Origin of the sequence: Vreelandella boliviensis LC1 (genome assembly GCF_000236035.1) — a bacterium.
Classification (GTDB): domain Bacteria; phylum Pseudomonadota; class Gammaproteobacteria; order Pseudomonadales; family Halomonadaceae; genus Vreelandella; species Vreelandella boliviensis.
Map to the genome: position 1 here is coordinate 776,982 of NZ_JH393257.1, position 115,343 is coordinate 892,324.

The 115,343-nt window shown below is 56.7% G+C and carries 104 protein-coding genes, 1 tRNA gene and 2 pseudogenes (1 of these 107 only partly in view); 39 read left to right on the top strand and 68 right to left on the bottom strand.

Translation table 11 applies throughout. The features are described 5' to 3' along the window. From KUC_RS19905 to KUC_RS03350, 10 genes and pseudogenes are all read left to right on the top strand, one after another. A pseudogene (locus tag KUC_RS19905) lies at window positions 1-364 on the top strand (MFS transporter); the annotation flags it as partial. A gap of 128 nt (window positions 365-492) precedes the next feature. Continuing rightward, entirely contained in the window at window positions 493-3,339 is a 2,847-nt protein-coding gene (locus KUC_RS03310) for a valine--tRNA ligase (RefSeq protein WP_040479408.1), read from the top strand. Between the two features lie 207 nt (window positions 3,340-3,546). Then, on the top strand, window positions 3,547-4,620 hold the full coding sequence (locus KUC_RS03315) for a TauD/TfdA dioxygenase family protein (protein ID WP_007111679.1): 1,074 nt from the start codon (window positions 3,547-3,549) through the stop codon (window positions 4,618-4,620). A gap of 165 nt (window positions 4,621-4,785) precedes the next feature. Beyond that, window positions 4,786-5,826: an aminoglycoside phosphotransferase family protein gene (locus KUC_RS03320; RefSeq protein WP_007111680.1), complete on the top strand. Its 1,041-nt coding sequence runs from the start codon at window positions 4,786-4,788 to the stop codon at window positions 5,824-5,826. A gap of 32 nt (window positions 5,827-5,858) precedes the next feature. Beyond that, entirely contained in the window at window positions 5,859-7,100 is a 1,242-nt protein-coding gene (locus tag KUC_RS03325; RefSeq protein ID WP_007111681.1) for an ABC transporter substrate-binding protein, read from the top strand. A gap of 3 nt (window positions 7,101-7,103) precedes the next feature. Then, a complete protein-coding gene (locus KUC_RS03330; protein WP_007111682.1) occupies window positions 7,104-8,786 on the top strand; it encodes an ABC transporter permease in 1,683 nt (560 codons plus the stop codon). Then, the gene (locus KUC_RS03335; protein ID WP_007111683.1) at window positions 8,783-9,445 is read left to right on the top strand and encodes an ATP-binding cassette domain-containing protein; all 663 of its coding nucleotides are present in this window, start codon (window positions 8,783-8,785) and stop codon (window positions 9,443-9,445) included. The genes KUC_RS03330 and KUC_RS03335 overlap by 4 nt, the downstream gene beginning before the upstream one ends. Continuing rightward, entirely contained in the window at window positions 9,432-10,133 is a 702-nt protein-coding gene (locus KUC_RS03340) for a TIGR04283 family arsenosugar biosynthesis glycosyltransferase (protein WP_244264731.1), read from the top strand. Before KUC_RS03335 ends, KUC_RS03340 begins: the two co-directional genes overlap by 14 nt. Next, window positions 10,123-10,737, top strand: a complete 615-nt coding sequence (locus KUC_RS03345; protein WP_007111685.1) for a TIGR04282 family arsenosugar biosynthesis glycosyltransferase — start codon at window positions 10,123-10,125, stop codon at window positions 10,735-10,737. Before KUC_RS03340 ends, KUC_RS03345 begins: the two co-directional genes overlap by 11 nt. 66 nt (window positions 10,738-10,803) lie before the next feature. Beyond that, window positions 10,804-12,966 carry a dihydrolipoyl dehydrogenase family protein gene (locus KUC_RS03350; protein WP_007111686.1) on the top strand — a complete coding sequence of 721 codons (2,163 nt, stop codon included), beginning with the start codon at window positions 10,804-10,806 and terminating at the stop codon, window positions 12,964-12,966. A gap of 40 nt (window positions 12,967-13,006) precedes the next feature. Here the strand turns inward: KUC_RS03350 and KUC_RS03355 are convergent, their stop codons facing one another. Further along, complete coding sequence (locus KUC_RS03355; protein WP_276324878.1) at window positions 13,007-13,405, bottom strand: transcriptional regulator; 399 nt, start codon at window positions 13,403-13,405, stop codon at window positions 13,007-13,009. Between the two features lie 165 nt (window positions 13,406-13,570). On the opposite strand from KUC_RS03355, the gene KUC_RS03360 reads away from it, so the two are divergent. Both KUC_RS03360 and KUC_RS03365 read left to right on the top strand, forming a co-directional pair. Further along, complete coding sequence (locus tag KUC_RS03360) at window positions 13,571-14,965, top strand: GGDEF domain-containing protein (protein ID WP_040479409.1); 1,395 nt, start codon at window positions 13,571-13,573, stop codon at window positions 14,963-14,965. 32 nt (window positions 14,966-14,997) lie between these two features. Then, entirely contained in the window at window positions 14,998-16,137 is a 1,140-nt protein-coding gene (locus KUC_RS03365; protein ID WP_007111689.1) for an FAD-dependent oxidoreductase, read from the top strand. A gap of 9 nt (window positions 16,138-16,146) precedes the next feature. On the opposite strand, the gene KUC_RS03370 is transcribed toward KUC_RS03365, so the two are convergent. Both KUC_RS03370 and KUC_RS03375 read right to left on the bottom strand, forming a co-directional pair. Next, on the bottom strand, window positions 16,147-16,608 hold the full coding sequence (locus tag KUC_RS03370; RefSeq protein WP_007111690.1) for an META domain-containing protein: 462 nt from the start codon (window positions 16,606-16,608) through the stop codon (window positions 16,147-16,149). A gap of 68 nt (window positions 16,609-16,676) precedes the next feature. Further along, window positions 16,677-17,117: a VOC family protein gene (locus KUC_RS03375; RefSeq protein ID WP_007111691.1), complete on the bottom strand. Its 441-nt coding sequence runs from the start codon at window positions 17,115-17,117 to the stop codon at window positions 16,677-16,679. Between the two features lie 128 nt (window positions 17,118-17,245). On the opposite strand from KUC_RS03375, the gene KUC_RS03380 reads away from it, so the two are divergent. Beyond that, the gene (locus tag KUC_RS03380; protein WP_007111692.1) at window positions 17,246-18,316 is read left to right on the top strand and encodes a metal-dependent hydrolase; all 1,071 of its coding nucleotides are present in this window, start codon (window positions 17,246-17,248) and stop codon (window positions 18,314-18,316) included. 22 nt (window positions 18,317-18,338) lie between these two features. On the opposite strand, the gene KUC_RS03385 is transcribed toward KUC_RS03380, so the two are convergent. From KUC_RS03385 to rho, 7 genes are all read right to left on the bottom strand, one after another. Continuing rightward, window positions 18,339-19,070 carry an MliC family protein gene (locus KUC_RS03385; RefSeq protein ID WP_007111693.1) on the bottom strand — a complete coding sequence of 244 codons (732 nt, stop codon included), beginning with the start codon at window positions 19,068-19,070 and terminating at the stop codon, window positions 18,339-18,341. A gap of 45 nt (window positions 19,071-19,115) precedes the next feature. Then, window positions 19,116-19,628, bottom strand: a complete 513-nt coding sequence (locus KUC_RS03390; protein ID WP_040479415.1) for a DUF3087 family protein — start codon at window positions 19,626-19,628, stop codon at window positions 19,116-19,118. 80 nt (window positions 19,629-19,708) lie between these two features. Beyond that, on the bottom strand, window positions 19,709-20,806 hold the full coding sequence (locus tag KUC_RS03395; RefSeq protein ID WP_007111695.1) for a 3-deoxy-7-phosphoheptulonate synthase: 1,098 nt from the start codon (window positions 20,804-20,806) through the stop codon (window positions 19,709-19,711). A 548-nt stretch (window positions 20,807-21,354) separates the two neighbouring features. Then, window positions 21,355-21,483 (bottom strand): hypothetical protein, encoded by a 129-nt coding sequence (locus KUC_RS20195; RefSeq protein WP_007111697.1) that lies wholly within the window; start codon window positions 21,481-21,483, stop codon window positions 21,355-21,357. A 59-nt stretch (window positions 21,484-21,542) separates the two neighbouring features. Then, on the bottom strand, window positions 21,543-22,283 hold the full coding sequence (locus KUC_RS03400; RefSeq protein WP_040479418.1) for an NAD(P)H-flavin reductase: 741 nt from the start codon (window positions 22,281-22,283) through the stop codon (window positions 21,543-21,545). 41 nt (window positions 22,284-22,324) lie between these two features. Continuing rightward, the gene (ubiD, locus tag KUC_RS03405; protein WP_040479421.1) at window positions 22,325-23,815 is read right to left on the bottom strand and encodes a 4-hydroxy-3-polyprenylbenzoate decarboxylase; all 1,491 of its coding nucleotides are present in this window, start codon (window positions 23,813-23,815) and stop codon (window positions 22,325-22,327) included. 67 nt (window positions 23,816-23,882) lie between these two features. Further along, window positions 23,883-25,142: a transcription termination factor Rho gene (gene rho, locus KUC_RS03410; protein WP_007111700.1), complete on the bottom strand. Its 1,260-nt coding sequence runs from the start codon at window positions 25,140-25,142 to the stop codon at window positions 23,883-23,885. Window positions 25,143-25,699: 557 nt separating this feature from the next. Between rho and ppx the strand changes: the two genes are divergently transcribed. Then, on the top strand, window positions 25,700-27,253 hold the full coding sequence (gene ppx / locus KUC_RS03415) for an exopolyphosphatase (RefSeq protein ID WP_007111702.1): 1,554 nt from the start codon (window positions 25,700-25,702) through the stop codon (window positions 27,251-27,253). On the opposite strand, the gene tilS is transcribed toward ppx, so the two are convergent. The 18 genes from tilS to rpsB all read right to left on the bottom strand — a co-directional run bounded on the left by tilS (window position 27,228) and on the right by rpsB (window position 48,105). Next, the gene (tilS, locus tag KUC_RS03420) at window positions 27,228-28,526 is read right to left on the bottom strand and encodes a tRNA lysidine(34) synthetase TilS (RefSeq protein WP_007111703.1); all 1,299 of its coding nucleotides are present in this window, start codon (window positions 28,524-28,526) and stop codon (window positions 27,228-27,230) included. The two genes, ppx and tilS, sit on opposite strands and share 26 nt — an antisense overlap. Further along, a complete protein-coding gene (gene accA / locus KUC_RS03425) occupies window positions 28,507-29,463 on the bottom strand; it encodes an acetyl-CoA carboxylase carboxyl transferase subunit alpha (RefSeq protein ID WP_040480211.1) in 957 nt (318 codons plus the stop codon). The genes tilS and accA overlap by 20 nt, the downstream gene beginning before the upstream one ends. A 118-nt stretch (window positions 29,464-29,581) precedes the next feature. Then, on the bottom strand, window positions 29,582-33,097 hold the full coding sequence (gene dnaE, locus KUC_RS03430; protein WP_007111705.1) for a DNA polymerase III subunit alpha: 3,516 nt from the start codon (window positions 33,095-33,097) through the stop codon (window positions 29,582-29,584). Window positions 33,098-33,135: 38 nt separating this feature from the next. After that, a complete protein-coding gene (rnhB, locus tag KUC_RS03435) occupies window positions 33,136-33,783 on the bottom strand; it encodes a ribonuclease HII (RefSeq protein ID WP_007111706.1) in 648 nt (215 codons plus the stop codon). Then, the gene (lpxB, locus tag KUC_RS03440; RefSeq protein WP_040479424.1) at window positions 33,773-34,948 is read right to left on the bottom strand and encodes a lipid-A-disaccharide synthase; all 1,176 of its coding nucleotides are present in this window, start codon (window positions 34,946-34,948) and stop codon (window positions 33,773-33,775) included. The genes rnhB and lpxB overlap by 11 nt, the downstream gene beginning before the upstream one ends. 28 nt (window positions 34,949-34,976) lie before the next feature. Beyond that, window positions 34,977-35,744 carry an acyl-ACP--UDP-N-acetylglucosamine O-acyltransferase gene (gene lpxA, locus KUC_RS03445; protein ID WP_007111708.1) on the bottom strand — a complete coding sequence of 256 codons (768 nt, stop codon included), beginning with the start codon at window positions 35,742-35,744 and terminating at the stop codon, window positions 34,977-34,979. Further along, window positions 35,741-36,184 (bottom strand): 3-hydroxyacyl-ACP dehydratase FabZ, encoded by a 444-nt coding sequence (fabZ, locus tag KUC_RS03450; protein ID WP_007111709.1) that lies wholly within the window; start codon window positions 36,182-36,184, stop codon window positions 35,741-35,743. The genes lpxA and fabZ overlap by 4 nt, the downstream gene beginning before the upstream one ends. Before the next feature lie 137 nt (window positions 36,185-36,321). Further along, the gene (gene lpxD, locus KUC_RS03455; RefSeq protein ID WP_007111710.1) at window positions 36,322-37,359 is read right to left on the bottom strand and encodes a UDP-3-O-(3-hydroxymyristoyl)glucosamine N-acyltransferase; all 1,038 of its coding nucleotides are present in this window, start codon (window positions 37,357-37,359) and stop codon (window positions 36,322-36,324) included. Window positions 37,360-37,407: 48 nt separating this feature from the next. Continuing rightward, the gene (locus KUC_RS03460) at window positions 37,408-37,908 is read right to left on the bottom strand and encodes an OmpH/Skp family outer membrane protein (protein ID WP_040480216.1); all 501 of its coding nucleotides are present in this window, start codon (window positions 37,906-37,908) and stop codon (window positions 37,408-37,410) included. Window positions 37,909-37,966: 58 nt separating this feature from the next. Beyond that, the gene (bamA, locus tag KUC_RS03465) at window positions 37,967-40,318 is read right to left on the bottom strand and encodes an outer membrane protein assembly factor BamA (RefSeq protein ID WP_371827725.1); all 2,352 of its coding nucleotides are present in this window, start codon (window positions 40,316-40,318) and stop codon (window positions 37,967-37,969) included. 100 nt (window positions 40,319-40,418) lie between these two features. Next, window positions 40,419-41,777 (bottom strand): RIP metalloprotease RseP, encoded by a 1,359-nt coding sequence (rseP, locus tag KUC_RS03470; RefSeq protein WP_007111713.1) that lies wholly within the window; start codon window positions 41,775-41,777, stop codon window positions 40,419-40,421. A 46-nt stretch (window positions 41,778-41,823) separates the two neighbouring features. After that, on the bottom strand, window positions 41,824-43,044 hold the full coding sequence (gene ispC / locus KUC_RS03475) for a 1-deoxy-D-xylulose-5-phosphate reductoisomerase (protein ID WP_050804805.1): 1,221 nt from the start codon (window positions 43,042-43,044) through the stop codon (window positions 41,824-41,826). Next, window positions 43,041-43,871, bottom strand: coding sequence for a phosphatidate cytidylyltransferase (locus KUC_RS03480; RefSeq protein ID WP_007111715.1), 831 nt, complete (start codon window positions 43,869-43,871; stop codon window positions 43,041-43,043). Before KUC_RS03480 ends, ispC begins: the two co-directional genes overlap by 4 nt. Continuing rightward, complete coding sequence (gene uppS, locus KUC_RS03485) at window positions 43,864-44,652, bottom strand: polyprenyl diphosphate synthase (protein WP_040479426.1); 789 nt, start codon at window positions 44,650-44,652, stop codon at window positions 43,864-43,866. The genes KUC_RS03480 and uppS overlap by 8 nt, the downstream gene beginning before the upstream one ends. A gap of 93 nt (window positions 44,653-44,745) precedes the next feature. Continuing rightward, complete coding sequence (frr, locus tag KUC_RS03490) at window positions 44,746-45,303, bottom strand: ribosome recycling factor (protein WP_007111717.1); 558 nt, start codon at window positions 45,301-45,303, stop codon at window positions 44,746-44,748. Between the two features lie 4 nt (window positions 45,304-45,307). Further along, window positions 45,308-46,081, bottom strand: a complete 774-nt coding sequence (gene pyrH, locus KUC_RS03495) for a UMP kinase (RefSeq protein ID WP_007111718.1) — start codon at window positions 46,079-46,081, stop codon at window positions 45,308-45,310. A 176-nt stretch (window positions 46,082-46,257) separates the two neighbouring features. Further along, window positions 46,258-47,127 carry a translation elongation factor Ts gene (tsf, locus tag KUC_RS03500; protein WP_007111719.1) on the bottom strand — a complete coding sequence of 290 codons (870 nt, stop codon included), beginning with the start codon at window positions 47,125-47,127 and terminating at the stop codon, window positions 46,258-46,260. Window positions 47,128-47,355: 228 nt separating this feature from the next. Beyond that, the gene (gene rpsB / locus KUC_RS03505) at window positions 47,356-48,105 is read right to left on the bottom strand and encodes a 30S ribosomal protein S2 (protein WP_007111720.1); all 750 of its coding nucleotides are present in this window, start codon (window positions 48,103-48,105) and stop codon (window positions 47,356-47,358) included. Window positions 48,106-48,451: 346 nt separating this feature from the next. On the opposite strand from rpsB, the gene map reads away from it, so the two are divergent. From map to KUC_RS03545, 7 genes are all read left to right on the top strand, one after another. Next, a complete protein-coding gene (gene map, locus KUC_RS03515; protein WP_007111721.1) occupies window positions 48,452-49,243 on the top strand; it encodes a type I methionyl aminopeptidase in 792 nt (263 codons plus the stop codon). After that, window positions 49,243-51,918, top strand: coding sequence for a [protein-PII] uridylyltransferase (locus KUC_RS03520; protein ID WP_007111722.1), 2,676 nt, complete (start codon window positions 49,243-49,245; stop codon window positions 51,916-51,918). The genes map and KUC_RS03520 overlap by 1 nt, the downstream gene beginning before the upstream one ends. Window positions 51,919-52,007: 89 nt before the next feature. After that, complete coding sequence (gene dapC, locus KUC_RS03525; protein ID WP_007111723.1) at window positions 52,008-53,204, top strand: succinyldiaminopimelate transaminase; 1,197 nt, start codon at window positions 52,008-52,010, stop codon at window positions 53,202-53,204. Between the two features lie 30 nt (window positions 53,205-53,234). Beyond that, window positions 53,235-53,579, top strand: a complete 345-nt coding sequence (locus tag KUC_RS03530) for a Spx/MgsR family RNA polymerase-binding regulatory protein (protein ID WP_007111724.1) — start codon at window positions 53,235-53,237, stop codon at window positions 53,577-53,579. Between the two features lie 69 nt (window positions 53,580-53,648). After that, on the top strand, window positions 53,649-54,674 hold the full coding sequence (gene dapD / locus KUC_RS03535) for a 2,3,4,5-tetrahydropyridine-2,6-dicarboxylate N-succinyltransferase (protein WP_007111725.1): 1,026 nt from the start codon (window positions 53,649-53,651) through the stop codon (window positions 54,672-54,674). Beyond that, on the top strand, window positions 54,661-55,833 hold the full coding sequence (dapE, locus tag KUC_RS03540) for a succinyl-diaminopimelate desuccinylase (protein WP_040479432.1): 1,173 nt from the start codon (window positions 54,661-54,663) through the stop codon (window positions 55,831-55,833). Before dapD ends, dapE begins: the two co-directional genes overlap by 14 nt. Then, on the top strand, window positions 55,830-56,219 hold the full coding sequence (locus KUC_RS03545) for a hypothetical protein (protein WP_007111727.1): 390 nt from the start codon (window positions 55,830-55,832) through the stop codon (window positions 56,217-56,219). The genes dapE and KUC_RS03545 overlap by 4 nt, the downstream gene beginning before the upstream one ends. A gap of 79 nt (window positions 56,220-56,298) precedes the next feature. Here KUC_RS03545 and KUC_RS20200 read toward each other — a convergent pair whose 3' ends face one another. Beyond that, window positions 56,299-56,829 carry a cold-shock protein gene (locus KUC_RS20200; protein WP_007111728.1) on the bottom strand — a complete coding sequence of 177 codons (531 nt, stop codon included), beginning with the start codon at window positions 56,827-56,829 and terminating at the stop codon, window positions 56,299-56,301. A gap of 112 nt (window positions 56,830-56,941) precedes the next feature. Between KUC_RS20200 and KUC_RS03555 the strand changes: the two genes are divergently transcribed. Beyond that, window positions 56,942-57,190 carry a SlyX family protein gene (locus KUC_RS03555; protein ID WP_007111729.1) on the top strand — a complete coding sequence of 83 codons (249 nt, stop codon included), beginning with the start codon at window positions 56,942-56,944 and terminating at the stop codon, window positions 57,188-57,190. Between the two features lie 156 nt (window positions 57,191-57,346). On the opposite strand, the gene ald is transcribed toward KUC_RS03555, so the two are convergent. The 7 genes from ald to radC form a co-directional block, all read right to left on the bottom strand. Beyond that, entirely contained in the window at window positions 57,347-58,465 is a 1,119-nt protein-coding gene (gene ald / locus KUC_RS03560) for an alanine dehydrogenase (protein ID WP_007111730.1), read from the bottom strand. 173 nt (window positions 58,466-58,638) lie between these two features. Further along, on the bottom strand, window positions 58,639-59,073 hold the full coding sequence (locus tag KUC_RS03565; RefSeq protein ID WP_007111731.1) for an acyl-CoA thioesterase: 435 nt from the start codon (window positions 59,071-59,073) through the stop codon (window positions 58,639-58,641). A gap of 35 nt (window positions 59,074-59,108) precedes the next feature. After that, window positions 59,109-60,299: a class I SAM-dependent rRNA methyltransferase gene (locus tag KUC_RS03570; protein WP_007111732.1), complete on the bottom strand. Its 1,191-nt coding sequence runs from the start codon at window positions 60,297-60,299 to the stop codon at window positions 59,109-59,111. 60 nt (window positions 60,300-60,359) lie between these two features. Next, window positions 60,360-61,202 carry a bifunctional DNA-formamidopyrimidine glycosylase/DNA-(apurinic or apyrimidinic site) lyase gene (mutM, locus tag KUC_RS03575; protein ID WP_007111733.1) on the bottom strand — a complete coding sequence of 281 codons (843 nt, stop codon included), beginning with the start codon at window positions 61,200-61,202 and terminating at the stop codon, window positions 60,360-60,362. A 167-nt stretch (window positions 61,203-61,369) separates the two neighbouring features. Then, a complete protein-coding gene (rpmG, locus tag KUC_RS03580; protein WP_007111734.1) occupies window positions 61,370-61,525 on the bottom strand; it encodes a 50S ribosomal protein L33 in 156 nt (51 codons plus the stop codon). A gap of 53 nt (window positions 61,526-61,578) precedes the next feature. After that, entirely contained in the window at window positions 61,579-61,815 is a 237-nt protein-coding gene (rpmB, locus tag KUC_RS03585) for a 50S ribosomal protein L28 (protein ID WP_008959893.1), read from the bottom strand. Between the two features lie 256 nt (window positions 61,816-62,071). Next, window positions 62,072-62,746 carry a RadC family protein gene (radC, locus tag KUC_RS03590; RefSeq protein WP_007111736.1) on the bottom strand — a complete coding sequence of 225 codons (675 nt, stop codon included), beginning with the start codon at window positions 62,744-62,746 and terminating at the stop codon, window positions 62,072-62,074. Window positions 62,747-62,921: 175 nt separating this feature from the next. On the opposite strand from radC, the gene coaBC reads away from it, so the two are divergent. The 5 genes from coaBC to slmA all read left to right on the top strand — a co-directional run bounded on the left by coaBC (window position 62,922) and on the right by slmA (window position 67,800). Next, a complete protein-coding gene (gene coaBC / locus KUC_RS03595) occupies window positions 62,922-64,217 on the top strand; it encodes a bifunctional phosphopantothenoylcysteine decarboxylase/phosphopantothenate--cysteine ligase CoaBC (protein WP_007111737.1) in 1,296 nt (431 codons plus the stop codon). Next, window positions 64,214-64,672, top strand: coding sequence for a dUTP diphosphatase (gene dut, locus KUC_RS03600; protein ID WP_007111738.1), 459 nt, complete (start codon window positions 64,214-64,216; stop codon window positions 64,670-64,672). Before coaBC ends, dut begins: the two co-directional genes overlap by 4 nt. A 62-nt stretch (window positions 64,673-64,734) precedes the next feature. Then, the gene (locus KUC_RS03605; RefSeq protein WP_007111739.1) at window positions 64,735-66,132 is read left to right on the top strand and encodes a phosphomannomutase/phosphoglucomutase; all 1,398 of its coding nucleotides are present in this window, start codon (window positions 64,735-64,737) and stop codon (window positions 66,130-66,132) included. 140 nt (window positions 66,133-66,272) lie between these two features. Continuing rightward, window positions 66,273-67,172: an acetylglutamate kinase gene (argB, locus tag KUC_RS03610; RefSeq protein WP_007111740.1), complete on the top strand. Its 900-nt coding sequence runs from the start codon at window positions 66,273-66,275 to the stop codon at window positions 67,170-67,172. 19 nt (window positions 67,173-67,191) lie between these two features. Then, a complete protein-coding gene (gene slmA, locus KUC_RS03615; RefSeq protein WP_007111741.1) occupies window positions 67,192-67,800 on the top strand; it encodes a nucleoid occlusion factor SlmA in 609 nt (202 codons plus the stop codon). 111 nt (window positions 67,801-67,911) lie between these two features. Here the strand turns inward: slmA and rpoH are convergent, their stop codons facing one another. The 4 genes and pseudogenes from rpoH to ftsY form a co-directional block, all read right to left on the bottom strand. Next, a complete protein-coding gene (rpoH, locus tag KUC_RS03620; RefSeq protein ID WP_040479433.1) occupies window positions 67,912-68,778 on the bottom strand; it encodes an RNA polymerase sigma factor RpoH in 867 nt (288 codons plus the stop codon). Window positions 68,779-68,984: 206 nt separating this feature from the next. Then, a complete protein-coding gene (ftsX, locus tag KUC_RS03625) occupies window positions 68,985-70,034 on the bottom strand; it encodes a permease-like cell division protein FtsX (protein WP_040479434.1) in 1,050 nt (349 codons plus the stop codon). Next, the gene (ftsE, locus tag KUC_RS03630; protein ID WP_007111744.1) at window positions 70,031-70,699 is read right to left on the bottom strand and encodes a cell division ATP-binding protein FtsE; all 669 of its coding nucleotides are present in this window, start codon (window positions 70,697-70,699) and stop codon (window positions 70,031-70,033) included. The genes ftsX and ftsE overlap by 4 nt, the downstream gene beginning before the upstream one ends. After that, window positions 70,696-71,808 (bottom strand): annotated as a pseudogene (ftsY, locus tag KUC_RS19760) (signal recognition particle-docking protein FtsY); the annotation flags it as partial. The pseudogene ftsY and the gene ftsE, both read right to left, overlap by 4 nt. A 741-nt stretch (window positions 71,809-72,549) precedes the next feature. Between ftsY and rsmD the strand changes: the two are divergent. Together rsmD and zapB are read left to right on the top strand one after the other, a co-directional pair. Next, on the top strand, window positions 72,550-73,182 hold the full coding sequence (gene rsmD, locus KUC_RS03650) for a 16S rRNA (guanine(966)-N(2))-methyltransferase RsmD (protein ID WP_040479436.1): 633 nt from the start codon (window positions 72,550-72,552) through the stop codon (window positions 73,180-73,182). 133 nt (window positions 73,183-73,315) lie between these two features. Then, window positions 73,316-73,510, top strand: coding sequence for a cell division protein ZapB (gene zapB, locus KUC_RS03655; RefSeq protein ID WP_007111747.1), 195 nt, complete (start codon window positions 73,316-73,318; stop codon window positions 73,508-73,510). 24 nt (window positions 73,511-73,534) lie between these two features. On the opposite strand, the gene KUC_RS03660 is transcribed toward zapB, so the two are convergent. The 8 genes from KUC_RS03660 to KUC_RS03695 all read right to left on the bottom strand — a co-directional run bounded on the left by KUC_RS03660 (window position 73,535) and on the right by KUC_RS03695 (window position 81,361). Beyond that, on the bottom strand, window positions 73,535-74,002 hold the full coding sequence (locus KUC_RS03660; RefSeq protein WP_007111748.1) for a GNAT family N-acetyltransferase: 468 nt from the start codon (window positions 74,000-74,002) through the stop codon (window positions 73,535-73,537). Between the two features lie 10 nt (window positions 74,003-74,012). Next, a complete protein-coding gene (locus KUC_RS03665) occupies window positions 74,013-74,909 on the bottom strand; it encodes a hypothetical protein (protein WP_007111749.1) in 897 nt (298 codons plus the stop codon). Then, entirely contained in the window at window positions 74,906-75,214 is a 309-nt protein-coding gene (locus tag KUC_RS03670; protein ID WP_007111750.1) for a BolA family protein, read from the bottom strand. Before KUC_RS03670 ends, KUC_RS03665 begins: the two co-directional genes overlap by 4 nt. Before the next feature lie 43 nt (window positions 75,215-75,257). Then, entirely contained in the window at window positions 75,258-76,661 is a 1,404-nt protein-coding gene (locus KUC_RS03675) for an MFS transporter (RefSeq protein WP_007111751.1), read from the bottom strand. A 102-nt stretch (window positions 76,662-76,763) separates the two neighbouring features. Further along, window positions 76,764-77,150 carry a hypothetical protein gene (locus KUC_RS03680; protein WP_007111752.1) on the bottom strand — a complete coding sequence of 129 codons (387 nt, stop codon included), beginning with the start codon at window positions 77,148-77,150 and terminating at the stop codon, window positions 76,764-76,766. A gap of 84 nt (window positions 77,151-77,234) precedes the next feature. Next, window positions 77,235-78,746 (bottom strand): lysine--tRNA ligase, encoded by a 1,512-nt coding sequence (gene lysS, locus KUC_RS03685; protein ID WP_007111753.1) that lies wholly within the window; start codon window positions 78,744-78,746, stop codon window positions 77,235-77,237. Window positions 78,747-78,780: 34 nt separating this feature from the next. Next, a protein-coding gene (gene prfB / locus KUC_RS03690; protein ID WP_141243388.1) for a peptide chain release factor 2 occupies window positions 78,781-79,879 on the bottom strand; the annotation gives its coding sequence in 2 pieces (ribosomal slippage) (window positions 78,781-79,803 and window positions 79,805-79,879; 1,098 coding nt in all). A 162-nt stretch (window positions 79,880-80,041) separates the two neighbouring features. Continuing rightward, window positions 80,042-81,361, bottom strand: coding sequence for an OmpP1/FadL family transporter (locus KUC_RS03695; protein ID WP_007111755.1), 1,320 nt, complete (start codon window positions 81,359-81,361; stop codon window positions 80,042-80,044). Window positions 81,362-81,625: 264 nt separating this feature from the next. Here KUC_RS03695 and KUC_RS03700 point away from each other — a divergent pair, with 264 nt between their 5' ends. Then, window positions 81,626-82,054: a MerR family transcriptional regulator gene (locus KUC_RS03700; RefSeq protein ID WP_007111756.1), complete on the top strand. Its 429-nt coding sequence runs from the start codon at window positions 81,626-81,628 to the stop codon at window positions 82,052-82,054. Then, window positions 82,051-84,633 (top strand): heavy metal translocating P-type ATPase, encoded by a 2,583-nt coding sequence (locus KUC_RS03705; RefSeq protein WP_050804806.1) that lies wholly within the window; start codon window positions 82,051-82,053, stop codon window positions 84,631-84,633. The genes KUC_RS03700 and KUC_RS03705 overlap by 4 nt, the downstream gene beginning before the upstream one ends. 73 nt (window positions 84,634-84,706) lie before the next feature. Here KUC_RS03705 and KUC_RS03710 read toward each other — a convergent pair whose 3' ends face one another. From KUC_RS03710 to ffh, 11 genes are all read right to left on the bottom strand, one after another. Further along, on the bottom strand, window positions 84,707-85,324 hold the full coding sequence (locus KUC_RS03710) for a YitT family protein (RefSeq protein ID WP_007111758.1): 618 nt from the start codon (window positions 85,322-85,324) through the stop codon (window positions 84,707-84,709). A 44-nt stretch (window positions 85,325-85,368) separates the two neighbouring features. Next, a complete protein-coding gene (locus KUC_RS03715; RefSeq protein ID WP_244264732.1) occupies window positions 85,369-87,192 on the bottom strand; it encodes a single-stranded-DNA-specific exonuclease RecJ in 1,824 nt (607 codons plus the stop codon). Window positions 87,193-87,199: 7 nt separating this feature from the next. After that, window positions 87,200-88,588: a threonine synthase gene (gene thrC, locus KUC_RS03720; RefSeq protein ID WP_007111760.1), complete on the bottom strand. Its 1,389-nt coding sequence runs from the start codon at window positions 88,586-88,588 to the stop codon at window positions 87,200-87,202. Between the two features lie 6 nt (window positions 88,589-88,594). Then, the gene (locus tag KUC_RS03725) at window positions 88,595-89,911 is read right to left on the bottom strand and encodes a homoserine dehydrogenase (protein WP_007111761.1); all 1,317 of its coding nucleotides are present in this window, start codon (window positions 89,909-89,911) and stop codon (window positions 88,595-88,597) included. Between the two features lie 110 nt (window positions 89,912-90,021). Continuing rightward, complete coding sequence (locus tag KUC_RS03730; RefSeq protein WP_040479438.1) at window positions 90,022-90,825, bottom strand: DsbC family protein; 804 nt, start codon at window positions 90,823-90,825, stop codon at window positions 90,022-90,024. Beyond that, the gene (gene xerD / locus KUC_RS03735) at window positions 90,800-91,681 is read right to left on the bottom strand and encodes a site-specific tyrosine recombinase XerD (protein WP_007111763.1); all 882 of its coding nucleotides are present in this window, start codon (window positions 91,679-91,681) and stop codon (window positions 90,800-90,802) included. Before xerD ends, KUC_RS03730 begins: the two co-directional genes overlap by 26 nt. Before the next feature lie 145 nt (window positions 91,682-91,826). Next, window positions 91,827-92,183 carry a 50S ribosomal protein L19 gene (rplS, locus tag KUC_RS03740; protein WP_008958726.1) on the bottom strand — a complete coding sequence of 119 codons (357 nt, stop codon included), beginning with the start codon at window positions 92,181-92,183 and terminating at the stop codon, window positions 91,827-91,829. 174 nt (window positions 92,184-92,357) lie between these two features. Then, complete coding sequence (gene trmD / locus KUC_RS03745; protein WP_040480233.1) at window positions 92,358-93,119, bottom strand: tRNA (guanosine(37)-N1)-methyltransferase TrmD; 762 nt, start codon at window positions 93,117-93,119, stop codon at window positions 92,358-92,360. Between the two features lie 101 nt (window positions 93,120-93,220). Beyond that, entirely contained in the window at window positions 93,221-93,766 is a 546-nt protein-coding gene (rimM, locus tag KUC_RS03750; RefSeq protein WP_007111766.1) for a ribosome maturation factor RimM, read from the bottom strand. Between the two features lie 75 nt (window positions 93,767-93,841). Beyond that, on the bottom strand, window positions 93,842-94,090 hold the full coding sequence (gene rpsP / locus KUC_RS03755; RefSeq protein ID WP_007111767.1) for a 30S ribosomal protein S16: 249 nt from the start codon (window positions 94,088-94,090) through the stop codon (window positions 93,842-93,844). A gap of 256 nt (window positions 94,091-94,346) precedes the next feature. Then, a complete protein-coding gene (ffh, locus tag KUC_RS03760) occupies window positions 94,347-95,783 on the bottom strand; it encodes a signal recognition particle protein (RefSeq protein WP_007111768.1) in 1,437 nt (478 codons plus the stop codon). Between the two features lie 246 nt (window positions 95,784-96,029). Between ffh and KUC_RS03765 the strand changes: the two genes are divergently transcribed. Together KUC_RS03765 and KUC_RS03770 are read left to right on the top strand one after the other, a co-directional pair. Then, window positions 96,030-96,827, top strand: a complete 798-nt coding sequence (locus KUC_RS03765; protein ID WP_007111769.1) for a cytochrome C assembly family protein — start codon at window positions 96,030-96,032, stop codon at window positions 96,825-96,827. A 104-nt stretch (window positions 96,828-96,931) separates the two neighbouring features. Then, window positions 96,932-98,206 carry an HlyC/CorC family transporter gene (locus KUC_RS03770; protein WP_007111770.1) on the top strand — a complete coding sequence of 425 codons (1,275 nt, stop codon included), beginning with the start codon at window positions 96,932-96,934 and terminating at the stop codon, window positions 98,204-98,206. A gap of 15 nt (window positions 98,207-98,221) precedes the next feature. Here KUC_RS03770 and KUC_RS03775 read toward each other — a convergent pair whose 3' ends face one another. Both KUC_RS03775 and KUC_RS03780 read right to left on the bottom strand, forming a co-directional pair. Further along, window positions 98,222-98,830, bottom strand: coding sequence for a 1-acyl-sn-glycerol-3-phosphate acyltransferase (locus KUC_RS03775; protein ID WP_371827731.1), 609 nt, complete (start codon window positions 98,828-98,830; stop codon window positions 98,222-98,224). A gap of 50 nt (window positions 98,831-98,880) precedes the next feature. Then, window positions 98,881-99,495: a TetR/AcrR family transcriptional regulator gene (locus KUC_RS03780; protein WP_040479440.1), complete on the bottom strand. Its 615-nt coding sequence runs from the start codon at window positions 99,493-99,495 to the stop codon at window positions 98,881-98,883. A gap of 190 nt (window positions 99,496-99,685) precedes the next feature. On the opposite strand from KUC_RS03780, the gene KUC_RS03785 reads away from it, so the two are divergent. Together KUC_RS03785 and KUC_RS03790 are read left to right on the top strand one after the other, a co-directional pair. After that, a complete protein-coding gene (locus KUC_RS03785; protein WP_007111773.1) occupies window positions 99,686-100,363 on the top strand; it encodes an SOS response-associated peptidase in 678 nt (225 codons plus the stop codon). 8 nt (window positions 100,364-100,371) lie between these two features. Then, window positions 100,372-103,239, top strand: coding sequence for an insulinase family protein (locus KUC_RS03790; protein WP_040479442.1), 2,868 nt, complete (start codon window positions 100,372-100,374; stop codon window positions 103,237-103,239). A gap of 39 nt (window positions 103,240-103,278) precedes the next feature. On the opposite strand, the gene sbcB is transcribed toward KUC_RS03790, so the two are convergent. The 4 genes from sbcB to minC form a co-directional block, all read right to left on the bottom strand. Next, window positions 103,279-104,772, bottom strand: a complete 1,494-nt coding sequence (sbcB, locus tag KUC_RS03795; protein WP_007111775.1) for an exodeoxyribonuclease I — start codon at window positions 104,770-104,772, stop codon at window positions 103,279-103,281. A 94-nt stretch (window positions 104,773-104,866) separates the two neighbouring features. Beyond that, window positions 104,867-105,118, bottom strand: a complete 252-nt coding sequence (minE, locus tag KUC_RS03800) for a cell division topological specificity factor MinE (protein ID WP_007111776.1) — start codon at window positions 105,116-105,118, stop codon at window positions 104,867-104,869. Continuing rightward, on the bottom strand, window positions 105,115-105,933 hold the full coding sequence (gene minD, locus KUC_RS03805; protein WP_040479443.1) for a septum site-determining protein MinD: 819 nt from the start codon (window positions 105,931-105,933) through the stop codon (window positions 105,115-105,117). The genes minE and minD overlap by 4 nt, the downstream gene beginning before the upstream one ends. A gap of 157 nt (window positions 105,934-106,090) precedes the next feature. Beyond that, a complete protein-coding gene (gene minC, locus KUC_RS03810) occupies window positions 106,091-106,837 on the bottom strand; it encodes a septum site-determining protein MinC (RefSeq protein ID WP_040479445.1) in 747 nt (248 codons plus the stop codon). Between the two features lie 226 nt (window positions 106,838-107,063). Here minC and KUC_RS03815 point away from each other — a divergent pair, with 226 nt between their 5' ends. Beyond that, the gene (locus KUC_RS03815; protein ID WP_040479447.1) at window positions 107,064-109,880 is read left to right on the top strand and encodes a DUF349 domain-containing protein; all 2,817 of its coding nucleotides are present in this window, start codon (window positions 107,064-107,066) and stop codon (window positions 109,878-109,880) included. Window positions 109,881-109,941: 61 nt separating this feature from the next. Here KUC_RS03815 and phbB read toward each other — a convergent pair whose 3' ends face one another. After that, complete coding sequence (gene phbB / locus KUC_RS03820) at window positions 109,942-110,688, bottom strand: acetoacetyl-CoA reductase (protein ID WP_007111780.1); 747 nt, start codon at window positions 110,686-110,688, stop codon at window positions 109,942-109,944. A gap of 268 nt (window positions 110,689-110,956) precedes the next feature. On the opposite strand from phbB, the gene KUC_RS03825 reads away from it, so the two are divergent. Further along, a tRNA-Met gene (locus KUC_RS03825) sits at window positions 110,957-111,033 on the top strand. Between the two features lie 217 nt (window positions 111,034-111,250). Here the strand turns inward: KUC_RS03825 and KUC_RS03830 are convergent. Then, a complete protein-coding gene (locus KUC_RS03830; RefSeq protein WP_007111781.1) occupies window positions 111,251-112,189 on the bottom strand; it encodes a LysR family transcriptional regulator in 939 nt (312 codons plus the stop codon). Between the two features lie 141 nt (window positions 112,190-112,330). On the opposite strand from KUC_RS03830, the gene KUC_RS03835 reads away from it, so the two are divergent. After that, window positions 112,331-113,389: an SDR family oxidoreductase gene (locus tag KUC_RS03835; RefSeq protein WP_007111782.1), complete on the top strand. Its 1,059-nt coding sequence runs from the start codon at window positions 112,331-112,333 to the stop codon at window positions 113,387-113,389. 162 nt (window positions 113,390-113,551) lie between these two features. Continuing rightward, window positions 113,552-114,496, top strand: coding sequence for a co-chaperone YbbN (locus KUC_RS03840; RefSeq protein WP_007111783.1), 945 nt, complete (start codon window positions 113,552-113,554; stop codon window positions 114,494-114,496). A 20-nt stretch (window positions 114,497-114,516) separates the two neighbouring features. Here the strand turns inward: KUC_RS03840 and KUC_RS03845 are convergent, their stop codons facing one another. After that, window positions 114,517-115,343, bottom strand: the 3' portion of a protein-coding gene (locus KUC_RS03845) for a MalY/PatB family protein (RefSeq protein WP_007111784.1). It continues 340 nt past the right edge of the window; 827 of the gene's 1,167 nt are visible here — the last part of the coding sequence; the start codon falls outside the window, past its right edge; the stop codon is at window positions 114,517-114,519.

The following is a 115,343-nucleotide window of genomic DNA, read 5'->3' on the forward strand; positions in this document are numbered from 1 at the left end:
AGTGGCTTGCGTTGCTTTGGCAACCTCTGGTGCGTTGTGTTTGGTTTATCCCCTTTTTGGGGGCGCCTCGCCCTGGCTGCTGCTGGCGCTTCTGGGCGTATGGGGCGTTAGCGTGATTGCCGATTCTGCGCAGTTTTCGGCGCTGGCTTCGGCTACGGCCCCGCCGGAGCGGCTAGGTGCGGCGCTGGCGATGATGAATGCTATCGGCTTTGGGCTGACCATTCCCTCCATCGCACTGGTCACCTCGCTATGGTCTAGCCAGTCGCTGGCGGTAATTTGGTGGCTATTGCCGGGGCCCATCCTCGGGCTAATCGCCATGCGCGGGTTTTCTGCACATACCATCACGGTCAATAATCGAGGGTGAGTAGCACCTGACGCCCCCCACCCTCTCGCGTTATACTCGCGCCCATTAGCTATGCACTTATTCATTTATGCACCTATGCACCTATGCACTTATGTGCACATTTCTCGCCAGCCGTGAGCCAACTCCCCATGGAAAAGACCTACCAACCCGAACAGATCGAAACCCGCTGGTACGAGCGCTGGGAAGCCGATAACCGTTTTGCCCCTTCCGGCCAGGGCACGCCTTTTTCGATCATGATTCCACCGCCCAATGTGACCGGCAGCCTGCATATGGGCCATGCGTTCCAGGACACCATTATGGATACCCTGACGCGCTGGAAGCGGATGCAGGGTAATAACACCTTGTGGCAGGTAGGCACCGACCACGCCGGTATCGCCACGCAAATGCTGGTGGAGCGCAAAATTGCCGCAGAAGAGGGCAAAACCCGCCACGATCTCGGCCGTGAGGCATTTATCGACAAGGTCTGGGAGTGGAAGGAGGAGTCTGGCGACCATATTACCCGCCAGCTGCGCCGTATGGGCGCCAGCGTCGACTGGTCTCGCGAACGCTTCACCATGGACGATGGCTTTTATAAAGCCGTGCAGGAAGTGTTTGTGCGCCTGCACGAAGAGAAGCTGATCTATCGTGGCAAGCGTCTGGTCAACTGGGATCCAACGCTGCACACCGCTATTTCCGACCTGGAAGTCGAGAACAAAGAGCAGCAGGGCAGTTTCTGGCACTTCCGCTACCCGTTGGCGGATGGCGTTAAGACCGATGACGGCAAAGATTACCTTGTCGTGGCCACCACCCGCCCGGAAACCCTGCTGGGCGATACCGGCGTGGCAGTGAATCCAGACGACGAACGCTATGCTTCGCTGGTCGGCAAATTTATCGAGCTGCCGCTGGTCGGCCGTCGTATTCCGGTAGTCGCCGACGAACACGCCGATATGGAAAAAGGCTCGGGCTGCGTCAAGATCACCCCCGCCCATGACTTCAACGATTACGAAGTCGGTAAGCGCCAGAACCACCTGCTGATCAATGTGTTCTCCAAAGACGCGGCAATCCTTGAGCAAGCCGAGATCTTCGATCTTAAAGGGCAGGCCCAGCCAGACGAAGACGCCACCCTGCCCGCTAAATACGCAGGGCTTGACCGCTTTGAAGCGCGCAAGCAGATCGTCGCCGATATGGATGCCCTGGGTCTGCTTGAGCAGGTCGAAGCCGTTAACAATACCCTGCCCTACGGCGACCGCTCCGGTGATGTGATCGAGCCGCTGCTCACTGACCAGTGGTTTGTGGCCGTGGAAAGCCTCGCCAAGCCTGCCATCGAGGCGGTGGAAAATGGCGATATCCAGTTCGTGCCCAAGAACTACGAGAACATGTACTTCGCCTGGATGCGCGACCTGCAGGATTGGTGTATCTCCCGCCAGCTGTGGTGGGGCCACCGTATCCCGGCCTGGTACGACGCCGAAGGCAATGTCTACGTTGCCCGGACGGAAGCCGAAGCCCGCGAGAAGCATGAGCTGGGCGACGATATTGAGCTTACCCAAGACGAAGACGTCCTCGATACCTGGTTTAGCTCGGGCCTATGGACCTTTGGCACCCTTGGCTGGCCGGAAGAAACGCCGGAGCTGGAGACCTTCCACCCCTCCAGCGTGCTGGTCACCGGTTTTGACATCATCTTCTTCTGGGTCGCCCGGATGATCATGATGACCCTGAAGTTCACCAACCAAGTACCGTTCAAGACGGTTTACGTACACGGCTTAGTGCGCGACGGCCAAGGGCAGAAGATGTCCAAGTCCAAAGGCAACGTACTCGACCCCATCGACCTGATCGACGGCATCACGCTGGATGAACTGCTCGAAAAGCGCACCGGCAATATGATGCAGCCGAAGCAGGCCAAGGCAATCGCTAAAGCCACCAAGGACGAGTTTAAAGACGGCATTGAAGCCCACGGCACCGATGCGCTGCGCTTCACGTTCCTCTCCCAAGCCACCACCGGGCGTGATATCAAGTTTGATATGAGCCGCCTGGATGGCTACCGCAACTTCTGCAACAAGCTGTGGAACGCCTCGCGCTACGTACTGATGAACGCCGAAGGCGAAGATTGCGGTACTAGCGGCGAAGAAGTCGAACTTTCCCTGGCCGACCGCTGGATTATCTCGCAGCTGCAGAAAACCGAAGCCCAGGTCACCAAGGCGATGGACGAGTACCGCTTCGACCACGCCTCCCAAGCGCTGTATGAATTCGTCTGGAACGAGTACTGCGACTGGTATTTGGAGCTTTCTAAGCCTGTTTTATGGGACGAAAATGCTACGGCAGAGGCCAAGCGGGGAACACGTCGCACGCTGGTACGCGTACTCGAAGCCATTCTGCGCCTTGCTCACCCGATGATGCCCTATATCACCGAAGAGATCTGGCAGCGTGTCTCGCCGCTGGCGGGTGTATATATGGGTGACGATGCGTCGATCATGCTGCAAGCCTGGCCGGAAGTCGACGAAAGCAAAATCGATGATCAGGCCAGCCTGGATATCGAGTGGTTAAAAGGTGTGATTATCGCCGTGCGTAATATCCGCGCAGAGATGAATATCCCCCCCGGTAAACCGCTTGATGTGCTGCTGACCAAAGGCAAGACTGAAGACGCTGAGCGCCTTGAGAGCAACCGCCACTTCCTGTCCAAGCTCGCCAAGCTGGAAAGCGTTACCTGGCTTGAAAACCCGGATGATGCCCCACTCTCAGCCACGCAGTTAGTGGGTGATATGGAAGTGCTGGTGCCGATGGCAGATCTCATCGACAAAGACGCCGAAATCGCCCGCCTTAGTAAAGAGATCGAGAAGCAGGACAAGCTGATCGGTGGCATCGAGAAAAAACTCGGCAACGACGGCTTTATCGCCAAAGCGCCGGTGTCCGTGGTCGAAAAAGAGCGTGGCAAGCTGGCCGAATTCCAAGCCACCAAACAGCTATTAGAAGAGCAAAAAGCCAAGATTGAGGCTTTATAATCACACGCTAAGCATCGAAAACGGCACCCGAAAAGGTGCCGTTTTTAGTTTCGCCCTACAGCCAAAGCACTGATTGCATCAGGAACAAACCCCATAACGACCTGACCAAATGAGTATAGGCTCGTTTGGCTCTGATCCTGAGAGGGCTTATCAATATCGTAAATTGAACGGAGCCATTGCGCATTCAACTATCGAGGTCACTCGAATATGGCAACAACAGACAAATTTAGCAACACGCCTCCCACCATACCGCCGCTCGACCCTAGCCGTATCGCGCTGTTTGAGGAAGCTGGCCTAACGGTCAAACAGCTGGAACCGCTTGGCCTCGAGATTTACGGCGCTGACGTTCGCTCACGACTTTCCGAACCAGTCATCGAAGCGTTAGAAGTGGAAATGGCGAACCGGGGCTTCATCGTCTTTAAACACCAAACGGATCTCTCGGCAGATGAACTGGTCAATGCAAGTAAATGGTGGGGCGCGGGGGAAATTCATTCCACTCATGGCGTCCATCCCGCCACGCCTGACATGAACCGGGACATATTCCGCTGCTCCAATGACAAGCGCTACGGCATCCTCGGCGTTGGCCCCCAGTGGCATAACGATGGCAGCTTCGAAGCAGCGACGTTTTCTCATTCCGCCTACTACATGGCGCAGGCACCTGAAAAAGGCGGCGGAACGCACTTTGCTCATCAGGGTGCAGCCTTCGACGTGCTACCAAAGGAAAAGCAGGCGTTTTGGGAACGGCTTGTCTCTGTGAATTCTGATTCAGGCGTCAGTCACCCCGTCGTCCATACCCATCCTATTTCGGGGCGCAAGAGCGTATGGCTTCATTTGGGAATGACCGGCGCCGTGATAGAGCGGCTACCCGAAGAAGGCGTGGCTATCGATGAGCTACAACAGGCCCCCGCCTCTGTCGATCATCTTCGTTTGCTCAACGAAGATGAAATGAAACAGCTTTTCAATGACTATAACGATCTCCTGGAGGCGTCTTTCGAAAAGGATTACGGGATCCGTTATTACTATCAAACGGGGGATTTACTCTACGTTGATAACTGGGCAATGGCTCACAGGGCTGCGCCTGAAGCGCATATGTCGGCCGAAGAACAAGGGCTAAGGATTATGGATCGCGTCACTATCAAGTCCAAACAGAACCTGGCACCTCACTTTGGCTTGCCGCAGTACATCAATTTAGCCGGGCCTCACCCCTTTAATCGCGATGGCATCTGGAAAGCTGGTGGCGTTGGGTTTCGCTGGAAAGATGACATCCCCATGCAAAACTAGGGTCTGTTAACGGTATAGGCACTCAGCGACAACACCTTAACCAATCTAAGCATTTTCGCCCTATTCCACCGCGCCCTAACCACATTTTCTTACCAAAGGTGTAAGGTTGGTACAAGAACGGCCACTAAGTGGCATCGCTGATTCAGCAACGACACGGACTGCTCTATGCCGACACCAACTGAAGCGCGTTTACAGGCGCTGGCAACCGAATTAAAGCGGGCCGGGATTGTGTACCGTGAGCTTACACCAATGGCGGATACCGGTCTGGCTCACGATCACGTATGGATTCATCGCGAAGGCGATGACTGGGTGGCGCGGCTACCGAAGCAGAGTCAGATGAACCTGCCGCCTGCAGAGAACCTTGCCTATCAGACAGCCTGCTACCAGCGCTCTAGCCCTGGCGGGCACACGCCAACACTTTATGACACCCTGCCGCCGAGCGAGACATTGCCCCGGGGCGGGCTGCTGGTCGAAGCTATTCGTGGTCGTTTGGCCAAGTTGCCGGAAGACTTACCCGCCATCGCCGACGCCTTGGCGAGTCTGCACCGCCAACCGCTGCCCAGTGTCGCGAAGCAGGCACCACTGCTTGCTCCTAAAGACCCATGGCAGGCGATGGTCGACGAGGTGCGCCAGCAGGCGAACTGGTTGGGCGATGCCCAGCTTTCGAGCAAAGTCACTCAGCGCATTAAACAGGAGCTGGATCTGCTCCCGCTTCGCTTAAGCGATGCCACGCCGACACTGATTAGCTTTGACACCCACCCTGGCAACTTCTTAATCCGCGACGATGGCCGCGCGGTGTTGGTGGATTTAGAGAAGTGCCGCTACGGCCTACCGGGTATCGATCTTGCTCACACCAGCCTTTACACCTCGACCACTTGGGACCTCAACAGCCAAGCCGTGCTATCGCTAAGCGACGTGATTAGCTTTTACCGCCGCTGGCAAGCCGACATAAATGAGTCGCCCGATACCGACACCCTGGTCGCCTGCCGCCGCGCTACCTGGCTCTGGTCATTGACCTGGTGTGCCAAGTGGCGCGCCCAGCACTTAAACGCCAAAGATGCCCAGCAGTGCGGTGAAGACTGGTCGGCAGAGCTCACCGACCCCGCCGTGATTGACCACGTGCGCGACCGCGTTGAGCACTACCTCTCGCTGCCGGTTATTGATCACGTTCATAGCGAGCTTCAGTGCCTGCAAGCCTCTCTATAACGATTTTTCTTTCCCTACTAATGAGGTGTGCGATGCCGATTAACCGTCACTCGCTGCATGCGATTTTTTCAACAACGCTAGCCACAACTATTTCCACAGCGATGCTAGCCTTTACGCTTCCTGCAATGGCCAACCCTGACCCTAGTGATTGGCAAAGCGTCGTGGCAGAAGCCGAAGGCCAAACCGTTTACTGGAATGCCTGGGGCGGTGAAGCACGCACCAATGCTTATATTGAGTGGGTGGCACAGCAGGTAGATGCGCGATATGGCATCGAATTGGTTCACGTTAAACTCGGCGACACCTCCGAAGCGGTGTCGCGGGTATTAGCGGAGAAACAGGCGGGTAATGACAACACCGGCAGTGTCGATATGGTCTGGATTAACGGCGAAAATTTTGCCGCTATGAAAAACAACGACCTACTGTTCGGGCCCTGGTCGGATTCACTGCCCAACTACCCGCTCACCGACCCGGACAACACCCCTGCCGTGCGTTACGACTGGACGATTCCAATAGATGGCCTGGAGTCGCCCTGGAGCAGTTCTCAGGTGGTGTTTTACTACGATACGGCGCTGGTAGAAGAGCACCCGAACAACATGCCAGAGCTGCTGGACTGGGCGGCACAGAACCCCGGTGAATTTACCTACCCGCAGGTGCCGAACTTTTTGGGCAACGCTTTTATTACCCAGGCGCTGTTAGAGCTAGGCGAAGACACCCGCATTTTCTACCAGCCGATGCAGGCAGAAGATTTTGACGCAGCCACCGAACCGCTTTGGGCGTACCTGGATGAGCTTCACCCCCACCTGTGGCGCTCTGGCCGGGCGTTCCCCTCCAACAGCGCCGATCTGCGCAGCTTAATGGGCGACAGCGAAATCAGCATCGCGCTGTCGTTCAGCACCACGGAAGCGTCTGGGGCTATCGCCAACTATGAGCTTCCCGACACGGTGCGCAGCTACGTTCATGATAGCGGTATGATCGGCAATATGAGCTTTATGGCGATTCCCTATAACGCCGAACATAAGGCAGGCGCTATGGTGGTGGCCAATTACTTGATGTCACCCGAAGCGCAGGCGGAAAAACAAGACCCAGAGGTGTGGGGAAGTAACACTGTGCTGGCGATGGAGCAGCTCACTGCAGAGGAGCGCGCTCTGTTCGACAATATTGATCTAGGCATCGCCACACTGCCGCCCAAAGAGCTTGGCGAGGTGCTCGGCCAGCCTCACCCCAGCTGGGTCGATGCCCTGGCTGAGGCGTGGCAAGAACGCTACGTGAACTAGTCGATGCTGCTTCGTCTGGCCCCATGGATATTGATCGGCGTATTGGTAGTGCCGTTAGCGGCGGGCCTGCTGATGGTCATTCTCCCGGCGTTTGGCTACTTACCTGTACTTGGCGGCGAGACGTTTCACTTTGACGCCTGGCAGGCGCTTTGGCAGCGCCCTGGGTTATACCGCTCCATACTGCTGAGCTATACGAGTGGGCTAATCACCACACTGGTGTCGCTATCCATCGTGGTGCTGTTTTTGGCCGCCAGCCGTGGCACTTGGTTAGACCGCGGCATTCGGCGGCTGGTCTCACCGCTGCTGGCCATTCCCCACGCAGCGGTGGCCTTTGGTTTGGCCTTTCTTATCACCCCTTCCGGGCTGTTCGTTCGCTGGGTCTCCCCTGGGTTGACCGGCTGGGAGCGTCCGCCAGATTTGCTGATCGTCAACGACCCCATGGGGTTGGCACTGATGGCGGGGCTGGTGCTTAAAGAGGTGCCCTTTTTACTCTTGATGTGCCTTGCAGCACTGCCCCAGTTGGGCCCTGAAAAGCGTGTGACTTTGGCACGTTCACTGGGCTACTCGGCGAATATCGCCTGGCTGAAAAGTGTCTTCCCGGCGCTCTATCCGTTAATTCGGCTGCCGGTTTATGCGGTGGTTGCCTACGCCACCTCGGTGGTCGATATGGCCATGATTCTCGGCCCGACGCTGCCCCCCACACTTAGCGTGTCGATTCTTGGCTGGTTTAATGATCCAGACTTGGATCGCCGTTATATGGCCTCCGCAGGGGCGGTATTACAACTCGGCGTCACGCTTGCGGCACTCTTGACCTGGTGGCTGGGCGAGCAGTGCGTCAAGCGGATCAGCGAAGGCTGGTTGGTGAATGGGGCCCGAAGCTCCGGCTCTATTGCTATTGCCGTTGGCGGCCGCGTGCTGCTGACCACCACGACGCTGCTGGCCATCAGCGCGATTGGCGGGCTGGTGATTTTTTCAGTCGCCGGTTTTTGGCGCTTTCCTGATGCCTTGCCCGGCACGTTTACTCTGGATCACTGGCAGCGCATTTTGCCCAGTGTGACCACACCGCTGCTGAATACACTTAGCGTTGGGCTAGCAGCGACGCTGATTGCCGCCGTGCTGGTAGTGGCAACCCTTGAGAACGCGGCGCGCCATCATTTACCGGTTAGCCGCTCCCAGTGGCTGCTGTATCTTCCGCTTATCGTGCCTCAGGTCGCCTTTCTGTTTGGCTTGGTAGTCGCGGCGGAGAGTATTAGTGTTCGTCCCCAATGGGCGTTAGTGGTTGCGGCCCATTTACTGTTTGTGGCGCCTTATCTGTATTTATCGCTGTCCGAAGCGTATCGGCGTCTGGATCCACGCTGGGTGCAAGTTGCTCACTCCCTTGGGGCTAGCCCATGGCGAGCTTTTTGTCGGGTACGCCTGCCACTGCTGCTGGCCCCACTGCTCACCGCCTGCGCGGTCAGTTTAGCAGTGAGTATCGGCCAATATTTACCCACGCTGTTGCTGGGCGGCGGGCGCGTTCCCACCATTACCACTGAAGCAGTAGCCATGGCATCCGGTGGCAATCGACGCTTAATTGCCGTACTGGCGCTACTACAAGCGCTGCTGCCCTTTATCGGCTTTAGCTTGGCACTGATGATCCCGCGGTTGATGTGGTCTAAGCGGCGCAACATGCGAGGAGTAGTATGATAGTGAATGCTAACCTTCACACAGAGCGGCTTCACACCCAGCAGCTTCACATTAAGCAGCTAAACATATCGCTGCATGGAGAGACGCTGCTAGCACTCGACAGCGTTATCCAACCGGGTGAGGTGTTAACCGTAATGGGCCCCTCTGGTTCGGGCAAATCAACCCTGCTGGCTTACTTGGCGGGCTTTCTCTCGCCCGCCTTCCAGGCCCAGGGCCAGCTTTATCTTGATGAACAGCGCCTGGACACCCTGCCTGCTGAAAAACGCGGCATTGGACTTTTATTTCAGGATCCGATGTTGTTTCCGCACCTAAGCGTAGGCGGAAATTTGCGCTTTGGGCTACCTCGCCATATCAAAGGTAAGCGCCAACAGGTCACCCAAGCGCTTGAGCAAGTGGGGTTAGCAGGTTATGAAGCCCGCGACCCTGCCACCCTTTCCGGTGGTCAACAGGCCCGCGTGGCGTTGATGCGCCTACTGCTTTCCAAGCCACGGGCGGTGCTGTTGGATGAGCCGTTTTCCAAACTGGATACCGCGCTGCGCCAGGAAATGCGCACGCTGGTGTTTAGCCAACTGAGTGAGGCAGGCCTGCCTGCGCTACTGGTTACCCACGACCACGCGGATGCCAACGCGGCGGGAGGGCCTGTCATTGAGCTTGGCTGAAAAACCTCCCCACCTCAGCATAGTGATACCGGTGCTTAATGAGGCCGCGGGCATTGAGGCGGCCCTGACGCCGCTTCAGCCACTGCGTTTTTCTATGCCCATCGAAGTCATTGTGGTGGATGGCGGAAGCCAAGATGACAGCGTTAAAATCGCCCAACCACTGGCAGATCTAGTGCTCAATAGCCCAGCCGGGCGGGCACTGCAAATGAATCTGGGCGCCCAGCATGCCAGCGCATCGGCGCTGCTGTTCCTACACGCGGATACCCAACTGCCCAAGAACGCCGTTGAGCAGATAACCCAAGCGCTTAACCGCCACGCCTGGGGGCGCTTTGATATTGAGCTTTCAGGCCGCAGCGGCTGGCTGCCCATGGTGGGTTGGATGATGAATCAGCGCTCGCGACTCACCGGCATCGCCACCGGCGACCAGGGCATGTTTATATGCGCGAGCACCTTCAAAGCCGTCGGTGGCTTTCCCGAACAGCCACTGATGGAAGACATTGAACTCTCCAAACGACTCAAAAAGCTCTCTTCCCCCGCCTGCCTGGGGGCCAAAGTGATAAGCTCGGGAAGGCGCTGGGATGAGTTCGGCGCTTGGAAAACCATCCTACTGATGTGGCGGCTGCGCTACCGCTACTGGCGCGGCGTTAGCGCAACCCAACTCGCCAAGGAGTATCGCGATGCCCGCTGAAATACCCCACCTTCACCTTCTGGCAAAAGCGCCGCTGGCGGGGCTGGCTAAAACACGTCTGTCGCCCCTGCTAGGTTTAGAAGGTGCTGCCAACGCCCACGCGGAACTGGTACGCCACTGTGTCGCTAATGCCTGCAAAGCGCTGTCTGCCGAAAATGTCACGCTATGGACGGCGCTTGATCACGCCCACCCGCTCTTTACCGAGCTTCGCGAGACGTTTGGTGTGACGTTAAGCGCCCAGCCAGACGGCGATTTAGGCACACGGGTTCGCCATGCTCTGAACAGTACCCCAGGGCCTGCCATGCTCATGGGCAGTGACTGCCCGAGTATTACCAGCGCGCTGATCTCCACCTGCGCGCAGCAGTTGACCAGCTTTGAGGTGGTGATTTTACCCGCCGAAGATGGCGGCTACGGTTTTGTGGGCACCCGCCAAGACTACCCCGCGTTGTTTGAAGATATCCCCTGGGGTACCCAAAGCGTGCTGACCACCACTCAGCAGCGCATTGAGACACTAGGCCTTCACGCCGCCTACCCTGCGACTATTTGGGATGTGGATCGCCCCGAAGACTGGCAGCGCTGGAAAGGTTTGGCCGTGTCGATGTAAGGAAACGGGCTCTCTCCTCACTCAGTAACCACCGATACTTACCTTATTAGCGCTGGAGCCTTTATTGTGACCCGACAACGTTTGATTATTGCAGCGCTACTGATCACCGCCATGGGCGTGTTTTTCATAAGCGGTGCCCATCAATGGTTCACCCTGGAAACCATCAAAGCGTACCAAAGCGACTTCCAAACGGCATTTAATCAAAACCCTTGGCAGGTAGCGGGGATCTTTTTTGCCGTTTATGTAGTGATAACCGCGCTCTCACTGCCGGGCGCCACGCTGATGACTTTGCTTGGCGGTACGCTATTTGGTTTAGGTTGGGGGCTGCTGATTATCTCCTTCGCCAGCACCATGGGGGCCACGCTGGCTTTTCTACTTTCACGGTTTCTTTTCCGCGGCCCGATCGAAAAACGTTTTCCGCGCCAGTTTGCCTCAGTGAATCGGGGCGTAGAGCGCGACGGTGCTCTCTATCTCTTCACCATGCGTTTAGTGCCCGTGTTTCCGTTCTTTATGATCAACCTGGTCATGGGTCTGACACGCATCAAAACCATCACTTTTTACTGGGTAAGCCAGGTTGCTATGCTTCCCGGCACCGCTATTTATGTGAATGCGGGTGGGCAGCTAGGTGATTTAGAGAGCCTGGGGGGCATCCTTTCACCAACGCTTATCGCATCGTTTTTACTGCTGGCCATCTTCCCCTGGATAGCTCGGCGCATTGTACAACTGGTGCAGAAGCGCAAAGCATATAAAGGTTTTACCCGGCCAGCGCGTTTTGACTACGACATTATAGTGATCGGTGGCGGCTCGGCAGGGCTGGTCACCAGCTATATCGCCAGCGCCGTGAACGCCAAAGTGGCGCTGGTGGAAAAACACAAGATGGGTGGCGACTGCCTGAATACTGGCTGCGTTCCGTCTAAAGCGCTCATTCGTGCCGCTCGCGCCGCCCATGAGATTCGCACCGCCCACCGATTCGGGGTGGCCTCCAGTGAGCCGCAGGTCGATTTTGCCAAGGTGATGGGCCATGTGAAACAGGCGATTAGCGATATCGAACCCCACGACAGCGTGGAGCGCTATAACGGCCTAGGCGTTGAGGTGTACCAAGAGCAGGCCAAGCTCACCTCTCCCTGGGGAGTACAGGTCGGCGATAAAACTCTGACCGCTCGACATATCGTGCTGGCTACTGGTGCACGGCCAAGGGTGCCTCCGCTACCCGGGATTGTCGGCGCGCCCGTTTTAACCTCTGAAAATCTTTGGTCACTAATGGAGCTGCCCAAGCGTTTAGTGGTGCTGGGCGGCGGTGCGATTGGCTGCGAGCTAAGCCAAAGTTTTGCCCGTCTGGGTAGCCACGTCACCCTGGTAGAAGGCGTTTCCCAACTGCTGGGCCGCGAAGATCCAGAGGTCGGCGAGCTGATCGAAAGCACGTTGGTTAACGAAGGTGTGACGGTGATGACCGACGCCAAGGCGCTGGAAGTTATCAACGACGATGGCGACTATCAGCTAGCAGTGGAATATCACGGTGAGCGCAAGGTGCTTCCCTTTGACTACCTGCTGGTTAGCGCGGGACGCCAAGCCAACGTAGAAGGCTTAGGGTTAGAAGCGCTGGGCATCGCCACCACCCAGGCGGGCACACTTGAACTCAACGAGCGGTTGCAAACCCGCCTGCCGAATATATGGGCCTGTGGTGATTTAGCAGGGCCTTATCAGCTCACTCACGCTGCGGCTCACCAGGCGTGGCACGCGGCCGTCAATGCGCTGTTTGGCGAGCTAAAAAGCTTTGCGGTGGATAACCGTTATATGCCTGCGGTCACCTATGTGCAGCCGGAAGTGGCCAGGGTGGGGTTAAACGAAAAAGAGGCTAAAGCACAAGGCATTGCCTTTGAGGTCACCCACTACGCCATGAGCGAAAGCGACCGGGCCATCGCCGAAGGCGCGACCCAAGGCTTCATCAAAGTGCTTACCGTGCCCGGCAGAGACAAGATTCTCGGTGCAACTATCGTGGCGGAAAATGCCGGCGAATGGCTGGGAGAGTTTACCATCGCCATGAAGCATGGTTTGGGCCTCAATAAGCTGCTGGGTACCATTCACCCCTACCCCACGCTGGGCGAGGCGGCCAAGGCCACCGCCGGGGTGTGGAAAAACGCCCACAAGCCTGAACGGGTGCTGGCGATATTGAAGCGCTACTTCAATTGGCGACGCGGTGACAATTCAGCTAAAAAAATTGACACCTAGTGCACTATGTTGAAAATATAGTTAGGAAAAAGCAGCACGACTAATCGTTTCGGCCATTAGCAGGCGAGTGCACGTTGGCGAATGTTTCAATAATTTCGCGCACTACTTTACGCTGGGCAGCGGGGAGCCCCCGGTAGAGTGACAGCAATTGGCGCTCCTCATTGGTCGATGAAATGTCCCAACTTGCGGGAGGTTCGCTGACGGTATAAGCGGTGCCACCATCGCCGTAGCGCAAGTGGTGCGGGTCGACTAACAGCCAGCGGGCCAGAACCTGAAGCTTATCCTGGCTGGGGATTGAGTCACCGCGCAGCCAGCGCCTAACGGCCTGAAACGTGATCGGCTTTCCCCAGTAGCGCAGGTTAAACTCCCGCTCAAGCACTGACGGTCGCGCTTCGTAACCGGCTGCTTCTAGCGCCGCTTTTAGACGCTCGGCGAACATGATTTTTTCATTCATGCCGCCAATGTGAAGCGATTGTTCAATAATAGTTGAATAACTGTTCACCTTTTGATTGAATCATTAATTCAATTTCGAGCTTTCGCTTAGTAGTATCAGGCGAGTGGTTATGCTAAGCGCTGAATCGCGGCGCTTGAGGAGTCATTCAGGATGAGTGGCACACTATCTCCATCAGTGCAAAATATCGACAACCTGTGTCATGAGCTGGCCCTACTATGCGGCTCGGCGACTCCTGTTGAGCTTTTTGAACTACTGGCCAAAACGCTTCATGCGCTTACTCAGGGTCAACCAGTGGCACTTTATCGCCGCTTGAGCACAGGAAATCTTCGTTTGGCATACTGCTACCCACTGGAAAGTACCCTGGCCTCTCACCACGCGCTGCTCGCTATTCATTGTTACGACGATCTAGCTGCCTCAGAGCTGCAACTTTATGAGCTACATGGCGAACATGAAGTGTGGGGGTATATTGGGCACCCTTCTGCAGTCTACGCAGGGCCTAGCAAGTGGATCCAGCTACTCATCGATATTGCTTCCCAACGCTTACGCTTGTTAAAAGCGGAACGTATGACCACTCGCCAGTTAGGTTTAAAGTCGCGCCGCAGACTGCTATCCAGAGATATTAAACGACTGACTTCCATTGATGATATTTTGCATCATCATGGTGCTAGCTGGTGCGATATTTTTCAGGCCGAAGGCATCGCGTTGGCTTATCAGGGCGATCTCCACTGCTTTGGCGAATGCCCCTCCAATCACCGGTTATTTCATCAGTTACAGCAATTGAACCAGCACAACGCCCATGACGAAATTGCCGAGCTAAATGGCAGCTGCCAAGGCGGCTTGGCGGCCCAGCTCTGCGTCGCGAATGCCTCGTTAGGCTGGTTATTTCTGTTTCGCCAACAGCCGCTCCTCCCCACTTTGGTTGCTGATACGACGCTTCAAGACTCCTTGAGTTATTGGATGCCGCTGGAAGCCTCCATGATGATTGAGCTGGCCGACGATTTGGCAGTGGCCATAACGGCCCAGGAGGTCGTTCACGTCAATCGCCAACTAACCAAGACTAACCAACGCCTTGAGGGCCTGGCCCATACCGACCCCTTAACGAAATGTTGGAATCGCTACTACACAGAGTTGGTGATTGACGATTTAATCCATTCGTCAGTCGGTTTTGCCATGTTGATGTTTGATATTGATGATTTTAAAAAAATTAACGACACCTATGGGCATGCGACCGGCGATGATATCTTGCGTGATATGTCGCATTTAGTGCAGGAAACGTTGAGACATGATGACCATCTCGGGCGCTGGGGAGGCGAAGAGTTCGTCATCGTATCCAAGGGGCTTGACCAAGACACCAGCCTAAAGCTGGCTAACCGACTCTGCCACAACGTGGAGCAACACGCCTTCTCCATCGCCGGCCAATTAACGATTAGCATTGGCCTGACCCTAGCCCAACCCGGCGACCAGCCCCGCCAGTTGCTTGAGCGGGCGGATCAAGGCATGTATCTGGCCAAAATGGCGGGTAAAAATCAGGTCGTTCTCTGCTAAGCACTCGACAGCTCTTTCCATTCAAATAGGCGATGCCCATGCAGCAATTATTACTGATTGGTGCGGGTCATGCCCACGCCTTTGTACTCGAAGCCTTTGCCAAACAACCTGACTCCAACATCGCGATTACCATGGTGAGCGATAGTCCTCTAGCAGCTTACTCCGGCAGCGTGCCCGCATGGCTAGCGGGAGAGTGTACGCTGCGCGAGACACAAATCGACGTGGCGGCATTGTGCAAAAGAGCCAACGCCCGATTAATTCTATCCCCAGCGATCACGATCAACACCCAGGAGCGTTACGTAGCGCTAGCGAATGGCGAGCGCGTTGTTTTTGACGTAGCTTCCTTCAATATCGGCTCAACCCTGGCGCTTCCCCAGCAGCATGGAGAGAATCTACCCAAGCTACTCGCCATGCGCCCATTAAGCAGCCTACACCAACGCTGGCAAGTGCTGAAAAATGAGCTTAGCCACTTACCCAGTGGCGGCTCTCAACGAGTGGTAGGCGTAGGAGGCGGTGCCGCGGGCTGTGAAACACTGATGAGTGTATTGGTTCAACTGCGCCAACAGCGCCCGGATATTCATTGGGAGGGGCATCTGCTCAGCGCCGCTAAGACACTCTTGCCCGGGGCCGGGCGCGTGCCTCGCTGGCTAATCCGACGCTCGCTCTCAAAGGCAAACATTACCGTTCACGTTAAGCAACGCGGAGAAACACTGGTTGAAGGCGGAGTAACCACCCATGACGATATCCGCATCGATGCGGATATCGTGCTCTGGGCAACGGGCGCTGTCGGCCACCCTTGGTTGGCGGGCACTGTGCTGCCGTTGGATCAATACGGTTTTATCCGGGTAGACAACACGCTGGAGGTCACCGGCCAGCCGAAGATTTTTGCCGCTGGCGACTGCGCAGCGTTTACCCCAGCGCTGCCCAACGCGGGTGTATACGCAGTGCGCATGGGGCCACACTTAGCTGACAACATACGCCGGGGCTGCCACGGTGAACCGTTGGCCGCCTGGCAGCCACCCAAACGCGTGTTGTCACTGATTGGCACCGGCGACGGCCGCGCGATTGCCAGCCGCGGTGGCTTTGGGGTATCAGGCAAGTGGGTATGGCAGTGGAAAAAGCGGATTGATGCGTGCTTTATCGCCCGCTTCAATCCGCCTTTTGAAGGCTAACCGGCGAGATTAATTACCTTCGCGCCAGCCGCCTAAAACGCGACTATCCGGGCCAAAGAAGACCAACCGGTCATGGTCAATCAAATACCGATAGGCGGTCTCCATCATATCAGTGACCCGCTTGGCATCAGCCATTTGCGGGCACGCCATGCGCGTGGTGGCTAACTGGCTAAACTCAATACGCTGGTTCTCACCGAGTGTTACTTCACCGCTAAAGCGATTACAGCCGTCGTGGCCGCTGACGTTTCCATCATTCGCAATCTTGAAAAATGGCGTTTCCGGCATGGAGAGCCGCTCATCAGTTCCCACCAGTAATAAATTCCAACGCTGGTCGACGATAGCGCCCGAAAGCGAAGCGTCACCCGGCCCTGGTTGCGGCGCAGTGCTTGGCCCTGGTGAACTGCTACAAGCACTTAACAGTAACGCAGCGGAAGCGAGCATTGGCAGTAAACACCAACCTTTCATGGTCATGGTCAACTTTCCTTGTGTCATCGTTCTTTATGTCATCGTTCTTTGTGTAATAGCGCTTTCTGGAATAGCTACCAGCTACCGGTGTTTTCCATGGAGGACCATGGCTCTTGTGGCGCCAGGGCATCGCCTTTCTGCAGCAGCTCTACAGAGATCCCATCCGGTGATTTAACAAACGCCATATGACCATCACGGGGCGGGCGATTAATCGTCACGCCGTTGTCCAGAAGGTGTTGGCAGAGCGCATAAACATCATTCACCCGGTAAGCTAGGTGGCCAAAGTTACGCCCGCCTGTGTACTCTTCCGGATCCCAGTTATACGTCAGTTCAAGTTCCGGAGCCGTCAGCCGATCGGAGCGTGGCTCATCTTCTGGTGCGGCCAGAAACACCAGCGTGAAACGCCCTTTATCATTCTCTTTACGGCGAACTTCCTTAAGACCCAGCAGATCGCAGTAAAAACGCAACGAAGCATCTAGGTCACTAACACGCACCATGGTATGTAGATATTGCATATCGACTCCTGATAAAAACGGCCTTGGCTATACTTTACAGAAACGTGACAGCGAAAATAAATCGCTACAACGCTGTATAATTAAATTATAACGTTTATCTTAGCTGGGTTTACTCGTCGGAGAAACCTGTGGATTCAGTCACTCAAGCCGCACTTGGCGCAACCATTGGTGGGGTCATACTGGGCCAACGCCTTGGCCGGAAGGCCATTCTCATCGGCGCTGTACTGGGCACACTGCCCGATCTTGATGTAGCGTTGGATTATGGCGATGCCGTAGCCAATGTCACCGAGCATCGTGGTTTTAGCCATTCGCTTTTTGTACTAACAGGGTTAGCTACCCTGTTGGCGTTGCTGTGCGCGCGATTTGCTCCCGCAAAAGATATTAGCCTGCCCCGCTGGTGGTGCTTTTTTGCGCTTATTCTGATTACCCATCCACTGCTTGATGCGCTGACCACTTACGGTACCCAGCTGCTTTGGCCCCTTGATTTCGCTCCCGCTGCATGGCCAATTATTTTTATTATCGATCCGTTCTATACGCTGCCGCTGTTACTCTCCCTGGGGATCGCCTTGGTCTCTCAACGGGTACGTAAAGCTTGCACATGGGGATTGGCCATCACAAGTGTTTACCTAATGATGGCAGCAGGTGCGAAGTTAGTAGTAGAGCAACGTCTCACCCCGGCCCTGGCGGAGCAGGGGCTGGAAGAGGCTCCGCTACTGATACAGCCAACGCCGTTTAACATTGTGCTATGGCGCGCCACGGTGATTGACGGGGATCGCTATTATGAAAGCCTGATCAGTGTGTTTGACGATGACCGTCAGCCGAGTCTTGAGCCGCTGGTTCGTAACGCTGAACTAGAAACGTTCGCCTTGGCCAGCCAGCAAGGGCAGCGCTTAACCTGGTTTACGGGACCTTTCCTGCGCTACGAAACACGGCAGCTAGAGGGAAAAGAAACGCTGATCGCCACCGATATTCGACTCGGCTTCCCAGGCTTTCATCCGTTTAGCTTTACCCTGGCAACCCTAGAGGATGAACACTGGCAACCCTTAGCGGTGAGCGAGCAGTTGGAGAGCAGCCGCGACATTCAGATGGAAACACTATCGCGTCTCGCCGCCCGTGCCGCTGGCAACACCTCTGCCCTGTGCGCCAGCGATTTTGTGGCGCAAGAGTGGCGGGCCGAGGGTGTTGTTTATCGTTGCTGAGGCACTTCTTCATTAGGTTCGCCTAGGGAGCGATACCTTGGCCACAGCCGCTGTACTGCTCCCCACCGTAGGTCAGCGTAACGCGAGAGGGGAAAGGCTTGCCGCTCATGTTGTCGAAACAGGCCCCAGCGTCGATACGTACGCGAAAAAAGGGCTCTACGTCGGCGTTTTCAATCACGACCCGACCAGCCTCATTGTCCATAACGCTAACCATATAAGGCAGTTGAAGGCGCTCTTTCCCATAGTTCGTCTCCATCGTTAGCGTCGGCGTATCGTGCGCTAACGCAACCGTCCAGCCCGGTTCGTTACCCTGGCCAAAGAACATCACGCCGGGCTTCGCCGCTCGGGTTAAGGCGTCACGCTGCTCGGCTAGCGAGCACTGCAGCTGCCCTCGCGGCGTTTCCACTAACGCCTTGTCACCTCGGTTCCAGAAGCTGATTTCACCATCTTGGTAGCGGGCGCCGCTGGCCACGACTGCTTGGGGTAGCTCCCATGCGCCGTGCAGCGACCATAGGCGCAAATCGTTGGCATTGGTGGCAGTCACTAAGTGCTGCTGAGCGGGCTCGCAGTGCCACGCGGCAAAGGTCTGCGCAGAGCCAGGAAAAAGCGCCGAGGGCAGAAAAGGCGCCCGGTTATCTAGCGTTGCTTGGTTAGCGGCGTTCGTTTCTGTGGAGGGTGTTGCTGCACAACCCCCAAGCACCACAATCACACCAGCAGCGGCGATGGCCCCACCCCATGCTTTTAACGTATTCATACATCGTGCTCCCTGTATGATTAATTCTATTGCTTGCTGAGCAGCTTACCTACGTTTGAACGCCTGCAGATCGTGAGTATCGATACTTTCCACCTGCAGGGGCAACCCCAGCTCTTCGCGTTTGATTTTAACCTGCATTTTTTCCGCTAGCCGTTCGGCATCGTCGTCGGTGGTGCGCCCATTAAGCTCCGCCAACTGCGCCATGCCCTGGTGATAGAAAGTAAGCAGATCCAGCGCCGTGCGGTTGTTCTCTTCCACCGCTTTGCGCAGTTGCGAAAGATAGCCACTGACTTGCGAGAGGTGATGTTTGAGCTGCCAGACATAGCGCACCTCCGTCATCCATGGGCGCTCACGCAGCACGGCGAATAACGCGCTGGTGGCCAGTAGCCCAAGCAGCACGCCTAGTGCGTTGAGCCATAGGCTGCTGCCAAAGGCGGAGGTAAGGAGCATTGAGAACAGGAGGCCAAAAATAATCAGTTGCCCCGCCATGGCAAAGCTGATCATGCGGGCTTTACGGCGGTAGGTCTCGGGGTCGTGATGTTCTAGGGTAAATACCATGGCCAGCCTCATTATCGCTGCAAACACCCTATGATACGGGGCTGACCGGGGCAAACAAGTAATAGCGTTTACAAATGCAATTACGCCAGGCGATCTGCAGCCGTTTTAAGTAAGTGTTCGGTCGTTTCCCAGCCCACGCAGGCATCGGTGACCGATACACCGTAACGCATAGCACCAGGCTTGAGCGGCTGCTTACCTTCGAACAGGTGGCTTTCCAGCATCAGTGCGACCAGGTTGGCTTCACCTGCCTGCCGCTGCGCCAATACATCCAGCATTACTTCACTCTGGCGGCGATGATCTTTACGCGCATTGGCATGGCTGCAATCCACCATTAGCCGTGGGTTTTGTCCGGCATTACGCAGCGCGGTGGTTGCCGCACGTACGTGTTGTGCCTGATAGTTGGGCTCGCCGTGCCCACCACGCAGCACCACGTGGGTGTGCGGGTTGCCTGCAGTTTGCTGCACGATCGGGTAGCCTTGAGGGTCTACCGCGAAACGCTGGTGCGGGTGGGCCGCCGCACTCATGGCATCGATAGCCACTTGTACATCGCCACTGGTGGCATTTTTGAACCCCACCGCCGCTGACAAATCGCTGGCAAGCTCCCGGTGTAACTGCGACTCGGTGGTGCGCGCACCAATGGCTACCCAGCTCAACAAATCGTCTACATAGGCCGCCAACATCGGCTGTAGGAGCTCGGTGGCCACCGGCAGGCCGCGTGCGGCGACGGCATGCATCAGTTCACGAGAGAGCGCCAACCCACGGGGCATATCGCCACTACCATCCAAGTCTGGATCGTAGGCCAGCCCTTTCCAGCCCACGGTGGTGCGTGGTTTCTCAACGTAGACGCGCATAACCGGCAAAATACGTTCGCTGATCTCTTCGCTTAGCGCAGCCAGGCGATCCGCGTATTCGAGCGCCGCATCGGGATCGTCAATGGAGCAGGGGCCAACCACCACCAGTAAACGCTCATCGTGCCCGCTCAAAATTTGCTGTACAGCGTGGCGCTGGCGGGCAATTTGCTCACCTAACGGGTCACTTAACGAGATACGCTGCCGAAGTTCGGCGGGGGTAGGCAGCCTTTTGGCATTGGACTCAGGCGCTGAAGGCGTTAGCCGGGAAGTAGCTTGGGCAGTGGTTACCGTGGTTTTATTAATAACAGGACTGATAGGCGCATTCATGATTAATTCTCCGCAATCGTGTGACATCGTATGGCTGTGTGACCACCCAAGTGAACACGGTCGGAGGTGGCAGCTAGCACCGACCGCGCGTCGCTAAATCGCCAGCTATAGCCGTAACCCACAAAACCGGTAGCGAAAGCGTTAGTCAGTGCGCGATAAATCATGATGCTGCTCCTTGATGAAATAATGATGAATAACTATTGCCGAAAATCACTAGGCCCAAAAACGCCAGAAGCCCCGGCGGGGTTACCGACCGGGGCTTCTGTGCTTGCGGCAGGCAACCGAGTGGTGTGCCTGTTGGCGCGACGTTAGCCGTCGGCCAGAGGCACACCGTGGCTAAACCAATACCCATAAGATGCAGCGCGCACACCACTACACTCAGCCAGGGTAGGCAGAACATTTGCAGTAGGAAGGCACGTTAGAGTTTGCATCGCTATTTCCAGTTAGTGGAATCAGGTTAGTAAAACGGGCCTGTAAAAACAGGGTATTGGGCCACCGCAATGGCGTTATAACTTTATCCTGCCTGCAAGCGCTGCAAATGGCAACACTCAACCGCTAAAAGCTTGTACCCAACCAATGGTCGCGGGCAGCGCGCTCATGCTAACCAACACTACCAAGCCAAGAAAAATGGATAGAAATCCAGAATCGTCTTTAAAATTTTCGTCGTGATGGGCCATGTTAGCCTCCTTTTTTATCAACGCTATATCAGGGGGAGTGTCAAAAATATGAGGCTATATTAAGTAGATCGCGGTGCGTAGGCAAACACATCCGAAAACACTCTCTCAAGCTTCATGCCTTTTGTATCGAGCACATCCAGGCAGGCGTACACCATGTTGGGCGACCCCGAGATATAAACATCGTGGGCGTCTGGAGTGATATCTGCAGTTTTCAACACCTGGTCAATACGCCCCAGGTGATGGGTAATCCGTTCGCCCTCTGCCAACCGCTCTTCTAAGGGCGATTCGGTCACCGCATGAAAGCAGATGTTGTCGTGGGTTTGTGCCCATTGGCTGGCCAGTTGCTCTAAATAGAGATCACGGTGCTCCCGCGCTGCCCACCAAAGGTCAACGGATCGCGTCGGTTGGCGTGCAAGAACGGCTTCGACAATGGCTTTCATCTGCGAAAAACCGGTCCCCGCAGCAATCAACAGCAGCGGTCTTTCACTTTCGCTATCAAGTACGCACTCACCACCGGGCAAACGCAGCGTGAGCTGGTTAGCTACCTGCAGCAGTTCACGCAGCCGCGCGGAATTATCCCGCTCGGGCCAGTGCTGAATATGCAGCTCGATAACACCATCACTGCGATCTGCGCTGGCGATCGAAAACGGCACCCAGGTTGTGTCGTCCAGCTTAAGCTCTAAATATTGCCCCGGCGCATGCTGCATGGCTTCGGCGCGTCCGGTTAGCGTCACACCAAACACATCGGGGTTTAAGTTCTCAACCTCGGTGACTTGGCAAGTCAACGTCCTTGCACTCATGAAAGCCTCTTTTAACAAGTTCGGTCAGCGATGCGTCGCATTCAACGACGAGGTGGCGGAAGCTCAAGGCCAATACCCAGCGCTTCCCAGCGTTCATCCACGCGTGTCTTAACGGCATCGTCCATCACAATGGGTGTGCCCCACTCACGATCAGTCTCGCCTGGCCATTTATTGGTGGCATCTAGGCCCATTTTCGAGCCTAAACCTGAGACCGGCGAAGCAAAATCGAGATAATCAATCGGGGTATTTTCGACCATCACAGTATCCCGGGCGGGATCCATTCGGGTGGTGATCGCCCAGATCACGTCTTCCCAATTGCGCGCGTCCACGTCGTCATCCAGCACGATCACAAACTTGGTGTACATAAACTGGCGCAGGAAGCTCCATACCCCCATCATCACGCGCTTGGCATGGCCGGGATACTGCTTCTTCATGGTGACCACCGCCATGCGGTAAGAGCAGCCTTCCGGTGGCAGGTAGAAGTCGACAATTTCGGGAAACTGTTTACACAGGATCGGCACAAACACTTCGTTAAGCGCCACGCCCAGAATCGCTGGCTCATCCGGCGGGCGCCCGGTGTAAGTCGAGTGATAAATCGCATCACGCCGCATGGTCATCCGCGTGACGGTAAACACCGGAAAGTGGTCGACCTCATTGTAGTAACCGGTGTGGTCACCAAAGGGGCCTTCCGCGGCCATATCATCCGGGTAGATAAAGCCTTCTAAGATAATCTCGCTGGACGCGGGTACATCCAGATCCGCATGGCCGCACTTGACCAACTCAGTACGCGAACCGCGCAGCAGGCCCGCAAAGGCGTACTCCGAGAGCGAATCGGGCACCGGGGTCACGGCACCCAAAATCGTCGCCGGGTCAGCACCCAGCGCCACGGCTACTGGAAAAGGCTCGCCAGGGTGATCCTTTTGAAACTCCAGAAAATCCAGCGCGCCGCCGCGGTGGGAGAGCCAGCGCATAATCAGGCGGTTTTTGCCGATTTTCTGCTGACGGTAAATGCCCAGATTCTGGCGCTTCTTGTGCGGCCCTTTGGTAATCACCAGTGGCCAGGTAACCAGCGGCGCCGCATCTCCCGGCCAGCAGTGCTGAATCGGCAGCAGACCAAGATCGACCTCGTCGTCTTCATACACCACTTCTTGCACCGGTGCATGCTTGACGTTTTTTGGCCCCATGCTAAGCACTTGCTTGAAAATCGGCAGCTTATCCCAGGCGTCTTTCAAGCCTTTGGGCGGGTCAGGCTCTTTGAGAAACGCTAGTAGCTTACCTACTTCTCTTAGCGCTTCTACCGAGTCTTGACCCATACCCAGCGCCACCCGTTTGGGGGTGCCAAACAGGTTGCCTAGCAGCGGCATGTCGTGGCCTTTAACGTTTTCAAACAGCAATGCCGGGCCACCGGCACGCAGGGTGCGGTCGCAAATCTCGGTGATTTCCAGATAAGGATCGACTTCGACGGAAATACGCTTGAGTTCACCCTGCGCTTCAAGCGCCGCGATGAACTCACGCAAGTCTTTATACTTCAAGGCACGCTCCCTGGCTGGCAAGTGCGTCGCTAGATCTTATGTTAGCGGCGCTTATTCCTACGACAAGCTAGCGGCGCTTCATCGCTTCAAAGAACTCGAGATTGGTCTTGGTATCTTTCAGACGGTCAATCAGGAATTCAGTGGCGGCGGTGTCTTCCATCGGATTGAGCAGCTTACGCAGAATCCACATGCGTTGCATTTCATCCTCAGAGGCCAGCAGGTCTTCACGACGGGTGCCACTTCGACGGATATTGATCGCCGGGAATACGCGACGCTCAGCCAGTTTGCGGTCCAAGTGGGCTTCCATGTTGCCGGTACCCTTGAACTCTTCGAAGATGACTTCGTCCATCTTGGAGCCAGTATCGACCAGCGCTGTAGCGATAATCGTCAGGCTGCCACCCTCTTCGATGTTACGCGCCGCACCAAAGAAACGTTTCGGCTTCTCAAGGGCGTGGGCATCGACACCACCGGTGAGTACTTTGCCGGAGCTAGGTACCACGGTGTTGTAGGCACGCGCCAGGCGGGTAATCGAGTCGAGCAGGATGACCACGTCTTTCTTGTGCTCAACCAAGCGTTTGGCTTTCTCGATGACCATTTCAGCCACTTGTACGTGACGCGCAGGCGGCTCATCGAAGGTAGACGCCACCACTTCGCCACGCACGGTGCGCGACATTTCGGTCACTTCCTCAGGGCGCTCATCAATCAGCAGCACGATCAGATGACACTCGGGGTTGTTGCGCGTGATGGAGGTCGCAATGTTTTGCAACATCAGCGTTTTACCCGCCTTGGGCGGCGATACCAGCAGACCACGTTGGCCTTTACCAATCGGCGCGGTTAGATCGATGATCCGCGCGGTAAGGTCTTCCGTGGAGCCGTTACCGATTTCCATACGCATACGATCGTCTGGGAACAGCGGCGTTAAGTTCTCAAACAGGATCTTGTGCTTGGCATTTTCCGGACGGTCAAAGTTGATTTGACTGACCTTCAGCAGGGCGAAATAGCGCTCACCCTCCTTCGGCGGGCGGATTTTGCCGGAAATGGAGTCACCCTTGCGCAGATTGAAACGGCGGATCTGCGAAGGCGATATGTAGATATCGTCCGGACCGGCGAGATAGGAGCTGTCAGCGCTACGCAGGAAGCCGAAGCCATCCTGAAGAATTTCCAGCACACCGTCGCCATAGATATCCTCGCCACTTTTGGCGTGTTTCTTGAGGATGGCGAAAATGATGTCCTGCTTGCGCGAACGGGCCAAGTTATCAATACCCATTTCACGGGCGATATCGAGGAGCTCGGGAACGGTTTTTTGCTTGAGTTCAGTGAGATTCATCGGCGTGTTAGAAAGTTGCTCATGGAAGCTGGGCGCCAGGCGCCGGGAGTAAGACAGGAGGCGTGAAAGTGACGCCGTGTGATGCGTTCAGACCCCGGTAAAGGCACGCGCTCGAAGATGAAAGGAATTGGACTTAGCTAACAACCTTAGTACTTACAACACTAGTACTTGTCATTATTAAGACTCAACTCGAGGGTGCTAACACTTGTTTAATCTGGTTCCCACAGGAGAGTGGTTGAACCAGTGGGCTATCTGACGACTTGGAATTCTGGCTGACGCTAACGGGATAAACAATGAATAACGTCTGGGGCGACCAAGGTGCCGTACTTGAACGACGCATGCAAGATGATCTATCTAAGCAACTTATCTAAAACATTGCTTTTATAAAACATCAATTTATCTCGACAGCGGCGCGCTTGTGGACACACTAACTAACTAGGTCAGATCAAGCCAGTAGTTCGATGGTAGTCAAGCGCCGCGACAAACGCAAGCCTTTGGCAATTGACAATAGATAAAGGCCACCGCAACCTTGGCACAGCCAACACGAAGGAATGCTCATGCCCACGGATATTTCGCTCCCCATTGCCACCTCTGCCGCTGAGGCAGACAGCGGTGCTCCGCAGCGCTTCGCCGCTATAGACCTGGGATCCAACAGCTTTCACCTACTGGTGGCCAACTACCAGCATGAACGCCTACAGGTGGTTGCCCGCTTGGGTGAAAAGGTGCAGCTAGCCGCGGGTTTAGACGATGATGGCCTGCTCAGCGAAGAGGCGATGCAGCGCGCGCTGGACTGTCTGGGCCGCTTTGCGCCGTTTTTAAGCGACATTACCAATGCCAATTTGCGTATTGTCGGCACTAACGCACTGCGCGATGCTGATAATAGCCAAGCGTTTATCGAGCGCGCCGAGGCTCAGTTAGGTCACGCCATCGAGATTATTGCTGGCCGCGAAGAGGCCCGCCTGATTTACTTAGGTGCCGCCCACGCGCTGGCCGAAAATGGCCGCCGATTAATCGTCGACATTGGTGGCGGTTCGACCGAATTTATTATTGGCGAAGCCTTCGAGCCCAGAGCGCTGGAAAGCCTGCGCATGGGCTGCGTGACCTTTTCTCGACGCTTCTTCCCCGACGGCGAGTTAAACGAAAAACGCATGCGCCGCGCTGAGCTTGCCGCCCTTTCGGAGCTCGCCAATATTCAGCGTCCTTACCAGCGCCTGGGCTGGGATGACCCCGTAGGTTCAAGCGGCACGATCAAGGCCGCTGCCAGCGTGCTGTATGCTCACGGCGATACGCCCCACGAGGGAGTTATCACACGTGGCGGTTTGAAGAAGCTGCGCGAACGGCTGCTAAAGTGTAAGCAGTTGGATAAAGTCGCGCTGGATGGCCTCAAAGCCGACCGCGCCAAAGTCTTCCCGGCGGGCATTGCCATTCTTGGTGCGATTTTCGAAGCCTTTGATTTAACCCAGATGCGCTTTGCCGATGGCGCTCTGCGCGAAGGCGTGCTCTACGACATGGCCGGGCGCAATACCGCAGAAGACTCGCGCTCGAAAAGCCTGGAGTCGCTGCAGCGCACCTATGATGTTGATACCCGCCAAGGGTTCAATGTCGCAGACACCGCCGAGCGTTTGTTTAATCAGGTACACCATGCCTGGTCGCTAAACCTTGATCAAGGGCGCTATTTGCAATGGGCCAGCCATGTGCACGAAATCGGCCTGGCGATCTCCCACAGCCAGTTTCATCGCCACGGTGCCTACTTGCTTGAGCACTCCGACCTTGCTGGTTTTTCACGCCCTGAACAGCGGCAGCTGGCGTTTTTAGTACGCGCCCATCGCCGCAAATTCCCGCTCAAAGAGTGGCAGGCCCTGCCCAATGCGCAGCATGCGATCACCCAGAAGCTCGCCCGGCTACTGCGTTTAGCCGTTCTACTCAACCATTCGCGCCCAGAAAGCGCCCCACCGCTACCGGAAATAAGCGCTGACAGCGATAGCTTGACGATCACGCTGCCTGCCAGCGATGAACCCACCCTACTGAGTACTGACTTGGAGCAGGAGCAGGCGTTTATGGAAGCTGCCGGTTTTAAGCTGATCATTAAGCAGGCGAAGTCATACGGGTAAAAAAGACGCTCTCTGCCTGCCATAGCAGCTGAGCAGGGGGGCAAATCACCCCAATACACGCCTCATTTTGCATGATGACCACCAGCCGCTCACGTTCCCAGGGCGGCATATCTGCCTCTTGTAGCAGCCGCTTGAGATCGCGTCGCCCTCGTTTGGGCAGTTGAATAACCTCCCCACCTTGTCGCCAGGTCGCTCTTAGTACTTGAGAGTGCGGCTGAAATGATGCCACCTGCCAACCTAGCGGCCCAATGGGCGTCTCCAGCGGCGTTTGACCATCCCAGCTAGCCTCCCAAGGCGGCAGCGGTTCAAGAGGTTGAAGCAAATAGAGCCGCTGGCGCCATAGACGCGCCTGCGCCCCCGGCCACTCAACGCACACCTCAGCATCGGCTTTGGCTGTTAGTTGATCTAGAAGGCTCTCTAAACGCTTCTGCGGCGGCGTTGGCAAACCCTGCTGCTGGCAAAAGGTGCGCACCAGCAGCCGCTGGCGGGGACGGGAGCGCTGTCTAAGTGCGCGCGCATCTACCTGCCCTTCTCCGGTGAAGAGCTCTGTTAGCTCGGCAGCTAAATACTCACTAAGCACCACATCTGCTTCACTGGCATGGGCAGCGCTATTCGCCAGCGCAGTCTCTGCCGCCGGCCAGCGCTCGCGCATCGCGGGTAGTAGCCGGTGACGCAGGCGGTTGCGATCAAAGCGAATATCTTGATTGGTGGGGTCTTCGCACCAGCGCAACTCAAGTAGCTCAGCCGCGGCTTCAAGTTCAGCTCGGCGCACAGTGAGCCAGGGGCGCACCAGGGAGATGCTATGAGCCTCACGCTGGTAGGGCATACCGGCCAAGCCGCGTAGTCCGCTGCCGCGCAGAGCGGCGAGCAGAAAGGTTTCCGCCTGATCGTCCTGATGCTGGGCCAGCCAAAGGGTGTCACCCGCAGGAATGGTCGCGAAGAAGGCCTCATAGCGAGCGTTGCGGGCGGCGCCTTCGATGCCTTCGCCCTGGGCATCTACCGCCACATTGACCACTGTCAGCGGCACGTTTAAACGCTCGCACATATCTCGGCAGTGCGCTTCGAACGTCTGCGCTGCCGCCTGCAGGCCGTGGTTGATGTGGATTGCCCGCAAGTGACGGCCTGCTTGCTCGCAGACCTGTGCGGCTAACGCGAGCAGTAGACAGGAGTCTAGACCGCCTGAGAGTGCCACCCAAATAGAGCGCCCCGGCGGGGTTTCCGCCAGGGCGTCGTTGAGTAAGCCTTGCAGCAAATTAAGCGGCTGGGGCGCCATAGCTCATTAAACGCTTATAGCGACGCTCTAGCAGCGCGTCGGTGTCCATCGCCTGCAAACGCTCCAGACTGGCGGTAAGCGCCTCTTTGACCCGTTCAGCGGTGGTGAGCGGGTGGCGGTGGGAGCCACCGAGCGGCTCCTTTATCAGCGAGTCGACAAAACCCAGCTCTTTTAAGCGTTCCGCGGTAATGCCCATGGCCTGAGCGGCGTCAGAGGCTTTGGTAGCGCTCTTCCACAGAATCGAGGCGCAGCCTTCCGGCGAGATCACCGAGTAGGTGGAATACTGCAGCATTTGCAATTCATCGCACACACCAATGGCCAACGCGCCGCCGGAGCCGCCCTCGCCCACCACGGTGGAGATAATTGGTGTTTTCAGTCGCGACATAACCGCCAAGTTATAGGCAATCGCTTCAGACTGGCCGCGCTCTTCCGCGTCGATTCCGGGATAAGCCCCTGGGGTATCGATAAAGGTCAGGATCGGCATCTTAAAGCGCTCGGCCATTTCCATTAGACGGCACGCTTTGCGGTAGCCTTCCGGGCGCGGCATACCGAAGTTACGACGTACTTTCTCTTTTACATCGCGGCCTTTTTGATGACCAATGACCATCACCGGCGAGTCGTTCAACCGTGCAATGCCACCGACTAGCGCAGCATCATCGGCGAAATTGCGGTCGCCGTGTAACTCGTCAAAGTCGGTGAAGATGTGTTCGAGATAGTCCAGCGTATAGGGTCGCTGGGGGTGACGAGATATTTGAGAAACCTGCCAGGGAGTCAAATCCTTGAAGATCGATTCCGTCAGCTTACGGCTTTTCTCTTCCAGCCGAGCAATCTCGTCGGAAAGGTTCACTTGGCTATCAGAGCTGACCAAACGCAGCTCTTCAATTTTTGCCTGGAGTTCGGCAATGGGCTGTTCAAAATCGAGATAATTAGGATTCATCGGCTCTGCCTGGTCAAAATAAGCATGCATATGTGTGTAGAGAGTATAAAGAGCATTATCGCACCCTGACCCTGCTGCGCAAGGTGGGTGCTCGCCCGTTTACCCGTTAACGATACTTTTAACGATAACGCAGTTGAACGCCTGCCTGGCCCTGCACATCCCGTAGCGCCAGCAGTAAATCGTCGCTCGGCGCGACTTTCCACTCATCGGCGAGCTCCAACCACGCGACGGCTGCCGGGTGTCGGTACTGCAGGCGCACCGGCAAGCCCTCCTGATCGCGATACGGCGTCAGGCTGTCGCGCAGGGTTTCAATTAAACGACCATTGATCTGCCCCGCGTCCAGCGCCAGCTCCACGGCTTGGCCGTAGCGAATGCGCGCCGTCACCATCGGCGTGACGTCTTTACCGCGCAGGCGCAGGCCACCAGAGAATTCATCGCTGGAGACTTCGCCCTCTACGATGAGCACCTGATCAGCTTCAATCTGACCGCGTAGCTGCTCGAATAACTCCCCAAACAGCGAAGCTTCAATACGCCCGGTGCGGTCATCCAAGGTGATAAACGCCATGGTATCGCCGCGTTTGGACTTCATAGTGCGTACGCCGACGACTAGCCCTGCAACGCGCTGGGGATCGCGGGACGGTTTTAAATCGCTGATCCGCGTCGACACAAAGCGCTTTAATTCCCGCTCGTACTCGTCGATTGGGTGACCCGTGAGGTAGAGCCCCAGGGTGTCTTTCTCTCCGGAGAGGCGCTCGCGGTCGGTCCACTCACGGGCGTTGATATATTCGGCGTAAACGTTACTGTCGCCCTCACCGGCCTCTTCGTCGGCGCTAAACGCGTCGCCGAACATATCCAGCATGCCCAGATTTTGATTGGCGTGATTCTGTGCCGCCGCTTTTAACGCGTCTTCCATCGCAGCAAACAGCACTGCGCGGTTGGGGCCAATGGTATCCAGCGCGCCGGAGCGGATCAGCGCCTCAAGGGTGCGCTTATTCATTCGCTTGGGATCGATACGCCGACAAAAATCGAAGATATCCTTGAATGGGCCGTCTGCCTCACGGGCTTCGACAATGGCGCCAATCGGGCCTTCGCCCACACCACGAATCGCACCGAGCCCATAAACCACTCGAGCATCGGTATCGACGGTGAATTTGTAGCCACCCACGTTGACGTTTGGCGGGGTCACCGTGAGTCTGAGGTTGCGACACTCCTCAATCAGCGGCACCACTTTATCCAGGTTGTCCATTTCCGTGGACATAACCGCGGCCATAAAGGGCCCCGGATAGTGGGATTTCAGCCACGCGGTTTGGTAAGACACCAGCGCGTAGGCAGCCGAGTGCGATTTGTTAAAACCGTAACCGGCGAATTTTTCTACCAGGTCAAAGATGTTACCGGCCAGGTCTTTATCGATGCCGTTGGCGGCGCAACCCTCCATAAAGCCGTCGCGCTGCTTGGCCATCTCTTCGGGTTTTTTCTTACCCATGGCACGGCGCAGCATATCCGCTTGGCCGAGGCTGTAGCCCGCCATGACCTGAGCGATCTGCATGACCTGCTCTTGGTAAAGAATGATGCCGTAGGTAGGCGCCAACACTGGTTTCAACAGTTCGTGCTGGTAATCCGGATGTGGATAAGAGACTTCGGCTCGGCCGTGCTTACGGTTGATAAAGTCGTCGACCATGCCCGACTGCAAAGGGCCTGGGCGAAACAGCGCCACCAGGGCGATCATATCGTCCAGGGAATCGGGCAGCAGGCGCTTGATCAGTTCCTTCATACCCCGGGATTCGAGCTGGAACACCGCCGTGGTTTCAGCGCGCTTGAGCATCTCAAAGGTGGGCGCGTCGTCCAGCGGGATGCTCTCGATATTGAGCGGCCCCTGACCGTTAACGCTGCGAACTTTATCGACCATCTCCAGCGCCCAGTCGATAATCGTCAGCGTGCGCAGGCCCAGGAAGTCAAACTTGACCAGCCCGGCCTCTTCGATATCGTTTTTATCGAACTGCACCACCAGGCCAGAGCCATCTTCATCGCAGAGCAGCGGTGAGAAGTCGGTCAATTTGGTGGGGGCAATCACCACGCCACCAGCGTGCTTACCGGTGCCTCGGGTGGTGCCCTCCAACTTGAGCGCCATCTCCCAGATCTCTTCGGCCTCTTCGTCGTTGCCGATAAACTCTTTGAGCGCAGGTTCCTGCTCAATCGCCTTGGCCAGGGTCATGCCCACTTCAAAGGGAATCAGCTTGGAGAGCTTGTCGCCCAGCGAATAAGGCCGCCCCTGGGCGCGGGCCACGTCACGCACCACGGCCTTGGCCGCCATGGTACCAAAGGTGACGATCTGGGAGACCGCGTTACGCCCGTAGCGCTCGGCCACGTACTCAATGACCTTATCGCGTTTCTCCATGCAGAAGTCGACGTCAAAGTCGGGCATCGAGACACGCTCGGGGTTCAGAAAGCGCTCGAACAGCAGATCGTAGCCAATCGGATCCAGATCGGTGATCTTTTGCGCATAGGCCACCAGCGAACCAGCACCGGAACCGCGACCCGGACCTACCGGTACGCTGTTGTCCTTGGCCCACTGGATAAAGTCCATCACGATCAGGAAGTAGCCAGGAAAGCCCATCTGGATAATAACGTTGAGCTCGAACTCCAGCCGGTCGCGGTAGCGCTGATCAATCGTCTGGTACTCTTCGCTATCGCGAGGGTAGCGCTCCGCGGGAAACAGAAAATCCAACCGCTCGGTTAAGCCGTCATGGGATACTTTGCGGAAGAACTCATCCTGGGTCATGCCTTCGGGAATGCCGAACTCGGGCAGGAAAATCTCGCCCAAGCGCACGTTAACGCTGCAGCGCTCGGCGATCATTACGCTGTTTTCCAGCGCTTCGGGAATATCTGAGAACAGCGCCGCCATCTCATCGGGGCTTTTTAAGTACTGCTCTTCGGTGTAGCGACGTTCGCGGCGCGGGTCGTCCAGCGCCTTGCCTTCACCGATGGCGACGCGGGTCTCGTGGGCCCAATAATCGTCGCGCTCAAGAAAGCGCACATCATTGGTCGCCACTACTGGCGTGCCTGTTTCAATGGCCAGCTTGACGCTGGCGTGAACACACGCCTCTTCTAGCGGCCGACCGGTACGCACCAGTTCTAAGTAAAAACGCTCGGGAAATGCCGCCTGCCACTCCTGGAGGAGTACTCGTGCGTCCTGTTCGTGGTCAGACAACAGGTGGCGGCCAATCTCGCCCTCACGCGCGCCGGAGAGTGCGATCAAGCCTTCGTTCTGTTCAAGCACCCACTGCTTATCCAGAATGGCTCGCCCCTGGCGCTGGCCATGGGTCCAGCCCTTGGAAATAAGCTCGGTCAGGTTGCGATAGCCAACGTCGTTCATTGCCAGCAGCGTTAGCCGGTAGGGGTGGGCCTCGTCATGGGGATTCTGGAGCCATAAGTCGCTGCCAATAATCGGCTTCAACCCCGCCCCCTGGGCGGCTTTGTAGAACTTCACCAAGCCAAACAGGTTGGTTTCATCGGTCAAGGCCAGCGCCGGCATCGCCCGTTCAGCCGTGGTGCTGACCAGCGACTTGAGCTTCACTAAGCCATCGACCAGGGAATATTCACTGTGCAAACGTAAATGAACGAACGGAACCGTCATGGGACTCTCAGCAAAACGCTAGATGAAGAAAAAGTACGTTAAAGCAGCGCCAACTGACGCTGCACCGGCGCGAAGCTACGACGATGTTCGGTAAGTGGCCCGTGAGCTTCAAGCGCCGTCAGATGCTCTTTGGTCGGGTAGCCTTTATGGCGCGCAAAACCATACTCAGGATAGCACTCATCCAAGGCGACCATTTGCGCGTCGCGAGCGACCTTGGCCAAAATCGACGCCGCGGCGATGGCACAGTGGCGTGAATCGCCCTTCACCACGGCCTGACCGGGCAGTAGATGGCCAGGTAGTTTGTTGCCATCCACGAGTAGATATTCCGCCGCCGGTGCCAGCGCATCAATGGCTCGACGCATGGCCAAATGGGTGGCGTGGTAAATATTCAACGCATCCACTTCAGCAGCGCTGGCTTCTGCTACGGCAAAGGCTAACGCCCGCTCACGAATCTGGCTATCCAGTGCTTCACGCCTGCGCGCAGACAACTTTTTTGAATCGATAAGACCGTCAATCGGCTGAGCGGGATCGAGAATTACCGCAGCGGCTACCACACTGCCTATCAGCGGCCCGCGGCCCACTTCATCAACCCCTGCCAGCCGCTCACCACAGTAGGCAATTTCTAATGGTGGAAAATCCTTGTGGTCGATCAACCAGGGATCAATGGCCATGCCGTTATTTACCATCAGCGGCCTCCAGCGGCTGACCCGCGGCCAACAGGCTAATCGCCTCGGCGGCACGGCGGCTGGCGTTGCGCTGGAGCGTAGCATGCATCTCGGCAAAGCGTGCTTCCAAGTCATAGCGACCTGCCTCGTCCGCCAACATGGCACTGAGCTGGTCGGCAATCGCCGTGGGCGAGGCGTCGTCTTGGATTAGTTCAGGCACCAGCGTCTCCTGAGCGATCAGGTTGGGCAGTGAGACCCATTGGGTTTTCACCATTCTTTTAGCCAGCCAGTGGGTAACCGGCGCCATCTTATAGGCCACCAGCATGGTGCGGTGACACAGCATGGCTTCCAGCGCGGCGGTACCCGAGGCGAGCAGTACGATATCGCTTGCTACCATCGCTTCGCGGGCCTGACCATCTAGCAGCATAGTACGCTCGGCCAGCTGCGGGTAGTTGACCAGCAGCGCGCTAATTTCATCGCGGCGATCAGCGGTAGCCGCGGGAATCACCACGTGGAGCGCGGGGTGACGCTGGCAGAGCTGTTCGGCAGCGGCAAGAAAGGTGTCGCCCAAAAAACGAATTTCATTGGCCCGGGAGCCGGGCAACAGCGCCAACACCGGGCGATCAGGAGCCAACTCCAGGGCTTGACGGGTAGCGATACGGTCATTTTCCAGCGGCATTTCGTCGGCCAGGGGATGGCCCACAAAGGCGACGGGCACTCGATGTTCTCGATAGAAGGCGGCTTCAAACGGCAGCAGTGTCAGCATGCCATCTACCGACTTAGCGATGCCCTTTACCCGCCCCTGGCGCCATGCCCATACGGAAGGACTCACGTAGTGGGCGGTGGTAATGCCCGCTTCGCGGAGCTGGCGCTCCAGGCCTAAATTGAAATCAGGCGCATCGATACCCAGCATAATATCCGGCTGCCAGGCCAACGCTTCGGCTTTTAGGGTGCGCCGTACACGGATTAGCTCAGGGAGGTGCTTAAGCACCTCAACCAGCCCCATCACCGCGAGGGTCTCTAAAGGGAAGCGGCTCTCCATGCCTTCCGCCTGCATGCGCGGTCCGCCAATACCACGAAACTCGACGTCGGGATGGCGTGCTTTAAGTTCACGCATCAACCCAGCGCCAAGAATATCGCCGGAGAGTTCCCCGGCCACGAGGTAGACGCGTTGCAGGGTTATCATTGCGAGATCATCGGCGGTTAAGCATGGGTTAGCGGGTGATGCCGCGGGTAGAGCGCTCAATGGAGGCGGCAAAATGCTCGACTTCGGGTAGCTCAAAGTGGCTACGCATTTCGGCAAGCGCCTGCTCAGTGGTCAGCCCTTGGCGATAGACCATCTTATAGGCGGCGGTTAAGGCATTAATCGCTTCGCGGCTAAAGCCACGGCGCTTTAAGCCCACCAGGTTAAGGCCACGCGCTTCGGCAGGGTTGCCATTAATCATGATATAGGCGGGCGTATCTTTAGTGATAATCGAGCCACCACCGGCCATGGCGTGATCACCAAAATGGCAGAACTGGTGCACTGCCGCCAAACCACCCAGAATGACATGATTGCCGACGGTGACATGGCCAGCCAGGGTGACCTGATTGGCCAAAATGCAGTCATTACCAATCACGCAGTCATGGCCGACATGAACGTAGGCCATCAACAGGTTGCGCGAACCAATGGTGGTTTCACTACGATCCTGAACGGTGCCACGGTGAATCGTGGCGCCCTCGCGGATGACGTTATCGTCACCCATGACCAGCCGCGTGGGCTCGCCGGCGTATTTTTTGTCCTGGCAGTCTTCACCTACCGAGGCAAACTGAAAGATACGCGTGCGCTCTCCCAGCGTAGTAGGGCCTTTAACCACCACATGGGGGCCAATCACCGAGCCTGCACCGATCGTGACGTCGGGGCCGATGATACTAAAAGGGCCTACCTCAACGTCGTCGGCAAGGCGCGCCGTCGGGTCGACCAGTGCAGTAGGATGTATCAAGCCACCTTCCTCTCGGCACAAATAATTTCCGCTTCGCAGGCCAGCTCACCGTCAACCGTGGCACGGCATGCAAATTTCCAAATACCGCGTTTACCTTTAATCACGTCGGCCTCTAAAGTGAGCTTGTCACCCGGCATTACCGGGCGTTTAAAACGCACTTTGTCACTGCCGACCAGGTAGTAGACATAGCCATCAGCAGGTAGTTTATTGACCGTTTTAAAGCCGAGAATGCCGCATACCTGGGCCAATGCCTCAATCACCAGCACGCCGGGCATAATCGGGTGATGCGGAAAATGGCCGTTAAAAAACGGCTCATTGATGCTGACATTCTTGTACGCAACGATGGATTCACCGATGGCTAGTTCCGTTACTCGATCCACCAGCAAAAAAGGGTAGCGGTGGGGCAAGTACTCGCGAATTTCATTGATATCCATAACCATCGTAGCGACCTCTAAAATAACAAAAGTACCTGATGACTCTCAGGTAAATACCAGCATGTCCGCTGGTGAAAAGGCTGTGGATTATACCCCGCTGCCATCTAGCCTCAAACCAGCAGCAGGTAAAACCAATTCAGCTATTATTCAACACGCTGCTTCTTTTCCAACCGTGCCAATCGCTTAGCGATGTCATCAAGCTGTTTAAAACGCACCGCGTTTTTACGCCACTGGGAATTGGCCATGGCGCCGGTTCCAGAGGAGTAGACCCCTGGCTCATGAATTGAGTTAGTCACCAAGCTCATTCCCGTCACTTGAACGCCATCGCAGATGGTTAGATGGCCGGATAAACCAACGCCGCCACCCAACATGCAGTGCTTACCGACCTTTGTAGAGCCTGCAATCCCCACACAGCCCGCTAACGCGCTGTGGTCGCCAATGATGACGTTATGGGCAATTTGTACCTGACTATCAATTTTGACGTCATCACCGATCACCGTATCACCCAGCGCGCCACGATCAATACTGGAGCAGCTGCCCACCTCAACGTCATCGCCCAGTATAACGCCTCCCAACTGGGCAATTTTATGCCAGCAGGTACCGTCATGGGCAAAGCCAAATCCATCGCCGCCGACAACACAGCCGCTTTGCAGGATTACCCGCTTGCCTACCACCACTCCATGACACACAGTGACATTGGCATGCAGACGCGTTGCTTCACCGATAATACTGTCGGCCCCAACCACGCTGCCTGCTCCAATCACTACACGGTCACCCAGCACTACGCCTGACTCAATCACTGCGTGAGCTTGAATGCAGACATCGGCGCCTAGATTAGCGTCTTCCGCCACCACTGCCGTGGGGTGAATACCGACCACATCGCGGGCGGGCAATGGGTCAAACAACTGCGATAGCTTGGCATACCCCAAGTAAGGGTTATCGATTTCAAGACGAGGTACCGGACAGTGTTTGCCATGTTCAGGGTGCAGCAATACTGCTGCCGCCTTGGTCGTCGCCAAATCTTTCAGATAGGCGCGATTGGCCAGGAAAGCTACTTGATCCGGCTGCGCTTCTTTTAGCGTCGCCAAACCACGTATCGGCTGCTGGGCATTGCCACTAATGGCAATGCCCAATTGGCGCGCAATGTCTGCGAGGGTAAGCTGATGAGAAGCGTGCGTCATGGGAGCCCAGGGAAACTCTGGTGTGGCCAAGCCACACCAATCATCGTTTTAATTTAAGGTATCAAAAATCTGCGTGACTTCGTCGGTCACATTGGGCAGATCAACCCCAGAGTGCAGTACGCCCTGGGGTTCGACCAGCACATCAATGCTGTGTCGTTCCAGCACCTGTGCGACAGCTTGCTCCAGCTTCGGTTCAGCGCCTTCTAAAAACTGCTGCTCAGAGCGCTGTTGGGCCTGGATGACTTCTCGGCGAAGCTGCTCAAAACGCCCGCCCTTTTCCTGAAGCTCGCTAATCAGCGATTCACGCTGAGACTGAGCCATGGTTTCGCCTTCGCGCTGTAAACGCTCCTGTAGTTGCTGCAACTCATTACCCAGGTTCTGCGCTTCACGTTGCTGATTGCCAATTTGTCCTTCCAGGATGCTCATTGACGCCTGTGCAGATTGGGTATTCATCAGTGCTGCTCGCCAGTCCAACACCGCTACTTCTGCGGCGTGAGCGGGCAAAATCATCGCGCCCAACAGGCATACCATCGCTGTTAGTCTACGCATCATGTTATCTCCTTAGATCACGCTAGCGCGCGCCACCATGGCACGCGGTCTAGCAAAATTAGAACGATTGGCCGAGTGAGAACTGGAAGAACTGGGTATCGTCACCACTCTCATCGTTCAATGGTTCAGCAACGCTAAAGGTCAGCGGGCCCACCGGTGTCAGCCAAGAAAGGCCGATACCGGCGCTGTAGCGCAAATCGCCAAGATCAACGCCAGAGTTGCACTGCTGACGCCCTGCGTCTTCTGCGAGCACATCGTAGCAAGAGCTTAGGAAGGTATTACCGCCATCCAAGAACAGTGATGTTTGCAGGGAACGTTGATTTTCAATAAAGGGCAGCGGGAAAATGATCTCGGCGCTGCCTTCTATCGAAACGTTACCGCCTAGGGTGCGGTCACGACCGCCTTCCCGCGCTGGAGTAGTACGTTGACCCAGCGTATTCGACGTAAAACCACGCACCGAGCCAAGACCACCGGCGTAGAAGTTTTCATAGAAGGGGTAGGGGTCGTTGCCGCCCAGCGTGTCGGCATAGCCGACATTGCCGGTAAATTTGAACGCCCAGGACTCATCATCGTTGAGCGGGAAGAGCTGTTGAGCCCTTGCGCGCAGCTTGTAGTACTCAGCATCGCTGCCCGGCACACTGGTTTCCAGCGACAAGCGCTGGTAATTGCCATCGGTCGGCATAATACCGCGATTAAGGTTGTTGCGTGTCCAGCTGGCGGTCAGTTTCAGACTTTGCGCATCTTCGCCCTGATCTTCCACATAGCGACGAATTTCAGACGCTGTATCGAAGTAGGTTTTCACCGTTAGGTCTTCAATGCTGGCACCGAAGTTAAGCCGCGACAGCTCGCTAACGGGGTAACCGAAGTTGATACCAGCACCGTAGGCATCCGTCGAGAAGGTCGAAATATCCGAATCGGCATAGTCGGTTTCTCGGTAGAACAAATTATAACCGCGAGAAATACCATCCAGCGTCCAGTAGGGGTCAGTGAAGCCAAAATTCACACTGGTAAAGGTATCACTGCGCTGAGCCCCCACATTGACCCGGTTACCCGTACCCAAAAAGTTATTTTGCGACAGGCCGACCCCGTAAATAACCCCCGCACTTTGGGAGAAACCGACGCTTGCAGAAACCGAACCAGAGGGCTGTTCTTCGACAGTATAGGTAACGTCGAGCAAATCTGGCTCACCCGGAACAGGCTGGGTGTCGACCTCAACTTGGCTAAAGAAGCCGAGCCGTTCAAGACGCTGGCGCGATTGTGTAATGGCTTCGGTGGAAGCGGGTGCACCTTCCAACTGAATCATTTCACGCCGCAGCACTTCATCCTGGGTAGTGGTATTACCGAAGAACTCAATACGGCGAACATATGCGCGCTCGCCAGGATTGATGGCAATAACCAGATCGACCGTTTCACCATCCGCTGCCATTTCAGGCACGCCCTGAATATCAGCAAAGGCAAAACCTTCGGCACCTAAACGTTGGCGCAGGGCTTCCGTAGAGGTATTCACATCACCACGGGAGAAAATCTCACCTTCTTTGACAGTGAGCAGCTGACGGGCTTCATTTTCGCTGATCTGTAGATCACCCGCGAAACGGATATTGCCAACCCGATACTGGGCACCTTCATCGACGTTGAGGGTAATAAAGATCTCGGATTTTTCCGGGCCGATCGACACCTGGGTCGACGTCACATCGAAATTGACGTAGCCGCGATCCAAGTAGAACGAACGCAGCCGCTCAATATCACCGGAAAGCGCTTCACGGGAGTACTCGTCGCTAGAGAACCAGCCGAAAAAGCGTCCTGGCCGGTCGTTTAGCTCAAACACTCCGCGCAGCGTTTCATCATCAAAGGCTTCGTTACCAACGATATTAATTTGTCGAATCTTGGCGACTTCGCCTTCGTTGATATTGATATTGACCTGAACCCGGCCCTCATCAACCTGTTCAACTTCGGTATCGATGCTGGCGCTGTAGCGACCTTGAGACTGGTAGACGCCTTCCAACTCGCGCTGTATCTCTTCCAGCGTGGAAAGCTCCAGCACCTGGCCTTCCGAGAGCCCCGATTCACGCAAACCCTTGCGCAAGTCCTCTTCGGATATCTGATCGTTGCCACTGAGCAGTAGCCGCGCAATGGTTGGGCGCTCGACGACCTGAATAACCAGCACATCGCCTTCGCGTGCCAGGGAAACATCGTCAAATAGCCCTGTGGCAAATAAATCACGGGCAGCGGCGGCTAGCTGCGCTTCGCTGACGCGCTCATTGGCACTTACCGGAAATGCATTGAAGACCGAGGCGGCAGATACCCGCTGCAGTCCTTCCACTCGTATGTCTGAAACATCAAAGGATTGTGCTTGGGCGCCGCTGGCGCCTGCCAGCAAGAGTGCCGCCATTCCAAGGGTCTTGATTTTCATGCAGTCAATTCGCTCGCGTTGGTCTGCCTATCATTCCAGAAAGGCACCATATACATTTGTGCAGGCAGATGACAAGGCATCCTGCGCGCTACACGCGTCATTACCACAGGCGCATCAGATCAAAATAGAGGGCCATGAACATCAGGGTACCGACCATGGCAAGCCCAATGCGCAACCCTACAGCTTGGGTTTTTTCAGATACTGGTCGTCCACGCACAACCTCCATAAAATAATAGAGCAAGTGGCCACCATCGAGCACTGGGATGGGTAGTAAGTTAAGCACCCCAAGGCTGATAGAAAGATACGCTAGAAAACCAATAAACGCTTCCATTCCAGCACGGGCTGAATCACCAGAGACCTGCGCAATGGTGATCGGCCCAGACAAATTGGAAGGCGAGATAAGCCCCACAAACATTTTGCGTATGGCATCTAAGGTTAGGAGCGTCATCGCTCCAGTGCGCGAAACAGCTTGGCCTACCGCTTCGATTGGGCCATAGCGAATTTCACGCTGAAACTCTTCCGGCCATTCAATTTGTTCTGCACCAGCGCCGATATAGCCGATCTCAACGCCGGTTTCCAAGCGGTTACGCCCAGGGGTTAAATCAACACTCGACTGCTCTCCGTTACGCTCATAGGTGAGCAACAGCGTTTCACCAGGACTACTTCGCACCATGTTAACGAAGTGCATCCAATCATCCACTGGTTCGCCATTAATCGCCACCATCCGATCGCCCGCTACCAAGCCTGCTTGTTCGGCGGCCTCTCCGCCCACTACCTGGCCTAATACAGCCGGAAATTCCGGCTGCCATGGGGTAATACCCAGCGATTGCAGCGGCTGAGGCGGATCTTGGCGAACCAAATAATCAGTCACTGATAACCCAAAGCGCTGGGGGGCGCTCGCACCTTCGGGGCGGGCGTCGATATCCAACTCACCGCTGAAACCAATAATCGACACCAGCTTTAGATTAACATCTTCCCAAGAGCGCATCTCATCGCCCTGAATGGCGACAATTTCATCGCCATTGGCAAGCCCGGCCTCGGCGGCCGGAGAGTCAGGCATAACGCTGCCTACCATTGGCGACACCACCGTGGTACCCGCCACAAACAGCGCCCAGTAGGCCACGATCGCCAGCAAAAAGTTGGCGATAGGTCCCGCTGCTACAATCGCAATGCGCTGCCACACGGTCTTGCGGTTAAACGCCTGGTCGAGCTGCTCCTCCGGCACCGGCGCCTCACGCTCATCGAGCATTTTGACATAGCCACCCAGTGGAATAGCAGCTATCGCAAACTCGGTGCCGTGGCGGTCAACCCGCGACCATAGCGGCTTACCAAAGCCCACCGAAAAACGTAGTACTTTGACCCCACAGCGCCTCGCCACCCAAAAATGGCCAAACTCGTGGAACGTTACTAACAGGCCCAACACCACGATGACCGCTAAGATATTCTGTATTAGGCCCACACTGAACTCCTTAATGCCCCGCTCTAACGACCAGCCTAGCGAATGCTTAAGCGGACCAACTTGTTACCAGTTCCAGCGCCTGCTGTCGCGCCCACTGATCGGTTGCTAATACGCTTTCCAGGCTATCAACACGACCTTGACAGGGGCGCGATAGAACGTCAGCCACCAGTTGCCCAATCGCCGTAAAACCAAGCCGACGCTGCAGAAAGGCTTCTACGGCGACTTCATTGGCTGCGTTAAGCACAACAGGGGCCATGCCGCCATGCCGCATCGCTTCACGGGCAAGCCCTAAACAGGGGAAGCGGGCCTCATCGGGCGCTTCAAAATCAAGGCGTGCCACCTGAAAAAGATCCAGTGTTTCGACCCCGGCGTCAATACGCTCAGGCCACGCTAACCCGTAGGCGATGGGGATGCGCATATCAGGATTACCTAACTGTGCAATCACCGAGCCATCATAATACGCCGCCATGGAGTGAATCACGCTTTGCGGGTGCACCACCACCTGGATTTGTTCGGGCGTGGCATCAAACAGCCAGCAGGCTTCAATAAGCTCAAGCCCTTTATTCATCAGCGTGGCGCTATCCACCGATATTTTACGCCCCATCGACCAGTTGGGGTGAGCACAGGCCTGCTCGGGAGTGACATTGTTGATATCAGCCTGGCTCCAGGTACGAAACGGCCCACCAGAGGCCGTTAGCAGCAGCTGACGGACGCCGTGTTTGGCAAGTCCGCCGCGATGCTCCGCAGGTAGACACTGGTAAATGGCATTATGTTCGGAATCAATCGGCAATAATGTCGCCCCCGAACGGGAAACAGCCTCCATAAACAGCGCGCCGCTCATCACCAGCGCCTCTTTATTGGCCAATAACACGCGCTTGCCTGCTTCAGCAGCGGCTAGCGCAGGCAGCAAGCCCGCAGCCCCTACAATGGCTGCCATAACGCAGTCGACGCTCGCGTCTCGCGCAACATCACACAGCGCCTGCGGACCTGCGTTCACTTCGGTTGACTGGCCAGCCCGCTTAAGCGCTTGGCGTAGCCAAGCGGCGTCGGCTTCATCATCAAGCACCGCAACCGCAGGCCGGTGCGCTAAGCACTGCGCCAACAAGGCCTCTTTCGAGGTGTGCGCAGTCAACGCATGGACGCAATAGCGGTCGGGATGGCGACCAATAACATCCAGCGTGCTAGTGCCGACAGAGCCTGTCGACCCCAGTACCGTCACGCGCTGCATAGACGCTGGATTAGCCCGTTGATTCGCGAGTTGGTTCATAGCGGCTGCACCTGCGCAAATACCTCAACAAGTACTTCGACATAGAGTAGCGCAAACAGCGGAATCGCAGCCGTAAGGCTATCAATGCGATCCAGCACCCCGCCGTGGCCGGGAAGCAACTGGCTCGAATCTTTGATATTACGATGCCGTTTGAGCATGCTTTCCAGCAGATCCCCTAACACTGAGGCCAAGGTGACCACGGCGGTGATGAGCATCAGGGTAATGCCACCGACTAGACCCAGCGGCACCCAAAGCGCAAAGAGGACGGCCAGGATAGCGGTCGCCGCTAAGCCGCCGAACACGCCCTCCCATGATTTGCCAGGACTCACGTGGGGAGCCAGTTTGCGCTTACCCCATTGTCGCCCCACAAAGTAGGCGCCGATATCCGCGCACCAGACCAGCAGCAACACAAACAGCAGCCAGGCCATACCAGTATCACGCAGAACGTTAAAGCCCACCCAGCAGGGCAATAGCACCCACAGGCCCATCGCCAGGCGCCGCACGGTGGCCTGCCACTGTTCACCCGCCGCAGGGTAGCGGGTTACCCAGTAGAGATTCACCAGCCAACCGACAGCGGAGAGCCAAAGCGGCCATATCGATGTGGCAGCCCCGATCAGCCATATGGCCACCATCAATACCGCCATCACGGTCACGAGCTGGGCACGTTGCGCCGCACGGGTAACGCCCGCCAGATTGGCCCACTCCCAGGTGGCGAGTAGCACTATCAGCGCCGTAAAAAGCGCAAAAGCGCCGCCGTCTAAACCAAACAGACCAGCCAGCACCAGGGGTGCTAGCCAGGCTGCGGTGATAATCCGCTGTTTAAGCACCCTGCGCCTCTATTTGTTCGTCCGTCATGCCAAAGCGACGACGGCGCTGACAGAAGTCGTTTAATGCCGCGTCAAACGCATCCGCACCGAAATCGGGCCATAGAAGTGGGGAAAAGTGCAGCTCGGCATAAGCTAACTGCCAAAGCATAAAGTTGGATAGCCGCTGCTCACCACTGGTGCGAATACATAGATCTACCGGCGGTACATTATCAACTCCCATCGCTTGATCAAAGCAAACTTCGTCAATATCCGACGGTGCCAAGTCGCCAGCCGCCACTTGCTCAGCTAGAGTGCGCGCCGCGCGTGCGATATCCCATTGTCCACCGTAGTTGGCAGCAATCACCAGGTGCATGCCGGTATTGTCTGCCGTTAACGCTTCAGCACGCTGAATATGCTTTTGGATGGCATGGGAAAACCCGCGCTGCTCGCCAATAATCGAGAGACGTACATTTCGTTCATTGAGCTTTTTGACTTCACGCTTCAGCGCCATCAAAAACAGCTCCATTAACGCGTTGACCTCTGCGGCTGGGCGTTTCCAGTTTTCGCTGGAGAAGGCGAACAGGCTGAGCGTTTGCACCTCGCGCTCGGCGGCCCGCTGAATCACCGCACGGACGGTTTCCACCCCAGCCCGGTGCCCACGCACCCCCGAAAGCCCGCGCGCGCGCGCCCAGCGGTTATTGCCATCCATAATGATGGCAACGTGAGACGGCGGGGCCTCCCCGGCCAGAGAAGGCGCACAGGCGTCGTCCGGCTGTTGTTCAGGAAGCTGCGGAGACGTCATGGGTTCTCGCACCAAAGTTCAGTCATAAAAAAACCAGCCAGAGTGTGGCAAAACGGGCAGCCTAAGCTGCCCGCGGCTGAATAAAGCACAGGTTTATACCTGCATGAGATCCTGCTCTTTTGCAGTCAGCGCTTTATCGACCTCAGCAATATACTTGTCGGTCAGCTTTTGAATCGCGTCTTCGCCTTCACGCTGATCGTCTTCGGTGATGTCTTTATCTTTTAACAACGATTTGAAATCACCGTTAGCATCGCGACGGACGTTGCGTACAGCCACGCGGGCGTTTTCAGCTTCGCTACGCGCCTGCTTGATGTAGCCTTTGCGGGTCTCTTCGGTAAGCATCGGCATCGGCACACGGATCACGTTGCCTGCACTGGCCGGGTTAAGCCCCAGATCAGAGGTCATGATGGCCTTTTCGATTTTCTGCACCATACCCTGCTCCCAAGGCGCAATCGTCAGCGTGCGGGCGTCCTCAACGTTTACCGATGCCACTTGGCTAAGCGGTACCTGGCTGCCGTAATAGTCCACGGTCACAGCGTCTAGAATGCTCGGGTGAGCACGACCGGTACGAATTTTATTGAAGTTGCTATGCAGCGCCTCAACGCTTTTTTTCATGCGCGAATCGGCATCTTTCTTAATATCGTTGATCACGTCATTACCCTCTGTATATCAGCGTGCCTTCCTTGCCCCCTACAACCATATTCAGTAGGGCACCAGGCTTATTCATATCAAATACCCGCACCGGCATATTATGGTCACGTACCAGGCAGATAGCGGTCAAATCCATAACGCCCAATTTTTGATCCAGGGCGTCGTCGTAAGAGAGCTGGTCGTACTTCACCGCATCTGGATGTTTTACCGGGTCTTTATTGTAGACGCCATCGACTTTGGTCGCTTTGATCACAACGTCGGCGTCCACCTCAATACCGCGTAAACAGGCAGCAGAATCGGTGGTGAAGAAGGGGTTACCAGTGCCTGCAGAGAACAGCACTACGTCCCCTGAGGTTAAATAGCGAATGGCGGTACGCCGGTCGTAGTGCTCTACCACGCCACTCATCGGGATAGCCGACATCACGCGCGAGCGGATATTGGAACGCTCTAGAGCGTCGCGCATCGCCAGTGCATTCATCACGGTAGCCAGCATGCCCATATGGTCACCGGTGACGCGATCCATGCCGGCTTCATTGAGGGCAGCGCCGCGGAACAAGTTACCACCGCCAATCACGATACCCACCTGCACCCCAATGCCGACTAGCTGGCCAATTTCCAATGCCATGCGGTCAAGCACTTTAGGATCAATACCAAAATCGTGCTCACCCATCAGCGCTTCGCCAGAAAGCTTGAGCAAAATACGTTTGTATTTTGACTTCGAGCCCTCAGCTTTGCTGGGTGCTACATGGGGGGTAGGCTCTTGAACATCACGCGACATGGCATCTCTCCTGAGGCAAACCTGTAAACAGGCAGGCGGGGCAGCCCCTTGGTGTAAAACCAGTGTATAAAACCAGCTTTATAAGGGCCGGTTATACTAACATTGATTATACAGGGGCCGGATACGCGAAGGCGTGCGCTCACGCGCACGCCATCTTCTTTCTGAAACCTCTGACCTCAGCGACGGCCAGCCTGTTCCATAACTTCTTTAGCGAAGTCGACTTCTTCTTTCTCGATACCTTCACCAACTTCAAAGCGCGTAAAGCCAACCACTTCGCCGCCTGCAACCTTGACGAACTCAGCGACCGTTTGGTTGGGATCTTTAACAAACGGCTGCTCGGTCAGGCTGTTTTCTGCCAGGTACTTTTTCAAGCGGCCCTGAACCATTTTCTCAGCGATTTGCTCCGGCTTACCGGCCATATCCGGCTGCGCCAGAATAATGGCTTTTTCCTGATCCAGCTGCTCTTGGGGCATATCGGCAGGATGCGCAACCGCAGGGTTGATCGCCGCCACGTGCATCGCAACGTCTTTTGCAACTTGCGAAGTACCGCCCGTCAGCACGGTCAGAACGCCAATGCGGCCACCGTGGACGTATTCGCCTACTAGACCACCGTCAGCAGCGTTAACTACGATGGCACGACGCACACCGATATTCTCACCGATTTTCTGGACTAACTGCTCGCGGGCAGTTTCCAGCTCGCCAGCCATAACGGCGGAGACATCTTCACTTTTTGCTGTAAAGAAAGCCGCGGCGATTTTGTCGGCAAACGCGATGAAGTTGTCATCACGGGCAACAAAGTCGGTCTCGGAGTTGATTTCAACCATTACGCCGTAGCTACCATCTTCCGCTACACGCGTTACCACTACACCTTCTGCGGCGATACGATCGGCTTTCTTCGCCGCTTTTAGGCCGGAGCTTTTGCGCAGGTTTTCAATGGCAACTTCGATATCACCGTCGGTTTCGGTGAGTGCTTTTTTACACTCCATCATGCCGAGACCGGTACGTTCGCGAAGTTCCTTGACCTGAGAGGCGCTGATAGCTGCCATGAGAATTCACCTCTGAAATGGTTCTATGAGAGTTAGACGCAACACAGAGTATAGGCATGATAAATGACCATCATGTATCACGCTGCCCTATGTCTCTCTGTATTGCGGGACCGGTACTGAGTGCCGGCAAATTCGTCCGCTCAGACAGTTAATCTTTAGCGGGAAAAAGGGGGCATAGCCCCCTTTGTCATGATGCGGCACACCTGCTCACCGCACCCACTGCTGCGATTACTCGGCGGCAGTGTTGTCTTCAGCTGCAGCGGCCTCTTCGGTCACTTCAACGAACTCTTGAGCGTTGCCTTCTTTGGCACGACCACACGCATCCGCAATCGCTTTTACGTAGATCTGGATAGCGCGGATAGAGTCATCGTTGCCAGGGATTACGTAATCAACGCCATCGGGGTTGGAGTTAGTATCCACCACGCCGATAACCGGGATGCCCAGCTTGTTGGCTTCGTTGATCGCGATGCGCTCGTGGTCAACGTCGATCACGAACAGCGCGTCCGGTAGGCCGCCCATGTTCTTGATACCGCCGATAGAGCGCTCAAGCTTTTCCTGCTCGCGAGTCGCTACCAAAACTTCTTTCTTGGTCAGCTTCTCAAAGGTGCCGTCTTCACGCATAGCTTCAAGATCGCGCAGACGCTTAATCGACTGACGGATGGTCTTGAAGTTAGTCAACATGCCGCCCAACCAGCGATGGTTGACGAAGTGCTGACCCGCACGGTTAGCTTCTTCTTTAATTACCTTGCTAGCGCTGCGCTTGGTGCCAACAAACAAAATTTTGTTGTTGGATGCCGCCATCTTCTCGACCACATCGATCGCTTCGTTCAGCGCCGGAAGGGTGTGTTCAAGGTTGATGATGTGAATCTTGTTGCGCGCGCCGAAGATAAATTTGCTCATCTTCGGGTTCCAGTACTTGGTCTGGTGACCGAAGTGAGCGCCTGCTTTAAGCAGGTCACGCATATTAACGTGAGACATGGTAGAACTCCTAAAACTCGGGTTAGGCCTCCACGCACCCCATGGATCCGACCGTTGACCACGTTAGACGCTGCCAGCGGCACCCGGGACCATGTGCCGGTGCATGTGTGTTTTTAAGGCTTGATGTTTTTAATGATTTAGTAAGCATCGCGCCCGTAAACTGAGCACGCTGCGGATTCATCGCCCTGCCCTACTGCGTCCTTACAAGCTAAGAAGCTCGGAATCACGATTGCAGGAAAGCGCGCGGCTTTATACCATAGATCATTGCCAAGATGAAGTCGCACCCCGTTTGACGGTCTTAAATTGCGCCATTCAATTTTCCATTCTGCATTTATATCGAGCATTCATGAACGTTCCTATTAAGACGCCTTCTGAAATCGAACACATGCGCGAAGCCGGGCGCCAAGCGGCTAGCGTCATTGAAATGATCACCCCCCATATCCAGGCGGGCATTAGCACGGGGGAAATCGACCGTCTTTGTCATGAGTATATTGTTAACGAGCTGGGCTCGGCCCCTGCACCACTGAACTACCATGGTTTTCCCAAAGCGACCTGCACCTCGCTGAACCATGTGGTTTGCCACGGCATCCCCGACGACGCCAAGAAGCTCAAAAAAGGCGATATCATGAATTTAGATATCACCGTTAAGACCCACGCCGGTTACCACGGCGACTCCAGCGTGATGTTCGTGGTCGGTGAAACGATCCAGGGCGAACGGCTGTGCCGCATCACCCAGGAGTGCCTGTATAAAAGCATTGAGCTGGTCAAGCCCGGCGTGCGCCTGTCTGAACTGGCTAGGGTGATTCAAAAACACGCCGAAGAGCACGGCTACTCAGTGGTACGCGACTTCTGCGGTCATGGCATCGGCGCCGAGTTTCACGAAGAGCCGCAGTTTTTGCACTACGACGGCTACGCACCGGATGCCGACATCACACTCGCCGCCGGGATGTGCTTTACCATTGAACCGATGATTAACGTCGGCGGCTATAAAACCAAGGTGCTGCGCGATGGCTGGACCGCCGTGACTAAAGATCGCAGCCTCTCTGCGCAGTGGGAGCACACGCTGCTAGTGACTGACGAAGGCGTTGAGGTGTTGACCGCGCGCAGCGATGAAGACTTCAGTTTTTTGAATAACTGATGCTATTACACCACCACCGGTTTGAACCGGACACCACGCTTTACGACCTGGACGCATTTCGCACTGAGCTTGCCGGTTCGCGCTCCCCGGTCGCTCCGTTCAAGACCGCCCTGCGCGAACTTCAAGCACGCCTTGACGAAAAGTTTCGCGCCGGGGCGGATATTCGTGACTTAGTGCGCGGTCGCGCCTGGTACCTGGACCAGCTGCTGGCGATAGCCTGGGCACAGCACGAGTGGCCCGATGACGGCATCGCGCTGGTGGCCGTGGGTGGTTATGGCCGTGGCGAGCTGCACCCCCACTCAGATATCGACCTGTTATTGCTACTCGAGCACGACGACGACACCGCCTACCGCGAACCGCTGACCGCCTTTATCACCTTCTTGTGGGATATTGGCCTGGAAATTGGCCATAGCGTACGCTCGCTCAGCGACTGCGAGCGGGAAGCGGAAGCGGATGTCACGGTCATTACCAACCTGCTCGAATCTCGCCTGATTGCGGGGCCAGAAAGCCTACGCAAAGCCATGCGCGAGCGTCTCAGCGCCGAGCAGATTTGGCCCGCTGACCGCTTCTTTGAAGCCAAGTGGCAGGAGCAGATCTCCCGCCACTACCGCTACAATAACTCCGAGTACCACTTAGAGCCGAACCTCAAAAGCTCCCCCGGCGGGCTACGCGATATCCAGATGATTGGCTGGGTGGCCAAGCGCCATTTCGGCACCGAGCATTACACCGACATTGTCGCCAACGGCTTTATGAATGATGCCGAGCTGCGCATTCTAAGCCAGGGTCAGGCATTCCTTTGGCAAGTGCGCTATGCCCTGCATATGCTCACCGACCGCGCCGAAGACCGCCTGTTGTTTGACCACCAGCGCACCATCGCTGAAATGTTTGGCTTTCGCGATACGCCCGAACGTCTGGCGGTTGAGCAGTTTATGAAGCGCTACTACCGGCATGTCACCGCGCTCGCAGGTCTCAACGATATGCTGCTGCAGCACTTTGACGAAGTCATTCTGCGCGGCAAAGAAGCACTCACCACCGTCAAGCTCAATGAACGCTTTGAGACCAAAGGCGGTTATATCCAGGTGCGTTCGCGCAGCCTTTTCCGCGAGCGGCCCGCAGCGATGCTGGAGTTATTTCTGTTGATGGCCAAGCACCCTGAAATCGAAGGGGTACGTGCAGATACCATCCGACTAATTCGTGATCATCGCCACCAGATTGACGACCACTACCGGGAAGACCCGCGTCACCAGCGGCTATTCATGGCCATTATGCGCGCCCCCGGCAACGTGCCTCGCCAGCTGCGTCGTATGAACCGCTACGGCATTCTGGGCAAATACCTGCCCGAATTTGGCCGTGCCGTAGGCTTGATGCAGCACGACCTGTTTCATATTTATACCGTCGATGCCCACACCCTGCTGCTGCTTAAATTTCTGCACAATTTCCGCAAACCGGAAGCGAAGGGTGACTTCCCGGTGGCGGTGGCACTGATGCAGCAGCTACCCAAGCTCGACCTGCTGTGGATTGCCGGACTGTTTCACGATGTCGGCAAGGGCCGCGGCGGCGACCACTCGGAAATCGGCGCTCGGGACGTTGAACAGTTCTGCCAGCGACACCACGTCTCGCCCCACGATATCAATCTGGTGAGTTGGCTGGTTGAGCACCATTTATTGATGTCGATGACCGCTCAAAAGCGCGACATCAGCGACCCCGATGTGATTCGTGATTTTGCCTTGGTGGTGCGTAACGAAACGCGCCTGGACTACCTTTACGTGCTCACCGTGGCCGACATCAATGCCACCAACCCCACGCTGTGGAATGGCTGGCGGGCGTCGCTGCTGCGCCAACTGCACGCCGAGACCAAGCGCGCCCTGCGCCGCGGCCTGAATAATCCACCTGACCGCGACGACTGGGTACGCGAAACGCGTACCGAAGCACGCTCTCTGCTGCAAACCATCGGCGTTAATCGTGAGCAAATTGATCATCTTTGGGAATCGCTAGGGGAAGACTACTTTCTGCAGTACGCGCCCAGCGAAATCGTATGGCAGACCCAGGGTATTCTGAATCACAACCAGTCGCCGCTGCCGCTAGTACTGATCAGCGCGCCGACTGCTGACATGTCCGAAGGCGGCACCAAGGTATTTATCCACACCCGTTCGGTGGATGACCTCTTCGCTGCTACCGCCGCTGCCATGGAGCAGCTGGGGCTCTCAATTCACGATGCGCGCATTGCTACCTCCCACAACGATTGGACGCTAAACACCTTTATTGTGCTCGACAGCCATGGCCAACCCATACGTGACCCGGGTCACATCGAAGAGATGCGTCAGCATCTGGTAGAAGAGCTTGATGACCCCGACGACTACCCAGATATCGTCACCCGCCACACGCCGCGCCAGCTGAAGCATTTCAAGGTGCCCACTGAGGTGCTTATTGAACAGGATCCGGCCAATGAGCGCACGCTGCTGGAGCTAACGGCTCCCGACCGCCCCGGCCTGTTGGCCCGCGTAGGACGTATCTTTATGGAACAGGACATCTCGCTTTCCGCGGCAAAAATCGCCACCCTCGGCGAGCGGGTAGAAGACGTCTTTTTCATCACCACCAAGGCAGGCGAACCACTTACCGATCCCGAGCGCCAGCAGCAGCTGCGCGAACGTCTGATTGAAGTGCTGGGGGTTTAAGCCCATTCACAGCCCCGGTTAGGTTTGAGCCTACACCGGGGCTTGCCTATAATCGACGGTTTACGCCGCCAGCCATCAACGGACACATCATGAACGCCGACCTCGACGCCCTGCATCCCTACCCGTTTGAAAAGCTGGCCGCGCTGAAAGCCGACCTAACGCCCCCGGCTAACCTGGCGCATATCCCGCTGACCATTGGCGAACCCCAGCACGCGCCCTACCCCGCGGCACTGGAAGCGCTGGTAACGCACCAGCTGGAAATGGCCCGTTATCCTGCGACCAACGGCCTGCCAGCGCTGCGCCAAGCCATCGCCAACTGGGCAAGCCAACGCTTTCAACTGCGCGAACTCGACAGCGAACGGCACGTGGTGCCCGTTAACGGCACTCGGGAAGCCATTTTTGCCTTTGTCCAGGCAGCACTGGATCGCACACGCCCAGCGAAAGTCGCGGCACCCAATCCGTTTTATCAAATTTACGAAGGCGCGACGCTGCTAGCTGGCGGCGAGCCGCTCTATTTAGACTGTACCGCTGAGAATAATTTTCGGTCCGACTTCAGCGCCGTGCCCGCCGCTACGTGGCGCGATGTGCAAATCGTATTTATCTGCTCACCGGGTAACCCTACCGGTGCGGTCACGCCCCTTGAAGAGTTTAAGCAGCTGATTGCGCTGGCCGACGAACACGACTTTATTATCGCCTCAGACGAGTGCTACTCGGAGCTCTACCTCGACGAAGCAGCCCCACCGCCGGGGCTACTGCAAGCCTGCGCCGAGCTGGGTCGCGATGACTACCGACGCTGCGTGGTGTTTCACTCGCTTTCCAAGCGCTCCAACCTGCCTGGTCTGCGCTCGGGCTTTGTCGCAGGGGATGCGTCACTGCTCACACCGTTTAAGCGCTACCGCACCTACCACGGCTGTGCCATGTCGCTGCCGCTGCAGCACGCCTCCATCGCCGCTTGGCAGGATGAGCAGCACGTGCGCGCCAACCGCGACGCCTACCGCGAAAAATTTAGCGCGGTCACCGAGGTGCTTGCCCCGGTCATGGATTTCCCCACGCCCCAGGCTAGCTTTTACCTATGGCCTGCGGTGCCCGGTGGCGACGACATCACCTTCACGCAGCGCCTGTTTGCCGAGCAGCACGTTAGCGTACTGCCGGGCAGCCTAATGGGCCGCACGGGTGAAAATGGCGCTAACCCCGGCGCAGGGCGTTTGCGCCTCGCACTGGTGGCAGAGCTAGCGCCCACCCTTGAAGCCGCCCAGCGCATTCGCCATCTTATAGAGCGCGGCTAACCGCGAGATTTAACCTTTCAGGGAGGCCCTATGCTGACGCTGTATATCATCGATAACTGCGATACCTGCCGCAAAGCGCGCAAAGCGTTGGATGAGAAAGCGCTGCTGTATAAAACCCACGACCTACGCAAAGAGGGTCTCTCCGCTGCGCTGTTGGAGCATATTTTACATCGCGTACCGCTGGTGGACGTCATTAACAAACGCAGCAAAACCTGGCGCGAACTTTCTGATGACGAAAAGGATTACGACGCCAACTCGGCCCGCCAGCTACTCATGAAACACCCTACGCTGCTGAAGCGGCCACTGCTGGAAGTAGACGACTCAACTATCTTAGTCGGCTACCGCGACGGCGATTACGACAAGCTAAGCGGCTAAGCAGACAGGCTCTTGTCTCTATCAATCACTTTTTAACACTCACTTTCCATCACAACAGGACACTCCCTTATGCTGAGCTTTGCGCTTGGAATTGGCACCCAAAACACTCAGGGCAACTGGCTGGAGATCTACTACCCGGCACCGCTGCTTAACCCACCAGCCAGCCTAGTGGAAGCTGCTAAACAGGCTCTGGACGCCCCCCAAGGCAATGCCGCCATCAGCTTTTTGCCTGAAGACTGCACACGTCTGGCTAAAGCGTTAGAAGCCGCCGGGCACCCTGACCAAGCAGAGCTTGCCGAAGCGCTCTCTGCCAGCCAGCGCCCGCTGGTCGCGATGTTCCTAGAGAGCGATGAAGCACCACAAACCGCGCCAGAGGTGTATTTAAAACTGCACCTGCTGTCGCACCGCTTGGTCAAACCTCACGGTCTTGATCTCACCGGCATGTTTGGCCTGCTGCGCAATATTGCCTGGACCAACGAAGGCGCCATCGACATTGAAGAGTTACCTACACGCCGTTTGAAGGCGCGTATGGCGGGTCGTGCGCTGTCCGTCGACTGTGTCGATAAATTCCCCAAAATGACCGACTATGTAGTGCCCACCGGTATTCGCATTGCCGACACCGCCCGCGTTCGCCTGGGTGCTTACTTGGGCGAAGGCACGACCGTGATGCACGAAGGCTTCGTCAACTTCAATGCGGGTGCCGAAGGCCCCGGCATGATTGAAGGCCGCATCTCAGCGGGCGTAATGGTCGGCAAAGGCTCCGACTTGGGCGGCGGCTGTTCAACTATGGGCACCCTCTCAGGTGGTGGCAATATCGTCATTAAGGTCGGGGAAGGCTGCTTGATCGGTGCTAATGCGGGCATTGGCATTCCGCTCGGCGACCGCTGCACGGTAGAAGCAGGACTGTATATTACCGCTGGTTCCAAAGTGACCTTACTGGATGATCAGGGCCAGGAAGTGAATACCGTTGCCGCCCGTGAGCTGGCCGGACAAGACGACCAGCTTTGGCGCCGCAACTCCCAGAATGGCCGCATTGAGTGCTTGACCAATAAAAGTGCTATCGCCCTGAACGAGGCGCTGCATGCCCATAACTGAGCCTGAAGGATTGTCGCCGACGCTCACGCTTGCCTTTGAGCTGCTCAGCCGGGCCTCGGTAACGCCGGACGACGAAGGCTGCCAGGAACTCATGATTGAGCGCCTAGCAGCGCTCGGTTTTCATATTGAGCGGCTACCGTTTGGCGACGTAAAGAATTTCTGGGCTGTTCGCGGTCATCACGGCCCGGTGGTGGCCTTTGCCGGTCACACCGACGTGGTACCCAGCGGCCCCTCTAACAACTGGCAGTACCCACCGTTTGAGCCCTGCATTGATGACGAGGGCATGCTGTGCGGACGCGGTGCGGCGGATATGAAAGGCAGTCTGGCTTCAATGCTGACCGCCGTAGAACGCTTTGTGGCCAATAACCCAAACTACGATGGCCGTATTGCTTTTCTGATCACCTCTGATGAAGAGGGCCCGGCCGTGGACGGCACTCGCGCGGTGGTGGAGCACCTGCGTGAGCGTAACGAGCGCCTCGACTACTGTATTGTCGGCGAGCCATCCTCGACCACGCGCCTGGGTGATGCGATCAAAAACGGTCGCCGCGGCTCGCTGGGGGCTACCCTGCACATTAAAGGCGTGCAAGGCCACGTGGCCTATCCGCATTTAGCCCGCAACCCCATCCACCAGGCAATGCCAGCGCTGGATGCGTTAGTCAACGAGCACTGGGACGCGGGTAACGACTTCTTCCCCGCCACCAGCTTTCAGATTTCCAACCTACGGGCCGGTACCGGCGCCACCAACGTGATCCCTGGCGATGTCGAAGTAGTGTTTAACTTTCGCTTCTCCACCGAGGTGACCCATGAAGAGCTCAAAGCGCGCACGGAAACCATTCTCGACCAGCATGGATTGGAGTATCAGGTAGACTGGACGCTCAACGGTGAGCCCTTTTTAACCACGGAAGGCGCGCTGGTTGACGCCGCCATTAAAGGCGTTGAAGCGGTGACCGGCCAGCGCCCGGCACTCTCCACCAGTGGCGGCACCTCGGATGGCCGCTTTATCGCCACCCTTGGCACTCAAGTGGTTGAGCTAGGTCCGCTCAACGACACCATCCACAAGGTCAATGAGCGCGTTCGCGCCAGCGACCTGGACGACTTAAGCCGGATCTACGAAGCGACGCTGCAGGCGCTGCTCACCTCCGGCGAGGTAAACCTATGATGGAGCGCTACCCCGATATAGAGATTTACCTAGCCAGCGTTTCGCTTGATGCGCTCAATGAGTGGCTAAAAAGCGCGTTAATAGCACCGCCACTTAGCCCAGCGGGTAAAGGCCAATGGAAAACCCGTGGCCAATACCAGGGTGATTGCGTGCCGGTATTGCTGGTAGACAAAGCCGCTGATGGCTTTGCCAGCCTATGGTTTGATAGCAACCACACGCCGTGGATGACCGACCAAGAGTGTGCCCAGCAGGCCGCGGAAGCGTTGCAAATCGAGGTACGCTGCTCACTGGGCGGCTGGCACCCCGGTGATGATCCCGACCGCTTTTGGCAAGTGTTGCCCGGCGGAAAAGAAGGGCCAATAGAGTGGCCCGATTCAGGACGTTAATCGGGTGCTTAAAACGTAAACGACCCCGCCAAGGCGGGGTCGTTTGCTATCCAACTATCAATTTAGCTAGCCGTAAGGCTCACTCAATAATACTGACATCATCGGCCTGCAAACCACGCTCATTTTTAATCACGTGATAACGCACAATTTGGCCTTCTGCCAACATACGCGGGCCACGACCACGAATGGCACGGAAGTGTACAAACACATCTTCACCATTATCGCGGGTAATAAAACCGTAGCCTTTGTTGGTATTGAACCACTTCACTTCACCTTCTTCACGGCCATCGTTAGGATCGATGATATCTTCTTCCTCATCATCGTCCAACGGAGCCGCTGCCTGGGACTGGCGCGGTGTTGGTTTGGAACGTGCCACCACAATCGAGGGCGCAAAAGCGGTAGACGCTAATGTGCCAATACACAGAACAATAAAACTACCTATAGCAACGGCAATATAGACACCGCTAACTCCACTTATTGCCAGCTCGGCCATCAACAGCTCGGCGAGGGCACTATCGGTTAAATGAACAATCCCCGCCAGCAAAAGTGGCGTGGGGGCGGCAAGTAATACACTGATTAAGAAACAGCGAAACACAACTTTTGGGTTCATAGAAAAAAAAAGCTCTCTTGTTGTATGGGTAACAGACGAAGGACAATACCGGCACTATCAAGCCCATTCCCAATAGCACTGGCATACTACTACATAAGGTTGCAATGATATCATGACCCAAGAATTATCGCCTGTTGACCTAGCTCAACGTCTTGAATCTTTAGAGAGCCGACTAGCCCATCAAGAGCACTGGCTGGACACCCTGGATCAAGCAGTGGTCCAGCAGGAGCGGCGCCTGGAAAAACTTGAGCAACTCAGCGGGCTAATGCGCGAACGCCTGCGCGAGCAGCACCAAGCACTCCAGGCAAGCGAACCCCAGGGCGGCCAGCGCCCCGAGGATGAACTCCCGCCCCACTACTGAACTAACGATAGTCCTGAATGCGACTAATTAATTAGTCGCCAGCAACTAGTTTTAAAAACTCATAGCTTTAAAAACCCATAGCTTTAAAAACCCATAACTTCAAAAACCCATGGCTTCCAAAACCCACGGGTTCCAAAACTGGTAGTTTCTAAAAGCTTAGCTTCCAACAACGCTCCCAGGATCACTACTTTCCAGCCCAAAGGCATCCGCTACTGCTTGGTAGGTGACTTGACCCGCATACACGTTAAGGCCCGGCAGGAAGTGCGGGTCGTCGCGTAGCGCCTGCTGCCAGCCTTTATCCGCCAGGGCGAGCACAAAGGGCAAGGTGGCATTGGTCAGCCCCTGGGTAGACGTGCGCGCTACCGCGCCGGGCATATTAGCCACGCAGTAGTGCACCACTCCATCGACTATATAGGTCGGCTCGGCATGGGTGGTGGGCTTACTGGTTTCAAAGCAGCCACCCTGATCGATCGCCACATCCACCAGTACACTGCCGGGCTTCATATCGGCCAGCATGCTGCGAGTGATCAATTTTGGCGCAGCGGCACCGGGCACCAGCACCGCGCCAATAATCATATCCGACTCACGCGTGGCCGTTTCCAGCGCGTCGGCGGTGGAATACACCGTCTTTATGCGGCCCTGATAGCGGTCGTCCAGCACTTCCAGCCGCGCTAACGACTTATCCAGAATGGTGACCTCAGCACCCAGCCCCAGCGCCATGCGCGCAGCGTTTTCGCCCACCACGCCACCCCCAATCACGGTTACCTTGCCCGGCGCCACACCGGGCACGCCGGGCAGCAGCACGCCCGCACCGCCCTGGGCCTTCTCCAGGCTATGAGCACCCGCTTGCACCGCCATCCGCCCCGCTACGGTGCTCATCGGCGCAAGTAGCGGCAAGCCTCCGCGGGCGTCGGTAATCGTTTCATAGGCGATACAGGTGGCACCGCTTTCCATTAGCCCGCGGGTAAGCGGCTCTTCAGCAGCGAGGTGCAGATAGGTGAACAGCGTATGCTGCGGGGTAAGTCGCGCCACTTCGTCCGGCTGCGGCTCTTTCACCTTGAGGATCAGCTCGGCGTTGCGCCACAAAGCGTCCACATCCGCCTCTATCTGGGCACCGGCGGCTTGGAAATCAGCATCGGCAAAGCCTGCGCCTTCGCCAGCACCGGCTTGGACGCTCACCTGATGACCGCGCCCGGTTAATTCTCGTGCGCCGGTAGGCGTTAAGGCCACGCGATATTCGTGATTTTTAATCTCTTTGGGGACGGCGATTTTCATTGGTTTTTCCTGTGCTTTTAACGGTCAGTGGTCTTGTAAAGCAAATTACAGCACAGCTAACGTTGATCACCACCCCAGGAACGAAAAACAAAAAAAACGCCGGTTAAGGCGTTTTTTAGGAGAAAAATCTAGCGATTACCGGTTCTACACGAAAAAATCCACTTAGATCTACGTCACTCCACAATAACTGCTCCGCCGTAGATACGCCGATACTCCTCAGGCAGGCGCTTGGGACGACCCGTTGAAAGCGCCACGCAGGCAAAGCGCGTGCGCGCGTTCAATAGCGTTTTAGCGTCTTTGACGCGCACCAGCTGAAAGCGGCGAGTCAAACTGAAGCGCTCATCACAATCGACAATCCAGGTGGCCAACTGTAGCTCGTCGCCTGCAAAAGCCGGTGCTAAGTAATCCAGCTCGTGGCGATGCACCACCATGGCGCGATCAAGCGCTTGATAACGCCCAAGCGAAAGGCCTAGCGCGACCGAGTGTGCCCAGCTAATCTGCTCAACCCAGCGCAGATACTCGCTGTTGTTAACGTGCTGATAAGCATCAATCGCCTCATCAGCGACGCGGATATCGATAACAAAAGGCTCGGGTAGCGCCCATACCATTGCGTTGGCTCCTCCACCGATGGCTGAAAGCTTGATTAGTCGCGGAATACCCGCACACCCAGCGCCTTCAGGTAAGACGTTTCAGGAATCGCCGGATGTACCGGGTGGTCAGGCCCTTGGTGACCTTGGAAAATCACCTGACCGTGACGATCCTGGTGGCGAACCGCACCACGCACGACATCCATTAAACGCTCGGGCGCTAAGTGCATTGAGCAGGAGGCCGACATTAACAGGCCATCGCGACCCAGCAAACGCATAGCTTCGCGGTTCAAGCGGGCATAGGCGCGCTCGCCGTTGGGAATGTCCTTGCGCTTTTTAATAAACGCCGGCGGGTCAAGAATGATCACGTCGAACTCTTCACCGTCCGCCTTTAGCGCCGCAAGGGCTTCAAACGCATCACCCTCACTCACCGCTACACTTTCCTGCACGCCGTTCAGCTCGGCGTTGCGGGCGACTTGGTCAAGCGCCGGGCCCGAAGAGTCCAGACACAGCACCTGTTTGGCGCCATGAACGGCCGCCTGCACACCCCAACCGCCTACGTAGCTGAATACGTCCAGCACGCGCTTACCTTCCACATGGCGATTGATCCATTCGCGATTAACGCGATGATCAAAGAACCAGCCTGTTTTCTGACCATTAAGCACTGGCACCACAAAGCGAGCGCCGTTCTCTTCAAGCACCACTTCGTCAGGCAGTGTGCCTTTGATGACATCAACGTGCGCCTCAAGACCTTCCTGACGACGTCCACCGGTATCGTTACGAAAAACGATCACTTCCGGCTTGATGACTTTTTCCAGCGCGTCGACAATCTCATCAGCCAGCGCCTGCATACCCGCGGTATTGAGCTGCACGACGAGGACATCGCCAAAACGATCAATTACCAAGCCTGGCAGCAAATCGCCTTCGCCGTGGATCAAGCGATAGAACGGCTGCGCATAAAGACGCTCGCGCAGTGCCAACGCTTGATTAAAGCGGTGCACAAACAGCGAACGGTCCAAGCGCATCTCGGGGTCTCGAGACATAACCCGTGCGGCAATCAACGAATGGGGATTCACATACGCAACGGCCATCACTTTGCCATTGGAGGCCTCTACCAGGGCGGTTTCGCCTGCGGCAAAGTTTTTCAGCGGCGTCTCCTTAATATCTACCTCATTGGAGTAGATCCAGAGATGGCCCGCTTTCAGGCGGCGGTCAGCATTTTTATTTAGGCGCAGGCGTTGGGTCACAGCAATCTCCAAAAATCGTAAGCAAAACTTAAGTAAAACGTTAACACTTATAGGCAAGCATCAGCGCTGACAGCCGGGGCAGAACACGCTGGCGCGCTGGCCAAGCGTAATGCGGCGCAGCTCCGTGCCACAACGCAAACACGGCTGCCCGTGGCGACCGTAAACATTCAAACGCTGGGCAAAGTAGCCGGGCTCACCCTGGCCGCTGACAAAATCCCGCAGCGTGGTGCCGCCCTGGGTAATGGCCGCCGCCAGCACCTCTTTAACAGCAAGGGCCAAGGCGTCGTAGCGCGCACGGGAAACCCTTCCTGCCGCGCGGCGCGGGTCAATACCGGCCATAAACAGCGCTTCCGCCGCATAGATATTGCCAGCGCCCACTACCACCTGGTTGTCCATCAGAAATGGCTTCACCGCCACGCGCTTGTTGCGCGAAAGCGTGTAGAGCCATTTGCCGTTAAACGCATCAGACAGCGGCTCGGGACCCAAGTGCGCAAGCCGCTTATCCTGCGTCTCGTCCTCGGCCTGCCAATCCACAAAGCCAAACCGACGGGGGTCGTGATAGCGCAGTATATAGCCGCTGGCAGTGACCACATCGACATGATCGTGCTTTTTAGGCAGATCCCCCACCTGGGCAATCCGCAGGCTTCCCGACATGCCCAAATGCCATAGCAGCGTCGCGTTAGCGTCGCCTTCTAGCGCACCGGCAAACTGAAGGGGAATCTGCAGGTATTTAGCACGTCGCTTTAATACCCCAATGCGCGCCCCCACCAACCGCTCGGCCAGGTCGTCGGGCACGGGGACGCGCAGCCGCGGCTGACGCACCAACACTTCGGTCACTTCCTGACCTTCAATATAGGGAGCAATCCCGCGGCGGGTGGTTTCAACTTCAGGCAGTTCGGGCATAGTTGAGCATATCTGGGGGCAGTAACGGCCTGTAATGACAGCCTAGTGAAGGTAAGTTCGCAAAGCATGCCACGGGTAACAGGCATGCATGCAAAAACCCGGCTTGAGGCCGGGTTTTTGAACAGGCACTCGCCTGCAGTGGAAGCCGATCATCATCGCAAAAGCGATTACTTGATCTTGGCTTCCTTGTAGATAACGTGCTTACGGACGACCGGGTCGAATTTCTTAAACTCGAATTTATCCGGGGTGTTCCGCTTGTTCTTATCAGTGGTGTAGAAGTGACCTGTACCGGCACTAGACACCAACTTGATTTTATCGCGCATGGTTTAATCCTTCCAAAATGCTTGGTCCGAAACGCTTGGCCCAAAAAGCTGGCTTAGATAGCGTCGCCGCGCTTACGAATATCAACCAACACTGCGTCGATACCGTTTTTATCAATAATGCGCATTCCTTTAGTGGAAACGCGCAGCTTGACGAAGCGGTTTTCAGACTCAACCCAAAAACGATGGGTATGCAGGTTTGGCAAGAAACGACGACGTGTCTTACGCATTGAGTGTGAAACGTTATTTCCAGTTACCGGACGCTTGCCGGTAACCTGACATACTTTGGACATTAGAGCCTCCAACTGCTTGGCCAGGATATAATAACCTGAGTGTTCAAAACTGTCGGGCGGACCGGAAGGGAAGGTGTCGACGCCGTTAACCGCCAAGCTTTATCCAAATCCGTTATTCAACCCAAGTTTAAAGGAGGCACTTTATACCAGAGCACCCGACTGACAGCAAGAAAAACCCACAAAAAAGCCTGAAAAGGCGCTTTTTTGCTCATTTAACTTATTTAGCACTGTATCAAGCATGCATCATCGATGTTGCTTATAGCCAGCCGCGCTCGGCAAAAGAGATCACTTCTCCATCCCCCACCACGAAATGATCCAGCACACGCACATCAAAAAGTGCCAGCGCTTCTTTTAAACGTTCCGTGATACGTCGATCAGCATCGCTTGGCTCTGCCACACCAGAAGGGTGGTTATGAGCCAGGATAACAGCGCCAGCACTAAGTTCTAACGCACGTTTGGCAACTTCGCGGGGGTAAACAGATGCGCTATCCAGGGTACCGCGAAACAGCGATTCATAGCGAATAATTCGGTGCTGGGTATCCAAAAAAAGCACCGCAAACTCTTCATGCCCTAAATGGCGTAGCTGCGAACTTAGGTAGTGGCGCACCAAGGCAGGCGATGTCAGCGCATTGCCTCGCGCCAACTGGCTGGCTAAATGACGCCGCGATAGCTCAAGCGTCGCCTGGAGCTGAGCGTACTTGGCGCTACCTAACCCACGGGCAGTGCAGAAGCTTTCCTGATCGGCCTCTAGCAGTTGGCGCAAACCTCCGAAACTGCTGAGTAAATCACGCGCTAAATCGACCGCCGAACGCCCCTGCACGCCAACGCGCAAAAAAAACGCTAGCAACTCAGCGTCTGAGAGCGCCTGGGCGCCGATATTTAATAATTTTTCTCGGGGCCGCTCACTTTCCGGCCAGTGATTGATTCCCATCGCTCCTTACCTACGCTGCCCATCTTTGTTGATCAACACCACTCTCATTACACTTAGCTTTACAACAACCAGCCTCATTAAACCTAGCTTAACCTTGTTGGCACCCAATATGCCAAATTGTTGGTGCCAGTGGTATGGTAAACCTCCTTACGAACGTGGATATGGATCATTGACCATGACCTCTGTTGTTAACCCGACAAGCGCTTCGACGCTCGCAGGTAAACGGATACTACTCGGCGTCAGTGCGGGTATCGCTGCCTACAAAAGCGCGTTGATTGTGCGCCTGCTCAAGCAGGCGGGATGCGAGGTGCGCGTGGTGATGACCGACGGGGCCCAGGCCTTTATCACCCCGCTCACGCTGCAGGCGCTCTCCGGCGAACCCGTGCGCACCTCCCTACTCGACCCCGAAGCCGAAGCGGGCATGGGCCATATTGAATTGGCCCGCTGGGCAGATGTGGTACTGATCGCCCCGGCCACCGCCGACCTTATCGCTCGTTTAGTGCACGGCATGGCCGATGACCTGCTCACTACGCTCTGCTTGGCCTCAGAGACCCCCAAACTGATTGCCCCGGCGATGAACCAGGCCATGTGGCGCCACCCCGCCACCCAGCGCAACGTACAGCAGTTGGCGGACGACGGCTGGCAGTTGATTGGCCCCGCCGCTGGCGACCAAGCCTGCGGTGATGTAGGGCCAGGCCGCATGAGCGAGCCTGAAGATATCTTTAGCGCGGTAACAGCGATGTTTACAGCTCCTTTCACCACTGCGCCGCACAGCAATGCCCCCCATGTGGTGATTACCGCCGGTCCTACCCGGGAACCGCTGGACCCGGTGCGCTATATCTCCAATCACAGCTCGGGGAAAATGGGTTTTGCCTTGGCCGCCGCGGCAGCAGCACAAGGCGCCAAGGTCACGCTGATCAGCGGGCCAGTTAACCTACCCACACCCCAGGGTGTAACGCGGGTTGACGTTGAGTCAGCCGAGCAGATGCACGCACAAGCGCAGCGGCTAGCGCCCCTAGCGTCGCTGTTTATCGGCTGCGCGGCCGTCGCTGACTATCGCGCGGCAGCCCCTGCCGAGCATAAGCTCAAAAAACAGGACGATAGCGACACACTCACCCTGACGCTGATTAAAAATCCCGACATTATCGCCAGCGTCGCGGCGCTGCCCGCTAAACAGCGCCCGCTGGTGGTCGGCTTTGCCGCCGAAACTCAAGAGGTTGAGCGCTACGCCCGGGATAAATTACAGCGCAAAGGGCTGGATATGATTGTCGCCAACGACGTTTCCCAGGCCGGCCTGGGCTTTGGCAGCGACCAGAACGCCGCCTGGTTACTCTGGCGCACCCCTAAAGGCGTCGAGAGCCGCTCAGAAACAGCGCAGCCGAAGACCCAACTGGCTACCACCATTATCCGTCAGGCGCTCGCCCTACTACCCACAACAGCCCCTACGAAAACATCTGGAGAATCTCAATGAGTGCCCGCCCCCGCCTACAGTGCAAAGTATTAGATGACCGTTTGCACGACTACCTCCCTGCCTACGCGACGGCTGGCTCGGCGGGAATGGATCTGCGCGCCCTGCTGGATGAGCCGTTAATACTAGCGCCCGGAGATTGTCAGCTCGTACGCACCGGCATTGCCATCTATATTGAAGACCCAAGCTTGGCGGGCATGATCCTGCCTCGCTCCGGTCTGGGGCATAAACATGGCATCGTGCTGGGCAATTTAGTCGGTTTAATCGACTCTGATTACCAGGGCGAACTGATGATTTCGGTCTGGAACCGTGGTCAAAGTACGTTTACGCTAGCTCCTTTCGATCGACTGGCCCAGTACGTGCTTGTGCCTGTCGTGCAAGCTGAGCTCTCCTTGGTGGACGCTTTTGAAGACTCCTCCCGGGGCAGCGGCGGGTTTGGCAGTACGGGCAGTCAGTAGCGAATAATCACGCCTGCTTAGGAAGCCTTTTTAAGGAAACGTCTGTTTAGCTGAGAAGCCCTATGAACGCAAAGTCTGTACCCGCTTCGATTTTTCGCGCCTACGATATTCGCGGTATCGTTGACGACACGCTCACTGAAGAGACGGTCGAAATGATCGGGCGTGCTGTCGGCTCTGAAGCCGCCGCCCGTGGCGAATCCAGCGTGGTAGTTGCTCGTGACGGTCGTCTTTCAGGTGCTCGGCTGCAAGCAGCGCTGATGCGGGGCCTAAACGCTGCAGGTCGCGACGTGATTGACATCGGCATGGTACCCACCCCGGTGCTCTACTTCGCCACTCATATACTGGATGGCACCCAATCGGGTGTGATGGTCACCGGTAGCCATAACCCGCCTGACTATAATGGCTTTAAAATAGTGCTTAGCGGCGAAACGCTGTCTGGGGATGCGATTACCGCCCTTTTCGAACGTATCCAGTCCGGCAACCTGGCCAGCAACCTAGAAAGTGGTCATGGCAATATCACCCAGCAGGATGTTCGTGAACGCTATTTAACGCGCATTTTAGGCGACGTTAAGATCAATCGACCGATAAAAGCCGTGGTCGACTGCGGCAATGGCGTTGCCGGGGAACTCGGCCCACAGCTACTGGCACGATTAGGTATTGAAACTCTCCCGCTGTTTGCGGAAATTGACGGTAATTTTCCCAATCACCATCCTGATCCTGGCAAGCCGGAAAATGTGCAGGACCTGATCCGCAAAGTGCGCGAAACCGGCGCCGACATTGGCCTTGCCTTCGATGGTGATGGCGATCGCCTGGGCGTTGTCACCCCTTCAGGTAAACTGATTTATCCCGACCACCTGCTGATGGTGTTTGCCACCGATATGCTCGCGCGCCAGCCCGGGGCCAAGGTTATTTTTGATATTAAGTGCACCGGCAACTTGGTCAAAGTCATCAGCGAGGCCGGCGGCGAACCGGAAATGTGGCGTACCGGACACTCGATGATCAAGGCGCGTATGCAGGAGACAGGCGCTCAGCTTGGCGGAGAGATGAGCGGGCACATTTTTTTCAAAGAGCGTTGGTATGGCTTCGACGATGGCCTCTATGCCGCCGCTCGGCTGGTGGAGATTCTCGCCAACCAAGCCGACGACGCAGATACTTTTTTTGCCAACTTCCCCCAAGACGTTGCTACACCGGAAATTAATATTGCGGTTACCGACGATAACAAATTTTCTCTGGTGGATAAGCTTGCTCGCGAGGGCGACTTCGGCGAAGGTATCAAAACAACTTTGGACGGTATCCGCGTTGACTACCAGGATGGCTGGGGGCTGTGTCGCGCCTCCAACACCACGCCAGCACTAGTCATGCGCTTTGAAGGTAAAGACGAGGCCGCGCTAGCACGCATCAAGGCCGTTTTTAACGATGCGCTTCGGCGCGTCGCGCCAGAGATCGAGCTGCCCCACTGACCAGGCAGCTCAGCAGATAGCTCTTCAATCTTCAAATAGCTCGGCGCTGAAGGGATCACGACCACCTAGAAAGCGTGACCCTCACCACTCAATCAGCATAAACGTTAGCAGCATAATAAACGTTCGCAAGGGACAACCTCATGAGTTCAGCCAGTCGCGACCCCCAGGTCGTTGTGGAGGTGCTTTCCGAAGCCCTCCCGTATATTCAGCAGTTCTCCGGCAAAACCGTGGTGGTCAAATATGGCGGCAACGCCATGACCGAAAGCACCCTGATCGACTCCTTTGCCCGCGATATCGTGCTAATGAAGGAAGTCGGTATCAACCCGGTGGTGGTGCACGGCGGCGGGCCGCAAATCGGAGACCTGCTCAAAAAGCTCAACATTGAGTCACGCTTCGTCAACGGCATGCGCGTTACCGACTCTCAAACCATGGATGTCGTTGAGATGGTGCTGGGCGGCTTGGTCAACAAAAGCATCGTCAACCTGATCAATCAAAGCGGCGGCAAAGCGATTGGCTTGACCGGCAAAGATGGCTCACAAATTCGCGCCCGCCAGCTCAAGGTTGAACACCAAAGTCCCGAAATGACGGCACCCGAGATCATCGATATTGGCCATGTGGGCGAAGTGGAGTCGATCTCAACCGAACTTATCGAAATGTTAGCGGCGCGTGATTTTATCCCGGTGATTGCACCGATTGGCGTCGACGCCGCCGGCCACAGCTACAATATCAATGCTGACCTGGTCGCGGGCAAGATCGCTGAAGCGCTCAATGCAGAAAAACTGATGCTACTCACCAATGTCGCCGGCTTAATGAATACCGAAGGCGAAGTACTCACCGGTTTAAGCACCGCGCAGGTGGATGATTTGATCGCTGATGGCACGATTTATGGCGGTATGCTGCCCAAAATCCGCTGCGCGCTGGATGCAGTGAAGGGCGGCGTGAACAGTTCGCACATTATTGATGGCCGTGTCCCCCACGCGGTGTTGCTGGAAATTTTCACCAATGCTGGGGTAGGTACTCAAATCAAGGACGCGAGCTAACCGCGACGGAGGCCACATTATGAGCGAAGATCAAAAACCACGCCGCCGCGAGCAGATTCTCCAAGCCCTGGCATTAATGCTTGAGGAAGATAGTGGCAAGCGCATTACCACAGCCGCCCTCGCCCGCCAGGTCGGCGTTTCAGAAGCGGCACTCTACCGCCACTTCCCCAGCAAAGCGCGTATGTTTGAGGGGCTCATCGACTTTATTGAAGAGAGTATTTTTGCCCGCATCACACGTATTTTAGAAGACGTTCCTGACGCTACCACTCGCTGCGGCACAATACTCGCACTACTGCTGGGCTTCGCTGAAAAAAATCCTGGCCTGGCGCGGGTAATGGGCGGCGACGTGCTGACCGGCGAAACCGCCCGGCTACGCCAGCGGGTTAATCAACTGTTTGAACGCCTGGAAATGCAGCTGAAGCAGATCCTGCGCGAAGCCGAGCTGCGTGAAGGTCTACGCCCCACGATTCCCGCCTCTGCCGCTGCTAACTTACTGGCGGCCCAGGCGGAGGGGCGAATTTCACAATATGTGCGTAGCGACTTTAAGCGCCTACCCACCGAGCACTGGGAAGATCAGTGGTCGCTGCTATCAGCCCACTTATTGCGCGCCACGGCACAGCCCGCTTAGGCTAAAGTGTTGGTTGCACAAAAAAACCGGCTCGCTTTAAGGGGGCCGGTTTTTTTTTATACTAACAAAGCGTCAAACGATGCGGTGATACTCGTCTGGATCCCGCAGGCGTTAAGCCACCATTGCCTCGCCCATTTTCAGACGTATCTTTTTCATGGCATTTTTTTCCAGCTGACGGATACGCTCTGCACTGACGCCGTAAACATCGGCCAGATCATGCAGCGTTTCTTTGCTATCGGCCAACCAGCGGCGCTGGAGGATATCTCGTGAACGCTCATCTAGCCCTTCGAGGGCAAGCTGTAAGCGGCGCGTCGAGTCTTCCTCGAAGTTGCTATCTTCCAACTGCGTAGCAGGGTCAGAAGCGGCATCGTCTAAGAAGTGCACCGGTGCCTGATAGGTGCTCTCTTCATCATCGCCTGCCGGAGCGTCATAGCCTGCATCGTAAGAAGACAAGCGTCCTTCCATATCGCGCACGATCTCAGGCTTAACGTCGAGATCTTTGGCGATGGCGGCCACTTCGTCGTTGTTCAGCCACGCCAAGCGCTTCTTCGCACTGCGCAGGTTAAAGAACAGCTTACGCTGGGCTTTGGTCGTGGCGATTTTAACGATCCGCCAGTTGCGCAGCACAAATTCGTGAATTTCCGCTTTGATCCAGTGAACGGCAAAAGACACCAGACGAACGCCCTGATTTGGATCGAAGCGCTTGACGGCTTTCATCAAGCCCACGTTACCTTCTTGAATTAAATCCGCTTGAGGCAAACCATAGCCCGAATAGCTACGCGCGATATGCACCACAAAGCGCAAATGCGACATTACCAAACGACGAGCGGCTTCCAGATCGCCCTCATCATAGAGGCGATAAGCGAGTTCGCGCTCTTCATCGGCAGTTAATACCGAAATTCTATTGACCGCGCGGATATAACCGCCCAGATCGCCGCCGGGCGAAAGCTGCCCCACCGGTAGAAGACTAGTGCTCATGTGCAGGTGGTCTCCCCTGTAACCCATCGTGGTTGACGTAGCACGTTATCAATAACCTATTACAAAACCGTGATACAAAGTCTGCGGTACTAAGACCTTAACGCAAGAATAAAGTTCGCACGTTAAGTATTTCAGCAATATCACACTCGCTGCGCAGAACCGCTTTGATGGGTGAATTCAACGACATAATGCTGACACCCCATCAATTATCTGGGCCGAATGCTTGAAAGATGACGTGTAACCGCCAGCCAGGCACCCAACCAGCCTAGTAGTGTACTGCAAGATAGCAGAATTGTAGAGCCTGTCACATCGAGTTGAGGTAGCGAGAAGCTTGCCCCGTAGCTCGCCGCCAGGGCGGCTACAGGTAGGGAAAGCCAGTGATTGCCCACACCTAACAAACCCAGCGCTAACAGCCCACCACCCAAGCCGTACCAAGCGCCGCTATACAGAAAAGGCCGCCTGACAAAGGCATGAGTGGCGCCAATGAGCATTACCACCTCAATCTCCCGACGGCGACTTTCCACCGAGAGTCGAATGGTGTTACCGACGACCAGTAGCACGCCCAAACCAAACAGCGCACCCAGCGCCAGCGCCACACGGCGGCCCAATTCCGCCAGGTTTCTCAGTCGCTCCACCCAAGCCAGATCAAGACGCACCTCATCAACGCCAGAGAGCGCTTCAAGGCGTGCGGCCAACTGTTGCATGGCAACCGGGTCAACGTTTTCCGGACGCACCACCATACTGATAGGCAGCGGGTTACTCTCCAGCCCCGCTAAGGCATCATCTAGCCCCAGCGCCTGTTGGAACTCCGCCATGCCCTGTTCGGCGCTGATCAACTGGGTTTCGAGCACGTTCGGTTCCGCGTTGACCGCCTCTTCGATACGCAGCGACTGGGCATCATCGGCGCTCAATTCCAGGTAGACCGTTAGGGTGGCGCTCTCATCAAGCTCCGCATCCAACAGGCGTGCACTGTCCAGGGTTAACCATAGCGCCGCTGGCAGTACCAGCGCGATAGCAATCGCCAGCATGGTCAGCAGATTACCCAGCGGATAGCGCACCAGGCGCTGAAAGCTATCCCACGCCATGCTGCGGTGGTGGCGGCCCCATGCTCGCAGGCGGCTGGTAAAGCGCGTCTGCTGCGATCTGGCGCCCCGCTGTGGGGCTTGGGCTTTATCAACCGCTGGCTTAACCGCGGCTTTGCGCGGCGTTTTCAATGCCGCACCCTGACGGCGCTTGGGCGTCGCGGATGTCCTCATACCGCCCCCTCATCGGCTACCAGCCGACCGTCGCTTAAGCGCAGGATGCGATGGCGCAGCCGGGCAATCAAGGCCAAGTCGTGGCTGGCAATCATCACCGTGGTACCAATCCGATTAAAATCCTCAAACAGCGCCATGATATCCGCCGAGAGCTGGGGATCCAGGTTGCCCGTCGGTTCATCGGCAAGCAGTAACGCAGGCTTATTAACCACCGCCCGGGCAATGCCTACCCGCTGCTGCTCGCCACCGGAGAGCTCTATCGGCAACGCTTTTTCACGATGCAGCAGCCCTACTTTATCTAACGCTGCACGCACTCGGCGGGCAGCTTCACGGGGCTCAACCCCTTGTATCTCCAGCGGAAGAGAGACATTTTGAAAAATGCTGCGATCAAAGAGCAGCTGATGATCCTGGAAGACCACGCCAATTTGGCGCCGATAAAACGGCACTTGGCTGGCGTGCAACTGGGCAATATCGTGGCCCGCCACGACAACACGCCCACGGCTGGGCTTCTCAAGGCGCATCACTAAGCGTAGTAGCGAGCTTTTCCCCGCCCCAGAGTGGCCGGTAAGAAATACCATCTCGCCCCGGGCAACCCGAAAGTTAAGATGCGCCAGTGCTTCAAAGCGTCCGCCGTAGCGTTTTCCCACATGCTCAAAAGCGATCATGCGCTGGCATCATCCCCTTGGCGGTCAAACAGCGCCTGGACAAAATCATTGGCCTCGAAGGGGCGCAGATCGTCGATGCCCTCGCCCACGCCAATAAAGCGAATCGGTGTTTCCAGCTGTTTAGCCAGCGCGAAAATAATCCCGCCTTTGGCAGTACCGTCCAGCTTGGTCAGCGTGATCCCGCTGACCGGTACGGCGTCATTAAAGGTGCTGGCCTGGGAAATAGCGTTTTGCCCGGTGCCCGCATCCAGCACCAGCATTACTTCGTGAGGCGCAGTGTCATCTAGCTTTTGCATCACCCGATGGACTTTTTTCAGCTCTTCCATCAGATGGCTTTTGTTATGCAGCCGTCCGGCGGTATCGGCGATCAGTACATCAACCCCGCGCGCAGTGGCGGCCGCTACCGCATCGTAAATCACCGAGGCGCTGTCCGCGCCGGTGTGTTGGGCGATCACCGGCACGCGGTTGCGTTCGCCCCACACTTTGAGCTGTTCGACAGCAGCAGCCCGGAAGGTATCACCGGCCGCCAACATGACGCTTTTGCCTTCGCGCTGAAAGCGCTGGGTGAGCTTGCCGATGGTGGTGGTTTTACCCACGCCGTTAACGCCTACCACTAAAATGACAAACGGTCCTTTGCCCGCCTTCTCAAGTACAAGCGGCTTGGCGACCGGCGCCAGCATGGTGGACAACTCTTCTTGCAGGCCACGGTAGAGCGCTTCGGGGTTGTTCAACTCTTTGCGCGAGACGCGCGCCTCCAGGCGGCCAATAATCTCGCTAGTGGCGTCAATGCCCACATCGGCCATCAATAGCTGCGTTTCCAGGTCTTCCAGCAGCTCGTCATCGATCTGTTTCTTACCTAAAAACAGGTCGGCGATGCCGTCAGTTAAATTGGCACGGGTTTTTCCCAGGCCTGACTTGATACGCGCAAACCAGCCTTTCTGGTCGCTTTTGGTGGCCACCGGTTTGTCTTGCAAAGCGGGCGGCGGCGATGTCTCACGGGCGGGCGCGGGCGTCGGCTCTGGCTCTGGCTCTGGCTCTGGCTCTGGCTCTGGCTCTGGCTCTGGCTCTGGCTCTGGCTCTGGCTCTGGCTCTGGCTCTGGCTCTGGCTCTGGCTCTGGCTCTGGCTCTGGCTCTGGCTCTGGCTCTGGCTCTGGCTCTGGCTCTGGCTCTGGCTCTGGCTCTGGCTCTGGCTCTGGCTCTGGCTCTGGCTCTGGCTCTGGCTCTGGCTCTGGCTCTGGCTCTGGCTCTGGCTCTGGCTCTGGCTCTGGCTCTGGCTCTGGCTCTGGCTCTGGCTCTGGCTCTGGCTCTGGCTCTGGCTCTGGCTCTGGCTCTGGCTCTGGCTCTGGCTCTGGCTCTGGCTCTGGCTCTGGCTCTGGCTCTGGCTCTGGCTCTGGCTCTGGCTCTGGCTCTGGCTCTGGCTCTGGCTCTGGCTCTGGCTCTGGCTCTGGCTCTGGCTCTGGCTCTGGCTCTGGCTCTGGCTCTGGCTCTGGCTCTGGCTCTGGCTCTGGCTCTGGCTCTGGCTCTGGCTCTGGCTCTGGCTCTGGCTCTGGCTCTGGCTCTGGCTCTGGCTCTGGCTCTGGCTCTGGCTCTGGCTCTGGCACAGTTTGCGGCGCCTTTGAGGTCTCTTCAACAGCTTCCGTGGAAGTGTCGGGCGTCGCAATGTCCTGCTTATCGGCTTGCTCTTGAGGCTGCTCTTTTAACTGCTCTTCCTGCGCCTGCTGCGGATCTTGCTTATTCTTACGTTTAAAAAAACCAAACATGAGTGTTACCCGACATAAATAGTGAACATTAAGGTTATGCTAACACCGTAACCCAAGACTTTGGATAAACAGCCCGCTACAATCCGCTTCATGACACGACAACGCCCCCCTCGATCCCCTACGTCCCGCCGCACACCTGCTCAGCGGGGTGGTAAACAACTTGGCAAACCTCTCGGTAAACTGCGCATTATCGGCGGAGAGTTCCGCCGCCGTCAGTTGCCGGTGCTGGATAGCCCCGGCTTGCGCCCAACCCCAGACCGCGTGCGTGAAACGCTGTTCAACTGGCTCGGACAGCAGCTTTATGGCCAGCAGGTACTTGATCTATTCGCAGGTACCGGTGCGCTGGGCATCGAAGCCGTGTCCCGCGGCGCGGCATGGGTCGATTTTATCGAACGCGACCCACGGGTAGCGGCACAGCTGACGACCAATCTGGCATCACTCAATATTACCGCAAGCGCGGTGCATGTTAACGATGTTCAGGCCTACCTGGCTCGCCCTGCCAAGCCCTATGCGCTGGTCTTTCTCGACCCACCTTTCCATCAGCAATTGGCCACGCCCTGCTGCTCGGCGCTGGAAAATAGCGGCTGGCTAAGCGAAGGGGCGATGATTTACCTCGAAACCGAGACGTCGCTGGCACCCAACGTGCCCGCCAACTGGCAATTGCACCGCGAAACCCAAGCGGGCGAAAGCACCGCGCGACTCTATCTACGCCAAGTGCCGTAAACAGCGCTTGCCGCCACGCGGCAGTGGCGTTACGCTCGCCTCATTCGTGCCTACTAACAAGCTGTGCGCTTGTTTTTTGGGTGCCTTTTTATGACCTATTTTGGGTTTTCGTTTTTACACTAGGGAGAGATACATGAGTCTGGAGCTATTTAATCAGCTTGAACAGAAAGTCACCGATACCGTGGACGCGCTGGAGATGATGAAGCTGGAAAATGAAGAGCTGCGCGGCGAAAACGCCAAGCTTAAAGAGGAGCGTGAAGAGTGGGAGCGTCGCCTCAATAGCCTACTCAGCAAATTCGATAGCCTCGACACCTCCAGCACGCTCTAACCAACGGCTAAAGGCGCTGCTGCCCTAAAGCAATTGGGACATCAGCAGCGCATCCTCGCGCCCAGCGGCACCCTGACTCCCTGGTCCGCCTTGAGTCGGCAGCGGGGGATAGTAGCTTTTTCGGCGTCCATCTTCACCAAACCCACAGCGCTGATAGAGCCGGATAGCGTTACGGTTCCCTACCCGCACTTCTAGCAGCAGTCGTTCGCTGGACCAGCCTTGTGCCGTGGTAAACACCGCTTCCATCAACGCCAAACCCGCGCCACTTTGGCGACGCTCGGGTAAAACCCCGATTGCTTGCAGCTCCGCTTCAAACGGTAGTCGCGCCACGATGGCGTACCCTAACAGCTGCTCATCCTGCCACCAGCCCAACACACAGGTGTCCTGGTTTCCCAATGCTGCGAGCAGTTGCGTCTCTGATGTGCCGCTTTGCGCCTGACGCTCAAGCGCAATCAGCAGGGCCAGGTGCTCAACGTTAAGTTCAGTAATCATCTATTGTCTGCTAATCACCTTCTGACTGAGCGTCCTGTAACTGAACGTCGGTTGCCTTTTCGGCTTCCCATAACTGGCCTAGCGCCTGAAGCGCTGGCCAGAGGTCGCGCTTGCTATGGCTTCCGTCGGGGAGCGACGCAAGCGCGGGCCCCTGCCATAGGGGCAGCGAAAGCGTTTGGCTTTGACCATCAGTCACGTTCAGTATGCGATCCAGCGGCGCTTGCTCAGCCCCTGAGTTGGTATCGAACTCGGCTGCTAACTCACCCCACCAGAGTAATCGCTCTAACCGCCATCCCTGTCGGCTCGCGCTTCCAGCGATAAAGGCCGCCAAGCCCTCACGGGCTTCATCTAGGGGATCCTCCACTGCAAAGGCGTTGGCCATTTGCGGCCAGATAAAATGGCTGACTTCTGGCAACGCTTCACGCTGAATGCCCGCGGCCTGTAACAGATTAGCCAGCAGTTGCTGTTCAAGCACGCTCATTTCTCCCCCCTGCAGTACCAGCCAGCGTCCCTCAAGACACACACAGGAGAGCTCGAACTTTAGCGGCTTGGCTGGCGCCGCTTCCACGCTAGGAGTCGCCGCTTCCGGACTAGCAATCGCCGGCTTTTTCTGATCCTGCGTTTGCTTGTCTTGGCCCAGAAGAGCCCGCACCGCCGAGGGTGAGGCAATGGTTTCACCTGAGACCTGGGGTTCGGGCGCTTGAGGTTTGGACGACGTTTGGCGCCTGGGCGCGGGGGCGTCGTCCAGCAACGCCTGCAGCCGCTCCCGGGGCGGTGTAGGGGCAGGCGTCGGCTCCTCCCACTCGCAGACCTCAGTCGGCAGTGCGTTAGGCAGCTGGTATTTAGCGGCCCAGGCAGTAATGCCCATGGCGTCCAGGTAGTGGCGCCGAGTAACTTCTTGAGTCACTTGCCGCCGCCGCGACAGTTGGGTGAATTCGGGCGTTCACCGCCCCGCGCCTGCCACTCGCTGGGCGTATAAAGATGCAGCGCTAAGGCGTGCACCGGTCCGGAAAGCTCATCGGCCAACAGCGCATAAATTTGCTGGTGACGCTTCACCGGCATCATGCCGTCGAAGGTGTCACTCACTAGCGTCACTTTGAAGTGGGTTTCAGAGTTCGCGGGGACGTTGTGCATGTGGCTTTCGTTTTCAACCTGCAGCACGTCCGGCGCGAGTGCCGTTAACTTCTGCTCAATCTGTGTCTGCAGCGTCATAAGGTTCTCCTTGAGAGATCACAAACCGTTTTATTGTACGCGCTTACTGGCCTGCAGACGATGCCCGCCGAGCGTGTAACGCACGCCTTGCCAGCGGCATACGCGCCACGCTTGCCAAGAGCGCCAGCAGCGTGGTGGTCGCCCCCAGCCAGAGCGTTACTTGAACCGGCCAGCCTAACGCTAGGGCAGCACCGACTAGGGCTACGCCAAACGACTGCCCCACAGTGCGCGTGGTGCTCATTACGCCAGAGACGTTGGAACTGCGCTCCGGCGGTAGGCTGCCCATCATTTCGCGGTTGTTGGGTGGCTGGAACAAGCCAAAGCCAATGCCGCATAGCGCGGTGCGCCATAGACTTCCCGCAACACCGGTCAACTCATCGACTAGCGCCAGCGCTATAAGGCCAATGATGAGCAGGCCTAGCCCCGCACTGGAGAGAATACTGGGATTAATACGGTCGGCTAAGCGACCCGCTACAGGACCAACAAGCATTATGGCCAGCGGCCAGGGGGTGAACAGCCAAGCGGTTTCCAGTGGCGAAAAGCCCATCTGCTCCTGGTAGAAAAACGACAGCGCTACAAAGGTAAGCCCTTGGCCAATAAAGGCAAGCCCAGAGGCAGAGACGGCCAGCGTAAAGCGCAACTCGGCAAACACGCTAAGCGGCAGCAGTGGATAAGGTGCGCGACGTTGACGCGCAATAAACCCAACGCAAGCCAATACCGCCAACAGCGCCCAGCAACCGCTTTGCCAAATCGGCGCGGCGTGGCTCACGGCGTCCATGGCAATAAAGAAGCTGGCTAGCATAGCAATCGAGAGCAGCGCCCCTGCTACATCAAAACTGCCTTTGCGTGGCTCTTCTCGGGGCAACGCACGCTTGGCGAGCCATAGCGAGCAGAGACCCAGCGGCACATTTAGCGCAAACAGCCAGGGCCAGTCGGCAAAGGACAGGATCACACCGCTTAGCGTGGGCCCTGCTGCGTAGCCACCGGCCACTACCAATGCGCTTAAGCCAAGAGCGCTACCCAATAGCCGCGAGGGGAAAATAGCTCGATAAAGCGATGGGCCAATCGATAGTGTGGCCGCAGCGCCTAGCCCCTGAAAGGCACGAAACACCAGCAGCGTTTCTAAATTGCGCGATAGCGCCGCTCCCAGCGCTGCAGCGACAAAGGTGGCCAACCCAAACAGGTAAAGCCTGCGCCGTGTGATTAACTCACTAATGCCCGCAAACACCAGCAAAAAAGCAGCACAAACGACCTGAAACAGGTTGGTAATCCATACTGCCCGGGAAGCCGAGATATTCAAATCGGCAGCAATGGTGGGCAGCGCCAAGTTGATCATGGTGGTATCGACCACTGCCATCAAGGTACCGGTCACCAGCGCCAGCACAGCAAGAGCGCGCTCGGGGCCGGGTAAACCATCATCTCCCGGACGGGTTTCAAACAGTCGCATGGGTGGCGTTCCTAAGCGAAACAGCTAAAAGCAGAAAACCGGCCTAAGCCGGTTTTTCGATACACTTGCGCTAGGCAGAGCCCAATCTTAGCACGCTAATGGCTAATCCTGCTCACTGTCGAGCAGCAGTGCATCATCGACTTCTGAAATCTCTAACGCCGTCTCATCATCCAGGTCGATCGCCAGATAGCTGTGCTCGACGCGCACAAACTTCTGGAACAGCGCCCAGTCCAGCTTATCCGGCCACTGACGCTCATCTTCTTCCCAAGCGCGCAGCTCAGTCTCAAGAATTTCCACGTAGCGGTCACGCACAAATGTTTCCAGCGCTTCTGGGGTATCCATCTCTGGAATCAGGTAAATGGTACTTTCACGTTCGACGTCGTCCAGGGTCAGGTCGTCGTCTCCCATGGTGGGTTCCAGCGCGTTGATCCAGTCCACAAAGGGCTGGGTCGGCCTGACGCTCAGTGCGGAGCGGTTAAGCAGTTTCATGGGATTCTCCTCGCCGTCGAAACGTTGACCATTATGGGCGCTATAACGCGCCCTTACCAACTTTTCATCCGCTATTTTAGCGTGTTAGTCCACTTCAGGGCGCATCGCCGGGAACAGCAATACATCCCGAATCGAGGCGCTATCGGTGAACAGCATCACCAGGCGGTCGATACCGATGCCTTCGCCAGCGGTGGGCGGCATGCCGTACTCCAAAGCACGCACGTAATCCGCGTCATAATACATTGCTTCCAGGTCGCCGGCGTCTTTTTCCGCTGACTGGGCACGGAAGCGCTCAGCCTGGTCTTCGGCGTCGTTGAGCTCCGAGAAACCGTTGGCGATTTCGCGACCACCCACAAAGAACTCAAAGCGGTCGGTGACAAAGGGATTGGCGTCATTACGCCGGGCAAGCGGACTCACTTCAGCCGGATACTCGGTGATAAACGTCGGCTGGTCGAGCTTATGCTCGGCAACCTCTTCAAATATCTCCGTTTGCACCTTACCCAGGCCCCAGCTCTCTTTGACCTTGATGCCGAGCTTTTCAGCGGTGGCGCGCGCCGCTTCCAGTGAATCCAAATCGCTGTCGGCAATGCCGTCACCGTGATCAAGAATCGCCTGACGCAGCGTCAAACGGGTAAACGGCTTACCGAAATCGTAGCTGGCGCCCTGATACTCAATCACCGCGCTACCCAGCACCTCTTCGGCCGCCGTGCGCAGCATCGCTTCGGTCATATCCAGCAGGTCGCGGTAATCCGCATAGGCCCAGTAGAACTCCACCATGGTGAATTCTGGGTTATGGCGAGTCGAAAGCCCTTCATTGCGGAAATTGCGGTTAATCTCGAACACTTTTTCAAAGCCGCCCACCACCAAGCGCTTGAGATAAAGCTCTGGCGCAATACGCAGATACATGTCGATATCCAGCGCATTGTGGTGAGTAATGAACGGCCGTGCCGCCGCGCCGCCAGGGATCGGCTGGAGCATCGGCGTTTCTACTTCCATAAAACCGCGGGCTTCAAAGAAGCGGCGCATGGAGCTGATGACCGCTGCGCGGGTTTCAAACACCTTGCGCGACTGCGGGTTCATGATCAGATCCACATAGCGCTGGCGATAGCGGGCTTCCATATCAGTCAGGCCGTGAAACTTATCCGGCAGCGGGCGCAGGCTCTTGGTGAGCAGTTGCGCCTCTTTCATCATCACGTACAGATCGCCCTTGCCGGATTTATGCACCGGCCCGTGGGCGGCGACGATGTCACCGATGTCCCAACTTTTAACGTCTTCCAGCACCTCGGCAGGCAGGCCTTTTTTGTCCACGTAGAGTTGGATTTGCCCGGCCACATCCTGGATCACGATAAACGGGCCGCGTTGGCGCATCACGCGCCCCGCCACAGAGGCGTGGTGATCCAACGCTTCAAGCTCGGCCTTGTCTTTTTCGCCGAAGGTATTTTGCAGCTCAACGGTTAAGCTATCGCGACGAAAATCATTGGGAAACGCACTCTTTCCCTGCTCAGCGGCGCGTTCGCGGCGAGCGGTCAGTTTGGCTCGGCGCTCGGCGATCAGGTGATTTTCGTTGTCTGCAGGAGACGCGTCTTGGTTAGCCATGGGGCACCCTGTTGATGTTCAAACGCTAAAAAGATTACAAACCTTGCTTCAAACTGGCGACGATAAATTGATCAATATCCCCGTCGAGCACTTTATCGCAGTTGCTGGACTGAACGCTGGTGCGCAAATCCTTGATGCGCTGATCATCCAGCACGTAAGAGCGAATCTGGCTGCCCCAACCGATATCGGATTTTGAGTCTTCTGCTTCCTGCTTGGCAGCATTGCGCTTTTGCATCTCGTGTTCCCACAACCGCGCTTTCAACTGCTTCATAGCAAAATCGCGGTTAGCGTGCTGGCTGCGTTGGCCCTGGCAGGCCACCACAATGCCGGACGGCTCGTGGGTAATCCGCACCGCTGAATCGGTAGTGTTAACGTGCTGGCCGCCCGCGCCGCTGGAGCGGTAGGTATCAACACGCAAGTCCGAGGGATTAATCTCAACCTCGAAGCTGTCGTCAATTTCCGGGGACAGAAACACCGACGCAAAGGAGGTATGCCGACGGCCGCCGGAATCAAACGGGCTCTTACGTACCAGGCGATGTACGCCGGTTTCGGTACGCAGCCAGCCGAAGGCGTAGTCGCCCTGGATATGCACCGTGGCCGACTTAATGCCCGCCACTTCGCCAGCAGAGATTTCGGTGATGTCGGCTTTGAAGCCGTGGCTCTCCGCCCAACGCAGGTACATGCGCAGTAAAATATTGGCCCAATCCTGGGCTTCGGTGCCACCAGAGCCGGACTGAATTTCCAGGTAGGCGTTGTTTTGATCCATTTCACCGGAGAACATGCGCCGAAACTCAAGCTTTTCTAACGCCGCCTGCATGCTGTCAAGCTCTTTGCACACTTCTTCGACGGTGCCTTCATCCTCTTCCATTTCAGCCAGCTCTAGCAGATCCCGGCTATCGCCAAGGCCCTGTTCAAGCTCGTCAATGGTCGCCACGATGGCTTCAAGGGAGGCGCGCTCTTTGCCTAACTTCTGCGCGTAGTCTGGATCGTTCCAGACATTGGGGTCTTCCAGTTCGCGGGTGACCTCTTCTAGCCGATCTTTCTTCTCGGCATAGTCAAAGATACCCCCTAAGAACGTCTGTCCGCTCAGACAGGTCCTTGAGCTGGTTGTGAATCGGATTGGTTTCCAACATGGGATCGCCCTAGCTTGGTCTACTCGGATCGTACAGAGGTGTATCGATCAGAAAAGCGCATAGTGTAACGAAAGCCGACACGCCCCGCATCCAATGGCCTGCCACTAGGTAATAAAAAACCCGGCGCTGGCCGGGTTTCATTGGGGTCTGGCTGTCCAAAGCTTAGAAGCGGTAGGTTAGCTGCGCGCCAAAACCGTGGGCTTCGTTTTTGTAGTCGGCTGAGTAGTTTGAAGTGATAGCCCCAGTCCCAAGAAGATCATCAGTTTTGGTTTGATTCACCTGAGTGCTACGCTCGGTCAAGTAGGAGTATGCCACATCCAATGTTAGATCTGGTGTGGGGCTCCAGCCTGCACCAATGGAGAAAATACGCCGATCATCAGAGGGAATGCGCACACTACGAGTAGCATCTTGGGTCGGAGTGAAATCAAGTGCTACCCCCGCTCGCAGAGCTAACTGTGGTGTCAACTGATACTCACCGCCGGTTGAAAACGCCCATGCATTTTCATAGCTCTGTGGCTCATTGGTAATTACGGGGCGATCGGTGCCAGTGACCAAGATTTGGTCGAAATGGCTCCAACGCGCCCACGATGCCCCGAACATTAGTTTCAGGCGATCAGTCATCTGCTGGGTAAGTGAGAAGTTAACAGTTTCAGGGGTAGTTAAGTCCAGTGCGGCGGTATCTGTTACCGTACCAATCCCCAACAAGTCTAACTCTGGCGAGCTCGCCGTGAAGCTGCCTTGCAGGTTGAAGTCTACTTTTGAGCGGTAAGTTAGGCCCAGTGTGGTTTCAGGAACCGGCTGATAAATAACCCCAAGGTTATAACCCCAGGCTTCATCATCACCCTCAACCCGAGAGTCTACTTCTGTCAAACCAATAGGAGTTGCAGCAGGCACTTGACGGCGTAGCTCGCCTTCTACTCGATTATAAGTAACGCCTGCACCAACCGCCCACTGGTCGTTAAATCGGTAGGAAACAGTAGGCTGGGCTGTCATCACCTTTACTTCGGTGTAATTGCCCTGGTTACGCCCCTGAAAACCATCTTCGTACTCGGTTTTAGAACCGAAAGGAGCATATACCCCGAAACCAAATGCCAGCTGATCATTAACGGGTTGAGCATAAAACGCAAAGGGAACCAGTGTACCCGGTACCATATCTCCATCATTGCTTCCCTCCACCGAACCAAGTGGCTGCGGGCCCGCTTGTGTTTCTAAAGAGCGACTGGAGGTAGTGTTGTCTATATCGGAGTTGACATTCAGATATGTCCCGCCCGCTGTAATCTGCGCACGATCTAGAAACGACATACCTGCAGGGTTGCCATAGACAATCGACGCGTCATTAATATTAGAGCTGCGCCCTGCGTGGCCATAACCCTGCCCACTCACGCTCTGCTCGTTGATTTGATACCCACCCGCGTGGGCTTGGCTGGCGAAGGCGGCCGTAATTGCAGCAGCCAGGGTAAGCTTATTAAATTTATTATTCATAATGGGCCTCTATTCCCGATGATCCAGTGGATACCGACGATCCACCCTCGTTATTTTTACATGACTGTTTTCTCGCAACTGAGCCAAAGGTTCAAGGGCAAACGTTCGTTTTATTTCATTTTTGACTTATACATTAGTCGCACGGTCGTTTTAAATCAGTGTTTTAGTCATTTCGACTTATTGAACAAAGGTGCCCTTGACCTATGGGTTACCCATAGGTTCTACACTCAATAGGGACTATTTAACCGGTCGGGAGAACAGGCCATGAAAGTTAACGAGCTTGCCAAACGTGGCGGGGTTACCGCGGAGACCGTTCGCCACTACGCTCGTGAGCGGCTGCTAGCCCCGCAGCGCCACCCGGATAATGGCTATCAGCTATTTTCGGATAACGACTTAGAGCGGCTGCGGTTTATTCAGCGGGCACGCAAGCTAGGTTTTAGCGTGGCGGAAATTCGCGACATTCTGACCCATGCCGACCAAGGCGACTCCCCCTGCCCTTTGGTACGCGACTTACTTGCCAGCCGCCTGCCGCAAATCCGCGCACGCATTGCCGAGCTGGAAGCCCTAGCCGAGCGTATGGAACAGGCCATGGACAGCTGGCAGCAAATGCCCGACGGCTCCCCAGACGGCCATAGCGTGTGCCGCCTGATCGAGAGTTTTCCTGACGCAACGTCTACCAAGGAGACCCCATGAGCGACTCCTCTACCGAAGCCCCCTCAAGCGTAAGCCCTACAAATGGAGCTACCACGCGAACCATCCCCGGCATGAATTGCCAGGGCTGCGTCAAGCGTATGCGCGAGGCAGTGCAAGACGTTGACCCTAGAGCCGATGTGATCGGCACGCCTAGCGAAAAACGCCTTGAGGTTATTTCTTGCCTAACCGACGCCGAGCTTGATCAACGCTTGACCGAGGCGGGCTATCCGCCAGGTGAAGCGTCGCTGGAGGAAACAGCCCCAAACGCTGCTGGTAGGCAGCCAGATAACGCGCCACCCGCTGAAGCTGAGATAGCCGCAAGTACCCATTGCCATTCTCAAGGGCAAGGCAAGAAGCAGCGCTTGGCGATTAGCGGGATGACCTGCGCCAGCTGCGTTAAGAGCGTGCAGAAAGCGCTAGAGCGCACAGAGGGAGTCGACACTGCCAGCGTCAATTTTGGCACCCATTCTGCCCAGGTGTTTGGCCGTGCTGATACTCATGCGCTGATTGCCGCCGTTGAGTCAGCCGGCTATGGCGCCGAACCGATTGTGGATATGCGGGAAGCAGAACGCACTCGTGCAGAGCAGGATGCCAAAACGTACCAAAAACGGCTGCGTGGCAGTGCCATCTCGTTGGCACTGGCGATTCCGCTCATGTTGAGCATGCTGTTTTTCCATCCTCACCCGATGGGGTTAGGGCGCCTCTACTGGTTGGTGATTGGTCTATTAACCCTGGGCGTTATGGCATTCCCGGGGCGGCACTTTTTCGTCAATGCCTGGAAGCAGTTTAAGCATCGCCAAGCCAATATGGATACCTTGGTGGCCATGGGCACCGGCACCGCCTGGCTTTACTCCATGGCGGTGGTGCTGTTTGCGCCGTGGCTGCCGGAAGTCGCTCAGGGTATCTATTTTGAAGCCTCAGCCATGGTGATCGGGCTGATTCTTCTCGGCAATGCCATGGAGCTACGCGCTCGGGGGCGTACCAGCGACGCCTTAAAGCGCCTGCTTGACCTACAGAGCCGCACAGCGCGGGTGATTCGCGACGGCCAAGAGCAGGAGATTGAGATTGATGCCGTGCAGACTGGCGACCAGGTACGGGTGCGCCCAGGCGAACGCTTACCCGTGGACGGTGACGTTGTTGAGGGCCAAAGCCATATCGATGAGTCGATGCTTACCGGCGAACCGCTACCGGTGGCCAAGCACGTCGGCGATGAGGTTAGCGCGGGCACGGTGAATGGCCGCGGCGGGCTGATCTACCAAGCGACCCGGGTGGGCACCGATACCCGCCTGGGGCAGATTACCGAACAAGTCGCCAGCGCCCAAAACTCGCGCCCGCCGATTGGTGAGCTCGCCGACCAGGTATCCAGCATCTTTGTGCCTTCAGTAATGATCATTGCCGTACTGACGGCGCTGGTGTGGTTCAATCTAGGACCCGCCCCCCAGGTAATCCATATGTTGGTCACGGCGACCACCGTACTAATTATTGCCTGCCCCTGCGCGCTGGGTCTGGCGACGCCAATCTCGACCATGATCGGTGTCGGTAAAGCGGCAGAACACGGGGTGCTGGTACGTAGCGGCGAGGCGCTGCAAACCGCCAGCAAGCTGACCACGCTGGTGGTCGACAAGACCGGCACGCTCACCCAAGGCAAGCCCAGCGTCACCGATGCGCAGATGTTTGGCGTCGAGCAAGCTACCACGTTGGCGCTGGTGCACGCGTTGGAGCGCGGCTCCGAACACCCGCTGGCAGCAGCGTTAATGACTTACGCGGATGAGCATCACGCTGCCCCTGCCGAGATCCATGCTTTCGACAGCGTAACCGGCGGCGGGGTAAAAGCCCAAACGCCTGACGGCAAAGCGCTGCTGCTGGGCAATGCGCGGCTGCTTAAAGAAGCGGGGGTGGATCTTGCGGCAGGCGAAGAGCAGGCCCGCGCGCTTGAGGAGCAGGCACGCACGCTGGTGTACTTGGCGGTGGATGGCAAGCTGGCCGCGCTATTTGGCATCAGCGACCCGCTTCGCCACGACACCGTGGCCGCCATCAAGCGCCTGCAAAAAGATGGTTTAACCATTGTCATGCTAACCGGCGATAACGAGCACACCGCCAAGGCCATTGCCCAGGAAGTGGGTATCGATGAGTACCGCGCGGGCCTACTGCCCGAGGACAAGCACGCCGAGATCGAGCGCCGTCAAAAGGCAGGCGAAATCGTTGGCATGGTGGGCGATGGCATCAACGACGCCCCCGCGCTGGCCCGGGCGAATGTGGGCTTTGCGATTGGCCAGGGCACCGATGTGGCCATTGAGAGCGCCGGTATCACACTGATGCGCGGTTCGCTGCACGGGGTAGCGTCAGCGATAGAGATCAGCCGTGCCACGCTGCGCAACATCAAACAGAACCTGGTAGGCGCGTTTGGCTACAACCTACTGTGTATTCCCATCGCTGCGGGGGCGCTCTACCCGCTCACCGGAATGCTGCTGTCACCGATGATAGCGGGCGCTGCCATGTCACTCTCTTCCATCACCGTGGTGAGTAACGCCAACCGCTTGCGGCTGTGGATGTCACCCAGCCAGGAGAAGGCCGCATGAGTTTATTGATCAATTTGGCGGGGCTAGGGCTTATCGCATTGATTATCTGGTGGTTCTGGCTCGCTTAGTCTTTCTAACTAACGCCGATATAGCGCCCTGGCTTATGGTTCAGGGCGATAATCAGATTGAGCGTCAGCGCGCCCAGCACCGAGTAGCCCACGCGATCAAGCGGTAATTGCGTTAACGCAATCAGCAGAATAACGCCATCGATGGCCAGTTGAACGTAGCCTGCGCGCAGGCCGTGTTTATCCTGCAAATAGAGCGCGAGGATATTGATACCGCCCAGACTGGTGCGGTGGCGAAACAGCATCAGCATACCGATACCCATCAGCGCGCCGCCCATCAAGGCGGCGTAGAGCGATGGCACGTTGGCAAACTGCACCCAGCCCTGGGTTAGCTCGGAAAATAGCGAGACCAAGCCGATGGCGGCAAAGGTGCGCAGGGTAAAACTCCAGCCCATCCGCTTTACTGCCAAGTAGTAGAACGGTAGGTTAATCGCGAAGAACCATACCCCAAAACCCCAGCCGGTCACATAATTGAGTAACAGTGCCAAGCCTGCCGTGCTGCCGGTGAGCAAAACCGCATGTGTATAAAAGGTCACCCCCAGCGCGACGAAGAATGTCCCCAGCAGCATCGCCATCACATCTTCATAGGGGCGATGCTGATCCGTTGGTAAATCTTCCACGCGCATGGGGGGCGTCCTTACTTGGCTTATTGAGGTTATAAAGTGATTAATTAAATGGCGCTGGCGTGCTCGACCATCAGTTGGAGTGTTTCACGACCGCGCCAGCGGTTGCGATTAAGCTTATAAGCGCAGTGCAGCGTATCACCGACGCTAAACCCAGGCAGCTCACCCGGCGTTAGGGCGCGAAACCAGATCGCTTTGCAGGTCACCGGGCCGGTAGACAGCTCCAGCATCAGGTGTACGCCGTCGGCACCCACCGGGCGCAACGCCTCGACAATAAAGCGGCCTTCAAACAGCGGCGGGTCGAACTCACGACCGTAGGGGCCGAGCGTTTCGATTTCTTGCAAGGTGGTTAGCGAAAGCTGTGCCGTGGAAAGTTCGCCATCCGTCCAAAGTCGCGGGTAGAGCGCTCGCCCCTGCAACTGCTCGCCCACTGCTTGCAGGAACGCGACTTTAAAGGCGTCAAGCTGCTCCCGTGGCACACCCACGCCTGCTGCCCCACTGTGGCCACCAAAGCGCGGCAGCGCCTGGGGAGCGAGCTCAAAGGTGCGCTGTAGCGCATCGCGCAGGTGCAGCCCGTCAATCGAGCGGCCGGAACCGGTAAGCATGCCCGGTGCCGACGCCTGGGTAAACACCAGCGCTGGGCGACCGTAAGCCTGTACCAAACGCGAGGCAACAATGCCCTGCACGCCAGGGTGGCCATCTTCCAGCAGTACCACCACGGCGGGCTCATCGGCGGTTAACGCACTCACCGCCAGCGTACGTGCCTCTTCGGCCATATCGGCCTCAATGGCTTTGCGGGACTGGTTATCCTGGTCCAGCACGTCGAGCTGGCGATTGGCGACCCCATCGTTCTCAGCAAGCATAAAGTGTAGCGCCGCGTAGGGGTCGTCCAGCCGCGAGCGGGCGTTGATGCGCGGCCCCATCTGAAACGCTAGCGTTTCGGCGTTAAACGGCATGCTGTCGGCGCCTAAGCGTGTGGCCATCGCCCGCCAGCAGGCTGCATCCATGCGATTGATCAGTTTTAACCCTTGATTGACCACCGCGCGGTTCGCCGGGCTGCCGCCCAATGAAACACAATCGGCTACCGTGCCCAAGGCCACGTAAGAGAGCCAGGGCGACAGCTTGGGCGTGGATTCTGACAGCGCCCCCCACTCGATCAGCACACCGCGAGCCAGTGACATCAATAGCCATGCCACCATACAGCCGGCGATGGTTTTGTCGGGATACTCACAGTCATCACGGGTGGGATTAACGCAGGCATAGGCGGAAGATGGTGGCCCCTCAATTGGCAACGCATGGTGATCGCTGACCACCACATCGATACCCGCCGCTTTTAGACGCGCGATACGCGGCTCATCGGAGCTTCCGCAATCGGCGGTAATCACCAAGGTAGGAAACGGTTTTTGCGCCAGGGTGCGTTCCACCAGTGGCAGGCTAATACCGTAGCCGTCGTGAATACGGTGGCCAATCAGGCTGTGCAGCTTGCCTTCCGGCACCCCAAACAGCTCCACCAGGGTGCGCCGAATCACCACGTGGGAGGTAATACCGTCCACATCGTAATCGGTAAGAATGCCGATTGCCTCGCCCTCGGCCACCGCTTGAGCAATACGCTCGGCGGCGCGACGGCCATCGGCGAGTTTTTCCGGATGGGCCAGATAGCGCAGGCTGGGGGCAATTAACGGCAGCAGTTCACCGCTGTAGCCAGGAAGCCGAGAAGCGAGCAGACGCGCCTGCAGCTCACTCAAACCTTCTGCCTGGGCACGGGCATAAAGCGCCTCGTCCACCGGACGAGGCTCTAAACGTGGCTGGACTGTGCTATGGGCAGAGCTATGGGTACTGCTATGGATAGCGCTATAGGATAAATCGGTCATCTGGGTCTCAACGGCGATTTTCCACGACGTATTGCTGCACGGCGGCAAGCTCGGCAGGCAGCACGGTGTAGCGCTCTTCACGCTCAATCAGGTCTTCCATATGCGGCGGCAGTGGCACGCCCAGAAAGCCCGCTTTCACTACGGCTTCGGCAAACTTGGCCGGATGCGCAGTGGCCAGCGTTATCATCGGCGTTGACTGATCAATGCGAGCACGCTCGGCAGCTCGGTAGCCAGTGGCGGTATGCGGATCAAGCATTTCACCGGTGCGTTTATGAGCGTCACGAATCACTTCCAGAATCGTTGCATCGTCCACGCTGTAGCTGGAAAACTTCTCGCGCAGCTTGGCCAGCGGCGCATCGGCCAGCGCCGTTGGCTCCTGCTGGAAGCGCTCAAGCAGCGCCGCCACGGCCAGGCCGTCACGGTCGTAGGCGTCAAACAGCAGGCGCTCAAAGTTAGACGACACGACGATATCCATAGAGGGCGCCAGCGTCGCCGCCAGCTCTTTTTTGGAGAAGTCGTTGGCGGCCAGGGTGCGGTGGAGAATATCGTTGGCGTTGGTGGCGATGATGAACTGCTTCACCGGCAGGCCCATTTTGTAGGCCATATAGCCCGCAAAGACGTTGCCAAAGTTAGCCGACGGCACGCAGAAGCTCACCTCGCGGTGCGGCGCTCCCAGGGCAACGCCTGAGGCGATGTAGTAAACGATCTGCGCCATAATGCGCGCCCAGTTGATCGAGTTTACCGCCACCAAGCGAGTGCCATTCAAGAACTTTTGGTCGGCAAAGCTAGCTTTGACCATTGCCTGTGCGTCGTCAAAATTGCCTTCGATGGCAATATTGAAGACGTTATTGGCCAGCACCGTGGTCATCTGGCGGCGCTGGACTTCCGAAACCCGGTTGTGCGGGTGCAGGATAAAAATATCCAGGTTATCGCAGTGGCGGCAACCTTCGATCGCCGCTGAACCGGTATCGCCAGAAGTCGCGCCCATAATCACCGCGCGCTCGCCGCGTTTCTTCAGGAAGTGATCCAACAGGCGGCCGAGTAGCTGTAACGCCACATCTTTAAACGCTAACGTCGGACCGTGGAACTGTTCAAGCAAAAAGTGATTGGCATCCAGCTGCTTGAGCGGCAAAACGGCGTCGTGATTAAAGGTCGCGTAGGCCTCGGTGACGATGCTGTGGAACGTTGCATCGTCGATCTCGCCATTCACAAACGGTTTCATCACCCGAAAAGCAATTTCCGCGTAGGAGAGACCGGCCATCTCGGCCAGCTCTTCCCGGGAGAACTCGGGCAGGGTTTCCGGCACGTAGAGGCCGCCGTCGCTGGCCATACCGGTGAGCACCACCTCTTCAAAGGAGAGCGCGGGCGCCTGCCCACGCGTGCTGATATAGCGCATCTGGGTTTACTCCCCCTCGTCCAGGCTTTCCACGCGGATGCGTGTAACGGGGCCAGCAATATCGGCCATGGACTCAATTTCACGGATTGCTTCGTTCATTTGCTTCTCTTTAGTGCGATGAGTTAACAGAATGATTGGCACCAGCTCGCCTTCGGTGGCCTCTTTCTGAATCAGCGCTTCGATAGAGATGCCCTGTTCAGCAAGAATCGTCGCCACCCGCGCCAGAACGCCCGGGCGATCCACCGCTAATAGACGCAGGTAGTAAGCGGTAGTGATCTCTTCCATCGGCATGATGGGCAGTTGGCTAACATCTTCGTCAATGCCGCTAAACGCCAGGTAGGGCACCCGGTAGTGGTGATCGGTGGAGATATCCCGTGCCACGTCGAGTAAGTCGGCCACTACTGCGGAAGCGGTCGGCTCTGCGCCCGCACCGGCGCCGTAGTAAAGCGTAGGCCCAACGGCATCGCCCATAATCGCAATGGCGTTTTTGACGCCGTGCACATTGGCCAGCAGGCGTTCTTTAGGAATCAGCGTGGGGTGAACCCGCAGCTCCAGGCCTTGATCGGTACGCTTGGAGATACCCAGGTGCTTGATCACGTAGCCTAGGTTATCGGCCTGCTCAACGTCTTCAGCGGTAATTCGCGAGATACCTTCGGTGAAGGCTTTCTCAAACTGCAGCGGTACGCCGTAGGCAATCGAGGCCAGGATGGTGAGCTTATGCGCCGCGTCGATGCCTTCCACGTCAAAAGTAGGGTCGGATTCGGCATAGCCTAGCGCCTGGGCTTCCGCGAGCACGTCTTCAAAGGCCCGGCCTTCATCGCGCATATGGGTAAGAATGTAGTTACCGGTGCCGTTGATAATGCCCGCCACCCATTCGATACGGTTGGCACCCAGGCCTTCGCGCAGCGATTTAATCACCGGAATACCGCCAGCAACGGCAGCTTCGAATGCCACGATGACGCCCTTTTCATGCGCGGCCTTGAAGATTTCGTTACCGTGCACCGCAATCAGCGCTTTGTTGGCGGTGACCACGTGCTTGCCGTTTTCAATGGCAGTAAGTACCAGCTCGCGGGCGATATCGTAACCGCCAATTAGCTCCACCAGGACATCCACATTGGGATTGGTCGCGACTTCAAACACATCTGAGGTGGCATTGATGCCGGTAATATCGCAGTCAGGATGAATACTGCGGTGAGCCACCTGCTCAATCACAATAGGGCGGCCAGCACGACGCGCAATATCATCAGCGTTGCGGGTCAATACGTTAAAGGTGCCGCCACCGACAGTGCCTAGACCACAAATACCTACTCTTACCGGTTTCAAAATACTTCCCCTTTCGTGTTGTGCACCTGGTGGTGCTGGCCTTAATTACGGTTATGAATTCGATCTTAAAGACCGTGTCTCAGCGTTTTGTATTATCTTTCAATGTGACGTTATTCTTCATCCAAGCCTAACATGGCGGAGAGCCGCTCGGGTGGCACAAATCCCGGCACTAGCTGCCCATTGGGCAAAATAATCGCAGGGGTGCCCTGTACGCCCAATGCTTTGCCCAGATCATACTGCCCTGCTACGGGATTGTCGCAGTTCGCAGTGCTGGAAATAGTCTGGCCTTCCTTGGCTTGGGTCATCGCTTCGCTGCGGTTATCCGAGCACCACACCTGCTGCAGCGTTGTAGCGGCTTGGCTTCCCATACCTGCGCGAGGAAACGCCAAATAGTGAACGGCAATACCGCGTTCGTTCAATTCCGGGATGGTGTCGTGCAAACGAGCGCAGTAAGGACAGCTAGGATCGGTAAACACTGTCACTATTGCTTTCGGCTCATCGGCACCGCGGAAGATCACTAGCTCACTGTCAGGCACTGCCGCCAGCGCATCAGCACGCTCTTGGTTGTGCTCTTGCTCGGTCAAATTGACTAACCCATCGGGCGCATTTTCATACAGGTCGCCGACCAGGAAGTGGCTGCCGTCTGCATTGGTGTAAAACGATTCGCCGCTCTCCAACCGTACGTGATAAACGCCATCCATCGGTGTTTCGGTGACCGCTTCCACGGGCATCGACTGGCCATTAACGCTAAGTGAGTCAGCCAGTCGATCTGCCACGTCGTCAGCCTGGGCAGCGGCAGACAACAGGCTGGCGGTGAACAAACACGCCAGCATCGAGAAAGGTGTTAGTAAAGGGTGGGTTACAAAACGGCGTTGACGCATCTTCAATTTAACCTCGTGGGTGATGTTCTGCATGTAGGCTTTCCAAGCGCGCCTGGGCGACATGGGTATAAATTTGGGTCGTCGACAGATCACTATGACCTAGCAGCAGCTGTACGACCCGCAAATTGGCCCCATGATTCAATAAATGGGTGGCAAATGCATGGCGAAGCGTATGTGGCGACAGTGGGCGGGTAATCCCTGCCGTTATTGCATGCACCTTTATCCGGTGCCAAAACGTTTGCCGGGTCATGGCTTTGTCGCCCCGCCCGGGAAACAGCGCAGGGCGTGTTGGGTCGCTCATCAGCGCCAGCCGAGCGGTCTGCATATAGTGGGCCAGCCAATCTGCCGCCTCTTCGCCCATGGGTACCAGACGGTCCTTATCGCCTTTCCCGCGCACCCGCACCACGTTTTGGCGCAGGTTGACCGCATCGCCGGTTAGCCCCACCAGCTCAGATACCCGCAAACCGCAGGCGTAAAGCAGCTCCAGCATGGCACGGTCACGGACGCCCAGCGGTGTATCGGTATCTGGCGCTAATAGCAGCCGCTCTACCTCATCCTCTTCCAACGTATTAGGCAAGCCGGGTATGACCCGCGGCAGCTTGATGTCGGTGAGCGGGTCGCTTTCCACTTGTTGGTTTAAACGTCCCCAGCGGTAGAAGCTGCGCAGCGTCGACAGCAGTCGGGCATTGCTGCGCAGTTGATAGCCTTCCTCGCGACGGCTTGTCAGCCACTCACTAAGACGCTCCGGCGGAGGCGCCAAGAGGGCTTCACCGTGGCTCTCCAGGTGACTTTGCCAGGCGGTTAAATCACGCCGATAGGCAGCTAACGTATGATCGCTGGCGCCCTGCTCAAGCCAGAGGGCATCCAAAAAAGCATCGATAACGCTCATACGTCAGCAGTCTCCGGCCGTTTTTTAAAGCGGCATAAACATGCATTTAGATAAAAAAACCCCGCCCCGCAAAGCGGTGACGGGGTCTTGGTATCTGGGCGCGACGCCTGTCCGAGAACAGAGTACGCCCGAGAAACAGTGGCGTTTACGCCAGCTTTTCCTTGATACGTGCAGAACGACCACTGCGCTCGCGCAGGTAGTAAAGCTTGGCTTGACGCACGTCACCGCGACGCTTGACTTCAATCGAGTCAACCAGCGGGCTGTAGGTCTGGAATGTACGCTCTACGCCAACACCGTGAGAAATTTTACGCACGGTAAAAGCGGAGTTCAGGCCACGGTTACGCTTACCGATGACCACACCTTCAAACGCCTGCAGACGCTCGCGAGTACCTTCTTTTACTTTTACCTGAACGACAATGGTATCGCCGGGGGCAAAGGCAGGAATTTCCTTACCCATTTGCTCAGATTCGATCGCCTGGATCACTTTGCTTTTGCTGCTCATCATCATACTCCTGAATAACGTGTTGGCTTGACCGCTCAATCATGGGTGGCGGAAGCCGTGATCCCGGCGCTCGAAACGAGCTACGCGGGAGTCGTTATGGGTGACACAGGTGCGCTTTTTCGCCCTGCACCGCCGCTCTGGCCTAAGTAGTTGCACCATCTAGTTGAAAACCAGCTACTTAGTGGACAGAGCGTGTTCCTCGATAAACTCGTTCAACAGCTTGTGCTGTTCAGCGTCTAACGGTCGCCCTTCCAATAAGTCCGGACGACGTTGCCATGTACGACCTAGCGACTGCTTTAACCGCCAGCGCTTGATGGCTGCATGATTACCGCTTAACAGCACTTCTGGCACTTGGCGCCCGTCAATGACTTCTGGACGGGTATAGTGCGGGCAGTCTAACAGACCGTCATTAAACGAGTCTTCGACAGCGGAGTCCTGATGGCCCAGCACGCCGGGAATCAGCCTTGCCGCTGCATCAATCAGCACCATTGCTGGCAGCTCACCGCCGCTCAACACATAGTCGCCAATCGACCACTCTTCATCGATATCACTCTCCACCACGCGTTCATCAATGCCTTCATAGCGTCCTGCCACGACCACTAAAGGCCCGGCGGAAGCCAGTGCTTGAACGCCCTGCTGATCCAGCTTACGCCCCTGGGGCGAGAGGTAGATCACCGTCGGCACTAAGCCGGTGGCTTTCAGCGCCCGTTCCCGAGCTGCAAAGATCGCTGCGCGCAGGGTGTCGACTTTCATCAACATACCTGGACCACCGCCATAGGGGCGGTCATCGACGCTGCGGTGGCGGTCAGTGGCGTAATCCCGCGGATTCCAAAATTCCAGCGCGATACGCTGTTTCTCTACCGCTCTGCCGATCACGCCTTGTTGCGTTAGCGCGTCGAACATTTCGGGAAACAACGAGACTACTCCAATCCACATTGCAGGCGCTGCTGCTTCGCTCTCCGTTTCCGACGCGTTGCCACTCTCCGTCTCTGATGAGTCGGTAGATGCATCATTACTCAAACTGTTCATAAGTTTGGTCAAAACTCAGGATCCCAGTCGACGACCATGCGGCCCTCTTGGGAACTGATTTCGATAATGACGTCGTCTGGCAAAAATGGCAGCAGTCGCTCGCGCTTGTCGATTGACTCAGAATCGCCACGAACTACCATGACATCGTTGGCGCCGGTTTCAAACAAGTAGCTTACCCGTCCTAACCGTTCGCCGGCCTGAGTGAAGACCGCCATGCCTTCAAGCTCATGCCAATAATACTCATCGTCGGAAAGCGCAGGCAGCGCCCCTTTGGGCATCAAAATGTCCGTTTGGGCTAATGCTTCAGCCGCACTACGGTCATCGACCCCTTCAAGCTGCACCACTAGTCCTTTGCCCTGCCGACGTCCCTGAACAATGCTAATACGCTTAAGGGTTTCACCTTGGCGCACCCACCATTCCGGGTACTCAAGAATGCTGTCCATTGGGCTAGTGTAGGAGTACACCTTGAGCCAACCTTTCACCCCATAAGGGCTAGTCAGCTTGCCTAGCACCACATGCGTGTCGTCAGTTTGGCTTATTTCAAAACGCGTCATCGACGACCTCAGCTACCCAGCACTCACTTTCTTTTTCACACAACAAGTCTTAGACAACAAGACTCAAAAGCAGGCTTAGGCCTGTTTGCGTGCTTCTTTTACCAGCTCAGCAACACGACCAGACAGCTGGGCGCCTTGGCTCTGCCAGTGAACAACGCGGTCTAGGTCAACGCGCAGACGCTCTTCCTGACCACGGGCAACCGGGTTGAAGAAGCCGATACGCTCGATGAAACGACCGTCGCGAGCGTTACGCGAGTCGGTAACGGTCAGGTGGTAAAAGGGACGCTTCTTGGCGCCACCACGGGCCAAACGAATGGTAACCATACGATAACTATCCTTCGGTTGAGGTTACGAGAGTGTGTTTATAGCGCTTACCGCTATCGGAACACTCGTCGTGCTACATGCTTATAAAGGCCTTCACTGAATAGGCGCTGCCACCGCGATTAACGCGCTTTTACGCAACACCCACGCATGAAGAGGCCGCATTCTACGCAAATGCGCTCGGCTTGGAAAGCCTGACAGCCAGAAAACTGATAGGCCGTCAACCTCACCAAGCGCACTGCGCTTTATTATTGGTGCCTTAGCGCCGGGGCAATCCGCCTGGGCCACCCATACCGCCCATGCCACCAGGGCCACCCATTCCGCCTGGCCCACCCGGTCCACCCGGTCCACCGCCGCCCATCATGCCTGACATGCCGCGCATCATTTTCTGCATACCGCCTTTCTGGCCCGCCTTCTTCATCATTTTCTGCATCTGCTTATGCTGCTTGAGCAGGCGATTAAGGTCAGGCACTTGCAGACCAGCACCCGAAGCAATGCGGCGTTTACGCGAGCCGTTGATAATATCGGGCTTGCGGCGCTCCTTGGGCGTCATGGAGTTGATCAATGCTTCCAGCTTGCCCAGTTCTTTCTCGGGGCCGGGGCCTTGGGCCATCTCGGCCATCTGTCCCATACCCGGCAACTTGCCCATCAGACCGCCCATACCGCCCATTTTCTTGAGCTGCTGGAGCTGGTCGCGAAAATCTTCCAGGTCGAATCCGTCACCCTTTTTGACCTTTTTGGCCAACTTCTCGGCTTTGGACTTATCGACGGTGCGTTCGGCTTCCTCGATCAGCGACAGCATGTCGCCCATCCCCAAGATGCGTGAAGCGACACGGTCTGGGTGGAAGGGTTCTAGGGCGTCGACCTTTTCACCGACACCCATAAACTTGATCGGCTTGCCGGTAATGTGACGTACTGAAAGCGCCGCACCGCCGCGGGCATCACCGTCGGCTTTGGTCAGGATCACACCGGTTAGCGGTAGCGCTTCGCTGAACGCCTTAGCGGTATTGGCGGCATCCTGACCGGTCATCGCGTCGACAACAAACAGCGTTTCTTGAGGCGAGACCGCTTTATGCAGTGCCTGGATCTCCGCCATCATGGCTTCATCAATCGCCAGTCGACCGGCGGTATCGATCAGCACCACATCGTGAAACTGGATTTTGGCGTGCTTGATAGCCGCTTCGGCAATCGCTACCGGCTGCTGGTCAGAGCGCGAGGGGAAGAAATCCACCTCAACCTCTTTGGCCAGGGTTTCAAGCTGGTCAATGGCCGCCGGACGGTAGACGTCGGCCGACACTACCAGTACTTTCTTCTTCTCACGCTCGCGCAGGTAGCGGGCCAGTTTGGCCACAGAGGTGGTTTTACCCGCCCCCTGTAGACCGGCCATCAATACAACGGCGGGAGAGCCCTTAAGCACAAAGCCGTCGTTGGCTTCGCCCATAATCGCTTCCAGCTCCTGCTGGACGATTTTGACGAACTGCTGACCTGGCGACAGGCTTTTGGATACTTCCTGACCCACCGCCCGCTCGCGCACGCGTTCAATAAATTCCTTGATGACCGGCAGCGCTACATCGGCCTCAAGCAGTGCGCGGCGTACTTCACGCAGGGTATCTTTAATATTGTCGTCGGTCAGGCGAGCCTGACCCTTGATCGACTTTAACGTCTGGGAAAGACGCTCACTTAGATTCTGGAACATGGGGCCTCTCTGCCTCCGTCACTGCCGTTGGCGCGCACGCCCTGGACTGATAGTGAACCGATTATACGCGCTCACGCCTTGAGTCTCCATGGGGTGCATTCAGCACCCCTGGCTATTTTCGTACGCTTGCCCTGCTGGGCGACGCCGCTTGGATTAGTTATAGTAGTTAGATAGATTTTCGTCGTAATCACGCTCAATTCGTTTCTTTATTCACAGCAACGCGCTGCAAGGCGCACGGATAGCATCATGCAGGCGCTCCCTTTCGCCACGATTGCTTTTGTTCTTTATGTTGCCGCTGCCATTTGGCAGGGCATGACGCTGTTCCGGCGTGTGCCGTCCCGCCAAGGCATGGTACGCCTACTCGCCGTGTTAGGCTTACTGCTGCACATTCCTGTGGTGATTAAATTAGTTGGCCAATCCCCCGGCCTGCTCCCCGGCTTTACCACCAGTGCCACGCTACTGATGGCGGTCGCGGTTAACGTAGTACTGGTAGCCAGCCTCTTTAAACCGGTGCTTAACGCCGGGATTGCGCTGTTTCCACTGGCGGGCATTGCACTAATCGCCGCCACTTGGCTGCCAAACCAAGGCGGCCATACCGGCCTGACTGCAGGCATTTTATTGCATGCGGTGAGCTCAGCGTTGGCGTTTGCCGTACTGGCGATTGCCGCCGCTCAAGCCGTGCTGGTCGGTCTACAAAACCAGGCGCTGCGCCACCACCATATTCGCGGCATTGTGCAGTCGTTACCACCGCTGACCACGATGGAACGGGTGCTTTTTGAATTGGTGTGGGCGGGCATTATTCTATTGACGCTCTCCATCGCCAGCGGGCTTATTTTTCTGGACCACTTCTTTGCCCAGCATTTGGCGCATAAAACCGTGCTGTCACTGCTTGCCTGGATAATCTTCACAACGCTTTTGATCGGCCGTTACCGCTTTGGCTGGCGCGGCATGCGTGCCGTACGCTGGACACTGGGCGGCTGCGGCCTGCTGGTGCTGGCCTACTTTGGCAGTAAGTTCGTACTTGAGATTGTACTCAATCGATAGCTACTCAACCGCTAAAGGGGCGCAACCACGCCTTTGGTTGTCTTGACACACCACTCGCTACCTTCTACAAATCGAGCCTAATTCGCCACAAAGGACTTTTCGACTTGAGCGACGACTTCCCCCTGGGGTTACTGTTCGGCCTGCTAGCCTTACTGATAGTGCTTTCTGCGTTTTTCTCCAGTTCTGAAACCGGCATGATGTCGATTAACCGCTACCGTTTGAGCCATCAGGCCAACAGCGGTGATCGCAGAGCCAAACGGGTGATGCGCCTGCTCACCCGACCTGATCGCCTGATCGGCGTTATCCTGATCGGCAACAACTTCGTCAACAACCTGGCGGCCTCAATTGCCACCATTATCGCCATTCACTTCTTCGGCGACGTATCTGGGCCTGCGATCTCTACCGCCCTACTGACCATCACGATTCTGATTTTTGCCGAAGTAACGCCGAAGACCTACGCCGCCATCAAACCTGAACGGATTGCCTACCCTACTTCTTATGCGTTAGAGCCGTTATTGAAGCTGCTTTATCCGCTGGTATGGCTGGTCAACGTGGTGTCTAACGGCCTACTCCGGCTGATTGGCGTGAAAAGCGTTGATAACGGCGGCGATAGCCTGACCCGCGACGAGCTGCGCACGGTGGTTCACGAGGCCGGCACACTGATCCCCTATCGTCACCGGGCGATGCTGCTGTCGATACTTGACCTTGAGAACGTCACCGTGAACGACATTATGGTGCCACGCCACGAGGTGCTGGGTATCGACCTGGATGATTCGCTCGAAGATATTTTGACCCAGATTCGCACCAGCCAGCATACCCGGCTACCGGTTTACAAAGGCGATATCAATAATATTATCGGCATGCTGCATTTGCGCAACGCGGCACGCTTTCTCTCCCGCGACGAAGTCACCAAAGCATCGATTGTGCAGGAGGCTCGCGAACCCTACTTCATTCCCGAGTCCACGCCGCTACATACCCAACTGCTCAACTTTCAGAAGCAGAAGCGGCGTATCGGCATTGTGGTGGATGAGTACGGCGACGTAGAAGGCTTAGTCACACTGGAAGATATTCTGGAAGAGATCGTGGGCGAATTCACCACCGATGTCTCTGAGGATGAAGAGATTCACCAGCAGGACGACGGCAGCCATGTGATTGAAGGCACCGCCAATATTCGTGAGATTAACAAGATGCTCGGCTGGCAGTTGCCTACCGATGGCCCCAAAACGCTCAACGGGCTAATTCTTGAGCATCTTGAAGCCTTCCCCGAAGGCCCAGCGTGCCTACAGATCGGCAATATGCGCATGGAGATTTTGGAGATTCGCGATAATCTCATCACCTCGGCACGCTGCTGGCAAAAACTGCGGGCGCCACGCCGCTAGTCAGTGATAAGCGAGTTAATGACGGTTGGAAATATCCTGATCTGCCGCCGCCTTTAGTGCTCTAACCCGCGCTTCGAGAAACCGCCGCAGCGCTATATCATCGGCGTCCAGGCGGTTGAGCGGTGGTCCAAAGTGCAGGCTCACCGGCGCTCGAAAGCGCTTAGGGCACTTCTTTAGCGCCTTGCCATCATGGTTGGATGTCCACGATCCCCACAAGCCTGCCAGCCCTGCCGGAATCACCGGCACATCGTCGCGAGCGAGAATAGCCTCTAAGCCGCGCCGAAAGGCGTGAATCTCGCCATCAGGGGTCAATCGTCCTTCAGGAAAGACCATCACAACCTGCCCCTGGCGCAGCGCTGCGCTCACGTCATCCAGGGCGCGCCTAAGGGCGCCGGGGCTGCGTCGTTCAGACTCAATGGGGATGGCGCCAACCAGTTGAAACCACCACTTAAGCCAGGGCGAGTCAAAAATCGGCTGGTCCATGACAAAACGCAACGGCCGGGGGCTAGCACCACCGAGCACCAAGGCATCCATAAAACTGACGTGGTTACACACCACCAGCGCGGCTCCCTGCTTGGGGATATGCTCACGCCCATGCACCTGCAGCCGGTAGCAGAGGCGCATTGAGATAAAAATTATCCAGCGCAGCACCTGGCGCGCCGCAGTGACTCCAGTCACGTCGCCGCCTCGCGATGGCGCAAGCCGGCCAGAATGGTGCTCATCAGCTGATCCAGCAGTTCATCCACTTTCAACTGCTGGCCCTGCCAGTAGCCCAAACGCTCATTCAGCCCAAGCTGGACTAGCCCGTGAACGCTCCCCCACAGCGTGCGCCCCAAACGGCGTGCTTCAAGATCACCCAGCGCCGGCTGGTAGGATTTAAGCGACGCTTCCACTTGGGTAAACAGCGCTTCGATTAAATCGCTTTGGCGCTGATCAAGCTCACCCTCTTGGGCCAGCGGGTAATCAAATAGCAGATGCCAGCGGTAACAATCCTGCTCGGCGAACCGCCAGTAGGCAAGCGCCAGAGCGCGCAGCCAGGGCTCGGGGTCATCGTCGCTCAGGCTGGTAATGGTGTGCTGTAAGCGCGCCAAAGTTTCCACATTGACGTGCTGCAATAAGTTATTGAAGCTGCCATATAGCTTCAGTAGGGTGCTGGGAGCGCAGCCGACCTCTCTGGCCAGGGCACGCAGTGAGAGCCCATGGACTGGCTGCTCAGCCAACCACTCATCACAAGCGTGCATGACCTGCGCGTGAAGGGCATCGGGCGCATGCTGTCTAGGACGGGCCATGGCGATCTCTTAAGGTCAACGGCAAACAAGGAGGAAGCCTCACTGCGCTTTAGCGGGAGCAAGGGATACGATAGGATACCTTACATCGAACACTGTTTTCGACACTAAAACGCTACATTTCGTGCTTTATTACACGAGTCCCCCGCCATCCAGGTACACTTCCACGACGATTCTGCTTAAGGAGATAGCTATGACGGGGCGACTGCATGTGCAAAATTTACCGCTGACCCGCTTATTGCCGACGCTAGCCACTCCTGAACCGCTGGTGGAATCGCCCAACCTAGCGCCTCGACGGCCAATCTCAGCGATTCGCTTAGAGCAGGGGCAGTACCGGCTCTCATCGCTTTTCTGGGGCCTGACACCGCCCTGGCTAGAGGTACTGGATCACGCCCCCCACTGCGCTCGGGCGGAAACCCTTGAATCACGTGCGATGTTTCGCGATGCCTTTAGCGCGCGCCGCTGTGTTATTCCGGTGAGCGGTTTCTATGTATGGAAAACCCAGCCGCGCAGCAAGCAGCCCTATTTAGTGACACAAGTATCTCGAGCGCCGCTGCTGTTAGGCGCACTATGGTGCCGCTACCACACCACGTTAACGGCGTTCACCGATTCTGCTGCCCTGATCACCGTGCCCGCCAATCTGCTGTTATCGCCGTTAACCGACCGCCTGCCGGTCACTATACCCAGCCATGCACTATCCGCCTGGCTCAATCCAGATACCGATGCCGAAACGCTTAATTCGCTGTTAGCGCCCGCTCCGTTGGAACTGTTGGGCGCTTTTCCGGTATCTAAACATGTCAATAATCCCGCCTACCAGTCATCGGCCTGTGCCCACCCCACCGGGTCGATGCTGCGCTGGGCTGTGTCATAGGAGCTGTAATGTTGCGATCCTCGTGTTTAACCCGCTGGCGTGTTTTTCCCCAGTGCGTGCTGATTGGCGTTATCGCCAGCATCGCGTTAACGCCGCTGGCCTTTGCGGCCACCGATGACGCCGTTGCCGATGCCATCGCTGAGACTGTCACCCCGATCATTAGTCCTTATGACAGCCGCGACTACCGCGTTTTGACGCTTGAAAATGGCCTCAATGTGTTGCTGGTCAGTGACCCGGAAGCTGATAAGGCAGCGGCGTCGATGAATGTGCGGGTAGGCAGCGCCCAAGATCCCGATGACCTTCAGGGGTTAGCTCACTTTCTCGAGCATATGCTGTTTTTAGGAACCGAACCCTACCCCGAGCCAGATGCCTACCAGCGCTATATTTCCAATAACGCTGGCTCTCACAATGCCTTCACGGCGCAGCAGGATACCAATTACTTTTTCGATATTGAGCCATCGGCACTGCCGGGTGCGCTTGACCGTTTCAGCGAGTTCTTCCTCTCGCCGTTGTTCAATGCGGATCACCTGGAGAGCGAGCGCAATATCGTTCACTCGGAGTATATGGCGCGTATTCGTGATGAATCTCGGCGCGAAAACGATGTGCTCAACCAGCTGCTCAATCTTGACAATCCCACCACCGGCTTTGCCGTGGGTAGCCGGGATACATTAGCCAGCCCGCCGGAAGGCGAAGCAACGCTTCGCGAGCGGGTCATCGATTTTTATCACCAGCATTACGACGCCAATGTGATGAACTTGGCCATTGTAGCGCCACAGCCGCTCGATACGCTGGAAGAGTGGGTAGCCGAACGCTTTGCCGACATTCCTGACAACGACCTAAGCGTGCCCACCATTGATGTACCGTTAGTGGAGGGTGGCACTCTACCCCGCTATATCGAACGCCAATCGCTGCAGGATCGTCGTCAATTACGCTTCTACTTTCCGGTGCCCGACCCCACCGATGACTACCGTAGCAAGCCAACACAGCTTATCGCCCACCTGCTCGGTGACGAGGGTGATGGCAGCCTGTTAGCGGTGCTGCGCGATGCCGGACTGGCCGACGGGCTTTCCGCCGGAGTGGGGCGCGGCGATGGCAACGAAGCGCTATTCACTATTTCCATAAGCCTAACGCCCGCTGGCGCCGAGCGTTTGGATGATATTGAAGCGACCCTGTTTGCCGCCATTGAGCAACTGCGCAACGACGACCTCGCCGAATGGCGCTATGACGAGCAGGCAAAACTCAATGAGCAGGCCTTCCGCTTCCAGCAGCATGGCGCCCCGCAGCAGGAAGCCACTCGCCTTTCTATGAACCTATCGCGCTACCCGGTAGAAGACGTGCAGTATGCGGCCTATCGTATGGATGGCCCCGATGCAGCGCGCCAGCAGGCTTATCTTGACGCGTTAACGCCGGATAACATGCTGCGCTTCTATTCAGCGCCGGATATCGAAAGCGACACCGCCTCACCGTGGTTCAATACCCAATGGGAAGAGCAAGTGCCCGAACAGCCGGGCCAGGCTCTGAGCGGTTTGGCTCTCCCCGAGCCCAACCCCTTTATCGCCAGCGACCTGACGCTGCTGGAAGGCCAAGATGAGCACCCCAGCCTGCTGGTCGATACGCCATCGTTTACCGCTTGGCACATGCAAGATGAACGCTTTACGACCCCAAGCGTTGAGTGGCGTGTCAGCCTACAGAATCCCACTGCCAGCTACTCCGCCCAGGAAGCAGTGCTCACTCGGTTGCTCGCCAGTTGGCTCAACGACAGCTTGAATGAGTCTCTCTACCCAGCGTGGCTGGCAGGGCAATCGTTTAGCGCCTACCCCCACGCCAGGGGCATGACGCTGTCTTTCTCAGGCTGGCGTGATGGTCAAACCCCGCTGATTGAACAAGCGCTTGAACAATTAGCGCACGCAGAGATCTCCGGCAGTGCTTTCGAGCGGGTGCGTTATCAGTTGCAGCGCGAGTGGCGCAACGCGCCCCAGGCCTCTCTCTACGGTCAAGCCAGCCGCACATTAGGCGAAGCCCTCCTCACACCACAGTGGTCTACCGCTGAGCTTCTCGCCGCCAGCGAGCGCTTTGACCGCGGGCACCTGGAAGATTTTCGCCAACGCTTTCTAGATGACATGTACGTCGATGCTATGGCGGTGGGGAACCTCAACGCCGAGCAGGCGCGACAACAGACACAGCTGATGCGTGCCAAGCTCCAGCCGAGGCTGACTCGCGACGATATTGCCAACCTAACCCCGCTTGCTGCTAGTGAAGAGCACAGCGTGCTGCATCCTCACAGCTCTCGGGATGAGTCATTGGTACTGCGCTATCTGCAAGGCCGCGACCAGACGCCAGAGGAGCAAGCCACCACCGCCGTGATCGCCCAGTGGCTGGAAACGCCGTTTTACCAGCAGCTGCGCACCGAACAGCAGCTCGGCTACATCGTTAACGCGGGCTATTCGCCGCTGCTCGAAGCGCCAGGGATTGCACTCATGGTGCAATCCCCCGACGTAGACAGCGGCACCATTGCCGAGCGGATGGATGCGTTTCTTGACGAGGCTAACCAGCGTCTTGAACAACTTAACGACGATGACTTAGCGCCCTATCGCCAAGCGGTTCACGACCAGTTGCGCCAGCGAGACACCAGCCTTGCGGGCATGGCCAACCGCTACTGGCAGGCAACAGCGCTGGAGAAAGTGCACTTTGATCGCCGCGACCAACTGGCCGAGTTAGTGCTGGACGTTAGCCTTGAGGATATTAAGGCGTTGTGGCCATCGCTGCGCGAGCACACCCTGGACATACGCTTTAATCCTGGCGACGAACCCAGTGATGTAAGCGATTATCGTAAAGCGCGCTCGCCCGTGCCCAAAGTGCGTGATGAAAGTGCGTAAAGGGAACTCCCTGCAGGAGTGATCTAAACGGGTACCGGCTCAGGCGTCGAATGCCTGAGCCGGCATCATGGCTTCCACGAACATCACCAGCTCTTCGAGAATCTGGCGCTCACGATCAGTGAGTGTTTGCTGATTGTACTGGGCAATTTCCCGCGCAAACGCCTTAAGCGTAAAGCCCGCCAAGGCCGGATCATTGATGCGCATCCAGCGAAACGCTTCCCACTGCTCGCGCTCTTCGCCTTCCAACGTGTCGGGGTAACTGCGCGCACGAAAGCGAAACAGCATCTCTTCCAAGCGCGGATCCTGAAACGCGAAGCGCTGCCCTACCAAATCCCACGGCTCCATCTCTCGAACCCGCTCCATCTGCTGACGGTCGGCGGCGGAGAAAAAACTGCCCGAGTAGAGCATTAAATCCGGGTCTTGCGGCGCATCGTCGTAACCTGCACTAAACACCTCTGCGACCTTAGCGGCGACACCGTTGGCATCGCGCAGGGTTTTCCAGTGCTGCCGACAGGCCGCCACATCCAATCCTAAGCGCGCAACGATAGTGCCATACTCACCCTGCTGGGGGCCCTCAACATCTTTCAAAGCACTGGCGGGAAACACCACCGGGCAACGGTTGATATGGATCACCTTCAGCGGAATACGCGCTTCGCCTTCGGTTAAATCCTGCTGGCTGACAAACACACGCTCGCGAATTTGCTCCGCCGACATGCCCAGCATATCGCTGGGATCAACGCTTAAATCATAAACGATAACCCCGTTGGGGTTTGTCGGATGCTCAGCCAGCGGCATAACTAACGCACTACAGCCCCGGCTGGCGGGGTAACGGCGGGAGATATGCAGCAGCGGTTTGGCGTTGGGTAAGTCGAGCTGCTTAGCCACCGCGCGCTTACCGCGCAGCCCGAGTAGATAGTCGAACAGCTTCGCATTGCGCGCCTTGAGCAAGCGGGCCAGCGCGATCGTAGCCCGCACATCGGCTACCGCATCGTGGGCGCCCTCATGGGCAATACCGTTCGCTGCGGTTAAGTGCTCAAGCTTGAAGCTGGGCGCGCCGTCTTCGCGCAGCGGCCACTCAATACCATCAGGACGCAGCGCATAAAAGGCGCGCACAATATCGATCAAATCCCAGCGCGAATTGCCGTTTTGCCACTCGCGGGAATAAGGGTCGAGCAAATTGCGGTAAAACAGGTGACGGGAGACTTCGTCATCAAAGCGCAGGCTGTTATAACCCACCACGCAGGTGCCTGGCTCACTCATATGACGCTGAATCTCGCCCGCGAACTCTGCTTCGGGAAGACCATGTCGTTGGGCTTTTTGCGGGGTAATGCCGGTGATCAAACAGGCGGCAGGATGAGGCAGGTAATCATCGGCGGGTTTGCAGTAGAGCTCGATCGGCTCGCCAATCTCGTTCAGGTCAGCATCGGTGCGCAGAGCTGCGAACTGAGCGGGCCGATCGCGGCGCGGGTCCGCCCCAAAGGTTTCATAGTCATGCCAGAGGAAACTGACAGGGGCAGCATTGGGTGGCGCCATGAATAAACACTCCGCTCGGCAATGAAAAGCCCAAGCCTAGCACACCCGCCGCCCCTTTCGCCCCGTCTGCAGTTCTTGAACTTAGGCGAGAGGCTCAGCTCTTGGGAAGCGTAACGTTAAGCTCTAGCACAGAGCAGTTGTCTTCGCTGTCCAAGGAAATTTGAATGGCGTCGTCATCCACGTGTACGTAACGACGAATCACCTCAAGCAGTTCGCGCTCAAGCATCGGCATATAGTCAGGCTGGCCGCGCTGGCTACGCTGGTGTGCCACAATGATCTGCAAACGTTCTTTGGCTACCGAGGCAGATTTCCTGCGCTCACGCTTCAAGAACTCCAGTAATTTCATCGGCGCGCCCCCCCAAACATACGGCTAAGCAGGCCTTTACGCTGCAGTTCGTGAAAACGCAACGGCATGTCCTCACCGAGCAAGCGCGATACTGTATCGCTGTAGGCTTGGCCCGCATCGCTGGAGATATCGTGGGTTACCGGCACACCCTGGTTCGATGCACGTAGCACGGCTTCCGACTCAGGAATCAAGCCCAGCAAGTTAATCGCCAAAATTTCGCGTATATCGTCCAACGTCAGCATATCACCAGAGGTAACTCGCTCGGGGTTATAGCGGGTAACCAACAGGTGTTCTTTGATAGGATCATCGCCCTGCTCTGCACGCCGGGTTTTCGAGGCCAGCAGCCCCAAAATACGGTCGGAGTCGCGCACTGACGATACTTCAGGGTTGGTGACCACGATCGCCTCGTCGGCAAAGTACATGGCCAACTGCGCCCCGCGCTCAATACCGGCGGGTGAATCGCAAAGAATGAAATCGAAATCTTCTTTCAACTTTTCCAGAATCTCTGCGACGCCCTCTTGGGTTAGGGCATCTTTATCGCGGGTCTGGGAAGCTGGCAAAATAAACAAATTCTCGACACGCTTATCGCGAATCAGTGCTTGGTTAAGCCCCGCCTCACCTTGAATCACGTTGACTAAGTCATACACCACACGTCGTTCACAGCCCATGATCAGGTCGAGGTTACGCAGGCCCACATCAAAATCGATTACAACGGTTTTTTTACCGCGTAGCGCAAGTCCTGTGGAGATTGCTGCCGCACTGGTGGTTTTACCGACCCCTCCTTTACCAGAGGTCACTACAATTATCTTGGCCAAAAGTCACTTCCTTCTTGAAGTCGTTCGTCGCGAGCGCGAGTTAGTAGGCGCTCTGCGCATAACGGGAACGTCAATGTCATCAACATGCCATACTGTAACGGATAGCATCTTCGGCGTCGCTAGCCATGAAGCACCAACGTAGCCTCATACAAATACCTTAGCTCAGTGGCTTAATTTCAAGCTGTTCTTTTGTAAAGTGAACCTCTGCGGGTCGCCCCAAAAGCTGTGCGTCGATATCTTCCGAACGTTTGTAATTGCCTGCCACTGAAAGCAGTTCCGCTTCCAATTCACGGCAATAAATACCCGCTTGGGTATTACCATGAATACCCGCCAGCGCACGGCCACGCAGCGCGCCATAAATATGAATACTGCCAGCTGCCAGCACTTCTGCACCAGCATTCACCGCCCCGATCACCACTAAATCTCCATCAGAGGCACTTACTTGCTGCCCCGAACGAACGGTACCGCGATAAAGCCGCGTGGTAAGCGATGGCGCTTCCGCCTCGCTTACCGTCTGCTCGCGGGAGACTTCTTGCACCGGCGAGTTACTCACACTTTCAAGCACCCGGGCACGGCCCTCTGCCACCGGTGGAAACCACCCCAAGCCCAACGCCCATGCTGATTGACGTACCGGCTCGGTACCACCGCGCACAGCCACCGGCAATAGTTTATGGTCACGACACACGGCACAAATGCGCTCAAGAGCTAAGTGGGGTTCATCGAGTTTTTCCACGCTGAGCACAACCGGTGTATGCTGAAAGAAAGCGGGAGACTGGGAGAATTTGCCAGCCAACTGCTGCCGGATTTGCTCCGGTTCAGCACTACTTAGCTCCATGACGGTCATCGGCAGCATGCCGCCTTTGAAGGTAAAGGCCACTACGGCACTATCCACGTTAAGGCTCATGGCCGAACTCCCCGTCATGTTTAGATAAGATAAAGGTAGCGTACTATCACGCATTTCGTCGTCTAGAAACACTGTAGTCTAAAAACACTGTGGTCTAGAAGCAGTGTGGCCTAGAAAATAGACGCTTATAACACCATAGTAAGGCCAAGCTAAGCGACAGCGCCGGTGACTGCAACCACCGAGCGGTTTTTTTCACGCTACGCATTTCATACTAGCAGGATGATCCATGCACGGACTGTTAAGACGCCTGTTCGCACCTCGGTGGCAGCACCCTGACCCCGAGGTGCGCCGTCAGGCCCTCCAGCGACTGAACCCCGAGCAAGCAGAACAGCGCCAAGCGCTGCGGTCGCTCACTCAAGATAGCGATAGTCAGATTCGCCTTGCCGCTCTGTTGGCCCTGGATGACTGCGTAGGCCTGGTCGACTCTTACCCACATCATCAACAGGATGAAGCCTGGTTCAATGCCGTTTGCCAACGGCTCAGCGGACGTGAAGGCCATACCGACCTGCACCAGCGCGAGGCATTGGTCGAGCAATTGGAAGAGCCGCGGGCGCTGAGCGCGGTAGCCCTACAGGGCGACAACCTTAATCTGCGTTTGGTCGCACTGAGCAAGCTGAGTGATGAGAATGATCTGATTCATCAAGCCTGCCATAACGGCGTAGCTGCCGTTCGCCACCAGGCCGCCGAACGCATTGAGGACGAAGAGGGGCTTAAGCGTTTATTAAAAGAGGCGCGCCGCGACCGCCAGGTGGTTCGCCTGGCGCGGGAACGCCTCAACCGCTTGCGCAGCGACGCCCAGTGGTTGGAAGCTGAAGAGCAGCAACGCGAAACGCTCCTGAAACAGCTGGAGCAGCACGCCCGTGCGCCCTGGGAACCGCTTTACGGCGGACGCTTTCGCCACCTTGAACGGCAGTGGGAGCAGTTGACTCAGCCGCCAAGCGTGGAGCAGGAGCAGCGCTTTCACCAAGCCCTGCTCAATTGCCGCAAAACGCTACACGACCATGAAACCCAAGAACAGGCTCGTCAGCAGAGCGACGAGCGCCGCAAGGAAGCCGAAAACACTCGCGAGCAGTTGCTTGAAGGCATCGAAGATACCCTCGACGGCCTGCGCCACGCCTCTGCCATGACCGTGCAGGATATCGACAGCCTGCGCGCCCAGCGCCAACTGCTCGGCCAACGCTGGCAGGCGCTTTCCGATATGCACCCGCCCAGCGAGACCCTGCGCCAGCGCTACACGTTGGCGATACAGCATTACGACCAGTGCTTAGAGGCATGGCAGCGCTGGTGCGCGGTAAGCGCCTCTATCGAAACCGCTCTGGCCAGTGGCGACCACGCTACCCTGGCCACGCTGATTAGCGAATGCCAATGGCCGGATGCCTTAACGCCTCCCGCACTGCTCGGCCGCGCCCAAGCGGGCCTCAACGCTGACAACACCGCGCCCTCGCAGCCTACAGAAGATAACGCCACACTGGAGGCCCATGGCGCGGAACTCGACACCTTTGAGCACTTGTTAGAGCGCGGCGCCTTTAAAAGCGCCAGCCGCCTGCATCAGCGGCTAAAACCACGCATCGAAGCGCTGGAAAGCCCAGCCGCTCAACCGCTTAAAGCGCGCTTAAAGCACTTAGCCGCCCGGCTTGCGGAATTACGCGACTGGCGGGGGTTTGTCGCCGGGCCCAAGCGTGAGCAGCTATGTGCCAGTATCGAAGCGCTGGCGAACGATCTCCACATGGCGGAAGAGGCGCTTGACCGCCATCATCGCCAATTGGTCAAAGAGTGGAAATCACTGGGAGATGCGGCTGCCAACCGAGAACAGTCTGTTCGTTTTCGCAGCACCTCGGATCGCATCCACGAGCGTCTCGCCCCTTGGCGTAATCAGCTCAGCGAAGAGCGTGAGACTAACCTTCAAGCCCGCGAAGCGCTGTGCGATCAGCTTGAAAGCCTGCTCGCCCAGCCCGCAGAAGACGCCGACCCCGATGTACTGCGGCAAATCCGTGACAAAGCACGCCATCAATGGCGGCACTACAGCCCCGTTCCCCGTGAACGCTCCGAGGCGGTTGGGCGTCGCTTTGGCACCATTCGCCATCAGTTGCAGGCGCTGATTGATCAGCGCGCTGACACTATTGCCGCGCAAAAACGGGAACTGATCAGTCAGGTGAGCGCGCTGCGCAGCGACGAAAGCCAACCTCTTGCCCAGCGCATCCACTTGACCAAACAGCTGCAGCAGCAGTGGCGAGCACTAGGCCGGGCACCCAAAGGCGAAGAGCAAACGCTGTGGAAATCCTTTCGCCACGAGTGTGATCAACTCTTTGCCCAGCGCGACGCACATAAAAATGAGCAGGCGGCGCGCCAGCAACAGCAGCTGGATGAAATGCAAACCCTGATCGACGAAATGGATAGCTGGCAGCCTATTGAGGCCAGCGAGGCGGCCACACTGGATCGCTTTATCGAACGGGCCAGCCAGCTTGAGCCGCTGCCACGCAATCGGCGCAGCGAAGGAATGCAGCGGAGGATGAGCGGGATTGTACGGGCGCGTCGCGAACGCTTAAACCGCCTGGCGGTTGCCGATACGGTTCAGCAGTGGCAAGCGCTCATGCCATTAGTGAACGCTCACTTAACTGCCGACCAGCGCTATATCAGCGAGGGAACCCCTAGCGATGTGGACGCGCAAACGGTTCTCAGCAGCTCGCTGCCTACCGCCTTTGATGAGGCGCATAGCGCACGCAATCAACAGCGCCATAGTGTAGCGGTACCGCTATCAGACGCTGATCACGCTTGCATAGCCGACTCCCTCGCTAGGCTAAGAGTACACCTCTCGATGCTGGCCGTGGGTAGCGTGCGGCAAAGCGATGAACCGCTGCGTCTGGCGATTCAGGTAGAGCGTTTGAATGAAGGCTTCAATCAGGAGCGCAGCCGTGATCAAGAAGTGATCGACATCTTGGTCGCGCTATTGGCGCTAGGGCCAATGCCAGCCACGCTATGGGAGGCTGAAGTAGAAGAGATGGATAACCTGCTTAGCCGTCTAGCGCGAGTCCCGCTGCCTTAACGTTAGCATGAAAACGGGAGGCTTATAGCCTCCCGTTCGCGCGCTCCTCTTGGGCTAACCACTAGCCCATGAACTGACCACCGTTGATATCAATATTCGCACCGGTGATAAATCCTGACTCCTTATCGGCTAAGAAGGTGACCAGCCGGCCAATCTCCTCTGGCGTGCCATAGCGCTTCACTGGGATTGTTTCCCGGATTGCTTCGCGCACTTTTTCTGGAATATTCATAATCATATCGGTGGCGATATAGCCAGGCGATACGGTATTGACGGTAATCCCTTTGGTCGCTGTTTCCTGTGCCAGCGACATGGTCAAACCGTGCATACCGGCTTTCGCCGCCGCGTAGTTGACCTGACCAAACTGGCCTTTACGGCCATTGATGGATGAAATATTGATAATCCGGCCATAGCCACTCTCAAGCATCATCTCAATAACACTACGACAGGTGTTAAAAACGCTGTTGAGGTTGGTGTCGAGCACTTCGTACCACTGCTCGTAAGACATTTTCTTCAAGGTGCCATCACGGGTAATCCCTGCACAGTTCACCAGCACACTAATGGAGCCATACTTGTCGTGGATTTCGCGAGCACCTTCCAGGCAGGCGTTGTGGTCAGCAAGATCGACACCCGACAACTCGATATTTTTATAGCCGTCAGCGTGCTGAGTTTCTAGCCAGGTTTTGGCCTTGTTGGGGTTGTGATAACCCGCAACGACCAGATATCCCGCATCTGCTAACGAACGACAAATTGCCGTACCGATACCACCAGTTCCACCAGTTACCCAGGCGACGGGGGCTTGATTGGCCATTGACTACCTCCCTGAAATGACAAATGACTTGAGCCTAAAAACACGTACGTTGCGCCACAAGCCATTGTGAATAAGCGCGACTGCGCCTTTATTACCCTAGTGCATTGCTCGAACAATGCACCAACGTAAGCTTTTTGTTATAGCTACTTAAAGCATAGCTGGACTTTCTCCATGTTGCAGCAGGATGCGCGCAACCGCTATAAGCCGAATGTGTTAACTCCCCCTATTGACTTCACATAAAACTTCTGTAGAATACGCCTCACGTTGATGCGGGGTGGAGCAGTCTGGTAGCTCGTCGGGCTCATAACCCGAAGGTCATCGGTTCAAATCCGGTCCCCGCTACCAATATTTTTAAAGGCAGATCAGTTACTTACTGGTCTGCCTTTTTTTATATCTGAAGCTTGGTGAATGCACTTAGAAAAGCTGTCGGGTTCAACGCGTTATCACGCCAGAAGGTCATCGGTTCGCTTTTATTTTAAAGCCAGCGAAGACCTCGCTACCCAATAAAGAGAAAGCCGTTACCGAAAGGTAGCGGCTTTTTTTGTGTCTGAACGCTCGTCACTTACTCTGCCCCCTGCTCACGCCAGCGATCCCAGTGCGGCGTAGGCCCCACCATCTCAAACAGATGATCCAGAAAAGCACTCACCTTCCTCGTATGTAAACGCCGCTGAGCATAGAGAACGTGGATATCGCGCCTGCCCGGCATAACTTCACACTCCCACGCTTCAAGTATCGGCACCAATGCGCCGGATGCCAATTCGTCAGCGATCAGCCAGGTAGGAAACATCACCAGCCCCTGCCCCATTAGCGCGGCACGCACCAGGCTCTCGGCATCGTTGCTGTAGAGGCTTCCGTCGACTTTATAAGTGCAGGCTTGTGACTGATCGGCAGTATTGAAATACCAGCGCTGGCGGCCCATTTCGCCCTGGTAGAGAAGGCAGTCATGCTGGCTAAGATCATCAGGGCGGATGGGCGTACCACAACGTTGCAAATAGTCGGGCGCCGCGGCCACCACATAATTCATTGGCGCTAGGCGGCGCGCGACCAGCGTAGAGTCGGCCAATTCACCGACGCGAAAGGTGATATCGATGCCCTCGCGCACCGGGTCGATCAATTGATCGGTCAGCATCAGTTCGGCTTTGATCGTCGGGTAGCGGCGCTGAAAATGGTGCAGAATCGGCACGATCTGCCGCTGGCCGAAGGCCACTGGGGCGTTAAGGCGCAGCACACCGCTGGGCTCGGTATTGGGTGCCATCAGCGCTTCAGTCGCCAGATCGAGCCGCTCAAGAATCTCGCGAATTTCCTGATAGTAGCGCCAGCCCGCTTCGGTCAGCGTCACGGCGCGGGTATGCCGATAGAACAGCTGCTGCCCTAGCGCCTCTTCTAAAGCGGCGATCTGACGCGAGACCGACGAAACGGCGCGATGAAAATGACGCGCGGTGGCAGTAAAGCTTCCTGTCGCGGCCACGCGCTCAAAGATACGTAGCGCATTGAGATCCATCGAGTTGCTCCTGGCGCAATAAAGATTTGCGATTTTTCCAATTGTAGCAATGATCATCAAAGACCAAGCTGCTTTTCATCGGGCACAAGCACAACGTTCGTCGCCCGTTCCGAATATCTTGTCTGCATTAAGGAGTTCACGATGCGCAAAGGCACAGCACTTGTAGTAGGCGCTACTGGCATTACCGGCGGCAACCTGGCCAGCTATCTCGCCGCTAGCGGATGGACCGTTTATGGTTTATCACGTCGCCCCTCTCAACAAGAGGGCGTCATTCCCGTCGCCGCAGACCTGCTCGATCGCGAGACCACGGCTAAGGCACTGGCGGGCTTACCCATTACTAACGTTTTCTACTGCACCTGGGTACGCCGTGACAACGAGAAGGCCAATGTCGAGGCTAACGGCGCGATGATGCACAATCTGCTCGACGCTTTGCAGGGTGCAAGCGTGGCGCATATCTCGTTGGTCACCGGCACCAAGCAGTACCTGGGTGCCTTCGAGAACTATGGTAGTGGCAAGACCGAGACGCCGTTTCGTGAATCAGCACCCCGCGTACCGGGCGAGAACTTTTACTACACTCTGGAAGACATCATGTTTGCAGCGGCGGAGCGGGACGGCTTTAGCTGGAACGTGCACCGCCCGCACACCGTGATCGGCTATGCCCGTGGTAACGCCATGAACATGGGCGTGACGCTGGCGGTATACGCCTCTATCTGCAAGGCAACGGGCAAGCCATTCACGTTTCCTGGCTCGCAGGTGCAGTGGAACGCCTTGACCGATCTAACTGATTCTCTCGTGTTGGCGCGGCAGATGGAGTGGGCGGCGACCACGCCCGGCGCCCACAATGAAGCCTTTAACACGGTCAATGGCGATGTGTTCCGCTGGCGTCGACTGTGGCATGAAATTGGCGAATTTTTCGAGCTCGAAGTAGCCGATTGCCCAGAAACGCCGCAGCCGCTAGAAACGCAAATGGCCGATATTGCGCCTACCTGGGCTGAAATAGTCAAACAAAACGAGCTAGTCGAAGCCGATGTCAGCAAGTTAGCCTCCTGGTGGCACACCGATGCCGACCTTGGCCGCGAGCTTGAGTGCGTCAACGACGTCACCAAGTCGCGAGACTTCGGCTTTGACCACTTCCGCGAAACCCGCGCGACGTTTTTCGACTTGTTCGCCCGCCTACGAGCTGAGCGCATCATTCCTTAAGTAATACCAGAAGCAACACCAGCAACAAGGCCAGAAAAATAGTGCTACCAGGGCGCGCATCATCGCGCCTGGGTTTTATTTCCCACCTTTTCCTTGAATCCTCCAGGGTACGCCTGCATATCATGGGGAACTATTGTTCATTTTTTGATGCCGAGTCTACCCATGCAGATTATTGATCCCCGCTCTGGTAAGCCGCTTACGGCGGATACCGGAAATGCCGACGCTGCCGCACCTGACGCTAACCAGACAGCGGTGCGTCCTGAAGATGTCATTATCGAGCTCAATGCAGGCAATATTCAGCAGGTGCTGGAAGCCTCCATGAAGGTGCCAGTACTACTGGGCTGCTACTCGCCCTCCAACGCAAGCAGCAGCACCCTGCTCGCGGTGCTGGATAAGCTGGTGGTTGAATACGCGGGCGCGTTCCTGCTCGGCAAGCTCGATATTGAAGCGAACCCTGAAATCGGCGGCCAATTGGGCGTGCAGTCGGTGCCCGATGTGAAGCTGATCAGCCAGGGCGGTTTAGTTGATGGCTTTCAGGGTGCGCTGCCAGAAAAAGAAGTGCGCGAGTGGCTGAACCGCTACTTCCCTGCCCCAGGTGAGGCGCCGCCCACTCCTGAAGAGCAGGCAGAAGAGGCGCTGAAAGCCGGCGACACCGCCGCTGCCCGTGAAATTTATCAAACTCTGATGGGCCAGTATCCAGAGCACTACGCCTATCAGGTAGCGTTCGCCCGCGTACTGCTGGCAGAAGGGCAAGGTAATGAGGCACGCGACGTGCTGGATAACCTGCCCCCGGAAGAGCGCGATGCAGCACCTGCGCGTGGCGTACGCGCCAGCATCGAGTTTAGCGAGCAGGCACTCTCAGCCGAAGAGATTACTGCCCTGGGTGATCGCACCGATAGCGAAGCGCAGTACCAGCGCGCCCTGCGTCAAGTAGCCGACGGTCATTACGATGAAGGGCTGGAAGCGCTGCTGGCGTTGATGAAGCAGGATCGCGCCTATAACGATGACGCAGCGCGTAAAACGCTGCTGCAGGTGTTCGACGCCCTGGGCGCCGACCACCCGCTGACCGTTGCTTACCGTCGCAAGCTCTTTGCGATGCTTTACTAAGGTCTTTTAACTGAAGGCTTTCAATTCCGCTTCAGCAGTGAATCCATGCGTAACAGCGCCGCTTCCAGCTGGGGAGCGGTGGTACCAAAGTTAAGCCGTACAAAGCCGGGGCAGCCAAAGGCAGCCCCGTCCGAAAGCGCTACTCCTGCCTCTTTCAGCAGCGTCTTATACGGCGCGTCTCTTAGGCCTGCCTCGCGCATATCCAACCACGCTAGATACGTCGACTCCGGCGCACTTAAGTGTACCCCCGGCCAAGCCTCTACGCGCGCTTGCAGCGTTGCACGATGCTCACGCAACACGCTTAACAGCTCCTGCCGCCACGGCTCGCCATGACGATACGCCGCTTCCGCCGCGACCAAACCGAGCACGTTGCTATCAGGAAGTAGCCCTTTGGTCGCTGCCGCAAAGCGCTCGCGAAGCACGGGGTCGGGAATCACCGCGCAGGCGCTGGTTAAGCCCGCTAGGTTAAAGGTTTTCGACGGTGCCCATAGAGTAATAGTGCGCTTCGTTAACTCAGGAAATGCCGCGGCTAACGGGCGGTGCTGGGCGCCTTCATCTAGTAGTAGGTCGCAGTGCAGCTCATCGGACACCACCCAAAGATCGTGACGCTCCACTAGCTCAGCCAGTGCAGCAAGCTCGTCATGACGCCATACACGCCCCGTCGGGTTGTGGGGCTGGCACCACAGCAGCAAGCGGGTACGCGGCGTAATAGCGGCTTCCAGGGCTTTAATATCGAGCTGCCAAGGTTCAGCAGCCCCAGCGGGCGCTGCAAGCATCGCCTGCTGAGGCAGTCGACCGGTGCGCTTTGCCACCTCTAAAAAAGGTGGATAGATCGGCGTTACCGTCA

Coding starts and splice junctions, on each gene's coding strand:
- KUC_RS03605 (WP_007111739.1), top strand. CDS start 64,735: ATGAACGCAAAGTCTGTACCCGCTTCGATTTTTCGCGCCTACGATATT.
- KUC_RS03790 (WP_040479442.1), top strand. CDS start 100,372: ATGTTGCGATCCTCGTGTTTAACCCGCTGGCGTGTTTTTCCCCAGTGC.
- pyrH (WP_007111718.1), bottom strand. CDS start 46,081: ATGTCGCGTGATGTTCAAGAGCCTACCCCCCATGTAGCACCCAGCAAA.
- KUC_RS03400 (WP_040479418.1), bottom strand. CDS start 22,283: ATGAGTGCAAGGACGTTGACTTGCCAAGTCACCGAGGTTGAGAACTTA.
- ftsE (WP_007111744.1), bottom strand. CDS start 70,699: ATGATCGCTTTTGAGCATGTGGGAAAACGCTACGGCGGACGCTTTGAA.
- KUC_RS03530 (WP_007111724.1), top strand. CDS start 53,235: ATGCTGACGCTGTATATCATCGATAACTGCGATACCTGCCGCAAAGCG.
- fabZ (WP_007111709.1), bottom strand. CDS start 36,184: ATGGTTATGGATATCAATGAAATTCGCGAGTACTTGCCCCACCGCTAC.
- slmA (WP_007111741.1), top strand. CDS start 67,192: ATGAGCGAAGATCAAAAACCACGCCGCCGCGAGCAGATTCTCCAAGCC.
- KUC_RS03345 (WP_007111685.1), top strand. CDS start 10,123: ATGCCCGCTGAAATACCCCACCTTCACCTTCTGGCAAAAGCGCCGCTG.
- lpxD (WP_007111710.1), bottom strand. CDS start 37,359: ATGACGCACGCTTCTCATCAGCTTACCCTCGCAGACATTGCGCGCCAA.
- KUC_RS03675 (WP_007111751.1), bottom strand. CDS start 76,661: ATGCGACTGTTTGAAACCCGTCCGGGAGATGATGGTTTACCCGGCCCC.
- map (WP_007111721.1), top strand. CDS start 48,452: ATGAACGTTCCTATTAAGACGCCTTCTGAAATCGAACACATGCGCGAA.
- KUC_RS03840 (WP_007111783.1), top strand. CDS start 113,552: ATGCAGATTATTGATCCCCGCTCTGGTAAGCCGCTTACGGCGGATACC.
- rnhB (WP_007111706.1), bottom strand. CDS start 33,783: ATGGTAAATAACGGCATGGCCATTGATCCCTGGTTGATCGACCACAAG.
- ppx (WP_007111702.1), top strand. CDS start 25,700: ATGCCCACGGATATTTCGCTCCCCATTGCCACCTCTGCCGCTGAGGCA.
- rplS (WP_008958726.1), bottom strand. CDS start 92,183: ATGAGCAGCAAAAGCAAAGTGATCCAGGCGATCGAATCTGAGCAAATG.
- rho (WP_007111700.1), bottom strand. CDS start 25,142: ATGAATCTCACTGAACTCAAGCAAAAAACCGTTCCCGAGCTCCTCGAT.
- sbcB (WP_007111775.1), bottom strand. CDS start 104,772: ATGGCGCCACCCAATGCTGCCCCTGTCAGTTTCCTCTGGCATGACTAT.
- tsf (WP_007111719.1), bottom strand. CDS start 47,127: ATGGCAGCTATCAGCGCCTCTCAGGTCAAGGAACTTCGCGAACGTACC.
- KUC_RS03660 (WP_007111748.1), bottom strand. CDS start 74,002: ATGATTACTGAACTTAACGTTGAGCACCTGGCCCTGCTGATTGCGCTT.
- rpsB (WP_007111720.1), bottom strand. CDS start 48,105: ATGTCTCACGTTAATATGCGTGACCTGCTTAAAGCAGGCGCTCACTTC.
- KUC_RS03370 (WP_007111690.1), bottom strand. CDS start 16,608: ATGACCATGAAAGGTTGGTGTTTACTGCCAATGCTCGCTTCCGCTGCG.
- KUC_RS03815 (WP_040479447.1), top strand. CDS start 107,064: ATGCACGGACTGTTAAGACGCCTGTTCGCACCTCGGTGGCAGCACCCT.
- rpoH (WP_040479433.1), bottom strand. CDS start 68,778: ATGAGCACTAGTCTTCTACCGGTGGGGCAGCTTTCGCCCGGCGGCGAT.
- KUC_RS03520 (WP_007111722.1), top strand. CDS start 49,243: ATGCTATTACACCACCACCGGTTTGAACCGGACACCACGCTTTACGAC.
- lpxB (WP_040479424.1), bottom strand. CDS start 34,948: ATGATAACCCTGCAACGCGTCTACCTCGTGGCCGGGGAACTCTCCGGC.
- argB (WP_007111740.1), top strand. CDS start 66,273: ATGAGTTCAGCCAGTCGCGACCCCCAGGTCGTTGTGGAGGTGCTTTCC.
- KUC_RS20195 (WP_007111697.1), bottom strand. CDS start 21,483: ATGGCCCATCACGACGAAAATTTTAAAGACGATTCTGGATTTCTATCC.
- KUC_RS03555 (WP_007111729.1), top strand. CDS start 56,942: ATGACCCAAGAATTATCGCCTGTTGACCTAGCTCAACGTCTTGAATCT.
- rimM (WP_007111766.1), bottom strand. CDS start 93,766: ATGACGCGTTTTGAAATAAGCCAAACTGACGACACGCATGTGGTGCTA.
- rpsP (WP_007111767.1), bottom strand. CDS start 94,090: ATGGTTACCATTCGTTTGGCCCGTGGTGGCGCCAAGAAGCGTCCCTTT.
- KUC_RS03835 (WP_007111782.1), top strand. CDS start 112,331: ATGCGCAAAGGCACAGCACTTGTAGTAGGCGCTACTGGCATTACCGGC.
- KUC_RS03765 (WP_007111769.1), top strand. CDS start 96,030: ATGCAGGCGCTCCCTTTCGCCACGATTGCTTTTGTTCTTTATGTTGCC.
- KUC_RS03335 (WP_007111683.1), top strand. CDS start 8,783: ATGATAGTGAATGCTAACCTTCACACAGAGCGGCTTCACACCCAGCAG.
- KUC_RS03670 (WP_007111750.1), bottom strand. CDS start 75,214: ATGACGCTGCAGACACAGATTGAGCAGAAGTTAACGGCACTCGCGCCG.
- KUC_RS03320 (WP_007111680.1), top strand. CDS start 4,786: ATGCCGACACCAACTGAAGCGCGTTTACAGGCGCTGGCAACCGAATTA.
- KUC_RS03775 (WP_371827731.1), bottom strand. CDS start 98,830: ATGCGCCTCTGCTACCGGCTGCAGGTGCATGGGCGTGAGCATATCCCC.
- KUC_RS03695 (WP_007111755.1), bottom strand. CDS start 81,361: ATGAATAATAAATTTAATAAGCTTACCCTGGCTGCTGCAATTACGGCC.
- KUC_RS03375 (WP_007111691.1), bottom strand. CDS start 17,117: ATGCAATATCTACATACCATGGTGCGTGTTAGTGACCTAGATGCTTCG.
- KUC_RS03460 (WP_040480216.1), bottom strand. CDS start 37,908: ATGCGTAGACTAACAGCGATGGTATGCCTGTTGGGCGCGATGATTTTG.
- dapC (WP_007111723.1), top strand. CDS start 52,008: ATGAACGCCGACCTCGACGCCCTGCATCCCTACCCGTTTGAAAAGCTG.
- KUC_RS20200 (WP_007111728.1), bottom strand. CDS start 56,829: ATGAACCCAAAAGTTGTGTTTCGCTGTTTCTTAATCAGTGTATTACTT.
- KUC_RS03730 (WP_040479438.1), bottom strand. CDS start 90,825: ATGCAGAACATCACCCACGAGGTTAAATTGAAGATGCGTCAACGCCGT.
- KUC_RS03785 (WP_007111773.1), top strand. CDS start 99,686: ATGACGGGGCGACTGCATGTGCAAAATTTACCGCTGACCCGCTTATTG.
- coaBC (WP_007111737.1), top strand. CDS start 62,922: ATGACCTCTGTTGTTAACCCGACAAGCGCTTCGACGCTCGCAGGTAAA.
- KUC_RS03545 (WP_007111727.1), top strand. CDS start 55,830: ATGATGGAGCGCTACCCCGATATAGAGATTTACCTAGCCAGCGTTTCG.
- ftsX (WP_040479434.1), bottom strand. CDS start 70,034: ATGAGGACATCCGCGACGCCCAAGCGCCGTCAGGGTGCGGCATTGAAA.
- KUC_RS03780 (WP_040479440.1), bottom strand. CDS start 99,495: ATGGCCCGTCCTAGACAGCATGCGCCCGATGCCCTTCACGCGCAGGTC.
- KUC_RS03325 (WP_007111681.1), top strand. CDS start 5,859: ATGCCGATTAACCGTCACTCGCTGCATGCGATTTTTTCAACAACGCTA.
- tilS (WP_007111703.1), bottom strand. CDS start 28,526: ATGGCGCCCCAGCCGCTTAATTTGCTGCAAGGCTTACTCAACGACGCC.
- KUC_RS03395 (WP_007111695.1), bottom strand. CDS start 20,806: ATGAATGCGCCTATCAGTCCTGTTATTAATAAAACCACGGTAACCACT.
- dapE (WP_040479432.1), top strand. CDS start 54,661: ATGCCCATAACTGAGCCTGAAGGATTGTCGCCGACGCTCACGCTTGCC.
- KUC_RS03355 (WP_276324878.1), bottom strand. CDS start 13,405: ATGTTCGCCGAGCGTCTAAAAGCGGCGCTAGAAGCAGCCGGTTACGAA.
- rpmB (WP_008959893.1), bottom strand. CDS start 61,815: ATGTCCAAAGTATGTCAGGTTACCGGCAAGCGTCCGGTAACTGGAAAT.
- mutM (WP_007111733.1), bottom strand. CDS start 61,202: ATGCCCGAACTGCCTGAAGTTGAAACCACCCGCCGCGGGATTGCTCCC.
- accA (WP_040480211.1), bottom strand. CDS start 29,463: ATGAATCCTAATTATCTCGATTTTGAACAGCCCATTGCCGAACTCCAG.
- KUC_RS03700 (WP_007111756.1), top strand. CDS start 81,626: ATGAAAGTTAACGAGCTTGCCAAACGTGGCGGGGTTACCGCGGAGACC.
- radC (WP_007111736.1), bottom strand. CDS start 62,746: ATGGGAATCAATCACTGGCCGGAAAGTGAGCGGCCCCGAGAAAAATTA.
- rpmG (WP_007111734.1), bottom strand. CDS start 61,525: ATGCGCGATAAAATCAAGTTGGTGTCTAGTGCCGGTACAGGTCACTTC.
- dut (WP_007111738.1), top strand. CDS start 64,214: ATGAGTGCCCGCCCCCGCCTACAGTGCAAAGTATTAGATGACCGTTTG.
- KUC_RS03360 (WP_040479409.1), top strand. CDS start 13,571: ATGAGTGGCACACTATCTCCATCAGTGCAAAATATCGACAACCTGTGT.
- trmD (WP_040480233.1), bottom strand. CDS start 93,119: ATGTGGATTGGAGTAGTCTCGTTGTTTCCCGAAATGTTCGACGCGCTA.
- KUC_RS03390 (WP_040479415.1), bottom strand. CDS start 19,628: ATGGTATTTACCCTAGAACATCACGACCCCGAGACCTACCGCCGTAAA.
- ald (WP_007111730.1), bottom strand. CDS start 58,465: ATGAAAATCGCCGTCCCCAAAGAGATTAAAAATCACGAATATCGCGTG.
- KUC_RS03715 (WP_244264732.1), bottom strand. CDS start 87,192: ATGACCGATTTATCCTATAGCGCTATCCATAGCAGTACCCATAGCTCT.
- uppS (WP_040479426.1), bottom strand. CDS start 44,652: ATGACGTCTCCGCAGCTTCCTGAACAACAGCCGGACGACGCCTGTGCG.
- KUC_RS03705 (WP_050804806.1), top strand. CDS start 82,051: ATGAGCGACTCCTCTACCGAAGCCCCCTCAAGCGTAAGCCCTACAAAT.
- rsmD (WP_040479436.1), top strand. CDS start 72,550: ATGACACGACAACGCCCCCCTCGATCCCCTACGTCCCGCCGCACACCT.
- thrC (WP_007111760.1), bottom strand. CDS start 88,588: ATGCGCTATATCAGCACGCGTGGGCAGGCGCCCGCGCTCTCCTTTGAA.
- phbB (WP_007111780.1), bottom strand. CDS start 110,688: ATGGCCAATCAAGCCCCCGTCGCCTGGGTAACTGGTGGAACTGGTGGT.
- minE (WP_007111776.1), bottom strand. CDS start 105,118: ATGAAATTACTGGAGTTCTTGAAGCGTGAGCGCAGGAAATCTGCCTCG.
- dapD (WP_007111725.1), top strand. CDS start 53,649: ATGCTGAGCTTTGCGCTTGGAATTGGCACCCAAAACACTCAGGGCAAC.
- ffh (WP_007111768.1), bottom strand. CDS start 95,783: ATGTTCCAGAATCTAAGTGAGCGTCTTTCCCAGACGTTAAAGTCGATC.
- KUC_RS03310 (WP_040479408.1), top strand. CDS start 493: ATGGAAAAGACCTACCAACCCGAACAGATCGAAACCCGCTGGTACGAG.
- minC (WP_040479445.1), bottom strand. CDS start 106,837: ATGAGCCTTAACGTGGATAGTGCCGTAGTGGCCTTTACCTTCAAAGGC.
- KUC_RS03710 (WP_007111758.1), bottom strand. CDS start 85,324: ATGCGCGTGGAAGATTTACCAACGGATCAGCATCGCCCCTATGAAGAT.
- ispC (WP_050804805.1), bottom strand. CDS start 43,044: ATGAACCAACTCGCGAATCAACGGGCTAATCCAGCGTCTATGCAGCGC.
- xerD (WP_007111763.1), bottom strand. CDS start 91,681: ATGAGCGTTATCGATGCTTTTTTGGATGCCCTCTGGCTTGAGCAGGGC.
- dnaE (WP_007111705.1), bottom strand. CDS start 33,097: ATGACGGTTCCGTTCGTTCATTTACGTTTGCACAGTGAATATTCCCTG.
- bamA (WP_371827725.1), bottom strand. CDS start 40,318: ATGAAAATCAAGACCCTTGGAATGGCGGCACTCTTGCTGGCAGGCGCC.
- KUC_RS03365 (WP_007111689.1), top strand. CDS start 14,998: ATGCCCATGCAGCAATTATTACTGATTGGTGCGGGTCATGCCCACGCC.
- zapB (WP_007111747.1), top strand. CDS start 73,316: ATGAGTCTGGAGCTATTTAATCAGCTTGAACAGAAAGTCACCGATACC.
- lysS (WP_007111753.1), bottom strand. CDS start 78,746: ATGGCTAACCAAGACGCGTCTCCTGCAGACAACGAAAATCACCTGATC.
- KUC_RS03830 (WP_007111781.1), bottom strand. CDS start 112,189: ATGGATCTCAATGCGCTACGTATCTTTGAGCGCGTGGCCGCGACAGGA.
- KUC_RS03565 (WP_007111731.1), bottom strand. CDS start 59,073: ATGGTATGGGCGCTACCCGAGCCTTTTGTTATCGATATCCGCGTCGCT.
- KUC_RS03330 (WP_007111682.1), top strand. CDS start 7,104: ATGCTGCTTCGTCTGGCCCCATGGATATTGATCGGCGTATTGGTAGTG.
- KUC_RS03680 (WP_007111752.1), bottom strand. CDS start 77,150: ATGAAACTGCTTAACCGCTCCGCACTGAGCGTCAGGCCGACCCAGCCC.
- KUC_RS03315 (WP_007111679.1), top strand. CDS start 3,547: ATGGCAACAACAGACAAATTTAGCAACACGCCTCCCACCATACCGCCG.
- KUC_RS03385 (WP_007111693.1), bottom strand. CDS start 19,070: ATGAATACGTTAAAAGCATGGGGTGGGGCCATCGCCGCTGCTGGTGTG.